This window comes from Mycobacterium scrofulaceum (assembly GCF_002086735.1).
GTDB lineage: Bacteria > Actinomycetota > Actinomycetes > Mycobacteriales > Mycobacteriaceae > Mycobacterium > Mycobacterium scrofulaceum.
Map to the genome: position 1 here is coordinate 345,507 of NZ_MVIJ01000001.1, position 115,343 is coordinate 460,849.

Below are 115,343 nucleotides of genomic sequence, written 5' to 3' on the forward strand. Positions count from 1 at the left end.
GGTACCCGGCGGTGCCCAGCTGTGCCGGGCAGACGATCCCGTCGCGTAGCCATCCCGCGCGGTAGACGGTCTTGTCGCACTCCCAGAGCACGAGGCTCGGCGCGAGTTGATGCAGCATCCGGCTGCTGGCCGGCCGGAAGGCGCCCTCCTTGGTGGCGCACACGGCGGGCACCTCGTGGTAGATCCGCGCGCTTTCGGCAGCGGTCAACACGTAGCCCGACGACGGCGAGTTGAACATGCCCAGGGCGATGTCCGTTCGCGACGCGATGTAGGTGAAGAATCGCAGCACACCTTCGCCGCCGTGCACCTCCATCATCGGCGTCTGGATGTAGGCGATGTCGGCGCCGGCCTCCTGGGCGTGCAGCGTCAGATCCAGGCAGTCCTTCGCCGTGATCGCCGCCGTGCACGCCTGCACCACCACGTCGGGGTTGGCGGCACGGCCCTCCTCGATCGCGATCTCCAGCAAGCGTTTTCGCTCATCGAGGGTCAGCGACCAGAATTCGGAGAGGCCGCTGGTGCACCACAGCATCGGGTGCCCGAGTTCGCCGACGCAGTAGCGGACCAGCGTCCGGTACGCCTCCCAGTCGATGTCGTCGCCATCGCGCCCGCAGAACGGCGTGTAGAGGGAGTCGCCGATTCCCCGTAATGCCCCGCGCGCCCAGGCGCGTGCCTCGCTCGCCGTCGCCATCGTCGACTCCTTCTCTTCAGCCGAGCTGCCTTCGTTCGCTGCGGTCAGGTGAAGTCCGAACCGCCATCGACGTTGATGTTGGCCCCCGTCATGTAGGAGTTGCGCCTCGACGCGAGGAACGCGACCACCGGCCCGATCTCCTCCGGCAAACCGGCGCGCGGCAGGTGCGCCGGGTGGCCGAAGTGCTCGGCGATGGCGTCCATTAGCGCGTAGGGGTCGCCACCGTCGACGCCCACCGACTTCGCCCAACCGACCAGCGACTCGGACGCGATGCTGCCCGGCGACACCACGTTGACCAGGATCTCATCCTTGGCCAACAGCAACGAGAGGTTCTTGGAGACGCTCGTCACCATCGACTTGGCCGCCGTGTAGGCGGGCAGCATGACGCTCTGCCGCTGGGTCGAATGCGCCGAAAAGTTGACGATGCGCGCCCATTGCGCCTTGCGCAGCAGCGGAAGTGCCGCGCGGACGCAGCGCACCATCCCCATCGCGCCGTCCTCGACGGCTTGGCGCCACTGTTCGTCGGTCAGATCCTCGAAAGTGCCCGCCGCGCCGGGCCCGACCGTATTGACGAGCACATTCAATTCGCCGCCCCAGCGCCGGCCGAGGTCGGCGAATGCGTCGTCAACCTGTCCGGGGTCGGCGATGTCCGCTGCCAGCCCGACAGCTTCCGGGCTGCCGCGATTCTTCAGGTCCGCGACGGCCACGTCGAGCGCGTCACGGCTGCGGCCGACCACCGCGACCCGGGCGCCCTCGTCGGCGAGGCAACGGGCGGCGGCCAAACCCATGCCGCGGCTACCGCCGACCACCACCGTTGCGGCGTCGGCCAGGCCTAGATCCACGGCAATTCCCGTGGCTCGCCAGGAGACTCGGTGAATGGCTTCTGCCCGGTCATCTTCGCCCGTCCAGCCGTGTTACCAAAAAGCCTACGATAGGTATTACAGTAGCAGATGGAAAACTGCAGAAAAGCCCGGCTGACGGCCGTCGTCGAGCGGCGACACGGCTAAGCTTGCGCAGGTGAGTCGGAACGGCTCCTGGACCGCACGCACAGGATACATCGTGATGGAGGTGCCCCTAGTGGCAAAGCAAGCTACCGCCGACAAGCGTCAACGGCGCGAACGCGGTTCCATCAATCCCGATGACATCATCAGTGGCGCATTCGAACTCGCAGAGCAGGTATCCATCGACAATTTGAGCATGCCGCTGCTCGGCAAACATCTCGGCGTCGGTGTCACCAGCATCTACTGGTACTTCCGCAAGAAGGACGATTTGCTCAACGCGATGACCGACCGCGCATTGAGCAAGTATGTATTCGCCACCCCCTATGTCGAGGCCAGTGACTGGCGCGAGACGTTGCGCAACCATGCCCGCCTGATGCGTAAAACGTTCATGGGCAATCCCATTCTGTGCGACCTGATTCTGATTCGGGCCGCGCTCAGCCCGAAGGCTGCGCGCCTGGGTGCCGAGGAGATGGAGAAGGCGATCGCCAACCTGGTCGAGGCCGGCCTGTCGCCGGAGGATGCGTTCGACACGTACTCAGCGGTTTCGGTGCACGTCCGCGGATCGGTGGTGCTGCAACGGCTGTACGAGAAGAACCAATCCTCCGACGAAGGCGCGCGCGCCATCGAGGACGCCGTCGCCATCGATCCCGAGAAGACCCCCCTGCTCGCCCAGGTCAGCCGGATCGGCCACCGGATCGGCGCCCCGGACGAAACCAACTTCGAATACGGCCTCGGCTGCATCCTCGACCACGCCAGCCGGCTGATCGAGGAGGGCAAGCGATCCAAGGGCGGCAAGGCGGCGCCGTCGCGGCAACGCAAGGCGGCAAAGTCACCCGCCTCGCGGGCGCGTACCAAGGCGCCGGCCGCTCGTTAACCGCGGCCGAATCGGTCTGTCACACTTCGGGTTCCGGCACGTCGAAATATTCGTCGCGGAGCCGGAACGCCTCCTTGGTCCCATGCCGCGCGCGGGTCTTGACGAAGTTGAACTCGTCCGGACCGAATTGCAGGTTGGTGCCGAAGGCGTGGAAGAGATAGCTGGCGACCTCCTCGCCATGGTATGCCTGGCTCTGCTCGACGAGACGGAACGCTTCCTTGGCGATGACGACTCCGTCGGCGGGCATCTTCGCCGCCTTCTCGGCCCAATACCGCGCGCGTGCCGGAACGGCCGCGGTATCGCAGGTTTCGGTGAAGATTCCCAGGTGTTCGACTTCGCCGGCCTCGATGACGTCACCGGTCAGCAGCAGGCGCCGGGCCAGCACCGGACCGAGCCGGTGGAAGAACATGTGCAGGCTGCCGAGCGCGGGCCCGAGGAAGCGGGTTGCCGGCATCCCGATCTTCGTGTCGCGCGCGATGACGGAGATGTCGGTCATCAGCGCCATCTCGAAGCCGCCGCCGAGCGCATAGCCGGCGATCTCGCCAACCGTGACCTTGGGGAAGCCCATGAAGTTGTGGTAGAAGCCAAAGGACTTGCGGTCCACGGTGAGTCGCCGACGCTGACTGGGGCGGCGCTTGGCCGCCGCATCGTCGCCCGATGCGCCCTGCGGGCCGTACCAGCCGTACGCGTTGTTCATGTCGGCGCCGGTCGAGAAGACCCCGTCGGCACCGCGCAACAACACCACCGTGAGATCGTCGTCTTCGGCCACCCGGTCCAGGCAGCGGGCGAGCGCCTCGCGCATCGCGGCGTCGTAGGAGTTGCGTTGCGCCGGATTGTTCAGCGTGATCGTCGCGATGCGGCGGTCGTGGTCGGCCTCGAACAGCACGCGGTCGTCCGGGGCGTGGGGCGTGGTCATTTGTCGGACTCCCTTCGCCGCCTGCCGAATTGGAAACCGGCCAGCCTTTCCGGCGGCGCGGCCAGTGTGTTCACCTCGCCGGTGCACAGCACATCGTCGTCGAGCAGCAGCCGTGCCGTCGACGCGATGCCGCGTTCGACCTGCGAGCGGGCGATGTCGAACCGCAGGTCGGTCAAGATCGGCGTCGGCCGGCGGAACGTCAGGACCAGCGAGCGCGTCTTGCCGGAAAGGCCCGTGACGCAATTGTGGTGCTGGATGACGCAGTCGAAGAAGACCCCGAGGAAGCCACCGTGCACCAGTCCCGGCGGCCCCTCGTAGAGCAGTGGAAAGTTGATCCACCCGATCGCGTTGTCGGCATCGAGGTGGTCGAACCGATACTCCGGAAAGCACGGGTTGTAGGCGCCGATATCCGTTGCGTGGTTGAGGTAGACGCGCCGGGGGTCGTCGGGGAGGTCGCCGATTCGTGGTGCGTTGTCGACCGGCGCGGCGGCGGACAGTTCGCGCTCCCACTCCGCGAACTTCTCCACCATCGTGTCGACCGTCGGATGCGGATGCTCGAGGGACAGCAGCAATGAGCTCAGGCGCCGCATGGCGGCGGCGGCGACGGTGGTTTGGGCGAGGGGCCGTTCGCCAAACCTGGTGTCGCCGGTGCGCGTCGTCTCGGGTGCGGCGCGCCCCTCCGCTCGCCCCTCCTGCAAGGCCATGCTCGTCTCTTTTCGCTCGGGTTCCGGCCCGGCTGTTTCCGGCGGCAGCGTACCCTGCTAACTTATACAGCGTAGCAATGGTATTGCCTACTGTATGGGTAACCGTATCGGCAGAAAGGCCGGATTCGACGGTGAGTCACGAGGCCGACGCGGCCGGTGCCGAGGGTTCGGTGACAGTGCGCCGGGACGGCGCGGTGTTGCGGCTGACCCTCGACCGCCCGTCGCGGCGTAATTCACTGAGCCAGGCGATGATTCAGACGTTGGTCGATGCGCTCACCAAAGCCGCCGCCGACGACTCGTTGCGCGCCGTGCACGTTCGGGGTGGCGAAGACTTCTGTGCCGGAGTCGACTGGGTCGCCAGCAACGACCGACAGCGCCCCCGCGCCGGCGACCTGGTACGGCGGATCCCGCACGCCGCCCACCGGGTGATCGAGCTCGTCACGACCATCCAACTGCCGGTGCTCTGCAGCGTGCGGGGCTGGGCGGCGGGGTTCGGCTGCAACCTCGCGCTGGCAGCCGATTTCACCGTCGCCGCCACCGACGCGGTGTTCTGGGAGCCCTTCGTGGACCGGGGGTTCAGCCCCGATTCCGGGGCCACCTGGCTGCTGCCCCGACTGGTCGGCCTGGCACGGGCCAGGCGAATGCTGCTGCTGGGCGAGAAGGTCAGCGCCACCGACGCGGCCGACTGGGGACTGATCCACCGGGCGGTGAGCCCCGCGGGTCTCGACGACGCCGCCCAGGAGTTGCTCGAGCGGCTGGCCTCCGGACCGACGGCGGCTCTGGGACTGGCCAAGCAGGCGCTGAGCTTCGGCCAGCACGCGACGCTGAGCCAATCGATGACGCAGGAGCTGTTCAACCTCGAGATATCCTGCAGAACAGCGGATTTCAAGGAGGGCCTGGAAGCCTTCCGGCAGCGGCGCGCACCGAAATTCCAGGGCCGATGAGGGAGCAGGATGCCTACTGACTCGTTCGACACCATCAAATACGAGGTCGACGGGCACACCGCCACCATCACGCTGAACCGCCCGGCTGCCCTCAACGCGCTCAGCCCGCAGATGATCACCGAACTGCGGGCCGCCTACGACGAGGCCGAGAACGACGACAAGGTATGGCTGACCATCGTGACCGGCACGGGTCGCGCGTTCTGCACGGGCGCCGACGTCAAAGCCATTCCCGAAGACGGCAAGGTGATCTACGAACGCCCGTACCTGTCGACCTATGACCAATGGGAGGCACCGCAGGAGGGCACTCCGCCGTTTCGCACGGCCGCCAAGCCCGTGCTGACCGCGGTCAACGGGTTGTGCTGTGGCGCAGGCATGGACTGGGTCACCACATCGGACATCGTGATCGCGTCGGAGCAAGCCACCTTCTTCGATCCGCACGTGAGCATCGGGCTGGTGGCCGGACGCGAGATGGTCCGGCTGTCGCGGGTGCTGCCCCGCTCGATCGCCCTGCGGATGGCGTTGATGGGCAAGCACGAGAGGATGGGCGCGCAACGCGCCTACGAGCTCGGTTTGATCAGCGAAATCGTCGAGCACGACCGTCTCATGGAGCGGGCGCGTGAGATCGCCGACGTCGTCAACTCCAACGCGCCGCTGGCCGTTCGGGGAACTCGGCTGGCCATCCTCAAGGGCCTCAACGTGCCGCTCCACGAGGCCGAGATCATGGCCGAAACCTTCCGCGAGCGCGTGCTGCGCACCGCGGACGCGGCCGAAGGGCCCAAGGCCTTCGTGGAGAAACGCAGGCCGGATTGGCAATGTCGATGACGTTCGAGACCATCCTGCTCGAAGTCGACAAGACAGACCGGGTCGCGACGATCACGCTGAACCGGCCCGGGCAGCTGAACGCGTTCAACCGCACCATGTGCGAGGAGCTGGTGCGAGCCTGGCGCATGGTCAAACACGACGAGTCGGTCAACGCGGTGGTGCTGCGGGCGGCCGGTGACCGCGCGTTCAGCGCCGGCCTCGACGTCAAGACGCCCTACGGCCAGCCCGAAAACATCTGGAACCACGAGGATCCCGGTGAGGCGCTCAGCCCCAAGTGGCAGAAGATGTGGAAGCCGGTCGTCTGCGCCGTGCAGGGCATGTGCACCGCGGGCGCGTTCTACTTCGTCAACGAATCCGACGTGGTCATCTGCTCCCAGGACGCCACGTTCTTCGACTCGCACGTATCGGCCGGCCTGGTCTGCGCGTTGGAGCCGATCGGCTTGATGCGGCGCGTCGGACTGGGCGAGACGTTGCGCATCGCGCTGATGGGCAACGACGAACGGGTCGGCGCCGACACCGCGCTACGGATCGGGCTGGTGTCGGAGGTGGTCCCCGCCCAGCAGCTCTGGGACCGCGCGCACGAGATCGCCGCGACCATCGCCGCGAAACCCACGACCGCGACACAGGGCACGGTGAAGGCGATTTGGGAGTCGCTCGACAAGCCATACCGCGCGGCTATGGAGCAGGGACTGATCTACACGCGGCTGGGCAATCCGCTCGGCGTGGCGGAACTCGCCGCCCGGAACGACCCGGGCGGCGAAGGCGCCCCCCGCGCTCCGAGGATCCGCTGATGCACCCGCTGAGTCGACGCGTCGCCCATGTCCTCGATCTGCGGCCCGAGGCGCACGCGATCGAGTATGACGGCCGATGGAACTCGTGGGCTCGGGTGGGCGGGTCGGCACAGCGCATCGCTGCCCTCACCGCCGGCGCCGAGGTCGGGATGCTGCTGCGCAACCGGCCCGGTCAGGTGGCGGCCTTTCTCGGGGTGTTGCTCGGCGGCGGCACCGTCGTCACGATCAACCCGTCGCGCGGAGACGAACGCACGAAGGCCGACATCACCGCGCTACGGTTGCCGCTGATCATCGGGGAACCCGACGACCTGACCACACTGGTCCCCGCGACGACCGAGACGACCACCGTGGCGATTTCGGGACGTCTGGACGATCCGCGGCTCGACCGGCCCGCGGACCCGCCGGTCACGGGGTCCGACCCGCTGGCGGGCGTCGCGGTGCGGATGTTGACCAGCGGCACGACGGGCCCACCCAAACGAGTCGATCTCGGCTACGACATGTTGGCGCGCAGCGTGATGGGCTCCGATCCCGGCCTCGCCCCGGCGCCCACCGAACTGCGGCGCGGGGTCGCGATCGTCAACTCTCCGCTAGTGCACATCGGCGGCGTGTTCCGGGTGTTGCAATGCGTCGCCGAGGCGAGACCTTTCGCGCTCCTCGAGCGATTCGAGCTGAACGCGTGGGCCGAGGCGGTGCGCAGACACCGGCCGCGCACGGTGTCCCTGGTTCCCGCGGCCCTGCGGACGGTGTTGCACTCCGACGTGCCGAGGTCCGATCTGGAGAGTATCCGCGCCGTCACCTGCGGCACGGCGCCGCTCACGGCCGACGACGCCGATGCATTCACCGAGAAGTACGGCATCCCGGTGTTGACCTCTTACGCGGCAACGGAGTTCGGTGGCGGGGTGGCTGGCTGGACGCTGGCCGATTATCGGCGGCTTTGGCCGACCAAACGGGGCAGCGTCGGCCGTGCCAACCCCGGGGCGCGGCTCAGGGTGGTCGCCGACGACGGCACGCCGCTGGGCCCCGACCGGGCCGGCCTGCTCGAGGTCAAGCCCGCCCAGCTGGGGCCGTCGGCGCGGTGGATGCGGACCACGGACATCGCGCGCATCGACGCGGACGGCTTCGTCTGGATACTCGGGCGGGCTGACCAGGCCATCATCCGCGGCGGGTTCAAGGTGATGCCCGACGACGTGCGTACCGCCCTGGAGAGCCACCCCGCGGTGGCCGGCGCGGCCGTGGTCGGGCGGTCCGACGAGCGCCTGGGCGCGACGCCGGTCGCCCTGGTGGAACTGCGCCGGCCCGCCGCCGTCGACTCCGACGCGCTGGTGGACCACCTGCGCACCAGGCTCGCGCGCTACGAGATTCCGACCGAGATCGCGATCGTCGACACGATCCCGCGGACACCGTCGGGCAAAGCCGACCTGGCCGCGGTCAAGCGCTTCTTCAACACACCCGCCACCCACAGCGACCATGCGCGGTGATACGCCGACGGTCGGCGACGTCCTGAAGGACCAGAGTCGTTCGCGCGGAGAACATCCGCTCCTCGTCTGCGACGGCGACCGCATCAGCTACCGCGACGCCGAGGCGCGCTCGGCGGAGCTCGCCCGCGGGCTGATCGCGGTCGGCGCGGGCAAAGGCACCCATGTGGGCGTGCTCTACCCCAACGGCCCGGAGTTCGTCGTCGCGATGCTCGCCGCGGCGCGAATCGGCGCGGTGGTGATCCCCTTCTCCACGTTCGTCACCGCCCGGGAGATGCGCGAGCAGCTGTGCGACGGCGACGTCGAAATTCTCTTGGCCGCGGCTTCTTTCCGCGGCCACGACTACGGACACCGACTGGCCGAGGTGCTGTCGGACCCGGACTTCGACTCCGGGCGCACGCTATCCTCCCCCGCCACACCCCAACTGCGGCACGCATTCATCGACCACCACCCCGGCGCCGTCCGGCGTGTCCGCGACGTCGACCGGTTGTACCGGCTGGCCGGTACCGTAGACCCCGGACTGTTGGCCGCGACGCAAGACGACGTCGACGGCTGTGATCCGCTGGCGATCGTGTACACGTCGGGCTCCACCAGCGCCCCCAAGGGGGTGGTGCACACGCACGCCGCGCTGCTCGGACATCAACGGAACCTCAACGCGATCCGCGGTCTGACCGCCGACGACAAGTTGTTCTGCAATTCGCCCTTCTTCTGGATCGGCGGCTTCGCGTTCGGGTTGCTCGCCACGTTGGTCGCCGGCTCGACCCTGGTGTGCTCCAACGCCGACGACCCGGCGGCGACGCTCGACCTGCTGGAGACCGAGAGACCCACGGTCACCAACGGTTTCAGCGCCGGAATCGTCCATCTGACCGATCACCCGAGCTTTGCGCGCCGTGATCTGTCGTCGATGCGTCGCGGCAACCTGTACCCCATCATGGCGCCCGACGTTCGGCCGGCCGACCCGGAACTGCGGCATAACATGCTGGGCCTGACCGAAGCCGGCAGCGTCGTGTTGATCAGCGGCGACGAAACCGATCAACCGGAGGAACGGCGCGGATCCTTCGGCAAGCCGGCGCCCGGCTTCGAGACGAGGGTCATCGACACCGCGGCCGCTCCACCGGCCGCCGTCGGCGAGGTCGGCGAACTGTGCATCCGCGGTCCGTACGTGATGCAGCGCTACTACGGCCGCAGCCGCGAGGAGTGCTTCGACGCCGACGGCTGGTTCCACACCGGCGATTTGGTGCGCGTCGACGCCGACGGATTCTTCTATTACGTCGGCCGGTTGAACACGATGATCAAAACGGCGGGCGCCAACGTCTCGGCCGACGAGGTCGAGCGGGCCATCGCCCGGGTCACCGGGGGGTTGACGGCCCATGTCGTCGGCGTGCCCGACGCCCGGCGCGGGCAGCTGGTAGCGGCGGTGGTGGCGGTGCCGGACGGCGCCGCCTTCGACGAGGCGGTCCTGCGCGACCGGCTGAGGGCGGAATTGTCGGCATACAAGATCCCCCGCCGGTTCCTCGCCGTGTCGCGCTCGCAACTGCCGTTGCTCTCCAGCGGCAAGGTCGACAGGGCGCGCCTGAGGAAGCTGCTCGATGCCTGACTCGGCCACCATCGACGAATTGGTGCGTTCCCGCGCCGCGAGCTACGGCGACAAGCCGATGGTGATCGACCCGGGGAATCGCACCGGCTACCGCCAACTCGATTCGGTGACAAGACATCTCGCCGCGGTATTCGCCGAGGCCGGCGTCGTCAAGGGCACCCGGGTCGGGTTGATCATGCCCAACGGCGCCCGTTGGGTCGAGGTGGCCATCGCCCTGACCCGCGTCGGTGCCGTGCTGGTTCCGCTGAGCACGCTGCTGACGGCGGGGGAACTGGCCGCGCAGCTGCGGGCCGCCGCGGTGCAATTCCTGGTCAGCGTCGACGAATTCCGTGGGCACCGCTACCTCGACGACCTGCCGCCCCGCACCCAGCTTCCCGCCCTGCGCCAGGTCTGGACGGCCGAGCGGCTCGCCGACGCCACCGCCGGCGATGGAGCCCGCCGGCTCGTCGACGCCATGGCACGGGCGGTCAGGCCCGCCGACCCGTTGGCCATCATGTTCACCTCCGGCAGCAGCGGGGCGCCCAAGGGCGTCATGCATTCGCACGGCAGCGCACTGGGCGCCGTCGGCTCGGGCCTGGCCGCGCGCTGCATCACCGCCGACACCCGCCTGTACCTACCCATGCCGTTCTTCTGGGTGGGCGGCTTGGGCAGCGGAATACTGTCCACGCTGTTGGCCGGCGCCACGCTGGTGACCGAGCAGATTCCACGGCCGGAGACCACGCTGCGGCTGCTGGAAGCCGAGCGGGTCACGCTGTTTCGCGGCTGGCCGGACCAGGCCGAAACGCTGGCGCGGCACGCCGCCACGGTCGGCGCCGATCTCTCGGCACTTCGGCCGGGCAGCCTGCAGGCCCTGCTGCCGCCCGAACGGCGGGCCCCACCCGGCGCCCGGGCCGCGCTGTTCGGCATGACCGAGGCATTCGGCCCGTACTGCGGCTATCGCGCCGACAGCGACATGCCCGAGTCGGGGTGGGGCAGCTGCGGAAAGCCGTTCTCCGGCATGGACTTTCGCATCGTCGACCCCGACAGCGGTGAGCCGGCCCCACCCGGCGCCGTGGGCATCATCCAGATTCGGGGTCCGCACACCTTGCGCGGCATCTGCGGTCGCGGCCGGGAAGACGTGTTCACCGTCGACGGCTTCTACCCCACCGGCGACCTTGCCCACCTTGACGCGGAGGGGTTCCTTTTCTACCACGGGCGCTCGGACGACATGTTCAAGGTCAGCGGCGCGACCGTCTATCCCGGTGAGGTCGAACGGGCGCTGCGCACCGTCGAGGGCGTCCGTAGCGCCTACGTCACCAACGTGCCCGGCACGGCGGGCCAACGGGTGGGCGCGGCCGTGGTGTGCGACGGCGTGACCGCGGAAACGCTGACCCGGTGCGCTCGAAAGTTGCTCAGCGCCTTCAAGGTGCCGACGGCATGGCTGCTGCTGGACTCCGACGACGACGTCCCGCGCGGTGGCACCGGCAAGGTCGACACCGGTCGGTTGCGGGAGATGCTGCGCGAGGCGAACCGGCCCTAGGAAACCCGCGTCCACGGTTGACAATTCTGCGACTCGAAGGCCTTGACCGCGGAGTTGATGTTCGCGTACATCGGCCCGATCGACGTATTCGTCTGCAGCACGTGCTCCTTGTTCGCATCGGGCGTGCTGTAGGTGAACCACGAGCACATCGACTCCTGGGTGGGCACGTTGTTGATCCACACACCGAAGGCCGACCCCGACCCGCCCGTGTGGTAGAGGCCCGGCGCGATGTCGGGCCCCACGACAAACACTCCGTTGCCGGGGATCGGGTCGAGCGGTTCGGCGACGGCCGGCGGTGCAAGGGCTATCGCGACCGTGGCTGCAACCAACACGGCCGATGGGCGAATCGTTCGGGGCACTGTTCCTCGCTCTATTGTTGCCCCCTCCGATGGCAGCCTAAGCCGAGGCGCGCGCGGGAGACAACAGTTAGCCAGACGCCGGGCGCCCGGCGTCGACGACGACGCCACGAGCGGTGAGGTGGTCGATCAACGGAACGGCACCGGCGGCAAGGTGTTGCGACATCGCCGACCGGGCCAGCCGGCCATCGCGCTTCCTCAGCGCGGACAAGATCCGGCGGTGGTCCCGCATCGATTGCTCCGGCCAGCCCTCGATGGCGGGAAACACCGATTCCGGTGCGTAACGGGTGATCTGGGACATCAGCTGGGCGAGTTTCGGCGAGTCCGCCGCGACGTTGATGGCGCGGTGGAACTGGTGGTTCAGCAGCACCGTCCGCTCGTCGTCGTCACCGGCGTAGGCGTCTTCGAGCTCCGCCTGGATCTGTTTGAGTTCGCTCAGTTGGTCGTCGGTGATGTTGACGGCGGCCCGCGCCGCGAGTTCGCCACCGACGTGAGCCTGCACGTTCGCCACGTCGGTGACGTCGCGCCCGGTCACCGGCAAAACGATGAACCCGCGCCTTGGCTGTTGGGCGATCAGCCCTTCCGCGCGCAGCGCGAAGAGCGCCTCCCGCACCGGTGTGACGCTGATTCCCAACTCGGCGGCCAATTGGTCCAGGCGGACATAGGAATCCGCACGGTAGGTGCCATCGAAGATCCGCTGGCGGATCAGCCGAGCGACATCGTCGGAAAGTTGCGGTCGCGCCGCGAAATCCGGGACCGTCACCGCTACACCTGGTACTCGGCGAGCAGGCGCTTGCTGATGATGGACTTCTGTATTTCGCTGGTTCCCTCGCCGATGAGCAGGAACGGCGCATCGCGCATCAGCCGCTCGATCTCGTATTCCTTGGAATAGCCGTAGCCGCCGTGGATCCGGAAACTCTGCTGGGTGACTTCGGTGCAGTACTCGCTGGCAAGATACTTGGCCATCCCGGCGGCCACGTCGTTGCGCTCCCCCGAATCCTTCAGGCGGGCCGCGTTGACCATCATCAGGTGTGCGGCTTCGATTTTGGTGGCCATCTCCGCCAGCTGAAACGCGATGGCCTGGTGTTCGGCGATGGGCTTGCCGAAGGTGTGGCGCTGCTGGGCGTAGCGGACCGCCAGTTCGAAAGCGCGGATGCCGACACCGCACGCGCGGGCCGACACGTTAACCCTGCCGACCTCGATGCCGTCCATCATCTGGAAGAAGCCCTGCCCGGGGGTGCCGCCCAGAACATCGTCGGCGGTCGCCCGGTAGCCGTCGAAGACGAGCTCGGTGGTGTCGATCCCCTTGTAGCCCAGCTTGTCGATCTTGCCGGGGATCACCAGGCCGGGCACGACTTCACCGAACCCCGTGGGCTTCTCCACCAGAAATGCGGTCAGGTTCCGGTGCGGCTTGTCGGCGCCTTCGTCCGTGCGCACCAGCACCGCGATCAGCGTCGAGCTGCCGCCGTTGGTGAGCCACATCTTCTGGCCGTTGATGGTGTAGCCGCCATCCGGATTGCGCACCGCCCGAGTCCGGATCGCCGCCACGTCGGAGCCCAGCTCAGGCTCCGACATCGAAAAGGATCCTCGCGTCTCGCCGGTCGCCATCCGGGGCAGGAACCGCTGCTTTTGCGCCTCGGTACCGTGCTGGCGCAGCATGTAGGCCACGATGAAGTGGGTGTTGAGCACCCCGGACACGCTCATCCAGCCGCGCGCCAGCTCCTCGACGCACAGCGCGTAGGTCAGCAGCGACTCCCCCAGGCCGCCGTACTCCTGCGGAATCATCAGCCCGAACAGGCCCATGTCGCGCATCCGGTCGACGATGTCCTGCGGATAGGTGTCGCCGCGTTCGAGCTCCGCGGCGCTGGGAATGACGTCCTTCTCGACGAACTGCCTTACGGTGGCGATGATTTCGGTCTGAAATTCGGTCAACCCGAGGGTCTGGGCGAGTTTGGTCATGCGCTGTCTTTCCGTCTCGGCTTGCTCAGCAAGCGATGGTCTTCGCCTTCGCCAGGCGTTCGATGTCGGCGGTGCTCAACCCCAGTCGCCGCTCGAGAAGGTCGGCGGTGTCCTGCCCCAGCCTGGGCGCCGGAGCGCCGGCGGCGTGCGCGCCGTCGAACGCGACCGGCAGGCCGGGGGCGAGGTAGTCTCCCAGGCCGTCCTGGTGCAATCGGGAAAACAGCGGGTTGGCGGTCACTTTCGGGCCGGCCGCGACCTCGGCGAAGGTGCGGTATCGCTCGAACAGCACCGTCGTGCCGGACAGCGCGGCGGTGATCTCGTCGGCGGTGTGGTCGGCGAACCAGGTGGCGAACAGCCCGGACAACACGTCGCGGTACCGGTAGCGGTCGCCCTCGGAGCCGAAGTCGACACCGAGCGCATCGGCGAGCGCCGCCACGGCGGCGCCGACGCCGGTCACATCGACCAGGTCGCGAAAGTGCCGGCGCGTCAAGGTGACAACCATGAACCGGGCGCCGTCGCCGCTGACGAAGTCCTGGCCGTACTGGCCGTAGATGGCGTTGCCGAGTCGTTGGCGTTGGGTGCCGGTGACTTGCGGCTCGGTCAGCAGTCCCAGGTTTCCCGCGGTGGCCAGCGCGACGTCCTCGAGCGCCAGCGTGACCCGCGCGCCCACCTGCGATGCCTCCCGGCGGCGGACCGCGGTGACCACGGCCAGCGCGGCGTACAGGCCGCAGCACACGTCCCACGCCGGCAGCACGTGATTGACCGGGCCCGCCTGATCGTCGGGACCGGTGACGAGGGGGAACCCGATGCCGGCGTTGACCGTGTAGTCGACTCCGGTGGACCCGTCACCGCGACCCAGCAGTTGCACGTGGATGACGTCGGGCCGCCGCTGCGTCAGCGCCTCGTGGCTGAGCCAGGACAGGCCGGCGGCGTTGGTCACCACCACGCCGTCCCCCTCGACGATCAGGCGCTGGACCAGCTTTTGCCCTTCCGGGGCACGCAGATCGATGGTGACCGAACGCTTTCCCTTGTTGAGACCGGTCCAGTAGATCGAGGTGCCGTCCGCCGCCAGCGGCCAGCGCTGCACGTCGGACGCGCCACCGACCGGATCAATCCGGATCACCTCGGCGCCGAGCTGACCGAGCGTCATGCCACACAGCGGGGCGGCGACGAAGCTGGACACCTCGACGATGCTGATGCCACTCAGGGGGCCGGTCACGTCGGGGCGACCCGCTCGAACACGGCGGCCAGACCCTGGCCGCCGCCGATGCACATGGTTTCCAGCCCGTAGCGCACCTCGCGGCGGTTGAGTTCGCGGGCCAGGGTGGCCAGCATCCGTCCGCCCGTCGCGCCGACGGGGTGGCCCAGGGAGATGCCCGATCCGTGCACGTTGGTGCGCTCCCGATCGGCGTCGCCGAAATTCCATTCCCGCATGACCGCAAGCGCTTGTGCGGCAAAGGCTTCGTTGAGTTCGATGAGGTCGATGTCGGACAGCCGCAGGCCCGCCCTGGCGAGCGCCACCTCTGTCGCCGGTACCGGCCCGATGCCCATGATGTGGGGCGCCACCCCGGCCAGGCCCCAGGACACCAGGCGGACCAACGGGGTCAGGCCGTATTCGGCCGCCTTTTCCGGCGTCGTCACCAAGCACATCGACGCCGCGTCGTTCTGTCCGCTGGCATTGCCGGCAGTGACCGTGGCCTCCGAATCATCTTTCACCAGTATGGGTTTGAGCCTGCTCAACGACTCCACCGACGTGTCGGCCCGCGGATGCTCGTCGGTGTCGATCAGGTCCTCGCCGTGGCGGGTGCGCACCGCGACCGGGATGATCTCCTCGGCAAGGGTGCCGTCCTTCTGCGCCGCGACCGCGCGCTGGTGCGACCGCATCGCGAGTTCGTCTTGCTCCAGACGCGAAATGCCGTACTGGCGGCGCAGATTCTCGGCGGTCTCCAGCATTCCGCCGGGCACCGGGTGGTGACGGCCGCCGGCGGTGGTCCGTCCGCGCGCCAGTCCGTCGTGCACCCGCACGCCGGTTCGTGCGCCGCCCCAACGCATATCGGTGGAATAGAAGGCGACGTTGCTCATGCTTTCGCAACCGCCGGCGACGACGAGATCGTGATCGCCGCTGCCCACCTGCAAGCACGCCTGAATCACCGCCTGCAGGCCCGAGCCGCAGCGGCGGTCGACCTGCATCCCGGGAACCGTCACCGGCAGGCCCGCATCCAGCGCCACCACCCGCCCGATCGCCGGCGCCTCGCTGCTGGGGTAGCAGTGGCCGAGGATCACGTCCTGCACCGCCTCGGGCGCGATGGAAGTCCGCTCGAGCAGGCCCTTGAGGGCGGCGACCCCGAGGTCGACGGCGGTCAGCGGCTTGAACATCCCGCCGTAGCGCCCGATCGGCGTCCGCACGGGTTCACAGATGACGGTCTCGCGCACGGCTACCCCCTCCCCGCCGAGCAGACGCAAAAACCCCCGAATCCGGGGTGATTCGGGCGATTTTGCGTCTGCTCGTCCCGATAGAACTCATATGTGCCGACCGCCGGTGACCTCCATGACGGTGCCGGTCATGTACGAGGACAGGTCGGAGGCCAAAAACAAAGCGACACCGGCGACTTCGCTGGGCTCACCAGCGCGGCCCATTGGGATCTCCGCCACCTTCTCGTCCCAAATGCGTTGCGGCATGGCCTCGGTCATCGCCGACCGAATCAAGCCGGGAGCGATCGCGTTCACGCGGACCCCCAGGTACGCGAGCTCTTTGGCCGCGGCTTTGGTCATCCCGACGATTCCGGCCTTGGCCGCCGAATAGTTGGTCTGGCCGATCATGCCGACCTTGCCCGACACGGAGGACATGTTGACGATGGCGCCGCGCTTGTTCTCCCGCATGATGGCGGCGGCCAGCCGGGTGCCGTTCCACGTGCCCTTCAGGTGCACGTCGATGACCTGGTCGAACTGCTCTTCGGTCATCTTGCGCATGGTGGCGTCGCGGGTGATCCCGGCGTTGTTGACCATGATGTCTAGGGCACCAAAGGCTTCGACCGCGGCCGAGATGAGCCCTTCGACCTCGGCGGCCCTGGTGACGTCACACCGCTTGGCCAGCGCGACGTCGCCGCCCCCCAGCGCCGTGGCCGCGGCTTCGGTGGCCTCCAGGTTCAGGTCGCCGAGCACAACCCGCGCCCCCTCGGCGATGAACCGCTGGGCAATGGCGAACCCCAGCCCCTGCGCACCACCCGTGATGACTGCCGTCCGACCGTCGAGCAACGACACCTGATCCCGCCTTCCTCCGCGATGTGGTCCGGGGGACGCCCCCGCAGTCGAATATCATATTTCATATAGGATCTGCTCCGGTGCCGGGTTGCCACACCGGACCGTTGAGCTGGCCGGCCCGCCGTGGCTGAGCGACTCGCGACCAACCAGTGCCAAAGATGGAGCGTCCGCCTATGACCATCACCGAACCGCCCGAGGTCGCCGACGACGATTTTCAGGACATCCTCGCCCAGACCCGTCACTTCGTCCGCACCGCCGTGGTCCCGCGCGAGCAGGAGATCCTGACCGAGGACCGGGTGCCCGACGACCTGCGCGACGAGGCCAAGAAGATGGGGCTGTTCGGGTACGCGATCCCCCAGCGCTGGGGCGGCCTCGGCCTGAACCTGATGCAAGACGTCGAGCTGGCAATGGAATTGGGGTACACCTCGCTGGCGCTGCGATCGATGTTCGGCACCAACAACGGCATCGCCGGCCAGGTTCTGGTCGGCTTCGGTACCGACGAACAGAAGTCCCGGTGGCTGGAATCGATGGCGTCTGGCGACGTCGTCGCCTCCTTCGCGTTGACCGAGCCCGGCGCCGGCTCGAACCCGGCCGGCCTGCGGACGAAAGCCGTTCGTGACGACGGTGATTGGGTGATCTCCGGGCAGAAGCGCTTCATCACCAATGCGCCGGTCGCCGACCTGTTCGTGGTGTTCGCGCGAACCCGCCCGGCCGACGAAGAGGGCCCGGGGATCGCCGTGTTCCTGGTTCCCGCGAACACCCAGGGCGTGGAGGTCGGAGCCAAGGACGCCAAGATGGGTCAGGAAGGCGCCTGGACCGCCGACGTCACCTTCAACGACGTCCGAGTCCAGGACGGCGCGCTGATCGGCGGCAGCGAAGACATCGGTTACCGGGCGGCGATGACCTCATTGGCCCGGGGCCGGGTCCACATCGCCGCGCTGGCGGTCGGCGCCGCGCAACGCGCGCTCGACGAGTCGGTCAGCTACGCGGCCACCGCCACGCAGGGCGGCGCGCCGATCGGGACCTTCCAGCTGGTCCAGGCGATGATCGCCGACCAGCAGACCGGGGTGCTGGCCGGCCGCGCGTTGGTGCGCGACGCCGCGCGGCTCTGGGTCACCGGCGAAGACCGCCGGGTCGCGCCCTCGGCCGCCAAGCTGTTCTGCACCGAGATGGCCGGCAACGTAGCCGATCTGGCGGTGCAGATCCACGGCGGCAGCGGCTACATGCACGGTGTCCCGGTCGAGCGCATCTACCGCGATGTGCGGCTGCTGCGGCTCTACGAGGGCACCAGCGAGATTCAGCGATTGATCATCGGGTCCAACCTGGTCAAAGCGGCGCAGCGATGACGGCCCGGCCGACCCCAGTAAAGGAGCAATAATGAGCGGCAAGCTTGCGGGCAGAGTGGCATTCATCACCGGAGCGGCGCGCGGGCAGGGCCGGGCGCACGCGGTTCGTCTGGCGCGGGAGGGCGCCGACATCATCGCCGTCGACATCGCCGGCAAGCTGCCGTCGTGCGTTCCCTATGACCCGGCGACTCCCGACGACCTCAGCGAGACCGTCCGCCTGGTTGAGGAAACGAACCGCCGGATCATCGCCTCGGTCGTGGACACCCGCGACTTCGAGGGGCTTCGCAAAGCCGTCGACGACGGTGCGGCCGCGCTCGGGCGGTTGGACATCATCGTCGCCAACGCCGGTGTCGCGGCTCCGCAGCCCTGGAACGAGATCACCCCGGAGAACTTCCGCGACGTCATGGACATCAACGTGACGGGCACCTGGAACACCGTGATGGCCGGCGCGGACAAGATCATCGAAGGCGGTCGCGGCGGCTCCATCATCCTGATCAGTTCCGCGGCCGGCATGAAAATGCAGCCGTTCATGATTCACTACACGGCCAGCAAGCACGCCGTCACCGGGATGGCGCGGGCCTTCGCCGCCGAGCTGGGCAAGCATTCCATCCGGGTCAACAGCGTGCACCCCGGCCCGGTGAACACTCCGATGGGCACCGGCGACATGGTCGCGGCCGTGGGCAAGGCCATGGAGACCAACCCGCAGTTGAACCACGTGCTCACCCCGTTCCTGCCCGACTGGGTCGCCGAGCCGGACGAGATCGCCGACACCGTGTGCTGGCTGGCCAGCGACGAGTCACGCAAGGTGACCGCGGCCCGGATCCCGGTGGACCAAGGCTCGACGCAGTACTGAGCGGCCGCTGGATGCCGGGAATAGATTTCCCGGCATCGGCGCTTGCAGGGCACATGAAAGCCTTCACCGAGAGCGAACGTCAGGAGTTTTTGGCCGGCAAGCACGTCGCGGTCCTGTCCGTCGACGCCGCCGACGGCCGGCCGCCGGCCAGTGTCCCCATCTGGTACGACTACACCCCGGGCGGGAACGTCCGGATCATGACCGGGGCGTCCAGCCGCAAGGCCCGGCTCATCGAGCGGGCCGGCCGGGTGACGCTGGTGGCTCAGCGCGAGGACCCGCCCTATCAGTACGTGGTGGTCGAAGGCACCGTTGTCGACACCACCAACCCGGCCCCGGCCGACGTGCAGGAAGCCATCGCGATCCGCTACCTCGGCGAGGAAGGCGGGCGGGCGTTCATCCGCAGCATGGAGGGCGTGGAAGAGGTGATGTTCACCATTCGCCCCGACCGCTGGCTCAGCGCCGACTTCACCGGCGACCTCTGAGCGATCTAGCCGATCAGCTCCAGCGTCCCGAGCTGACGGATCGCCCGGCACCCGCGGCTGAGCATCGCGAGCACCATGTCGTCGCCGCGCTCGGTCGCGGCGGCGAACGCGAACCCCAGCGCGGAGATCAGCGGCGCCTGCAGCACACCGAGGCGGTAATCGCGCCAACACGTTTCGGCGTCGTAGTCGGTGACCCCGCAAGCCGTCAAGGCCCGGTGGTAGTCGGCGACCAGCTCCCGTTCGATGCTCGCGCGCAGTTGGCAGTCGAGGCTCGTCGCGGTGAAGTAGGCCAGATCCCGGGCCGGCAAACCGACACCGAGCGTCTGCCAGTCGACCACGCTGACCCGGGTTCGGTCGGGGTCGAACAACAGGTTGTCGAGGCGATAGTCGCCGTGCAGCAGGGCGAACCGGTCATACTCGGCGAGCAGCCACGGCGTCACCGAACCCATTGCCGCGCTGAAGGTGTCGCGGTCCTCGGCGCTCATCCGATCGCCCAGCTTGTCCAGCGTGATGTCGGCGCTCATCTTCGCCACCTCGCCCATGCCGCCGGCCCCGGCCTCGTCGGGCCTGCCGAACGCGATGCCCGGGAAATCGAGCCAGACCGGATCGCACCAGCTGGGCGCGTGCAGGCCGGCCAGAGCGGTAACCGCAAGGCGCGCTTCGTCTTCGCCGCAGCCCGCGAGCTGGTCACCCTGCACGGCCGGCGCCTGATCGGCGAGCAGCAAGGCGAACTCCATTGCGTCCTCGGAAATCTCGGAGTAGAAGCACCGTGGTGTCGGCACCTGCACCCGGTCGGCCACGGACGAGTAGAACGCGCATTCGCTGCGATATCCGATGACGACCCGGTCGCGCACGGCGTCGTCCTGGGCCGGAAGCTTGATCACGAACGTTTCCGGGAGGTCGGCGGGGTCCGTCGCGTAGCGGGCGGACACCCGGTACGTTGCTCCCGTCTGACCGGTGCCGATCGCAACCACGTCCACGTCGGCGACCTCGACGGGCGCGCCACGCCCGCTCAACGCGGCCGACAGCCATCGCGGGGTCACGTCGCCGGGATACCGCGGGATCGATACCACAGCACTCATGAACAGCACGCCTCCTGTACCCGGACAGCTCTGCCCGACTGACAAACTGTAAGGCATACCGCAAGTGCCGCGGCCAACCACGGCGGTTTAGTCGGCCAGAATGCGCCATTCGGCGGCTTCGTGCTGCTGGCGCCAGAACTCGTCGAAACGTCCACCCGCTGCGAGCAATTCGTCGACCGTTCCGTCCTCGACGACCCGGCCGTCGTCCAGAAAGAGGACGCGGTCGGCGTGCCGGATGCTGGCCAACCGGTGCGCCACGATCACCTGGGTGCGTCGGCGGGTGTCGAGGGTGAGCGCGTCCACCACAGCGGCCTCGTTCTCGGTGTCCAGGGCGCTGGTCGCCTCGTCGACCAACAGTATCGGCGCCGGTTTGAGCAGCGCCCGCGCGATGCTGACCCGTTGGCGTTCACCGCCGGACAGCGCGGAGCCGGCTTCGCCGACGATCGTGTCCGCGCCGTCGGGCAGCCGGCGGACGAGTTCGTCGACGCGGGCCAGGGCGACCGCGCGGTTGAACCGGTCGTCCGCGGCGCCGGGATCCCCGGCGGACACGTTGTCGCGGACCGACCCGTGGAACAGGTAGGGGTGTTGGAACACCACGCTGCTCGCCGCCCGGCGGGTTTCGGCGTCCAGTGTCGCCGCGTCGACGCCGTCGATCAGGACGCGCCCCCGGGTGGGCTCGTGCAGGCTGGCGATCAACGCCAGGATCGTGCTCTTGCCCGATCCCGACGGCCCGACGATCGCCGTCGTGCCGCCCGGCTGCAAAACGAAACTCACCCCGTCGAGGACCGGTGCGCTCGCTCCGGCATAACGGAATTCGACGTCGTCGAACTCGATGCGGGGCGCCGCGGCCGGGTCGGGCAGTGCGGCGGCGCCGGCGGTCATCAGCGGCGCGGTGAGAACCGAGCGAATGCGGTCGAGAGTGGCGCGGGTGCTCTCCAGGGCGGGCGCCAGTTCACTGATCGTGGTGAACGGCTCCAGGTAACGCACGATCACGACGATCAAGGCGATCGCCTCGGGGACCGTCACCGCCCCGTTCACCGTCAGCGCCGCGGTGGCCCCCGCCAGCAGGATCAGCGACAGCTGGCTGGCCAGGCTGAACAGCAGCTGGCCCGGAACCTGCATGGCCAACAGCCGCATCGTCGCCCCGTGCTGCGCGGCCAGCGCGTCGCCGACCAGGCTGCGCGCCGGCTCCACCCGCCGCGCGGACCGCAACGCCTGCTGGGTGCGGGCGAATTCGATGATCCGTTCGGTGAGCGCGCCATTGGCCTCGTCGGCCCTGGCGTCGGCGCTCCGCGCCAGTCGCGCCGACGCCCACAACGCACCCAAGAGCAGCGGTACGCCGCCCAGCGCGGCGATCCCGAGCGGCCAAGAGATCGGCAGTAAGGCCACCGCGATGGCGGCGGGCAGCAGGATGGCGGAAGTCAGCGGGGTCAGCAGGTTGACGACGAGGCCGACCAATTCCGGCCCGGTGGCGGCGATCGCCTGCCGCGCCGTCGCGGTGTGCTCGGCGGTGAACCAGTCCAGCCGCACGGCGGGCAACCGGTCCGCCACGTCGTGCTGGCTGTGGTCGAGGACGGCGAACCCGAGGTCGAAGCCGATGCGCGCCGTCGCGGTGTCGACCACCCATCCGGCCGCCGTCGCGGCGGTGAGCCAGCCCAGCCAGGCCAGCGCGCGGCGGGGCTCGGCGCTGAACAGCGCGCCCACCAGCGGCACCAGCAGGACGGTGGCCGCCGCGCGCGCCACCACGGACAGGACCGCCAGCGCGGCGTAGGCGACGACCCTGGGCCGGCGGTGCGCGGGCACCAGGCCCAGCCACGTGCGGATCATCGGGCCCCCTCCCCAACCGCGGTGGCGGCCCCGACCCGGTCGACGCGGCGGCCACCGTCCCACAGCCGTCGGTACCGCCCGCCGGCCGCCAGTAACTCGTCGTGCGTGCCGCACTCGGCGATCCGGCCGTGGTCGAGCACGACGATCTGGTCGGCGCCGGTGACGGTGTGCAGCCGGTGGGCGATCACCAGCACGGTGCGATCCCGCGTCAACCGGTTGAGCGCCTGCTGCACAAGGTATTCCGATTCCGGATCGGCGAACGCGGTGGCCTCGTCGAGGATCAGCACGGGCGTGTCGGCCAGGATCGCGCGGGCGATGGTCAGCCGTTGCCGTTCCCCTCCCGAAAGGCCGGTGCCCGCACCCAGCACGGTGTCGTAGCCATCCGGCAATCGCGTGATGCGGTCGTGGATCTGCGCTCCGCGCGCCGCCTCCTCGATCTGTGCCGCGGTGGCGTCGGGCACGGCCAGCGCGATGTTGTCGGCGACGCTGCCGTGAACCAGCTGCGTTTCCTGTAGGACGAAGCCGACCTTCGCATAGAGTTCCTCGGCGGTCATCGACCGGATGTCTTGCCCCCCAACGCGGATCGCGCCGCCATCGACGTCGTGGAACCGCGCCAGCAGGGCGGCCAGCGTCGACTTGCCCGACCCGGACGGGCCGACCAGGGCGGTGACCGTGCCGGGCCGCAGCGTCAGCGTCACGCCTTGAATCACCGGAACACCCGGGCGGTAGCCGAAGCTGACCTCGTCGAAGACCACCGTCGCCGACGAATCCGCGGGCCGGTCTTGCTCTGCCACGGCGAGCTCCGGCTCGTCGAGGGTGTTCTGCAGACGCCGCGCGGCCAACATGCCGGCGCTGATACCGCCCACCCCGTATGCGATGCCGAGCAGTCGCGCGCCGAATGTGGTGCCCAACAACAGGAACGGCAGGAGGTTCACCGGATCCATCCGGCCGGTGACCGTGAGCAGGGTGCCCGCGAGGACGATGAGCCACAGGAAGGTCGAGGGCCGGGTGACCAGGTCCATCAGCGTCTTCTTGCCGGCCAATGGGCGTTGCCAGGAGACGAGGAACTCGACGTATTCGTCCAGTCGGCGCCGGAAGCTCGACGCGGCCGCGCCACCGAAGACCCGGATCACCGGCTGGCCCTCCAGGTAGGCGCCGGCCTCGCCACTCATCTTCTCGGCCCAACGCTGCGATTGCGGGATGCGCGGGCCCGACTGAATGGTGAGCGACGACGTCAACACCAGGTAGACCAGGACCGGCAGGAACAGCACGAGCGCGACCCGCCAATCGACGACGAACAGATAGACCAGGACCGCCACCGGCGCGATCACCGCCGCGACGGCATCGGGGATCGCATGGGTGACCAGATAGTGCAGCGACAGGGTGTCGTCCTGCAGCAGCTGCTTGATCGCCCCCGATCCGCGCTCGGTGAACCAGCCCAGCGGCAATCGAGACAGCTTGCGCACCAGCCGTGAACGCAGGTCGGCGGCGAACCGCGCGTCGACGACGTGCAGCCAGAGCGTGAGGGCCGCGGCGAGGAGGGCACCCGTTCCCAGCAGCGCGACGGCCGCGATCCCGACGTCCCACAGTCGCGATGCGGGCGCCCCGCCCACCAGCAGGCGGGCCAGCTCGACCAGGAGCACGAACGGCGCCAGCTGTACCACGGTGATCACCGCCTGCAACACGCCCGACAGGATCAGCGTCGGGCGTAGCGGTGCGAGCAACCGGCCGGCGGCCTGGGCGCGCCAGCTGCCGCGGAATGCCGGGACGGGCGCCTGGGTCACCGGATGACGTTGGGGCGCAACTGCCTTCGCATCTGCTGCTTCGTCACCACGCTGGGTGCCCATCGCACGCCCGGCGCTCCAGTAGGCCTGGGCGTGGATCACGGACTTGGGGAAGCCGAACTCGTCGCGCAGCCGCGTCCGCACGTGCTTGAGCACGGCGGCCTCGGGCGTCGCCCACGCATACCAGTTGGACCAATCGCGGCTGTCGATCGCCGCCGCAAGCGATCTCGCGTCACGCCGCGCGACCCAGTGCACGTGCAGACGGGGGTGCTCGGCGAGCGGGATCAGGACGTCATTGTCGTCGTGCTGCTCGAGATACATCTCGATCGGCACGTCGTCGGGGACGACCCCGATGATGCCGTTCATACCCGGGATCGACGCGGAGTCACCGATCAGCAAATAGCCGGCCGGCTGTTCGTCGGGCACGTCGAAACGCGACGAGCCCATGAGCGCCATCACGGCGATCGTGGCGCCCGGTTGCACCGTGCGCGCCCATTTCGACGCCGGGCCGGCGGGCTCGTGCAGCACGACGTCGACGGCGAATCGGCCGGTGCTGACGTCCGCCTCGGAGATGGTGTAGGCGCGCTGGAATTCGGTGTTGGACCCGTCCGGGTCGGGGAACCAGAACCGTAACCAGGCGGCGGGCTCGGCGTCCACGTCTTCGAACAACGTCGGCGACGTCATCCGTACACGTACGAAATGCGGTGCAAGCTGGACGGTTTCGGTTACCGTCGCGACGTGGTCACGCGCGCCGAAGCCCCGCAGCATCGCACCCTGGAACCCCCGTGCCATCAGCTGTCCTTTCTTGGGGCGTTCAATTCCGCGGCGACTTCGGCGAACGGGCGGCCCGGCGGGATCAGCCCCACCAGCCCCCGGATCGAGGCGGCGAGCAACAGCCGCACGAATTCAGAACTCGACGCCTCAGGCAACCCGGCCCAGGCGGCACCGAGGCGCGGATCATCGGACAACCCGTCGGCGACCGCGTCGCGTTCCTGCGCGAAGCCGCCGGCCTGGTCCCCACCCGTCGTGTTGGCGTTGCTCTCCTCGCGGGCGGCCAGACTGATCGCCAGCGTGGCCACCGCGCTGCTCAACACCATGGCCGCGTCCGCGGAATGACCGCGCCGGGTCAGCGCCTCGACCTCGGTCGCCAGCAGCCGCCGGCCGGCGTCGCCGCGCGGAAACAGCACCTGAAGGTATGACGCCAGCCCGGGGTGCTCGGCGGTGAAGCTTTGCAGCTGCAGCGCGAACGACATCAGGTGCCGTTCGGTGTCCGCGCCGGGATCGTCGCGAAGGTCGAGTTCGGCGAGCAGGCTCTCGCCGACCAACCGCTCGAGCTCCCATCGGCTTTCGACGTGGCGGTAGAGCGCGGTCGCCGAGACGCCGAGCCGCGACGCGACGGCGTTGACGCTCAGCCGCCGCATGCCCAGGTCGCGCCCGATCGCGATGACGTCATCGAGCGCGATAAGCGGCGGTCGCCCACCTTGACGAGGCGCCACAGTCGGCATCCGCCACCTCCCGGTTAGTTACCCCCACAAACTAAGGGTTACCTTACCGAAGGTCAACCCGGGCGGCCGGCGTCGCCGTAGCCTGGAGCTGTGAGCGGTGAACCGGTGCCCCCCGTCTTGCTCTACGACGGTGTTTGCGGCGTCTGCAACTCGGCGGTGCGGACGATCCTTCGGTTCGATCCCCAGGGCACCCTGCGCTTCGCGGCCCTGGACAGCGACTACGCACAGGCTGTCTGTGCGCGGCACCCCACCATCGAAGACGTGGATTCAGTGGTGTTCGTCGATCAACCCGGGCAGCCGGAGGAGCGCGTGGCCGTCCGGTCCGCCGCCGCCTTGCGAGTAGTCGATTACCTCGGCGGGCCGTGGAAGCTGTTTGGGGTTGCCCGAATCATCCCGGCGCCCGTGCGCGACTGGCTTTACGACAAGTTCGCGGGCGTCCGCTACCGCATCTTCGGAAAGTACGACACGTGCCCGCTCCCCCCGCCGGAAGTTCGCGCGCGTTTCCTGGACGCCTAATCGACGGCCAGGTCGGCCTCGGACTCTTTTCGCTTGAGCTCGGCCAGCTTGCGATCCTCGGCCGCGAATTCGCGATGATGGGCCGCCGAATCGCGATGAATGCCCACATGCGACACCCCTTGCTCGACGGCCCGGTCTTGCACCCGTGCCACTTCTTCGTGTTTGCGCGCTGATTCCTCGAAGCTACGAGCGGCCGAAAGCCCAGCGTGTGCGGCGCGTTCCCGAGCCTCACCGGCTCTGCGCTCGGCATGTTCGGCATCTTCCGCGGTAAGGGCGTGCTCGCGTTGGTTTTCGGTGGCCATGGCGTCTCCCTTGCGTCCCGGTGCAGTGCATGTACCCCACACAGAGGGTTTAACGCTTCGCGATGGCCGAGCACCAGTGCGGGCGGAGGGACTCGAACCCTCAAGCTCTCACGAGCACCGGCACCTAAAGCCGGCATGTTTGCCAATTTCATCACGCCCGCGGCGTGCCGATCGTACCGCTCAGTGCCTGGACGAACCTGTCGGCGGTCGCCCTTACTGTGAGTTCATCAAGGCTTAAAGGAGGCACGGAGATGCGACCCGCCGAAGAGTTCGAAGCGGTGCGCAATCTGGTCGCACAGGGCTTGAACGATTGCGCGATCGCGCGACAGACAGGCATACCGCGCCGGACCATCTGGGGTTGGCGGTATTGCGGATCACCGATCCGACTACGGAGTCCGGGCGGATCCTCCCCTTGCAACGTTCAGCATGAGTTCGCCGCCCTCCCCCCGGCCGCGTACTGCTACGTATTGGGGCTGTATCTCGGCGACGGCTGCATCTCGAAGAGCGGTCGCGTCTGGCGGTTGAGAATCACTCTTGACGACAAATACCCAGAGATCATCGACCGCTGCCGAAGAGCAATTGACGTGCTCATGCCAGGACAACACGCCGCGATTCTGCGCCGTGCCAGTCACTGCACGGAAGTCTCGCTGTACTCGAAGCACTGGCCGTGCCTGGTGCCCCAACACGGCCCCGGCAGGAAGCACCTGCGGCCAATTCGGCTGGAGCCATGGCAGAAAGTGCTCGTCACCCGGGCCACCGAAGAGTTCATCCGCGGCCTCATCGACAGCGACGGCTGCCGGGTGGTGGCGAACGACCGTGGGGTCCGCAGCGTCCGTTACCACTTTTCGAACCGGTCGGACGACATCCGAGGCTTGTTCACCGCGGCGCTCGACCACCTCGGTATCCCGTGGACTCGGCCAAGCGAGTATGTCATCGCCGTGTACCGGAAGGCGGCGGTCGCACGCCTCGACGAATTCGTCGGACCGAAATCGTGAGCGGTACCGTCAAGGGGTGTCCACCACACGTCGTCGCAGGCCCGCGCTGATCGCCCTGGTGATCGTCGCGGCCTGCGGTTGCCTGGCGTTGGGCTGGTGGCAGTGGACCCGATTCCAGTCCGTCTCGGGCACGTTCCAGAACCTGGGCTACGCGCTGCAGTGGCCGCTGTTCGCCTGGTTCTGCGTGTACGCGTACCGCAAATACGTGCGTTATGAAGAGATGCCCCCGGAGCCCAAGCAGGACGCCGCCCTCACCGAGATACCCGCCGGCTTGCTGCCCGAGCGCCCCGCGCCGACCCGCCAGCCGTCCGACGATCCCGCGTTGGCGGAGTACAACGCCTACCTCGCCGAGCTCGCCAAACAAGACACCGAAAAACAGAACAGGACCACCGCATGACCACACCGGAGAAATCGGCGTCGGCGTTCCCCGTCGAGAAGATCCGCACCGCGCTGCTCGCCTACCGGGTCATGGCGTGGGCGACGGGTCTCTGGCTGATCGCGCTGTGCTACGAGATCTTCTCGCACCTGGTGTTGCACCACGAGATCCGCTGGATCGAGGTGGTGCACGGCTGGGTGTACTTCATCTACGTTCTGGCCGCGTTCAACCTGGCGGTCAAGGTGCGGTGGCCGATCCCCAAGACGATCGGCGTGCTGCTCGCCGGGACGATCCCGCTGCTGGGCATCATCGTCGAGCACTTCCAGACCAGGGAGGTCAAGGCCCGCTTGGGGCTGTGATGCTCGAGCGCAACTGACTTCACGCTCGGCCGGCGCTAGCTGAGGTCGCGGAGCGCCGGCACCAACAGCGCGAGCGCGCGACCGCGATGGGAGATCGCGTCCTTCTCCTCCGCGCTGAGCTGCGCCGCGGTGCGATCGGAGCCGTCGGGAATGAAGACCGGGTCATAACCGAAGCCGCCGTCGCCGCGCGGTTCGTGGGCGATGCTGCCGGGCCACTCGCCACGGACGACGACCTCCCCGAACGGCCCGGCCAGCGCGCAGGCGGACACGAACGCAGCGCCGCGCCGGTCGTCGGGCACGTCACGCAACTGCGCCAGCAACAGCGCGGTGTTCGCCGCGTCGTCGCCGTGCGTGCCCGACCAGCGCGCCGACAGCACGCCGGGCATGCCGTTCAAGGCGGCCACCTCCAGACCGGAGTCGTCGGCCACCGAAGCCAGGCCCGTCGCGGCGAAGGCGTCCCGCGCCTTGGCCAACGCGTTGGCCTCGAAGGTCGCGCCCGTTTCGGGCGCCTCCTCGAAGGGCGGCACGTCGCGCAGAGACCTCAACGTCAACCCCGTCAAGCCGGTCGCGTCAAGCACCCGACGCAATTCGCGCAGCTTCTTGGGGTTCCGGCTCGCGACCAGGAGTTCGGTCACCGGTTGATCCGACGCATCGCCGTCACCTCCGCAAGAGCCACCATGCACACGACAACAAACTAGCCGCACGGGCCGCGCCGACCGTCGCCTGCGGCACGGTCCAGAGATGTGGCTCACCGACCCGCGAGCCGTCCTCGGTCGGAAGGGGTTGACAGCGCCGCCGAACGCGGCGCAATGTGATACCCGTCATATGACCACTGGTCATACCAGGTAGAGAGGGGCACCGCATGACCACGAGGGACAAGTACACCGACGTGCCCTCCCCGTACTCGTGGGAAGTCCCGAGCGCCGGCAACGCGCGCTTCACCTGGGAGTACGACGAGGGGCGCGCCCGACTGCTGTCGCTGTACCAGAAGGGGAAAGACAAGCAGTGGGACGCGCAGTCGCGCATCGACTGGGCGCAGGACGTCGACCCGATGAACCCCGTCGGACTGCCCGACCAATTTCATCCGTTGTTCGGCAGCCCGATGTGGGACTCCGCAGACGACGCCCGCCGCTCTCAGATGCGCCAGCACTTCCAGGCCTGGCAGTTCTCGCAGTTCCTGCACGGCGAGCAGGGCGCGATGGTGTGCGCGGCCAAGATCGTCGAGGTCGTCCCGGACCTGGACGCGAAGTTCTACGCGGCCACCCAGACCATGGACGAAGCCCGGCATGTCGAGGCGTTCTCGCGGTTCCTGCAGGAGAAGGTGGACGTGGTCTACCCGATCAACAAGCACCTGACCGCGCTGCTGGACGACACCCTGCGCGACTCGCGCTGGGATATGCCCTATCTCGGCATGCAAGTGCTCATCGAGGGGCTAGCGCTCGCCGCCTTCGGCGTCCTGCGAGACATGGCCGCGCCGGAATCGCTGGCCAAACAGGTGCTGGCTTACGTCATGCAGGACGAGGCCCGGCACGTCGCTTTCGGCCGGATCTCGCTCAAGGACTACTACTCCGCGCTGACCGAGGCCGAACGGGACGAGCGCGAGGAGTTCGTCGTGGACGCCTGCTACCTGATGCGTGACCGGTTCCGCGGCGAGGAGGTCTTCGAGACGCTCGGCTTGGACGTCAAGGCGTGTGCCGAGTGGGTCGACACCTCGCCGCTGATGATCCAGTTCCGCTCGCACCTGTTCAGCCGCATCGTGCCGATCGTCAAGGACATCGGGTTGTGGGGCGACAAGGTGCAGAAGGCGTTCAGGGACATGGGTGTCCACGACATGGCCAACTTCGACATCGAGGCTCTGATGAAGGCCGACGAAGACCAAGCCGAAGCTCTGGACAAGGCACACGCCGAGATGGCCGACCGCGCCCTCGAGGTGGACCAGGTGATCGCGGCGGGCGCCAGCTAACGCAGGCCAGGTCCGACGATCGGGTGATTCGCCGGAGCTACGCGCGACTTTCCAAGTTTATTGCCGAAGTTTCCGCATTTATCGGCGGCCCGGAAGCAATTCCCCTGACATAGGGGACTTCGCAGTCTTGGCAGCCCCAGATCAACTTGTGCATGTAACAGCCCACACAAAATCCCAACGTGGCCTCCGACCACGTCAAGACAAAACAGACCGCAACGACAGCCGCCATCGCTACGGGCGACGCCCCAAAGAGGCGCATGGCGAGACACGTCGCCGCTAGACCGGCACCGAGCAACCAGGCAAAGCGTTTCGGCCGCGTCGGTTTCCACACCGGACGAATGTTCATGGTCAGCGCCGTGCCGAGAATGCCGGTGGGGCTGAACGGAGTTAGGCCTGTTACCGCCGCGGCCAACATATCGAACAGCACGAATGGGCCGACGATGATCACCGGATCGGTTTCCGGGCGCAAAAGCAATAACGCGATCGTGATTGCCGAGATGATATTGAGCAAACCGGCCCTCGCACGGGTCGCGACTTCGTTGATCCGCGGTTCCGTATGTGACTGCGTCATCTGTCCCATTGCCCACCACGGGGTATTGAGAAAAGCATGTTCGAGTGGGACCGGCCGACTAACCATCGATTGTTCCTAAAGAGGGTGAAACATTGGCATTCGCCAAATTGATAAGTGCTGATTAGTTTACCAGAACGGTAATGCGCGAGCCTTCGGACTTTGAGCCGTCGACATGACAGCGACAAGACGCAGTGATGCCAACCTGTTGCCCAGGGTGGCGACCAAGCTCCGGCTCAGCTGCCGAACGCCTTCGGCGGCGAGGCCCCCTCGGGCAACTCGCCCGGGTACGGCAGCGCGAGCGCCTCGCGTTGGGCGGCGAACAACTTGTCGCATGCCGCCAGCGCCACGTCGAGCAGCTTGTCCAGCGTCGAGCGGGGGAACGTCGCCCCCTCGCCGGTCCCCTGCACCTCCACGAGCGTCCCGGTGTCGGTGGCGACGACGTTCATGTCGACCTCGGCCCGAGCGTCTTCCTCGTACGGCAGGTCCACCCGGATCCGGCCGTCGACCACCCCGACGCTGACCGCCGCGATGGCACACGACAACGGCCGGGGATCGGAGAGCTTGCCGGCGGCCGCCAGGTACGTCACGGCGTCGGCCAGCGCCACGAAAGCACCCGTGATCGCGGCGGTGCGGGTGCCGCCGTCTGCCTGTAGGACGTCACAGTCGACGGCAATGGTGTTCTCCCCCAACGCCGCCAGGTCGATGCAGGCGCGCAGCGACCGGCCGATCAGCCGGCTGATCTCCTGGGTGCGCCCGGACGGTCGCCCCTTCACCGACTCGCGGTCGGAACGCGTGTGGGTGGCCGACGGCAACATCGCGTATTCGGCCGTCAGCCACCCCAGACCCGAGCCCTTGCGCCAACGCGGCACCCCGTCGGTGACGCTGGCGGTGCACATGACCTTGGTGTGGCCGAATTCGATGAGTACCGAACCCGCCGGGTGGTCGGTGAACCCGCGGGTGATGACTACGGGGCGGAGCTCGTCGTCAAGGCGGCCGTCTTCTCGTCTGGTCACGACGCCACCCTAACGCGGATGCTCAGACCCTCTCAGAGCGGCGGATATCGAACGTCTCGCCGCACACCACCGCGTGCACGGGGCCGTCGAACTCGGCCTTGGCCTCGCTGATCACGTCCTCGCGCGAGGTCCACGGCGGGATGTGGGTCAGGAGCAGCTCGCGCACGCCGGCCTGCGCCGCGATCCTGCCGGCCTCGGTGCCCGACAGGTGCAGAGCGGGCGGACGATCCGGCGAGTGCGTCCAGGAGGCCTCGCAGAGAAAGACGTCGGCGTCGCGGGCCAACTCGACAAGCTGGTCGCAGACGCCGGTGTCACCGCTGTAGACGAACGACGCGCCGGTGGAATCGGTGATCCGCATCCCGTAGGACTCCGTCGGGTGGGCCACCACCCGGGGCGTCACCGTCAGCGAGCCGAAGCTGACCGGTTCGCCGTCGACCCAGTGTCGAACGTCGAAAATGTCTGAGCAGTCGTCGATTTCGCCTCCGTACGGCGACGACGCGGCCCCGAGCCGAGACCAGGTGTCGCCCGGGCCGTACAGCAGCGCCTTGCCGTCCGGGCGCGACGGGTGATAGCGCCGCCACACGAACAGGCCGGGCAGATCCAGGCAGTGGTCGGCGTGCAGATGCGACAACAGCACGTGCACGGCGGCGGGGTCAGCGAACCGCTGAAGCGCGCCCAAAACACCGCCGCCGAAGTCGATGACCAACGGCGGAGTGTCCGGTGCCCGGAGCAGATATCCCGACGCGGGCGAATCCGGCCCCACCACGCTGCCCGAGCAGCCGAGCACGGTTATTCGCACGGACACTACTGTGCCATGCCCGATCCAACCGTGACGAAAACATCGCCGCATTGGTGTGATGAGAATCTCGCCGCCATCGGCCCGCTAGTCGATCCGCGCGTGGTGAACGGGTTGCACGCCGGTGACCGCGGGGCCCAGGAATCGCGCCGCCAGCTTGGTGAAGGCCTCGGGATCGCCGGTGGCTTCGAAGACCCGGGTAGCGGGCGGCGCGTCATGCGAGCGCAGCAGGTCGCGTTCGGTCAGCACCCGAAGCACCTCCTTCGCCGTTTCCTCGGCGCTCGACACCAACGTCACCTGCTCGCCCATCGCCAACTGGATCAGCCCGGACAGCAGGGGGTAGTGCGTGCATCCGAGCACCAGCGTGTCGACCTGCGCGCGTTGCAGCGGCTCGAGGTAACCCTCGGCCAGCCCGAGCACTTGACGGCCACTGGTCACGCCGCGCTCGACGAAGTCGACGAAGCGTGGGCAGGCGACCGCGGTGACCTCGGTGTCGCGCGCGGCGGCGAACGCGTCCTGGTAGGCATGCGAGTTGATGGTCGCCTGCGTGCCGATTACCCCGATGCGGCCGTTGCGCGTGGTGGCGACGGCACGCCGGACCGCCGGCAGGATCACCTCCACGACCGGCACGTCGTAGCGCTCGCGCGCGTCGCGCAGGCAGGCCGCCGACGCGGTGTTGCACGCGATCACCAACGCCTTGACCCCGCGCCCCACCAGGTCGTCGCCGATCGCCAACGCGTGCGCGCGGACTTCCGGGATGGTGAGCGGACCGTACGGCCCATGGCCGGTGTCGCCCACGTAGACGACGTCCTCGTCGGGCAGCTGATCGATAATCGCCCGCGCGACGGTCAGACCCCCGACCCCGGAGTCGAAGATCCCGACGGGAGCCAGCGACGAGCTCATGACTTGGCTCGCGGCGTGGCCGAGCCGGCCCTTGTCTTCTCGCGTGCCTTACGTTCCGGGGCGGACAGCCAATACGCGGCCACGACGCCGGCGATCGCGCCGCAGAGATGGCCCTGCCACGACACCCCACCGCACCTGCCGAGCACCGGCATGGCGCCCAGCAGCACGCCGCCGTAGGCGAACAACACCACCAGCCCGATCGCGATGTCGACGAACCTGCGCACGAAGATCCCGAACACCAGCAGAAAGGCGAGCCAACCGAAGATCAGGCCGGAGGCCCCGATGTGATCGGTCGGCCCGCAGGAGCTGCCCACGTCGCCGATGAGCCAGGTGCCGAAGCCGCCCAGGATCCACACGATCGCGGTGGCCCAGACGAACCGGCTCAGCCCGGCGAGCGTCATAAGGAATCCCAGGACCAACAGCGGGACCGTGTTGGCCATCAGATGCTGCCAATTGGCGTGTAAGACCGGGGCGAACACGATCCCCCACAGGCCGTGGGCCTCGAGCGGCCTGATGCCGTTGGCGTCCAGCGAGTGCCGCGTCAATTGGTCGACGAGCTCGATGAGGTAGAGCAACGCGACGAAAGTGAGGATCGTGGCCCCGCCCACGACCCACGCCGGCCGCCCCGGCTGAGCCGACGGTGTGCCGGAACGTCGCCTCCGGGTGGTCTTACCCATAGCTGCAGGTTACCGGCGCGACGGCGGGCGGGATCTCATCGGGGGAACGCCCCGGGCAACACATCGCGGTAGGTCGGGATCCCCGCCACCGGATCGGCGGCGAACACTCCGGCCAGCACGGCGCGGGCCACGCAGTCCGCCGCCGCGGCACCCGCCTCGGCCGCCAGCCGCATCTCCGGCGAAAACGAGCCCGGCGCGTCGGGCGGGGGTGGCACCTCGACCGCCCCGGTCGCGAGCGCGAACAGCGTGTCACCGTCGTACGGCGTGTGCGCCGGGCGAATGGTGTGCGCCAGGCCGTCCTGGGCGGCGACGGCAACCCGCCGGCACGCGGCCGGGCTCAGCGCCGCGTCGGTCGCCACCACCCCGATGACGGTGTTGAGCGGGTTCTCCAGCGCGCCCGACGCGGTCGGCAATTGCGCGAAGGCATCCACCTGCTCGGCCGGCGGTGGGCGCAGCCCGAACTCCCGGATCAGGTCCGCCATCCACGGCAGTCCGGTGGCCCGGTCGGCGACGTCGCCGGCGGAGTTCACCACCACCACCGCTCCGACGGTGACACCGCACGGCAGCATCGTCGACGCCGTCCCGACGCCGCCCTTGAAGACCCCTGCGCGCGCCCCGACGCCGGCGCCGACGGCCCCGACGGCCGGCGCGGCCTCGCCGTCCGCGGCGGCTTCGCACGCCCGGTAGCCGAACTCGGCCGTCGGGCGAAGCCCCCAGCCGCCGACGGGCAGATCGAAAATCACCGCGCCCGGGACGATGGGCACCACGCCGCCGTCGATCGCCACGCCGCGTTCTCGTTCCTCCAGCCAGCGCATCACGCCGTCGGCGGCGGCCAGGCCGTAGGCGCTGCCGCCCGCGAGCAGCACGGCGTCGACGTAACGGACGGTGTTGGCGGGGTCCAGCAGGTCGGTCTCCCTGGTGCCGGGCGCGCCGCCGCGGCAATCGACCGCGCCCACGGTTCCGGGCGGGGTCAGCACGACGGTGACGCCGCGGGCCCATCCGGCGCCCATGGCCGCGTCGGGGTCGAGCCGGTGATGGTGACCGACGCGGATGCCACCGACGTCGGTGATGGCGTTCATCCGGCCCCCGGCGCTCATCGCGGCCCCATGAGCACCAAGACCAGGTATTCCTGCAACACAGTCAGCCACTGGTAGACGTCGAAGTGCATGGCCAGCGGGTGGTCATCGGGCAGGCGCTCCGGGCCCTCCGGCCCCACCTCGAGCATGACTCCCAGCGTCAGCCGAATGTCGTTGACCGCGGCCACCCACGCGTTCGCATCGTCCTCGGTCAGGTCGAACCGCCCGCCGTCGTGGGGAACGGTGTCCAACAACCGTTGCGCGGCAAGGCGTTTGGCGTCGATGATTTCGGGTTCGTGCAGGCTGCGCAGCGCGGCGTTGAGGCTCTCGGCGACGTCGGAACCCGGGGCGTCATCGTCGTCGGGGTGGACGAAGTCGGGCAACAGCCGGCGCAGCGTCGGATCCTTCGGCGGATCGCTATTCCCCGTCTTTATGCCGGTGATCTCCTCCAGTTCGTCTGCGGGCGAAGAAGATTCACGCTCGTTGAGCAACCCGACCATGGCGGTCGCAAGGTTCTTCAGCAGCGCGGCCTCGTGCGGGGCCAAGGCGGACCGAAAACGGGGACCGTCCGCGGTCTCGACGCGCTTCCATTTGCGCACAGTTAATCGCCGAAGCCCTCGAAGATCACCGGTCCTGCTGCATGGTCGCCCACAAACCCGCGGCATGCAGCTTGGACACGTCGACTTCCATGGACTCCCGGCTGCCGGCCGACACCACCGCCTTGCCTTCGTTGTGCACCTGCAACATCAGCTTGGTGGCGTGCGGCTCGCTGTAGCCGAACAACTTTTGCAACACATAGGTCACGTACGTCATCAGGTTGACCGGGTCGTCCCACACGATGGTGACCCAGGGACTCGCCGTGGCGTCTACCGGAGCGGACTCGCGTTGTCCTGTAGTGCCCGGCTTAGTGGGCGCTGACATAACAACCATGCTCTACACGATACCGAGGGACCGGTGAGGTTTCCGAGCACCCGACGGCAGCCGATACCGTTATGGAATGAACGACCCGGTCGTAACTGGGCTGCTTACCGACAAGTACGAGTTGACGATGCTGGCGGCCGCGCTACGCGACGGCACAGCCGATCGCCCGACGACCTTCGAATTGTTCGCGCGACGGCTCCCCGAGGGGCGCCGCTACGGCGTGGTCTGCGGGACGGGCCGACTACTCGAAGCGTTGCCGCAGTTCGGCTTCGACGACGAGGCGTGCCAGTCGCTGGCGCATTTCCTCGACCCAGATACGTTGCGTTACTTGCGCGATTTCCGGTTCCGCGGCGACATCGACGGCTACGCCGAAGGCGAGCTGTATTTCCCCGGCTCCCCCGTGCTGTCGGTGACCGGCACGTTCGCCGAATGCGTCGTGCTCGAGACGCTGGCGCTGTCGATCTTCAATCACGACACCGCGGTCGCGTCGGCAGCGGCGCGAATGGTCAGCGCGGCAAGGGACCGTCCGCTGATCGAGATGGGATCGCGCCGGACCCACGAGCACGCGGCGGTCGCCGCGGCGCGCGCCGCCTACATCGCCGGCTTCGCCGCGTCCTCCAACCTCGAAGCGCAGCGCCGGTACGGGATCCCCGTGGAGGGCACCTCCGCGCACGCGTTCACCATGCTGCACGCGACCGGGGAACCCGCCGAAGTGACCGAGCTGGCCGCCTTCCGCGCCCAGGTCGACGCGTTGGGCGTCGAGACGACCCTGCTGGTGGACACCTACGACGTGACGACCGGCGTGGCCAACGCCGTGGCCGCCGCCGGGGAGTCGCTCGGTGCGGTCCGCATCGACTCCGGTGAGCTGGGCGTCCTGGCCCGGCAGGTGCGCGACCAGCTCGACGGGCTGGGAGCCACCGGCACGCGGATCGTGGTCTCCGGCGACCTCGACGAATTCTCCATCGCCGCCCTGGGCGCCGAACCGGTCGACAGTTACGGCGTCGGCACGTCCCTGGTGACGGGTTCGGGCGCGCCGACGGCGAACATGGTCTACAAACTGGTCGAGGTGGACGGGATGCCGGTGCAGAAGCGCAGCAGCCGCAAGGAATCCCGCGGCGGCCGCAAGGAGGCGCTGCGCCTGACGCGTGCGTCGGGCATCGTCACCGAGGAGCTGGTCCACCCCGCCGGCCGCCGACCGCCGGTCAACGAACCGTCGCGACCGTTGACCGTCCCGCTCGTGCGCGAGGGCGACGTGGTGGCCAAACCGAGTGTGGCGGCGGCGCGGGAGCTGGTAGCTTCCGGGCTGCGCAGTCTTCCGTGGGAGGGTTTGAACCTGTCGCAGGGCGACCCGGCGATCCCGACCACGCTGATCCCCGCAGGCCGCCATTAGCACCGCAGAGCAAAAGAGGGTAGCCACGTCCGAAGTGTCCGTGCCCGAGTTGCTGGCGACCGCCGTGGCCGCGCTGGGCGGCAGTGAACGCGGCGGCCAACTCGAGATGGCCAACGCCGTCGCGCAGGCGTTCGCAACCGGCGAGCATCTCGTCGTGCAGGCCGGCACGGGGACCGGCAAATCGCTGGCCTACCTGGTGCCCGCGATCGTGCGCGCCATCGACGACGACTCACCCGTCGTCGTCTCCACGGCGACCATCGCGCTGCAACGGCAGCTGGTCGACCGCGACCTGCCCAGGCTCATCGATTCGATCGCCGACACGCTCCCGCGCCGCCCGCAGTTCGCGCTGCTCAAAGGCCGGCGAAACTATCTCTGCCTGAACAAGATTCACAACGGCGGCGCCGATGCCGAGGAAGGCGACGGGGGCAGGCCTCAGGAGGAGCTCTTCGACCCCATGGCGGCCACCGCGCTGGGCCGCGACGTCCAACGGCTCACCGCCTGGGCGTCGACGACGGAGTCGGGTGATCGTGACGACCTGAAACCCGGTGTGCCCGAAAGGTCCTGGTCCCAGGTCAGCGTTTCGGCGCGGGAATGCGTCGGCGTGGCGCGCTGCCCGTTTGGCTCGGAGTGCTTCTCCGAACGGGCGCGCGGGCGGGCCGGCGCGGCCGACATCGTGGTCACCAACCACGCACTGCTCGCCATCGACGCCGTCGCCGAATCGGCGGTGCTGCCCGAGCACGCGCTGCTGGTGGTGGACGAGGCCCACGAGCTGGTGGACCGGGTGACGTCGGTGGCCACCGGCGAGCTGACGCCGGCCGCCCTGGGCGTGGCGGCCCGACGGATCGCCCGGTTGGTCAATTCGGAGCTGACCCAGCGGCTGGAGGCGGCGTCGGCCAACTTCGCCGCCGTGATCCACGACGGCACCCCGGGCCGCATCGACCGCCTCGACGAAGAGCTCGCGACCTACCTGACGGCCCTGCGCGATGCGGCGAGCGCGGCGCGCTCGGCGATCGACACCACGAGCGACGCGAAGGCGGCCGCGGCACGCGCCGAAGCGGTAGCGGGTCTGAGCGAGATCTCCGACACGGCCTCGCGGGTCCTGACGTCGTTCGCCCCGGCGATCGCCGATCGCACCGAGGTGGTGTGGCTGGACCACGAGGACACCAGGGGCTCGATGCGCCCGGTGTTGCGGGTGGCGCCGCTGTCGGTCGCGGGCCTGCTGCGCGACCGGGTGTTCTCCCGTTCCACCACGGTGTTGACATCGGCGACCCTGACCATCGGCGGGTCCTTCGACGCGATGGCCGCGGCGTGGGGCCTGACCGCCGCCGATACCGAAGTGCCCTGGCGCGGCGTCGACGTCGGCTCGCCTTTCCAGCACGCCAAGGCCGGAATCCTGTACGTGGCCGGCCACCTGCCCCCACCGGGCCGGGACGGCACCGGGTCGGCCGAGCAGCTGACGGAGATCGCCGAGCTGATCACCGCGGCGGGCGGGCGGACCCTCGGGTTGTTCTCGTCGATGCGGGCCGCGCGGGCCGCCGCGGAGGCCATGCGCGAGCGGTTGACGACACCGGTGCTGTGCCAGGGCGACGACAGCACCTCCGCGCTGGTCGAGCAGTTCAGCGCGGACCCGGAAACCTCGCTGTTCGGCACCCTGTCGCTGTGGCAGGGCGTCGACGTGCCCGGGCCGTCGCTGTCCCTGGTGCTCATCGACCGCATCCCGTTCCCGCGGCCGGACGACCCGCTGCTGGGCGCGCGGCAACGCGCGGTGGCCGCGCGCGGCGGCAACGGCTTCATGGCCGTCGCCGCCAGCCACGCCGCGTTGCTGTTGGCGCAGGGCTCGGGCCGGCTGTTGCGCCGCGTCACCGACCGCGGAGTGGTCGCTGTGCTCGACTCGCGGATGGTGACCGCCGGCTACGGCGGCTACCTGAGCGCCTCGCTGCCGCCGTTCTGGCAGACCACCAACCCGGCGCAGGTCCGCGCTGCGCTCGAGCGGCTACGCGCCGCGTCGGAGGGGCTGCCCGCCGAGGTCAGCGGGCCAGGGTGACCAGGCCCAGCTCGGTCGCGGAGGCCAGCAGCGGGTGGCGGGGCAGCACGCGCACCGTGTACCCGACCGCCCCCGCCAGCGGTAGCGACAGGGTGGTCGAGAACACCTGGTTGCCGCCCTCGGCGGTGCCGGTGTAGGACATCTCGACGGTGACGGGATCCAGCAGCGCGTCGCTGGCGTCCACCCGGCCCACCACCGCTTGGACCGTGACCTCGTCGGGCGCGAGCCCGTCCAGCGCCAGGGTGGCGGTCAGGGTGAGCTTGGAGCCGAGCACCGGGGTGTCCGGCAGCCCGGTGCTGTCGACGTCGGTGATGGTGATGGTGGGCCATGCCTGCTCGGCGCGCCGGCGATAGGCGGCCACCTCGCGCGCCGCGCCGAACTCGCCGCCGTCCGCACCGTCCTCGGCGGGCCCGACGATCCGGCGCAGCGACTGCGCCGCGTGGATGTAGTACTGCTGCACGTAGTCGCGCACCATGCGCGAAGCCAGCACCTTCGGGCCGAGCGTCTGCAAGGTGTGCCGCACCATCTCGATCCACCTCGGCGGCACCCCGTGTTCGTCACGTTCGTAGAACTTGGGCGCAACCGCGAGCTCCAGCAGGTCGTAGAGCGCGCTGGCCTCCAGGTCGTCGCGGCGCACCTCGTCGGTCACGCCGTCGGCCGACGGTATCTCCCAACCGTTTTCGCCGTCGTACCATTCGTCCCACCAGCCGTCTCGGATGGACAGGTTCAGCCCGCCGTTGAGCGCGCTCTTCATCCCGGAGGTGCCGCAGGCCTCCAGGGGCCGCAGCGGGTTGTTGAGCCAGACGTCGCAACCCCAGTACAAGAGCCGCGCCATGGACATGTCGTAGTCGGGCAGGAACGCGATGCGGTGGCGCACCTCCGGCCGGTCGGCGAAGCGCACCACCTGCTGGATCAGCGCTTTGCCGCCGTCGTCGGCCGGATGGGATTTCCCGGCGACGATCAGCTGAATCGGCCGGTCCTCGTCGAGCAGCAGGCGCTCGAGCCGCTCCGGGTCGCGCAGCATCAACGTCAGCCGCTTGTAGGTGGGAACCCGGCGGGCGAACCCGATGGTGAGCACGTTGGGATCGAAAGCCGTTGCGATCCAACCTAATTCGGCGTCGGACGCGCCGCGTTCGAGCCACGATTTGCGCAACCGGCGTCGGACGTCCTCGACCAACAGCGAGCGCAGCTGCGAGCGGATCCACCAGAGATGGCCCGCGTCAACCTGGTTCAGTCGCAACCAGACGCCGGGATCGCCGAAGGAGTCCGATCCGGCCAGCTCGCGCCCCAACTGCAGCCACTGCGGCGCCGCCCAGGTGCGCGCGTGAACTCCGTTGGTGATCGACCCGATCGGCACCTCGTCCGCGTCGAACCCGGACCACAACTCGTTGAACATGGCCCGGCTCACCTCGCCGTGCAGCAGCGAGACGCCGTTGGCCCGCTGCGCGAGCCGCAGGCCCATGTGCGCCATGTTGAACTTCGTCGGGTCGTCCTCGGCGCCGAGCGCCAGGATGCGGGCGGTCGGCACGCCCGGCAGCAGCGCGGGCTCGCTCTTGCCACCGGCCTTCTTCTTAACCGCCTCGTCCCCGACGTGCCCGTCGAAGTAGAGCCGCACCATCTCGATCGGGAACCGGTCGATACCGGCGGGCACCGGGGTGTGGGTGGTGAACACGGTGCTGGATCGCACGACGGCCAGCGCGGTGTCGAAGTCCAGTCCGGGCTCGGTCATCAATTCGCGGATGCGTTCGGCTCCGAGGAATCCCGCGTGCCCCTCGTTCATGTGGAACACCTCGGGCGCGGGCAACCCCGCGACGGCGGTGAACGCGCGGATCGCCCGCACCCCGCCGATGCCCGCCAGCAGCTCCTGACGCATCCGGTGCTCTTGGTCACCGCCATACAAGCGGTCGGTGATGTTGCGCAGGTCGTGCTCGTTCTCGGGGACATCGGAGTCGAGCAGCAGCAGCGGGACGCGGCCCACCTGCGCGACCCAGACTCGCGCGTGCAGGCGGGCGGAGTCGGGAAGCGCAAGTTCGACGAGGACCGCGTCGCCGGCGGCATCCGTGAGGAGGCGCAACGGCAACCCCTGTGGGTCCAGCGACGGGTACGTCTCGTTCTGCCAGCCATCCGCGGTCAGCGACTGACGGAAATACCCGGACCGGTAGTACAGCCCAACCGCTACCAGCGGCACCCCGAGATCGGAGGCCGCCTTCAGGTGGTCCCCGGCAAGGATGCCCAAACCGCCCGAGTAGTTCGGCAGCACCTCGGCGACGCCGAACTCCATCGAGAAATAGGCGATGGCCGTGGGCAGCGCCTGCCCTTCGGCCTGCTGCTGCTGATACCACAGCGGACGGCTCAGGTAGTCGTTCAGGTCGGCGGCCAACTGATCGAGCCGCCCGAGGAACGCCTCGTCGAGCGCCAACTCGTCGAGCCTCGCCGGGTTAACCGCGCCCAGCAACGCCACCGGATCGGAGCCGCACCGCTCCCAGAGCTCCGCGTCGACGGTCGCGAACAACTCCTGGGTCGGCTTGTCCCACGACCATCGCAAGTTGGCCGACAGCTGGTCCAAGGCGGCCAGCCGTTCGGGAAGGTGAGCACGGACGGTAAAGCGGCGGAGGGCTTTCACGCGTCCTTACCTTACTGAGGATTTCGCCCCGTGCACGGCGGCGGTGGAGACCGCTTTTCTCGTGAAGGGTGTGACCGGACACTAGGGTGGGTATCGGTTAGTTATTGGGGCCGCAACGGTGCTTCCCCGCAGAGGAAGTTCCCCGCGGCAGGGAGTTTCGCCAGACGAGTTTCGCCAGACGAGAGGCATCCGCGACGGAGCGAACCGCGGTTTGTCCGCACACAATGAGCCGGCGACGATGTGCCCGCGAAGCGGACCGAGTCGGAGGCCGGCAAATCGGAACGGAGTGTTGTGCCTGGTCGTGTCGAGATCGATAACGTCCAACCGGTAGTCTCCTGCGGCGCCTATCCCGCCAAGGCCGTGGTCGGTGAGACGATCCCCGTCAGCGCGGCGGTGTGGCGGGAGGGCCACGAGGCCGTCGCGGCGACCTTGGTCGTGCGCTACCTTGGGCCGCGTTATCCGCAGGTAACGGAAACCCGCCGGATCAAGGCGGTTCAGGCGCCCGCGAGGCTCGCCACCGAGGTCGACGGAAGCCTCGACCAGCAACGGGTCAAGCCGCTGCTGCTGCCGATGACGATGGGCGTCGAGCCGTACGTCTTCCACGGGCAATTCACGCCGGACCGGGTCGGCCTGTGGACCTTCCGGGTGGACGGCTGGGGCGACCCCATCGAGTCCTGGCGGCATGGCCTCGTGGCCAAGCTTGAGGCCGGTCAAGGGGAAACCGAGCTGTCCAATGACCTGTTGGTCGGCGCCGCGTTGTTGGAGCGCGCCGCGACGGGCGTGCCGCGTGCGCGGCGCGACCCGCTGCTCGCGGCCGCCGCCGCGTTGCGCAACCCCGGCGACCCCGTCACCCGGACCGCATTGGCCCTGGCGCCGGAGATCGACGAAATCCTGGCCGAGTATCCGCTGCGCGACCTGGTCACCCGCGGCGACCAATTCGGCGTATGGGTCGATCGGCCGCTGGCCCGCTTCGGCTCCTGGTATGAGATGTTCCCCCGCTCGACCGGCGGGTGGGACGCCGACGGCAAACCGGTGCACGGCACGTTCGCCACGGCGGCCGCCCAGCTTCCCCGCATCGCGGCAATGGGATTCGATGTCGTGTACCTGCCGCCGATCCACCCGATCGGCAAGATACATCGCAAGGGCCGCAACAATTCTCCGACCGCGTCGCCCGGAGATGTGGGTTCTCCGTGGGCAATCGGCAGCGACGAGGGCGGCCACGACGCCGTCCACCCGCAGCTGGGGACCATCGAGGACTTCGACGCCTTCGTCGCCGCGGCGCGCGAGCTGGGCATGGAGGTGGCGCTCGACCTGGCGCTGCAATGCGCGCCGGACCACCCGTGGGCGCGGGAACATCGCGAATGGTTCACTGAGTTGCCCGACGGCACGATCGCTTATGCGGAGAACCCGCCGAAGAAATACCAGGACATCTACCCGCTGAACTTCGACAATGACCCGGCGGGCCTCTATGACGAGGTGCTGCGCGTCGTGCTTCACTGGATGGATCACGGCGTCAAGTTCTTTCGGGTCGACAACCCGCACACCAAGCCGCCGGACTTCTGGGCGTGGTTGATCGCGCAGGTCAAGGGAATCGACCCCGACGTGCTTTTCCTGTCCGAGGCTTTCACGCCGCCGGCACGGCAGTACGGCCTGGCCAAGCTCGGGTTCACCCAGTCCTACAGCTACTTCACCTGGCGCACGGCCAAGCAGGAGCTCATCGAATTCGGTGCTGCCATCGCCGCCGCCGCAGACTTCCGGCGGCCCAACCTGTTCGTGAACACCCCCGACATCTTGCACGCGATTCTGCAGCACAACGGCCCAGGCATGTTCGCCATCCGCGCGGTCCTCGCGGCGACCATGGCCCCGGCGTGGGGCGTGTATTCGGGCTACGAGCTCTTCGAGCACCGCGCCGTGCGGGAGGGCAGCGAGGAGTACCTGGACTCGGAGAAGTACGAACTGCGGCCCCGCGACTTCGCAGGCGCTCTGGCCGAGGGGCGGTCGCTCGAACCGTTCATCGCGCGCCTCAACGAGATTCGCCGCCTGCATCCCGCGCTGCAGCAGTTGCGCACCATCCACTTCCACGCGGTGGACAACGACGCGTTGCTGGCCTACAGCAAGTTCGACCCGGCGACCGGCGACTGCGTGTTGGTGGTGGTGACGCTCAACGCGTTCGGCGCCGAGGAGGCCACCCTGTTTTTGGATATGGCGGCATTGGGTATGGAACCCTACGAGCGATTTTGGGTGCGCGACGAAATCACGGGGCAGGAATTTCAGTGGGGGCAAACCAATTACGTTCGTATCGACCCTGCGCGAGCGGTCGCGCATGTGATCAACATGCCACTGATCCCACTCGAGTCACGAACGACACTGCTCCGTAGACCACCGAACGGACCGGAGGGATTGTGACATGAGCCGAGCCGACCAACTCGCCACGACGCACCTGGCACCCGACCCCGCCGACATGTCGCGCCTGCTGGCCGGCACGCATTACAACCCGCACGGCATCTTGGGGGCCCACGAGTACGCCGACCACACCGTCATCCGGGCGTTCCGCCCGCACGCGGTCGAGGTGGTCGCACTCGTCGGTGAGGATCGCTACCCGCTGCAGCACATCGAATCCGGCCTGTTCGCCATCGCGTTGCCGTTCGTGAATTTGATCGACTACCGGCTGCAGGTGACGTACGAGGGTTCCGACCCGTACACGGTCGCCGACGCCTACCGCTTTCTACCCACCCTGGGCGAGGTCGATCTTTTCCTGTTCGGCGAGGGTCGCCACGAGCGGCTGTGGGAGGTCCTTGGCGCGCATCCCCGCTCGTTCACCACCGCCGACGGTGTCGTCCACGGAGTGTCGTTCGCGGTGTGGGCGCCCAACGCCAAGGGCGTCAGCCTGATCGGTGAGTTCAACGGCTGGACGGGCAGCGACGCGCCCATGCGGTCGTTGGGCTCCTCGGGGGTCTGGGAGCTGTTTTGGCCCGACTTCCCGATCAACGGGCTGTACAAGTTTCGCGTGCACGGCGCCGACGGCGTGGTGACCGAGCGGGCCGATCCCATGGCCTTCGCCACCGAAGTGCCGCCGCACACCGCCTCCCGCGTGACGCGCAGCGAATACACCTGGCGGGACGCCGAGTGGATGGAACAGCGGGCCCAACGCAACCCGGTGTTCGAGCCGATGAGCACCTACGAGGTTCACCTGGGCTCGTGGCGCCCCGGGCTCGGCTACCGGCAGCTCACCGACGAGTTGACCAACTATGTAGTGGAACACGGGTTCACCCATGTGGAGCTTCTGCCGGTCGCCGAGCACCCGTTCGCCGGATCGTGGGGCTACCAGGTCACGTCGTACTACGCGCCGACATCGCGCTTCGGCACGCCCGACGAATTCCGGGCGCTGGTGGACGCGCTGCACCGCGCCGGCATCGGCGTCATCGTCGACTGGGTACCGGCACACTTCCCCAAAGACGCCTGGGCGCTGGGGCGGTTCGACGGCACCCCGCTCTACGAGCATTCCGATCCCAAGCGTGGCGAGCAGTTGGACTGGGGCACCTATGTCTTCGACTTCGGCCGCAACGAGGTGCGCAACTTCCTGGTGGCCAACGCGTTGTACTGGCTCGAGGAATACCACGTCGACGGCCTACGGGTCGACGCCGTCGCGTCCATGCTGTACCTGGATTACTCACGGCCCGAGGGCGGCTGGACGCCGAACATCTACGGCGGCCGGGAGAACCTGGAGGCCGTGCAGTTCCTGCAGGAGATGAACGCCACGGTGCACAAGTCCGCGCCCGGCATCGTCACCATCGCCGAGGAGTCGACGTCGTGGCCCGGCGTCACCCGCCCGACAAACCTTGGCGGACTTGGCTTCTCGATGAAGTGGAACATGGGCTGGATGCACGACACGCTCGACTACATCAGCCGCGATCCGATCTACCGCAGCTTCCACCATCACGAGATGACGTTTTCGATGCTCTACGCGTTCAGCGAGAACTACGTGCTGCCGATCAGCCACGACGAGGTTGTGCACGGCAAGGGCACGCTGTGGGGGCGGATGCCGGGCAACAACCACGTCAAGGCCGCCGGGCTGCGCAGCCTGCTCGCCTATCAGTGGGCGCACCCCGGCAAGCAATTGCTCTTCATGGGGCAGGAATTCGGCCAGCGCGCCGAATGGTCCGAGGAACGCGGCCTGGATTGGTGGCAGCTCGACGAGCAGGGCTTCTCCAACGGTGTCCTGCGGCTGGTGCGCGACATCAACGCCATCTACCGCGGCCGCCCGGCGCTGTGGAGCCAGGACACCATCCCCGACGGATACTCGTGGATCGACGCCAACGACTCGGCCAACAACGTGTTGAGCTTTTTGCGGTACGGCAGCGACGGCTCGGTCATGGCGTGCGTGTTCAACTTCGCGGGCAGCGAACACAGCGGCTACCGACTCGGCCTGCCGTCCGCCGGCCGCTGGCGCGAAGCGCTGAACACCGATGCCACCGAGTACAACGGCACCGGCATCGGCAACATGGGTGGCGTCGACGCCACCGAGGACCCGTGGCATGGCCGGCCGGCCTCCGCGGTGCTGGTGCTGCCGCCCAACTCGGCCCTCTGGCTGGAGCCCGAGTAGATAGCACCGCGCGAGCAGACGCAAAATCGCGCTAGAACGCCAGCACGGGTGCGATTTTGCGTCTGCTCGCCGACCGAGAACTCAGTAGAGCGCGTTGGCGAGATTGCGGCGACCGGCGATGACCTCGGGGTCCGCCGGATCGAAGAGTTCGAAGAGTTCGATCACCCGAGTGCGCACCCGGGTGCGCTCGTCCCCGGACGTCCTGCGCACCAACGCAATCAGGCGTTCGAACGCCGCACCGACGTCCTGGTTGAGGATTTGCACGTCGGCGGCGGCGAAGGCGGCATCGATGTCGTCCGGTGCCGCGTCGGCGGCGGCGAGAGCGTCCGGCGAATGGGCAGTCGCGCGCGTGAGGAAGTCGATCTGTCGGATGGCGCCCTTGGCTTCGGCACTGCCCGGATCGGCGTCCAGTATCGCTTGATACGCAGCCCTGGCGGCGTCGAAGTTGCCCGCCTCCAGCTGCTCGCGGGCCGCGGCCAGCTCCGGGTCGACCTCACCGGATTCCCCGGAGTTGCTTGGGCCCCTGAGTTTCCCGGCCGTGGCCGAGAGAAGTGAGTCCACCCAGCCGCGCAACTGCTCGGGCGGTTGCATGCCCTGGAAACTGGACAGCGGCTGCCCGGCGGCCAATGCGACGACGGTCGGCACCGCCTCGACACCGAAGATCTGGGCCACCCGGGGCGCCACGTCGACGTTGACCGTCGCCAGCGACCACTTGCCGTCGTCCTCGGCGGCCAGGCCGGCCAGGACGTCGACGAGCTGGACACACGCCTCGCTGCGCGGCGACCACAGCAGCACCACGACGGGCACTTCTTCGGATCGGAGCAGCACGTCGCTCTCGAAATTGGCCTCGGTGATCGCGGAAACGCCACCGTCGGCAGCCGGTGTCGCGCCGCCACCGGTTGCGCCGGCGGGCTGCTGCTGGGCCCGCGCCTTGAGGCCGGACAAGTCGACCGCACCAGCCAGCGCGGGGCCAATCGAGGGTCGCGGACGGGTCACGCCGTCAAGTTTGTCATGCGCATCGGCGAGCTATCCACCCGGTGGCGAGACGCTGGCGGACCGGCTCGCCGCCGCAGAAGCGCCCCCAACTGGGCCCCGCGTGGCGATGTATGACGAAGATCACAAAAATACCGGTACGCGTCACGCCAGCAACGTCGGAGCGGCCGTCGGCACCCGCTACTTCGCCCGCAGGATCAACGCGTCGCCCTGCCCGCCCGCCCCACACAGTGCCGCCACTCCGTAGCCGGAGCCGCGCCGGGCCAGTTCCAGGGCGGCATGCAGCGTGATCCGCGCGCCCGACATGCCAATGGGATGCCCGACCGCGATCGCCCCGCCGTTGACATTGACGATGTCGGGGTCCAGGCCGAGTTCGCGGGTCGAGGCGAGCGCCACCGCCGAGAAGGCCTCGTTGATCTCCACGACGTCGAGCTGGTCAACCGAGATCCCCTCGCGGCTGAGTGCCTTCTTGATCGCGTTGGCCGGCTGCGACTGCAGGGTGGAGTCCGGTCCGGCGACGACACCGTGCGCGCCGATCTCGACCAGCCAGTTGAGCCCCAACTCCTCCGCCTTCATCCTGTTCATCACCACCACGGCCGCGGCCCCGTCGGAGATCTGCGACGCCGAACCGGCGGTGATGGTGCCATCGCGGCGGAAGGCCGGTTTGAGGCCGGCCAGGGACTCGGCGGTGGTATTGGCGCGGATGCCCTCGTCCTCGGTGAACTGCAACGGATCACCCTTGCGCTGAGGGATGTTGACCGGCACCACTTCGTCGGCGAAGACGCCGTCCTTCCATGCGGCGGCGGCCTTCTGATGCGATCGCGCAGCGAACTCGTCCTGCTCCTGGCGGGTGAATTTGTCGACGTCGTTGCGTTGCTCGGTGAGCGCGCCCATCGGCTGGTCGGTGAACACATCGTGCAGGCCGTCGTAGGCCATGTGGTCCAGGACCGTGACGTCGCCGTACTTGTAACCCGCCCGGCTGTCCATCAGCAAATGCGGCGCCTTGGTCATCGACTCCTGCCCGCCGGCCACCACCACGTCGAACTCGCCGGCGCGAATGAGCTGGTCAGCGAGCGCGATGGCGTCGATGCCGGACAGGCACATCTTGTTGATGGTCAGCGCGGGTACGTCCCAGCCGATCCCGGCCGCTACTGCCGCCTGGCGGGCGGGCATCTGGCCGGCGCCCGCAGTCAAGACCTGGCCCATGATCACGTACTCGACCGCCGAAGCGGGCACGTTGGCCTTCTCCAGCGCGCCGGCGATCGCGATCGCACCTAAATCGCTGGCCGAGAAATCCTTCAGCGAACCCATCAATTTGCCGATCGGCGTGCGCGCTCCAGCAACGATCACCGACGTCGTCATGACTATCTCCTCAGGCCTGTTGAGGCGTCCCTGGGCGGCCTATTCGGACTCCCGGAGAAGCGCAATCTTTGCCGCCAGGTTACCTTTATGTGATGACGACCGATCAAGTTGACGCCCGTCAGGTCCTGGCCTCCGCGCTGGTGACGGCGATCGATCACGTCGGCATCGCTGTCGCCGACCTGGACGCGGCGATCGCCTGGTACCACGACCACCTCGGCATGGACCTGATGCACGAGGAAGTCAACGAGGACCAGGGAATCCGCGAAGCCATGCTCGCCGTGCGCGGCGCCCCGGCCGGCACCGCCCAGATTCAGCTGATGGCCCCGATCGACGACTCCTCGACCATCGCCAGGTTCCTCGACAAGCGCGGGCCCGGTATCCAGCAGATGGCGGTTCGGGTGAGCGACCTCGACAGCGTGATCGAGCACCTGCGCTCTCAGGGCATCCGCCTCATCTACGACGCGCCCCGCCGCGGCACGGCAAACTCGCGGATCAACTTCATCCACCCCAAGGACGCCGGCGGCGTCCTCATCGAGCTGGTGGAACCGGCTGCCTGAAAACGGCGATCACCACCACCTTCTGGTCGGCCCGCGGGTGCCGCGGTGGCTCCAGCACGGGACGTGCCAGTGCCGTCGATCGTCTGCTCCCCCGACCGTCGAATCGGTCGGCCACACCACCAGATGTGCGGTGCCCGCGCGTATTTCGTGGTCGCAACCGGGGCAGCGGTAGGTCTTGACCGCGCGGGCCGCCGCGACTGCGCGCACTTCGTACTCGTGGCCATCGGGTCCCACCTCGACGCGGCGCGTGGCCGGTGGCGGCGACAACGGCCGCTGCCGACGTGGCGGGTTGCGGCGCCGAGCCATACCGCCAGCGTAACGGCGAGCCTCAGAACAGCCGGTATTCGTCGCTGTCCATCCCCCGCATCTTGTCGTAATCCAATGTGATGCAGCGGATCCCGCGGTCGGTGGCCAGGGTGCGCGCTTGCGGCTTGATCTGCTGGGCCGCGAACACTCCCCTCACCGGGGCCAGCACGCTGTCGCGATTGAGCAGCTCGAGGTAGCGGGTGAGCTGTTCGACGCCGTCGATCTCGCCGCGCCGCTTGATCTCCACCGCGACGGACCCGCCCTGTTCGTCCCGGCACAGCAGGTCGACGGGCCCGATGGCGGTCATGTATTCGCGACGGACCAGCGTGTAGCCCTCGCCGAGCAGTTGCACGTGCTCGGCGAGCAACGCCTGCAGGTGGGCCTCCACGCCGTCCTTGACCAATCCGGGGTCGACGCCCAGGTCATGGCTGGAGTCGTGCTCCACCTCCTCGACGGTGATCCGCAGCTGCTCGCCGGCCTTGTTCTGCACGACCCAGACGGGGGCTCGGTCGCCGGGCTCCTCGGTGAGCCAGCAGGGCGGGCTCATCCAGTTCAACGGCTTGTAGGCGCGGTCGTCGGCGTGCACGCTGACCGATCCGTCGGCCTTGAACAGCAGCAACCTGCGGGCCGACGGGAGATGTGCGGTGAGCCGGCCGACGTAGTCGACGGTGCACTGGGCGATCACTAGACGCACCCGACTCACCTTAGAGCCTGGCCGACAAATTAGGCTGACGCCACCATGTCGGCCAATCAGAGCCTGGCGAAACGCATCGGACGGGTGCTCGAGACGGTCACCCGTCAGAGCGGCCGGCTGCCGGAGACCCCGGCGTACGGCTCGCTGTTGTTGGGACGGGTCACCGAGAGCCAGCGACGTCGTCGCATCCGCATCCAGGTCATCCTGACCGTGCTGGTCTTGGGCGCCAACCTGATCGGCATCGTCGTCGCGCTGCTCCTGGTCACCGTCGCCATTCCCCAGCCCAGCGTGTTCGACGACGCGCCGTGGTGGATCACCTTCGCGGCGTCACCGGCCTACATCGCGCTGGCGCTCGCGGTGGGCACGTACTGGATCACCCGCCGGACCGTAGTCGCCCTGCGCTGGGCGATCGAGGAACGCGCGCCGACCGAGGAAGACGAGCGCAACACCTTCCTGGCCCCCTGGCGGATCGCCCGCTTCGACCTCATTTTGTGGGGCGTCGGGGCGATCGTGCTGACGACGCTCTACGGCCTGGTCAACACGCTGTTCATCCCGCGCTTCCTGATCGCGGTGGGCATCTGCGGCATCCTGGTCGCCACCGGCAGTTACCTGCTCGCCGAGTTCGCGCTGCGCCCGGCGGCCGCGCAGGCACTCGAAGCCGGCCCACCGCCGCGGCGTTTCGCCTCCGGCATCATGGGCCGGACCATGGTGGTCTGGTTCCTCGGCTCCGGCCTGCCGGTCCTCGGCATCGCCTTCCTGGCGGGGTTCCAGGCCCTGATGCGCAACCTCACCGAAACCCAGTTCGCGGTCGGCGTCCTGATGGTGTCGATTGCCACGGTGACCTTCGGGTGCCTGTTGATGTGGATCCTCGCCTGGCTCACCGCGACTCCGGTGCGCGTGGTCCGTACGGCGCTCCGCCGCGTCGAGCGGGGTGATCTGCGCGGTGACCTGGTGGTCTTCGACGGCACCGAACTCGGCGAGCTGCAACGCGGTTTCAACGCGATGGTCGACGGGCTGCGCGAGCGCGAACGGGTTCGCGACCTCTTCGGCCGGCATGTCGGCCGTGAGGTCGCCCTGGCCGCCGAGCGGGAAAAACCGAAGCTCGGCGGCGAAGAGCGCCACGTCGCAGTCGTTTTCATCGACATCGTCGGATCCACCAAGCTGGTGACGAGCCGGCCCGCCGCAGAGGTCGTGCAGATGCTCAACCGATTTTTCGCGATCGTCGTCGAAGAGGTGGACCGACACTGCGGGCTGGTCAACAAGTTCGAGGGCGATGCGACGCTGGCGGTGTTCGGGGCCCCGAATCGTCTGGATCGCCCGGAAGAACAGGCGCTGGCCGCCGCGCGCAGTATCGCCGAGCGGCTGGACAACGAAATCGAGGAGTGCCAGGCCGGGATCGGCGTGGCGGCGGGGCAAGTCGTCGCGGGGAACGTCGGCGCCAGGGAACGCTTCGAATACACGGTGATCGGCGGGCCGGTCAACGAGGCTTCCCGGCTGTGCGAGCTCGCCAAGTCGTACCCGGGGCGCCTGCTCGCCACGGCCGATGCCCTGGAGGGTGCAAGCGACAGCGAGCGCGCCCGTTGGTCTCTGGGCGACACCGTGACCTTGCGCGGGCACGAGCGTCCCACCCGGCTGGCTTCGCCCGCCGAGGCCGTCGACGCGTCGGCCTGACGCGATTGATTTCGGGGCCGAGTGGGTAAGGGGATTAGGACATCGCCCCTCGAGAGATTGGTGTTGACATGACCGGTAGTGCAACTGCCCGCCGTGTTTCCGTCGCCGCGGGCATCGCCGCGGCGATCGCCCTGAGTTCGTTGACCGCGGGTTGCGGCTCGAGCAACAACAACAAGAACCCCACGACTTCGACGGTCACCACGACCGTCACGACGCCGGCCAGCGTCACCACCACGGCGCCGGCGGCCACGACTCCCGGAGCGCCGGGCGGCGGCGGTCCGGCGACCGGACCAGGTGGCGCTACGACCGCCGGCCCCGGTGGTTCCGGCGCCGGCGCCGGCCCCGGTGGGGCGAGCGCGGGCGTGCCGGGCGCCGGGGCGTCCGCTGGACCCGGCGGCGCGGGCGCCTGCGCCGGTGGTGTCTGCGTGGGCACCCCTCCCGCCCCGTAAACCCCCGGGCCCATCGCGACGTTGGGCTGTTGGTGCGGGAGCCGTCTCCCGCACCAACAGCGGCATCTTTCGCAGAGCCCACCGCCATGTCGCTTTTCCGCCAGTTTTGTCGGGGCGCGGGTGTAAGTCTTGAAGCGTGCACGACGACTTCGAACGCTGCTACCGCGCCGTCCAGTCCAAGGACGCCCGGTTCGACGGCTGGTTCGTCACGGCGGTGCTGACCACCCGCATCTATTGCCGGCCCAGCTGCCCGGTGCGGCCGCCGTTCGCCCGCAACGTGCGGTTCTATCCGACGGCCGCCGCGGCCCAACGGGCTGGATTCCGCGCATGTAAGCGGTGCCGTCCCGACGCGTCCCCCGGGTCGCCGGAGTGGAACGTGCGTGGTGACGTCGTCGCGCGGACGATGCGGTTGATCGCCGACGGCACGGTGGATCGCGAAGGAGTCGGCGGCCTGGCGGCCCACCTGGGCTACACCACCCGCCAGCTCGAACGGCTGTTGCAGGCAGAGGTGGGGGCGGGCCCCCTCGCGCTCGCCCGCGCGCAACGGGCGCAGACGGCCCGCGTGCTCATCGAGACCACGGACCTGCCGTTCGGGGACGTCGCGTTCGCGTCGGGGTTTTCCAGCATCCGTCAGTTCAACGACACCGTGCGCCTGGTGTTCGAGAACACGCCGACGGAACTGCGCCGGCGCGCGGCGGTCGGGTCCGCGTCCGACGGCGCCGCGGCTGGGACGGTCCGCCTGCGGTTGCCGGTGCGTGCCCCGTTCGCCTATGAGGGTGTCTTCGGTCACCTGGCCGCCGGCACCGTGCGCGGCTGCGAGGAGATCCGCGGCGGGGCATATCGACGGAGCCTGCGCCTTCCGTTCGGCAGCGCCGTTGTCAGCCTGACCCCGGCCGTCGATCACGTCCGCTGCGCGCTGGTGCTGGCCGACTTTCGTGACCTGACGACGGCGATCGCCCGTTGCCGACGGCTGCTGGATCTCGACGCCGACCCCGAAGCGGTGGACCACGCGCTGTCCGACGACCCGCACCTGCGTCCGGTCGTGGGAAAGGCTCCCGGACAACGCATCCCACGCACCGTCGATGAGGCAGAGCTGGCCGTGCGCGCCGTGCTGGGCCAGCAGGTCTCCACCAAAGCGGCCAGCACCCACGCCGGTCGTCTCGTCGCGGCCTACGGGCAGCCAATCGCCGACCCCGACGGCGGGCTGACCCACACCTTCCCGTCCGTGGAGCAACTTGCGGAGATCGACCCCATCCACTTGGCGGTCCCGAAAGCTCGCCAACGGACCCTGAGCGCACTCGTCGCCGGCCTCGCCGACGGCAGCATCGTCCTCGACAGCGGGAGCGACTGGGAGGCCGCGCGCAAGCAGTTGCTGGACCTGCCCGGCGTGGGACCCTGGACCGCGGAGGTGATTGCGATGCGCGGCCTCGGTGACCCGGATGCCTTCCCCGCCACCGATCTTGGCGCCCGCCTGGCCGCACAGCAGCTGGGCTTGCCGAGCGACGAACGGGCCCTCGTCGCGCATGCCGTCCGCTGGCGACCCTGGCGTTCTTACGCCACCCAATACCTGTGGACGACCCTCGTGCACCCCGTTAACCAATGGCCACCACAGGAGGTCGCATGATCGAGTACCGCACCATCGACAGCCCGATCGGGCCGCTGACCCTGGCCGGCCAGGACTCGGTGCTGACCATGCTTCGGATGGTCGACCAGACCTACGAACCGAGCCGCACCGGCTGGACGCCCAATCCGACGGCATTCAATGCGGCGACCGAACAACTCAACGCCTATTTCGCGGGGGACCTGACCGAGTTCGATTTCCCATTCGATCTGCGCGGCTCCCAATTCCAGCGGCGCGTGTGGCGGGCACTCCAGACAATTCCTTACGGCGAGACGAGGTCGTACGGAGCAATCGCGGAACAGATCGGCGCCGCCGGTTCCGCGCGCGCCGTGGGATTGGCCAACGGCCACAATCCCATTGCGATAGTCGTCCCCTGCCATCGGGTCATCGGCGCCAATGGAAATCTCACAGGTTACGGCGGCGGGCTCGACCGAAAGCGGACCCTGCTCGCGCTGGAGAGGAAACGCGCATCCGCGAATGCGGCATTGACATTGTTCGATTAGAGATACGCGGCTCCCGCGAATGCAAAAACACCCCCGTTGCCGGGGGTGTTTTTGTGTATGTTCGGCGGTGTCCTACTTTTCCACCCGAGAGGGCAGTATCATCGGCGCTGACAGGCTTAGCTTCCGGGTTCGGAATGGGACCGGGCGTTTCCCTGTCGCTGTGGCCGCCGTAACTCTATTTAAATTTGTTTCGGTGGGGGGTGTGGCGTCAGAGCGTCCTGCGACTAAAGAGTCGCTGGGACTGAAAAGTGGTTGCGATTGTGTGTTGGTAAGTTTTCGGCCGGTTAGTGCCAGTTCCCTGCACTCATTGCTGAGCTTCCAGGTCTGGCCTATCGAACCCGTAGTCTGCGGGGGGCCTTATCCCTCTAAAAGGGTGAGAAACCTGATCTTGGAGAAGGTTTCCCGCTTAGATGCTTTCAGCGGTTATCCTGTCCGAACGTGGCTATCCAGCGGTGCCCCTGGTGGAACAACTGGTATACCAGAGGTTCGTCCGTCCCGGTCCTCTCGTACTAGGGACAGGTTTCCTCAAGTTTCTGACGCGCGCGGCGGATAGAGACCGAACTGTCTCACGACGTTCTAAACCCAGCTCGCGTGCCGCTTTAATGGGCGAACAGCCCAACCCTTGGGACCTGCTCCAGCCCCAGGATGCGACGAGCCGACATCGAGGTGCCAAACCATCCCGTCGATATGGACTCTTGGGGAAGATCAGCCTGTTATCCCCGGGGTACCTTTTATCCGTTGAGCGACACCCCTTCCACTCGGGGGTGCCGGATCACTAGTCCCGACTTTCGTCCCTGCTTGACTTGTAAGTCTCGCAGTCAAGCTCCCTTGTGCACTTACACTCAACACCTGATTGCCGTCCAGGTTGAGGGAACCTTTGGGCGCCTCCGTTACATTTTAGGAGGCAACCGCCCCAGTTAAACTACCCGCCAGGCACTGTCCGTGAACCCGATAAGGGTTCGACGTTAGGTGTCCAATACGATCAGAGTGGTATTTCAACAACGACTCCGCCCCAACTGGCGTTGGGGTTTCACAGTCTCCCACCTATCCTACACAAACCGTACCGAACACCAATACCAAGTTGTAGTGAAGGTCCCGGGGTCTTTTCGTCCTGCCGCGCGTAACGAGCATCTTTACTCGTAGTGCAATTTCGCCGAGTCTATGGTTGAGACAGTTGGGAAGTCGTTACGCCATTCGTGCAGGTCGGAACTTACCCGACAAGGAATTTCGCTACCTTAGGATGGTTATAGTTACCACCGCCGTTTACTGGGGCTTAAATTCTCCGCTTCACCTTACGGTTAACGGGTCCTCTTAACCTTCCAGCACCGGGCAGGCGTCAGTCCGTATACATCGTCTTGCGACTTCGCACGGACCTGTGTTTTTAGTAAACAGTCGCTACCCACTGGTTTCTGCGGCCGAATCCCGCTCCCACCGCAAGGGTGTTCACGGTATTTCGGCCCCCCTTCTCCCGAAGTTACGGGGGCATTTTGCCGAGTTCCTTAACCATAGTTATCTCGTACGCCTTGGTATGCTCTACCTGACCACCTGTGTTGGTTTGGGGTACGGGCCGTGTGTGTGCTCGCTAGAGGCTTTTCTTGGCAGCAGAGGATCACCGAATTCACCTCAATCGGCTATGCATCACCTCTCAGGATTAATGAGCGACGGATTTGCCTATCGCTCTCCCTACAGGCTTGCCCCAGTATTACCACTGACTGGTACGGCTACCTTCCTGCGTCACCCCATTGCTTGACTACTACCAGCGAAGGTTCCACGCAGCCCCGAAACTCCACGCCCCCGAAGGGGAATGGTCGATCCGGTTTTGGGTGGTTAGTACCGCTGATTCATCAGGGACGCCCACACACGGGTACGGGAATATCAACCCGTTGTCCATCGACTACGCCTGTCGGCCTCGCCTTAGGTCCCGACTCACCCTGGGCGGACTGGCCTGGCCCAGGAACCCTTGGTCTTACGGCGGGCAAGGTTCTCACTTGCCTTATCGCTACTCATGCCTGCATTCTCACTCCCCCAAACTCCACCACCGGTTACCCGGTAGCTTCGCTGCATGGGGGACGCTCCCCTACCCAACCTTGCGGTTGCCGCGGCTTCGGCGGTGTGCTTGAGCCCCGCTACATTATCGGCGCACAATCACTTGACCAGTGAGCTATTACGCACTCTTTCAAGGGTGGCTGCTTCTAAGCCAACCTCCTGGTTGTCTCTGCGACTGCACATCCTTTTCCACTTAGCACACGCTTAGGGGCCTTAGCCGGCGATCTGGGCTGTTTCCCTCTCGACGCACGGAGCTTATCCCCCGCCGTCTCACTGCCACGCTATACACCACGGCATTCGGAGTTTGGCTGACGTCAGTAACCTAGTAGGGCCCATCGGCCATCCAGTAGCTCTACCTCCGTGGTGAAACACGTAACGCTGCACCTAAATGCATTTCGGGGAGAACCAGCTATCACGGAGTTTGATTGGCCTTTCACCCCTACCCACAGCTCATCCCCTCAGTCTTCAACCTAAGTGGGTTCGGGCCTCCACGCGGTCTTACCCGCGCTTCACCCTGGCCATGGGTAGATCACTCCGCTTCGGGTCCAGAACACGCCACTACACCCCAAAGGGGATGCGCCCTATTCAGACTCGCTTTCGCTGCGGCTACCCCGCACGGGTTAACCTCGCGACGTGTCCCTGACTCGCAGGCTCATTCTTCAAAAGGCACGCCATCACCCCACAAGGAGGCTCTGACGGATTGTAGGCACACGGTTTCAGGTACTCTTTCACTCCCCTCCCGGGGTACTTTTCACCATTCCCTCACGGTACTAATCCGCTATCGGTCATCGAGAAGTATTTAGGCTTACCGGGTGGTCCCGGCAGATTCACAGCAGATTCCACGGGCCCGCTGCTACTCGGGTGTTGATACAAGGTAGGTGCCGGGTTTTCGCGTACCGGGCTTTCACCGTCTACGGCGGGCCGTCCCAGGCCACTTCCGCTAACCACGACACTTTCTGACTACCCCTCAGCCAGGTAGAGCTGAGACATATCAATCCCACAACCCCGCACACACAACCCCTACCCGGTTATCCATGCATGCGGTTTAGCCTGTTCCGCTTTCGCTCGCCACTACTAACGGAATCACAATTGTTTTCTTCTCCTACGGGTACTGAGATGTTTCACTTCCCCGCGTTACCTCCCACACCCTATATATTCAGATGCGGGTAACACGACATCACTCGTGCTGGGTTTCCCCATTCGGAAATCCTCGGATCAATGCTCGGTTGACAGCTCCCCGAGGCATATCGCAGCCTCCCACGTCCTTCATCGGCTCTCGATGCCAAGGCATCCACCATGCGCCCTTAAACACTTACTTACACACAAAAACCAAAAAAGAAATTACACATTTCAACGAACACGCCACCGTTGCCGGCCACGCATCCGTTTAGATGCTCGCAACCACTATCCAATACTCAAACACCACACCCCACCACCAAGATGGAGGGACACCACTCAGAACGAGCCGAGTGTTGCCTCAGGGCCCAATAGTGTGTCTGGCAATCATTTGCTGTTGTGCACCCGGCCCCCGCCCACTACAGGCGAGAACCCCTCACGGCTCGCACCCCACCAGTTGGGGTGCTTTTCGTGGTGCTCCTTAGAAAGGAGGTGATCCAGCCGCACCTTCCGGTACGGCTACCTTGTTACGACTTCGTCCCAATCGCCGATCCCACCTTCGACAGCTCCCTCCCAAGGGTTAGGCCACTGGCTTCGGGTGTTACCGACTTTCATGACGTGACGGGCGGTGTGTACAAGGCCCGGGAACGTATTCACCGCAGCGTTGCTGATCTGCGATTACTAGCGACTCCGACTTCACGGGGTCGAGTTGCAGACCCCGATCCGAACTGAGACCGGCTTTAAAAGGATTCGCTTAACCTTGCGGCATCGCAGCCCTTTGTACCGGCCATTGTAGCATGTGTGAAGCCCTGGACATAAGGGGCATGATGACTTGACGTCATCCCCACCTTCCTCCGAGTTGACCCCGGCAGTCTCTCACGAGTCCCCGGCATTACCCGCTGGCAACATGAGACAAGGGTTGCGCTCGTTGCGGGACTTAACCCAACATCTCACGACACGAGCTGACGACAGCCATGCACCACCTGCACACAGGCCACAAGGGAACGCCTATCTCTAGACGCGTCCTGTGCATGTCAAACCCAGGTAAGGTTCTTCGCGTTGCATCGAATTAATCCACATGCTCCGCCGCTTGTGCGGGCCCCCGTCAATTCCTTTGAGTTTTAGCCTTGCGGCCGTACTCCCCAGGCGGGGTACTTAATGCGTTAGCTACGGCACGGATCCCAAGGAAGGAAACCCACACCTAGTACCCACCGTTTACGGCGTGGACTACCAGGGTATCTAATCCTGTTCGCTCCCCACGCTTTCGCTCCTCAGCGTCAGTTACTGCCCAGAGACCCGCCTTCGCCACCGGTGTTCCTCCTGATATCTGCGCATTCCACCGCTACACCAGGAATTCCAGTCTCCCCTGCAGTACTCTAGTCTGCCCGTATCGCCCGCACGCTCACAGTTAAGCCGTGAGATTTCACGAACAACGCGACAAACCACCTACGAGCTCTTTACGCCCAGTAATTCCGGACAACGCTCGCACCCTACGTATTACCGCGGCTGCTGGCACGTAGTTGGCCGGTGCTTCTTCTCCACCTACCGTCAACCCACAAAGTGAGCCTTCGTCGATGGTGAAAGAGGTTTACAACCCGAAGGCCGTCATCCCCCACGCGGCGTCGCTGCATCAGGCTTGCGCCCATTGTGCAATATTCCCCACTGCTGCCTCCCGTAGGAGTCTGGGCCGTATCTCAGTCCCAGTGTGGCCGGACACCCTCTCAGGCCGGCTACCCGTCGTCGCCTTGGTAGGCCATCACCCCACCAACTAGCTGATAGGCCGCGGGCCCATCCCACACCGCAAAAGCTTTCCACCACAAGGCATGCGCCAAGTGGTCCTATCCGGTATTAGACCCAGTTTCCCAGGCTTATCCCGAAGTGCAGGGCAGATTGCCCACGTGTTACTCACCCGTTCGCCACTCGAGTACCCCCGAAGGGGCCTTTCCGTTCGACTTGCATGTGTTAAGCACGCCGCCAGCGTTCGTCCTGAGCCAGGATCAAACTCTCCAAACAAAATCTCCTCGCGAAACGAGGTGAATTTCAAATCAGAGAAAATCTGACCTAACAAAAAGACACCAGTAACTGGCATCAAAAATTGCCATACCCACACACGGGGAGTGCTAGGTATGGCCAAAAAACAACAACAAATAAAAAGACCAAACACACTATTGAGTTCTCAAACAACACTTGTTTCGCCCGTTTTGGGGCAACCCTGCCAGCTTAATACACATCCGGCAGTGGAGTCAACTCCCAGTTTCGGTCTTCCAGAGACCGTTTCGGGAGCAGCCGTGCCAGGCTAGTACCAATCCAGCGAGGGAGTCAAGGGCCCGGGGTTGTCGGCCGCCTGGTGTGGCGACCGCCCCTGTGGGGCACTGACTTTGGTTACTCTACCCGCTCGATCTCCGCTCCCAAAATCGCCAGGTTTTCCACGAACAATGGGTAGCCGCGATCGATGTGGAAGACGTCGTGGACCTCGGTGTCACCGTCCGCGACGAGGCCCGCCAGCACCAGGCCGGCGCCGGCCCGAATGTCGGAGCACCACACCGGGGCGCTCGACAATTGGGGCAGGCCCCGCACGACGGCGTGGTGGCCGTCGGTGCGGGCGTCGGCGCCCAACCGAATCATCTCTTCGACGAAGCGGAAGCGCGCCTCGAAGACGTTTTCCGTGATCATCGACGTGCCGTCGGCGATCGATGCCAAGGCGATGGCCATCGGCTGCAGGTCGGTCGGGAAACCGGGGAACGGCAGCGTGGCGACGTTCACGGCCTTGGGCCGCTCGTACTGGGTGATCCGGAAGCTGTTGTCCGTTTGGGTGACCGTCGCGCCGGCGTCGTGCAGCTTGTGCAGCACCACCTGCAGGTGTGCGGGGTCGACGCCCGTCACAGAGATGTCGCCGCGGGTCATCGCGGCGGCGATGCCCCACGTGGCGGCCACGATGCGATCCCCGATGACGCGGTGCTCGGTCGGGTACAGCCGCGGCACACCGGTGATGGTCATGGTGGGCGAACCGGCACCCTCGACCCGCGCCCCCATCTGGTTCAACATGGTGCACAGGTCCACGACGTCCGGCTCGCGCGCCGCGTTGTGGATCGTGGTGACGCCCTCGGCCAGGACGGCTGCCATCAAGATGTTTTCGGTGGCCCCCACCGAGGGGAACTCCAGCTGGATCTCCGCGCCGCGCAGCGTATCGGCCTGGGCGACGACGCAGCCGTGCTCGATGTTGCACTGCGCGCCCAGCTGTCGCAGACCCGCCTGATGCATGTCGAGCGGACGGGACCCGATCGCGTCACCGCCCGGCAGCGCCACCCGAGCCCGCTTGCACCGGCCGACCAACGGCCCCAGCACGCACACCGACGCCCGGAACTGTCGCACCGCCGCGAAGTCGGCGTCGTATTTGGGCTCGTCGGGCGAGGTGATGCGGGCGACGTCGCCGTCGAGTTCGACGGTGGCTCCCAGGCCGCGCAGCACCTCCGCCATCAGCGGCACATCGAGGATGTCGGGACAATTGGTGATGGTGCTGGTGCCTTCGGCAAGCAGTGCCGCGGCCATCAGCTTGAGCACGCTGTTCTTGGCGCCTCCCACCGCGACTTCGCCGGACAACCGGTTGCCGCCGGTCACCACGAATCGCTCAGCCACCCGCGTCAGTCTAGTGAAGCGGTATCGGCTTGTCAGTCAGCCCAGCTCGGCGACGATGCGCTCCGCACAGCGGAGCGAGGAGAAGCCGGGCAATCCAACCCAGCTCGGCGACGATGCGCTCCGCGCAGCGGAGCGAGGGGGGGCACCGCCAGCCGCGGAGCCGAGTGAGGGGGCGAGACGAGCAGTCAACCGACGCCCGCCCGTCGCGCGAGCCGCAGTACCGTTTGACTCATGGCGATACACCTGACCCGCATCTATACGCGAACCGGTGACGACGGCACGACGGGGTTGAGCGACTTCTCGCGGGTCTCCAAGAACGACCCCCGCCTGGTCGCGTATGCCGATTGCGACGAGGCCAACTCCGCGATCGGTGTCGCGATCGCCCTGGGTCAGCCCGACGAGGAAACCGCCGGCGTGCTGCGGCAGATCCAGAACGACCTGTTCGACGCCGGAGCGGACCTGTCGACTCCGGTGGTGGAGAACCCCGAGTATCCCCCGCTGCGCGTCACCCAGCCCTACATCGATCGGCTCGAGGCCTGGTGTGACAAATATAACGAGCACCTGCCGGCGCTGAATTCCTTTGTGCTACCGGGCGGTTCGCCGCTCTCGGCGCTCCTGCACGTCGCCCGCACGATCGTCCGTCGAGCGGAACGTTCGGCGTGGGCGGCGATCGACGCCGCCCCGGGGCAGGTCGACGTCCTGCCGGCCAAATACCTGAACCGCCTTTCCGACCTGCTCTTCATCCTGGCGCGCGCGGCCAATCCCGAAGGTGACGTGCTGTGGAAACCGGGGGGCGGCGCGCCGAGCGCGGATTGACCCGCCGCGCAAGGCCTACACGCTTCGCCGACGCGCGCGCGGTGAGGGACGGGACTCCAGCCAGGACAAAAACGCCGTCAGAGCGCCTTTGTCCAGCGCGATCTCGTAACCGGTCCGACGGTCCTGCGTCGTGTCGCGCAGCTCCACCACGACAATCTCGTCGGTCATGATGTCGAATTCGTCCCCGCGGGGTGCACGGCGAGCGACGATTTCGACTCCCCTGCGGCTGAGCCGGCGGTCCGGCCACAGACGCAGGCTGGACAGCCGGTAGAACGCGGCCTCGCCCCCGCGGTAGCGAATCACTCCGTGACGCCAGCCGTGGCCTCCGACTGCGGGGATGTCTCGCATGATCCCCGCGGTGCCGCCCTGGCGCAGCTTCCACAACCGATAGCTCAGCGCGACGACCGCGGCCGCCAGGACGACGACGAGCACGACCATGCCTGTCATGGGCGCGCTCATCGCCTTGTCGGGCTATTAGTCGATCGCGCCGACGGCGCGCAACCTGCCGCGGCCCCGCGCCGCGATGCGGGGGTCGTCGGATTCCGCATCCTCCCTGGCGGCGCTTTCGTCGATCTCGGACTCGAACGCGGCGGACTCGGCCAGGACGGTGACGGTCTCCCCGGTGACCGACAGGAACCCGCCTTCGATGGCGACGCGCAGATCGTCCTCACCTTCGCGTTCGACGCGCACCATGGCGTCGTCGACCAACTGGGCGACGACCGGAATGTGCCGGGGAAGGATGCCGATCTCGCCGACGGTGGTGCGGGTGAACAAAAACTTTGCCTCACCCGACCAGATCTTCCGGTCGACGGCGACTATCTCAACATTCAATTCCGCCATGCCACAGTGCCCTTCACAGCCGTTGACTCAGTCTCAGGAATCCAGCTTGGCGCCGAAGCTTTCGGCCTTCTTGGCCAAGTCGTCGAGGCCACCGATCAGGAAGAAGGCCTGTTCCGGTACGTGGTCGAAGTCGCCCTTGGTCAGGCGGTCGAACGCCTCGATGGTCTCCTTCAGCGGCACCGTCGAGCCAGGCTGACCGGTGAACTGCTCGGCCGCCATCATGTTCTGCGAAAGGAACCGCTCGATGCGCCGCGCGCGCTGCACGAGCTGCTTGTCCTCTTCCGACAGCTCGTCGATACCGAGGATCGCGATGATGTCTTGAAGGTCCTTGTACCGCTGCAGGATCCGGATCACTTCCTGCGCCACCCGGTAGTGCTCGTCCCCGACGACGCTGGGGTCGAGGATGGTCGAGCTCGATGCCAGCGGGTCCACCGCGGGGAAGATGCCCTTGGAGAACACCGAACGCGACAGCTCCGTGGTGGCGTCCAGGTGCGCGAAGGTCGTTGCCGGCGCGGGGTCGGTGTAGTCGTCGGCGGGCACGTAGACCGCCTGCATCGACGTGATCGAGCGGCCACGCGTCGAGGTGATGCGCTCCTGCAGCTCACCCATCTCGTCGGCCAGCGTGGGCTGGTAACCGACGGCCGAGGGCATACGGCCGAGCAGCGTCGACACCTCTGAACCCGCCTGGGTGAACCGGAAGATGTTGTCGATGAACAACAGCACGTCCTGCCCGGCCTCGTCACGGAACCACTCGGCCATCGTCAGCGCCGACAGCGCGACCCGCATACGCGTGCCCGGCGGCTCGTCCATCTGGCCGAACACCAGCGCGGTGTCCTTGAGCACGTCGGCTTCCTTGAGCTCGACCCAGAGGTCGTTGCCCTCACGGGTGCGCTCGCCCACGCCCGCGAAAACCGAAGTACCACCGAAGTTTCGGGCGATACGGTTGATCATCTCCTGGATCAGCACCGTCTTGCCCACGCCGGCACCGCCGAACAGCGCGATCTTGCCGCCACGCACGTACGGGGTGAGCAGGTCGACGACCTTCAGCCCGGTCTCGAGCATCTCGGTGCGCGGCTCGAGCTCTTCGAAGGGCGGGGGCTTGCGGTGGATCGACCAGTGCTCGAAGTCCTCGCCATATCCCGGCTTGTCCAGGCAGTCGCCCAGCGCGTTGAAGACGTGGCCCTTGACCTCTTGCCCGACCGGCACTGAGATCGGCTTGCGACTGTCGATGACCTCGACGCCGCGGACCAGACCGTCGGTCGGCTGCAACGAAATGGTGCGAACCAGGCTGTCGCCCAGGTGCTGGGCGACCTCCAGCGTGAGGGTCTTCTTGAGCTCCTCGAACGTGATCTCGGCGTTGAGCGCGTTGAACAGCTCCGGCACCGATCCGCGCGGGAACTCGACGTCCACCACCGGACCAGTGATGCGTACCACGCGGCCGCTGGTCTCGGACTTGGTGGACTTGTCGGTCTTCTCTGACGTTTCAGTAGTAGCAGGCATAATTTCTTTCTTCCTCGTGTGCTACTTGGCGTCGGCGAGTGCGTTTGCACCGCCGACGATTTCGCTGATCTCTTGGGTGATCTGAGCCTGCCGCTCGCGGTTCGCCATCAGCGTCAGTTCTTTGATCAGGTCGTCTGCGTTGTCGGTTGCCGACTTCATCGCCCGCTGGCGCGAAGCGAGCTCCGACGCCGCCGATTCCAGCAGCGCGGCGTAGACGCGGGTGGTCACGTACCGGGGCAGCAGCGACTCGAAAAGCGTTGTCGCGTCCGGCTCGAACGAATACAGCGTATGGAGTTCCTCGGTCTCTTCGACATACTCCACGACCAGCGGAGCGATGCGGTGGGCCGCCGCCGCCTGCGACATCATCGACTTGAACTCCGAGTAGACGATGTGCAGTTCGTCGACGCCCTGGTCCTCCTGCGACTCGTCATCGCCCGCGCCCTTCATGAAGGTTTCGACCAGGGTCGAGGCGATCTCCGCGGCGTTCTCGTAGCTGGGCTGCTCCGAGAAGCCTGTCCACGACTCGGTGACGTCCCAGTTGCGGAACTTGAAGTAGTTGAGCGCCTTACGGCCGACGGTGTATACGACTGGCGTCTTGCCTTCCTCCCTCAGCAACGAGAACAGCTCCTCGGCGCGACGGAAGATGCTGGAGTTGTAGGCCCCGCACAACCCGCGGTCGGAGGAGACCACCAGGACACCGGCCCGCTTGGGCTCTTCCCGTTCGACCAACAGAGGGTGATCCAGCGCAGCTTCCGACGACAGGGTGGTCAGCATCGCGGTGATCTGGAACGCGTAGGGCCTGGCGGCTTCCAGCCGGGCCTGCGCCTTGCCGATGCGCGATGTGGCGATCATCTCCTGGGCCTTGGTGATCTTCTTGATCGACCCTGCCGAACGGATCCGGCCGCGTAGTTCGCGAAGTGTGGCAGCCATTGTTAGCTACTTCTTGTCCTTCTTTTCTTTCGGCTTTTCCTTCTTGACCTGGACCGACTCCTTCGCGAGGTCCCCCTCGTCCATGGCCTCGACGTGCTCGTCGGGGACCACCGATCCGCCACCCGTGGCCGCGAACCCCTTCTTGAAGTTCTTGATGATCTCGGTCAGCTGGTTCTCGGCCTCTTCGGGAAGCTTTCCGCTGTCGCGGACGCCGGTCAGGAATTTCTCTTCCGAAGCCCGCATGTGGTCCAGCAACTCGGTCTCGAAGCGCCGCACGTCCTCGACCGGCACGGAGTCCAGGTGGCCGCCCGTGCCGAGGAAGATCGAGACCACCTGCTCCTCGACCGGCATGGGCTGGTACTGCGGCTGCTTGAGCAGTTCAACCAACCGCTCACCGCGCTCCAGCTGCGCCTTGGACGTCGCGTCCAGGTCTGAAGCGAAGGCGGCGAACGACTCGAGTTCGCGGTACTGCGAAAGGTCCAGTCGCAGCGAGCCGGCCACCTCTTTCATGGCCTTGATCTGCGCGGCACCGCCCACTCGGGACACCGACACACCGACGTTGATGGCCGGCCGCACACCCTGGTTGAACAGGTCGGACTCCAGGAAGCACTGGCCGTCGGTGATCGAGATGACGTTGGTCGGGATATACGCCGAGATGTCGTTGGCCTTCGTCTCGATGATCGGCAGGCCCGTCAGCGAACCGCCACCCAGCTCGTCGGAGAGCTTCGCGCAGCGCTCCAACAGCCGCGAGTGCAGATAGAACACGTCACCGGGGTACGCCTCGCGACCCGGCGGGCGGCGCAGCAGCAGCGAGATCGCGCGGTATGCCTCGGCCTGCTTGCTCAGGTCGTCGAAGACGATGAGCACGTGCTTGCCGTCGTACATCCAGTGCTGGGCGATCGCCGAACCGGTGTACGGCGCAAGCCATTTGAAGCCGGCGGAGTCGGATGCCGGTGCTGCCACGATGGTGGTGTAGTCCATCGCGCCGCCCTCTTCGAGCGCGCGGCGCACCGACGCGATCGTGGTGCCCTTCTGCCCGATCGCGACGTACACGCACCGGACCTGCTTTTTCTCGTCGCCGCTCTCCCAGTTCTCCCGCTGGTTGAGGATGGTGTCCACGCAGACGGCGGTCTTGCCGGTCTTGCGGTCGCCGATGATCAGCTGCCGCTGTCCACGCCCGATCGGGGTCATGGCGTCGATGGCCTTGATGCCGGTCTGCAGCGGCTCGCTCACGCTTTGCCGTTGCACCACGGACGGCGCCTGGATCTCCAGCGCGCGCCGAATATCGGTGTCGATGTCGCCCCGACCGTCGATGGGGTGGCCGAGGGGGTTGACCACGCGCCCGAGGAATGCGTCGCCGACGGGGACGGACAGCACCTCGCCGGTGCGCTTGACCTGTTGGCCCTCTTCGATTTTCTCGAAGTCACCCAGGATCACGGCGCCGACGCTGTGCTCGTCGAGGTTCAGCGCGACACCGAGGACCCCACCCGGAAATTCCAGCAACTCCTGCGTCATGACGGAGGGCAGTCCTTCGACGTGCGCGATGCCGTCCCCCGCCTCGACGACGGTACCGACCTCTTCGCGCGAGGTGTCGGAGGTGAAAGAGCCCACATACTCCTCGATGGCGCTCTGGATGTCATCAGCGGAGATTGTCAACTCGGCCATGGCTTTTCGTCTTCCTACTTGATCTTGGTTCGCGTGTGGTTGTGAGTGGTTGGTCAGTCGGGCAATTGCGCCTGGGCGGCGGCGAGGCGAGAAGCGAGTGTCCCGTCAATCACTTCGTCGGCCACGGAGATGAGCAAGCCGCCCAGCAGCTCCTCGGAAATCTGCAGCTGCACCGTCACCGGATGCCCATAGATACGGCCGAGCACCTCGGTGAGGCGAGACCGCTGGGCGTCGCTGAGATCGGCCGCGGCGCTGACCTGCGCGACGATTTCGCCCCGGCGTGCGACCGCAACCTCCACCAAGAACTGGATCGCCTCCTCGGCCGACTCCCCCCTGAGCAGTCGGACGGTCTGCGTCAGCAGCGACACCACAATCGGGTCCACACTGCCGGTCGCGCTGTCAAGCACCTTGCGCAGCAGGTCGATCCGGCCCTCCACCGGCACGGCGTAGTCGCCCAACAGGATGGCGAGTCGTGGCTGTGTGTCCAAGATCCGAGAGAACCGGAACAACTGGTCTTCGACGTCGTCGACCTTGTTCTCCCGCTCGGCGACCTCGAGCAACGCCTGTCGCGAGATGTGCTCGATGGCGGCCGACAAATCGGAGTTGGCCGACCAACGCTCCGACACGGCCAATCGCAGGACGTCGAGCGTGGCGTCGGCGACCTTGCCGGAGACCAGCCGCTCGATCAACCGGACCCGTGGCGCCGCGTCCTCGGCAGGCACCGTCAGATAGCGGGTGACGACGGTCTCGCGGTCGAGCATTTCGGCCACCGACACGAGCTCGCTCGACAAGGTGGAAAGCGTTTTGTTGTCAAGGTCTTTGGCGATGTCACCGAACCGCTCTACCAGGCTGACCACCGCCCGGCGGCTGGCCGAGCGCATCTTCGTCAGCAGCGGATACTGGACCTCGGATGGCGCTGGGGCCATCGCTTCGAGATCGTCGAGGAACCGGTCCACGGTGGCGGACCGCTGCCCCGGGTCGGCGACGTAGTTACGCACCAACTCGCCCGCCTGGCGCACCGCCTCGTGACCGAGTTCGAGGCGCAGCTGTCGGCTCAGCTGGGTGCGCAGCAGGTCGACCTGGCGGCCGCCCTGTGCGGTCATCCGCGCGGCCTCGACGTCGGCCTGGGTCCGGAACTGTTCGGCGATGCGGCCCGCGTCGGTCTGGGCCTCTTCGACGAGCCGTTCGGCCTCCGTCTTGGCGGATTCGACGGCCTTGCTGTGGGCGGTCGTCGACTCGCTCAACCGATCTGCCGCGGCCGCAGAGTCTTTCAACTGTTGACGCACGGTGTCCTGACGAGCGGCCATCAGCCGACGCACCGGCGGCACGACGTACCGCACGACCAGGAACACGATGGCCGCGAAACCGATCAACTGCCCGATGAAAGTCGACATGCGCGATTACCGTCCAGATTTCCCGGTTGCGGACGTGGCAGCAGTGGCCGGGGCCACCTCTACCCCGAGGATCCGGCTGGCCAGCGTCGCCGACATGGCCGCCACGTTGGCGCGCAGATCCAGTTCCACGGCGTCTCTCTCCCGCTTCAATTGCTCGGAGGCCATTTGCAACGTCGACATCACCTGTTGCTCGGCACGGGCGCGCGCGTCTTCGACCACCTTACGGCCTTCGGCGCGGGCGTTGTCGCGCAGCGACGACGCCTGAACCCGGGCCTCTGTCAGGGCTTCTTCGTAGTCGGCCTTGGCGGCTTCGAACTGCTCGGCGGCCTTCTTGTTGTCGGCAGCCGTCTTCGCGACCATGGCGTCACGCTCGCGCAACACCCGCATGACCGGCGGCACGACGAACGTGCCGATGACGGCCAGCACGATCAAAAAGATCGCCAGCACGAAGAAGAAGGTGCCGTTGGGGACGAGGAAGTTGTTGCCTCCCTCCGCCACCACCTGGCCGGATGCCAGAACGCTCAGGCTCGCGTCACCCATCACGACGAGTTAGGTGCCGACGGGTGTGGCGAAGACGAACAGCGCCATGAACGCCAGGTTGATGAAGTAGGCCGCCTCGACCAGACCGACGGTGATGAAGAACGGCGTGAACAGCCGCCCTTGCGCCTCAGGTTGCCGGGCGATGCCGGAAACCAGCGCGTTACCGGCGATACCGTCACCGATACCGGCGCCGATCGCGCCACCGCCCATGATGAGCCCACCGCCGATGAGTGCAGCGGCAGCGACTTGGGGGTCCAGAGCCATTCTTATCCTCCTTGATAGCTGGTAGCGGTCTACCAGGCCTCTGTAATGGTGTGTGGGACAAGCAATTCATGATGGCCTCAGTCATGATGTTCCTCGATCTCCATCGCTTGACTGAAGTAGAGGATGGTCAGGATCGAGAAGATGAAGGCCTGGATCGCCCCGACGAACAGGTCGAAGGCCTTCCAGATGGCGTTGGGCGCCCACATGATGTACGGCGGGAAGAGCGCGATCAGTGCGACCAGGATGCCGCCGGCGAAGATGTTTCCGAAAAGTCGGAGCGACAACGAAATCGGCTTGGCAAGCTCCTCGACGAGGTTGATCGGCGCCAAAAACGCCACGTGGCCCTTGAGGACGGCGAGCGGATGCCCGACGATGCCGCGGCGCCAGATGCCGGCCACGTGATAGCAGACGAACACGAAGAGGGCCAGCGCCAGGACGTAATTGATATCCGCCGCGGCCGATTTCAGTAGCTCGGTGGTGTGCCCGGACTTATCGGTGTATTGCAGCGGCAACACCGACAGCCAGTTGGAGATCAGGATGAACACGAAGATGGTGACGGCCAGCGGCAACACAAACGGCGCTATCCGCATCCCGATCGCGCTCTCGATCTGATCGCGCATCTGGACGGTGATGGCTTCCCAGAACAACTGGACGCCGCTCGGGACGCCGGTGGAGGTGATCTTCGCGCGCAAGAAGAACGCCAGCGCGAGCACGACTACCGCGGCGATCCCGGTGGACAGGATCGTGTCCGTGTTGACGGTCATCCCAAGCCACGTGGCATGGTTGTGTTCGCCGACCTCGATCGCGGATTCGGCCAGGAACGTGGTCTCAGTCATCGTTGCCGCTTCTTCCTTCCGTTCCTTCCGATCCCGCGATGCCGCCTGCGGAGCCGTCCGCAGGGTGGGCCTCCGCCCAGTCACCGGCGCGCAGCTTCTTCCACACCGGGAGCGCCGTCGATGCCACCAACAAGATCTGGAAAAGGGCCAATCCGAACACGACGCCCAGGCCGGCGGGCCGGAAGATATAGGCGATGATCAGCCCGACGACCGTGATGATGGCCAGCCGGGTGGCGGAATTCAGCGCCATCGAGCTCTTCATCGGGTGCTCTTTGGCGGTGATCGACGCGACCGAACGACGCACGAGAAGCGCGTTGAGCAAACCGAGCAGCAACCCGACGCCGAAGAACACCCCGACCATCAGGTGACCGGTCCAGCCGGCGACGACGACCGCCACCGCGGTCACGGCAATGCTGAGGACGAACAAGCGGACCGGACGGAACGCAACAGAGGGGAACACCAACGGCGCGTCCTGCGCTGGTGTCGTCACTGCAGCACCTCAATCCCAAGTTGGTGAAGCGGGAGTCCCCCGACCGAACTGATCGGTGGCCCGCCGAGCGTATCGCACGTCACAGCGGAATCGCCCAAGGGGTATCTTCCGGCGCGAGTCCCCGGCCGACCCGATCGAATCTGGCTTCGACGGACCGGCAATCTGTGCGGCTTTTTGGGGTTCTACCTGCACCGTACCACATCGCCGACATCACTACTACTAGCTGTCGTAGTCGCCGTCGTCGTACTCGTCGCGGCGGCGCATGAGCGGGATCGCGGTCGCGATGCCGGCGACCACGATGGCGCCGAGCATCACCGCGGCGGTGTCGCGGGGATTGAAGAAGATCGTGCTGGCGGCCCCGAACGCGACGATGCCCACCCACAGGTAGATCAGCAAAACCACGCGCCGGTGCGAATGACCGATCTGCAGCAACCGGTGGTGCAGGTGCATCTTGTCGGGACTGAACGCGCTGCGGCCGGCGCGGGTGCGACGCACGATCGCCAGCAGCAAATCCAGCATCGGCACGAACATGACCGCCACCACCAGCAGGAACGGCGACAGCAGGGCGAACACGTCGCGCGCACCGTAGGCGTTCTGCGAGACGGGGCCGGCGGCCGTGGTGGACGCCGCGGCGAGCATCAGGCCGATCAACATCGAGCCGGAGTCGCCCATGAAGATCTTGGCGCGGTGGAAGTTGTGCGGCAGGAAGCCCAGGCAGGCGCCCGCGAGCACCACGGAGATCACGGCGGGCGGATAGAAGAGGACGTCGCCGCCGTGGTCGCGCAACAGGCCGACCGAGAACATGCAGATCGCCAGCGCGGTGATCAACCCGAGCCCGGCGGCCAGGCCGTCGAGCCCGTCGACGAAGTTCATCGCGTTGACGATGGACACCGTCAGCGCCAGGGTGAGCAGGATCGACGAGGCCTGGTCGAGCACGATGGTGCCGACGCCGCCGATCGGAATGTAGAGGACGCTCCACGCCACGCCCATGGTGACCAGCACGCTGGCCGCGGTGATCTGGCCGGCGAATTTCGTCAGGGCGTCGAGCCCCCACCGATCGTCGATGAGGCCGATGCCCATGATCACCGCGCCGGCCACCAGCACCGCGGGCATGCCCGTCGAGTAGACGAACCCGCGGGTGAGCGCCGGCAGCTGGGACGCCAGGAAGACCGCGGAGACGACGCCGAGAAACATCGCCAGCCCGCCCATCCGGGGGGTCGGGGTCACGTGTACGTCGCGTTCCCGCGGATAGGCGACCGCGCCCAGCCGGGTGGCCAGCACCCGCACCGGCCCGGTCGCGAAGTAGGTGATGATCGCGGCGGTCAGCCCCACGAGGGCGAGCTCGCGCAGCGGGACACCTGCACCGCGGTCAGCCAGGGCGAGCAAACCACTGGCAAGGCTGACCGGGTCGCTGGACACGTCGAGACCGTACTGCACCAACCTGGCAGCCGGGGAACCGCTCCGGTTACCCCTGTGGGGTCAGACTTTCGGGGTCGACGCCGAGCACCTCGGCGATCCGTTCCGCGCTCACGGGACCGGGCCGCAGGATGCGCGGGGCGGGTCCGGTCAGGTCGACGATCGTGGAGGCGGCCTGCTGCTGGGCCGTTCCCGCGTCGAGGTAGACGTCGACGAGGTCGCCCAGTTGATCTCGCGCTTGGATGGCATCCACCGCGGGTGGGCGGCCGGAGACGTTCGCGCTGGATACCGCCATGGGCCCCACTTCACGCAGCAGCTCGATGGCGACCGGGTGCAGCGGCATCCGCAGCATCACCGTGCCGCGGGCGTCGCCGAGGTCCCATCGCAGCGACGGCGCCTGCGCCACCACGAGGCTCAGCGCGCCCGGCCAGAACGCGCGAATCAGGTCGCGGGCCCCGCCCGGCATGGTGTACACCAGGCCCTCGATGGTGTGCCAGGAGCCGACCAGCACACCGACCGGCATGTCCCGGCCGCGCCCCTTGGCCGACAGCAGCGCCGTCACCGCGGCGCTGTTGAAGGCGTCGGCGCCGATGCCGTAGACGGTGTCGGTCGGCATGACGACCAGCCGGCCGCCCTTGAGCGCACCCGCCGCTGCGGCGATTCCACGCGAACGCTGGTCGGGAGCGGCGCAGTCGAAGACCTCAGTCATCCGCGCACCCCTTTTTGCGGGCCGTTACGAATCTGGGCCGGCCGGCCAGGTCGGGGCGGGGCTCGACATCCTCGAAACACCCGGCGCCCGTGACCATTTCGAACGTCCGAGCCGCCGTGGTGTCGTCGTGCTCGACGGCGAAAACGCCATCCGGACGCAGCCAGCGTGCGGCCAGTTCGACGACGGGGGCGATCACGGCCATCCCGTCTGGCCCACCGAACACCGCGTGGGGTGGATCATGCTGGGCGACTTCGGGTTCCACGACGGCCGCGTCGGGGACATAGGGCGGGTTGGCCACCACCGCGTCGACGCCGCCGTCCAGTTCGGCCAGCAGGCCGGGTTCGGTGACGTCGGCTTGGACGAGTTCGACGGCGGTGCCGGCCGCGTTGCGCCGCGCGTACCCGAGGGCCGCCGCGGAGTCATCGACGGCGACGATTCGCGCGGCGGGGTACGCATGGGCCAGCGCCACCGCCAGCGCGCCGGAGCCGGTGCACAGGTCGACGATGACGGACCGCCCGGGGAGGCGCTGTGCGGTCACCCACGCCAACAGCGCCTCGGTTTCCGGGCGCGGGACGAAGACGCCGGGGCCGACGTGCAGCGTCACCGGTCCGAACGCCGCCGTGCCGGTGAGATGCTGCAACGGCACCCGCCGGGACCGCGCGGCGACGACGTCGCGGTACCGGTCGAGGAAATCCTCACCGGGCGACTCGAGCAAGGTCAGCCGCCCGCGCTCGGTCCCGGACACGTGCGCGGCCAGCTCTTCGGCGTCCCAGCGTGCCGAGTCGATCCCCGCTTCGGCGAGCGTCGCCGCAGCGGAGTCGATCGCACGCCGGAGGAGGGTCATGCCTGTTGCAGCCGGGCTTGCTTGTCGGCGGCGCCCAGCGCGTCGAACATCGCGTCGAGGTCGCCGTCGAGCACTTGATCGAGATTGTGTGCCTTGTAACCGATCCGATGGTCGGTGATCCGGTTCTCCGGGAAGTTGTAGGTGCGAATGCGTTCGCTGCGGTCCACGGTCCGGATCTGACTGGCCCGGTCCGCCGACGCATCGGCCAGCGCCTGTTCTTCGGCCATTGCCTGCAGGCGGGCGGCCAGCACCTGCAGCGCACGCGCCTTGTTCTGCAGCTGTGAGCGTTCGTTCTGGCAGGTGACCACGATCCCGGTGGGCAGGTGCGTGATCCGCACCGCCGAGTCGGTCGTGTTCACACCCTGCCCGCCCTTGCCCGACGAGCGGTAGACGTCGACGCGCAGATCCGACTCGTCGATCTGCACCTCGCCCACTTCCTCGGGTTCGGGATAGACGAGCACACCCGCCGCCGACGTGTGCACGCGGCCTTGGGATTCGGTCACCGGGACGCGCTGCACCCGGTGCACTCCGCCCTCGAACTTCATCCGCGACCACACCCCGTCGGCGGAGTCGCCCTTGCTGGCGATGGACAGCGTCGCGTCCTTGTAGCCGCCGAGGTCCGACGTGGTCTCGTCCAGAACGGTGACGTTCCAGCCGTGCCGCTCGGCGTAGCGGATGTACATCCTGGCCAGGTCGGCGGCGAACAAGGCCGATTCCTCGCCGCCCTCACCGGATTTGACTTCGAGCACGATGTCGTCGGCGTCATGCGGGTCGCGCGGCGCCAGCATGTCGGTCAATTGCGTGTCCAGTTCGGCCACCCGCGCCGCAAGCTCGGTCACCTCGTCGGCGAACGACTCGTCGTCGGCGGCCAGCTCCCGCGCGGTCTCGAGGTCTCCACGCGCCGACTCGAGCTTGCGATAGGTGGCGACGATCGGGGCCACGCGGGCGAACCGGCGGCCGGCTTTGCGCGCCTCGGCGGGATTGCTGTGCAGGTCGGGGTCCGCCAGCCGTTGCTCGAGCTCGGCGTGTTCGGCGAGCAGCACGTCAATCGTCTGCACCGGTTGCGTCATGTGTCACCTCCTGCCCCGCTCGTCCCCGGGTGTCTCTCATTGCCGCAAACGCAAACCGACGCCCGGCCTGTGCTCTCGCACAGTTCGGGCGTCGGCTACGCAGCTATTTGTCGGTGTTGTCCGTCGCGGCACCTTTGCGCTTGCCGTAACGCTTCTCGAACCGGGCCACCCGGCCGCCGCTGTCGAGAATCTTCTGCTTGCCGGTGTAGAACGGGTGGCACTGCGAGCACACTTCCACGACGATGTTGCCGCCGGGCTTGGTGCTACGGGTCTGGAAGGTGTTTCCGCACCCACAGTGCACGGTGGTCTCCCCGTAGGCCGGGTGGATGTCAGTTTTCATGCTGTCCTCTTCAGTCTGGTCGAACGTCGATTATGCCAGGTCAACCGCTATCTCCCCAAAACGCCGGGGGTACCCCCGGCATTCCCGGCGCACAGGTCGCCGCGAGACATAATCCATGGCGGCGTCGGCCGGCGGGTCGTGTGGGTGGTTGTGTGTCGTGGCCGACCGGCCCGTCGTCGGCTAGTCGTTGTCCATCGAGCCCGGTGTGGTCTTGGAGACCTGCACCAGGAACTCGTAGTTGGTCTTCGTCTTGCGCAGCTGCGACATCAGCAGGTCGATGGCCTGATGAGAGTCCAGACCCGATAGCACGCGGCGCAGCTTGTGCACGATCCCGAACTCGTCCGGCGAGAGCAACAACTCGTCCTTACGGGTACCGGAGGGGTTCACGTCGACCGCCGGGAAGACCCGCCGTTCGGAGATCTTGCGGTCCAGCTTGAGCTCGGCGTTACCGGTGCCCTTGAACTCCTCGAAGATGACCGTGTCGCCGGTGGATCCGGTCTCGACCATCGCGGTGGCGATGATCGTCAGCGATCCGCCTTCCTCGATGTTTCGTGCGGCACCCAGGAATCGCTTCGGCGGATACAGCGCGGTGGAGTCGACACCACCGGACAGGATCCGGCCCGACGCGGGTGACGCGTTGTTGTAGGCGCGGCCCAGGCGGGTGATCGAGTCGAGGAGCACCACGACGTCCTTGCCCTGCTCGACGAGCCGCTTGGCGCGTTCGATGGCCAGCTCGGCGACGGCCGTGTGGTCCGTAGGCGGCCGGTCGAAGGTCGAGGCGATGACCTCGCCCTTGACGGAGCGCGTCATGTCGGTGACCTCCTCGGGGCGCTCGTCGACGAGCACGACCATGAGGTGGCATTCCGGGTTGTTCTTGGTGATCGCGTTGGCGATGTCCTGCAGGATCGTCGTCTTACCGGCCTTCGGCGGCGACACGATCAGGGCGCGCTGGCCCTTGCCGATCGGCATGATCAGGTCGATGACCCGGGTGGTCAGCCGGTCGGGGGTGGTCTCCAGGCGAAGCCGCTGGTTGGGGTACAGCGGCGTCAGCTTGGAAAAATCGGGCCGCTTCTTCGCGTCCTCGACCGGGCCGCCGTTGACGCTGTCCAGGCGGACCAGCGGGTTGAACTTCTGGCGCTGATTGGGCTGTTCGCCGTCCTTCGGCACGCGGACCGCGCCGGTCACCGCGTCGCCGCGGCGCAGGCCGTTCTTGCGCACCATGTTCATCGACACGTAGACGTCGTGCGGGCCGGCCAGGTAACCGGACGTGCGGACGAACGCGTAATTGTCGAGGACGTCAAGGATGCCGGCGACCGGCTGCACGACGTCGTCCTCGCGAAGTTCGGTGTCGCCACCCTCGCCGGACCGGTCGCCGCGGCGCCTGCGGTCGCGGTCGCGGAACCGGCGTCCCCGCCTGCCCTGACGGCCCTCGCCGTCGTCGTCCTGTTGGTTGGAGCCGCCGCGCGACTGCTGGCCGCCCGAGCCCTGCTGGTCGCCGCTTTGGTCGTTGCCGCCATCTTGGCCGCGCTCGCCACCCTGGTTGCCCCGCTTGCCCCCCTGGCGGGTGTCGTCCTCGCGGGTCGCCGCGCCCTCTCGGTCGCGTGAGCGCTCGCCGTCCGTCCCGTCGCCGCCGCGCGCCGATCCGGGCTCGCGCGAGGCGCTGCGTCGTTCACGACGGGGCGCGTCGGTGGTCGAACCGTTCTGGTGCTCGCCCTCGGCGGCCGGCGCTTCGGCCGTTTCGGCGCCGGCGGTGTCGGATTTGCCGCCGCCCTCGGGGGCGTCGGGGGTCGAAGTCCCGTTGGACTGCCCCCTGATTTCCTTTATGGCGGCGATGAGTTCGTTCTTGCGCATACCCGACGTCCCCTTGACGCCGACTTCGTTAGCCAGCGCGCGCAGTTCGGGAAGCACCATGGTGGACAGAGAGCCAACCCGGGCATTGGTTTTGACGTCGGATGTGTCTGGGGTCACGGCGTTCGACACCTCATTGCTGTCGGTGCTCGCGTCAGCCGTGAACAGGTCCGTATCGGTCACGGATTTCCTTTCTTCCCCCGCTGATCAGGTCATCCGGGGGGTTCGTTGCATTCAGCCAAATCGCCGAGTGCACCCAAATATCGACTCTGCAACGGTGATCGCCTTAATCGGCGGAGTAAGCGGCGAACCTCGTCCACGAGAAGAATTGGTGTCGTCCTAGCGGCAAGGCAGTATGGATGCAGATGCAGATGCTGCGATTGCTGGACGGGTCCGAGGATAGCCCGCATCTTTGTTGGAAGCAAGCAAACCCTCCGGCCACGCTGTGGATCAACCGGGGACTGTGACTCCCGGGATCCAGCGAACTCCTTCGCCGGCGGTCATCTCAGTGAGGGCAAATCCGTTCGCGGCCCCGTACTCCACCACTTCCGCGGGCAACTCCGGCTCCGTGCTCAGCGCGATCAGTGCCGGACCAGCCCCCGAAAGTGTCGCTGCCACGTTATGACGCCGTAGCAGTCGCAGATATTCCGCGGAGGCCGGCATCGCCGGAGCGCGCTGCGGTTGATGCAGCACATCCTCGGTCGCCGGCATGAGCAGGTCCGGGCGTTCAGTCAGCGCCACCACCAGCAGGGCGGCGCGGCTGACGTTGAAGCGGGCGTCGTCGTGGCTCACCTGGGTTGGCAGCAGCACCCGGGTCTCCGCGGTCAGCGAGCGCTCTTGGGGTATCGCGCAGTACAGCCGGATGTCGGGGTGCAACCGCACCGACGCCGCCGAATACCGCGGCCGATCGCCGGAGCGGTCGATCCAGGAAACCACCGCACCACCCAGCACCGCGGCCGCCGCGTTGTCGGGATGACCCTCGAACTCCGAGGACAGCTGGATCAGCTGCGCTTCGCTAAGCGGTCGTGAATCCGTCTGCGCCACAAGGCCGTTCGCCGCCGCCAGACCGCCGACCGCCGCGGCCGCGGACGAGCCGAGGCCGCGGGAGTGCGGGATGGCGTTGCGGCAGCGGACCACCAGGCCGCCGGCGCGGACGCCCATCGCCCGCAGCCCGCATTCCACGGCGCGCACCACCAGGTGTTCCGGGCCCCGCGGCACCTGCTCGGCGCCCTCCCCCTCGACCAGTACAACCAGGCCGGAATCCGCTGTCTGCACGACGATCTCGTCGCTGAGCCGCAATGCCAGGCCGATGCTGTCGAAACCGGGACCGAGATTGGCGCTGGACGCCGACACTACGGCGCTTGCCTCCAGCCCGGCGGGCAGCAGCCGGGTCACCGACAGGCTCTCGTGTTCATATTCAGGCCAACCCCAGCTTCTCGACCACGAGCACCGGGTCAACGGGCAGCGGGGACACGGTCGGCATATCCCTCAGCGCCGTGTCGGGGTCTTTGAGGCCATTGCCGGTCACCGTACAGACCACGGTCGAGCCGCGCGCCACCCAACCGTCGTCGACGGCCTTGAGCAGGCCCGCGATGCTGGCCGCGGACGCGGGCTCGACGAAGACGCCCTCGCTCTCGGCGACCAGGTGGTACGCGGCCAGGATCTCCTCGTCGGTGGCGGCCAGGAAGCGGCCGTTGGACTGCTGCTGCGCGTTGACCGCGGCGGCCCACGACGCGGGCGCCCCGATGCGGATGGCGGTCGCGATCGTCTCGGGGTGGCTGACCGGGGCGCCGTGCACCAGCGGCGCTGCGCCGGCCGCCTGGGTGCCCAGCATGCGGGGCAGCTTGTCGATCACGCCGTCCTGGTGGTACTCGGTGTAGCCCTTCCAGTACGCGGTGATGTTGCCCGCGTTGCCGACGGGGAGGGCGTGCACGTCGGGCGCGGTGCCCAGCGCGTCGACGATTTCGAACGCCGCGGTCTTCTGACCCTCGATGCGTACCGGGTTGACCGAGTTGACCAGTGCGATCGTGGGGAAATCGGCGGCCATTTTGCGGGCCAGTTCCAGGCAGTCGTCGAAGTTGCCGTCGATCTGGATGATCTTGGCCCCGTGCATCACCGCCTGTGCCAGCTTGCCCATGGCGATCTTGCCCTGCGGGATGAGCACCGCGCAGGTGATGCCGGCCCGGGCGGCGTACGCCGCCGCCGAGGCCGAGGTATTGCCGGTCGACGCGCACAACACGGCCTGCTGGCCGCGCGCCAGTGCGTCGGTGACCGCCATCGTCATGCCCCGGTCCTTGAACGAGCCGGTCGGGTTGAGGCCCTCGACCTTGAGGTGGACCGTGCAGCCGGTCTGTTCCGAGAGGCGCGTCGCCGCGACGAGCGGCGTGCCCCCCTCGAGCAGGGTGACCGGGGTCCAGTCGTCGCCCACCGGCAACCGGTCGCGGTACGCCGCGATCAATCCCGGCCACGGCTGGTGCACGGCGGTGTGCGGGACGCTCATGAGCCGGTCTCTTCCAGTCGCAGCACGCTGGTGACGCCTTGCACCACATCCAGATCGGCCAGCGCGTCGACGGTTTCGGAGAGCGCGGCGTCGGTGGCGCTATGGGTGACCACCACGACCCGGGCCCCCACCCGCCGGCCGCCCTCGTCGACCACTCCCTCCTGGCGGACCTCGGCGATGCTCACCTCGCGCTTGGCGAATTCGGCGGCCACCGTGGACAACACGCCCGGCTTGTCGGCGACATTCATGCTGACGTAGTAGCGGGTGTTGATGAAACCCATTGGCGCGATCGGCAGCTGGGCGTACTTGGATTCCTTCGGGCCGCGGCTGCCCAGCACCCGGTTGCGGGCGGCCATCACCAGGTCACCGGTGACCGCGGACGCGGTGGGCGCGCCGCCGGCGCCCTGGCCGTAGAACATCAGCCGGCCGGCGGCCTTGGCCTCGACGACGACCGCGTTGAACGCCCCGTTGACGGTGGCCAACGGGTGCGACAGCGGCACCAGCGCCGGGTAGACGCGGGCCGAGACCCGTTCCTGGCCATCGTCGCCCGTGATGCGCTCACAGATGGACAGCAGCTTGATGGTGCACCCGAGGGAGCGCGCGGAGGCGAAGTCGGCGGGGGTGATCTTGGTGATGCCCTCGCGGTAGACGTCCTCGGCGGTCACCCGGGTGTGAAAGGCGATCGACGCCAGGATCGCGGCCTTGGCGGCGGCGTCGTAGCCCTCGACGTCGGCGGTGGGATCCGCCTCGGCGTAGCCCAGCGCACTCGCCTCGGCCAGGGCGGTGGCGTAGTCGGCGCCGGTGCTGTCCATCGCGGACAGGATGTAGTTGGTGGTGCCGTTGACGATGCCGGCGACCCGCAGCACCGTGTCGCCCGCCAGCGACTGCGTGAGCGGGCGGATGACCGGGATCGCGCCCGCGACCGCCGCCTCGAAATACAAATCGACGTGTGCGTTTTCGGCGGCCTGCGCCAACTCGCCGGTGGAGGTGGCCAATAGGGCCTTGTTGGCGGTGACGACGGATTTGCCGTGCTCGAGCGCGCGCAGGATGGCCTTGCGGGCCGGTTCCACCGGGCCCATCAACTCCAAGACGATGTCGACGTCCTCGCGAGAGACGAGTTCCTCGATGTTGTCGGTGAGCAACTCGACCGGAACGCCGCGATCGGCGGCCACCCGCCGCACCCCGACGCCGCGCAACACCAGGGGCGCGCCGACACGGGCCGCGAGGTCGTCGGCGCTGTCCTCGATGATTCGCACAACTTCGCTTCCGACATTGCCGAACCCGAGTACCGCTACGCCGACAGGCTTTTCGTCACGGGGCACAGTTCACCTCACTTCCAGACTCAGTAGATCGTCGACCGTCTCGCGGCGCAGGATCAGGCGGGACCGCCCCGCACGCACCGCCACCACCGCCGGCCGGCAGATCATGTTGTAGCGGCTCGACAGCGAATAGCAGTACGCGCCGGTGGCGGCCACCGCGAGCAGGTCGCCGGGCCGCAGGTCGTCGGGCACCCATGTGTCGCGCACGACGATGTCGCCGGTCTCGCAATGCTTTCCGACGATCCGGGCCAGCGTTGCGGGCGCGTCGCTGGCCCGCGAGACGAGCCGGGCGTCGTACTGCGCGTCATACAGGGCCGTGCGGATGTTGTCACTCATGCCGCCGTCGACGCTGACGTAACGGCGCTGGGCGATGCTGCTCACGTCGACGTCCTTGACGGTGCCCACCTCGTACAGGGTGATGGTGCCCGGCCCGGCGATGGCCCGCCCGGGCTCCACCACCAGCCTCGGGGTGGGCAGCCCCACGGCCGCCGACTCGTTGCCGACGATGGCCGTCAGCTTGGCCGCCAACTCGGCCACCGGCGGTGGGTCGTCGGTGCCCAGGTAGGAAATCCCAAGTCCCCCACCGAGATCCACGGTCGAGACCTGACCCGTCTTGTCCACACCGAATTCGTCGGCGATTTGGTGCAACAGCCCGATGACGCGGTGTGCGGCGACCTCGAACCCGTCGACGTCGAAGATCTGCGATCCGATGTGGCTGTGCAGCCCCACCAGTCGCAGGTGGTCGGTGGCGAACACCCGGCGCACCGCATCCATCGCCGCGCCGCTGGCCACCGACAGTCCGAACTTCTGGTCTTCGTGTGCGGTGGAGATGAACTCGTGCGTGTGTGCCTCGACCCCGACGGTGAGACGGACGTAGACGTCCTGGACGACCCCGGCCTCCCCCGCGATGGTGTCGAGTCGCTCGATCTCGGTGATCGAGTCCAAGACGATGTGCCCGACGCCGACCTTGACCGCGGAGGTCAGTTCCGCGACGGATTTGTTGTTGCCGTGGAAGGTGATTCGCTCCGGGGGGAAGTCGGCGTGCAGCGCGACGGCGAGCTCGCCGCCGGTGGACACGTCCAGCGAGAGGCCTTCTTCGTCGACCCAGCGGGCGATCTCGCTGCACAGGAACGCCTTGGCGGCGTAGCAGACGTTGTGCCCGCCGCCGAAGGCCGTCGCGAGTTCGCGGCACCGGGAACGGAAATCGTCCTCGTCGACGACGAACAACGGGGTGCCGTACTCCTGGGCGAGCCGGGTGAGCGGTATTCCGGCGATGGACGCCGCGCCCGTGTCGTCGCGAACGATGTTGCGGGGCCACACGTTCGGCGCAAGCCGGAGTAGCTCGTCGGCAGATTGCGGCCGTGGCGGGCTGTTGGGGTGCCGGGTCTCCTCGGCGTGCCGGGGGCCGGCGGGATGGACGTTCACATCCGCTCCGGGGCGTCAACGCCGAGGATGGTGAGCCCATTGGCGATCACCTGGCGGGTGGCCTGGCACAGGGCCAGCCGCGCGGCGTGCAGATCGGTGGGCTGCTCGTCGCCCTGGGGCAAAACCCGGCAGGAGTCGTAGAACCGGTGGTAATCGCCGGCGAGGTCTTCCAGGTAGCGGCACACGCGGTGCGGTTCGCGCAGCGCCGCAGCCGTTTTCAGCACCCGGGGAAACTCGCCGATGGTGCGCAGCAGCGTGCCCTCTTTGTCGTGGCTGAGCAACTCGAGGTGCCCCGTGTCGGGGGCCAGGCCCAGTTCGGCGGCATTGCGGGCCAGCGCCGACAGCCGCGCGTGCGCGTATTGCACGTAGTAGACCGGGTTTTCATTCGACGCCGACGACCACAGCGCCAGGTCGATGTCGATCGGGGTGTCGACCGAGGAGCGGATCAAGCTGTAGCGCGCCGCGTCGACGCCGATCGCCTCGACCAGGTCGTCGAGCGTGATCACGGTCCCGGCCCGCTTGCTCATCCGGACCGGTTGGCCGTCGCGGACCAGGTTGACCATCTGCCCGATCAGCACCTCGACGTGAGCCGGGTCGTCACCGAACGCGGCAGCGACGGCCTTGAGCCGGGCGATGTATCCGTGGTGGTCGGCGCCGAGCATGTAGATGCACAGGTCGAAGCCGCGCTGCCGCTTGTCCAGGTAGTAGGCGATGTCACCGGCGATGTAGGCGGGCTTGCCGTCGCTCTTGATGACGACACGGTCTTTGTCGTCACCAAAGGCGCTGGTACGCAACCAGCTTGCGCCGTCCTTCTCGTAGATGTTGCCGGTCTCGCGCAGCCGGGCGATGGCCTGGTCGACGCGGCCGCTGGTGTGCATCGAGTCTTCGTGGGTGTAGACGTCGAAGTCGGTGCCGAACTCGTGTAGCGACTCTTTGATGTGGGTGAACATCAGGTCGACACCGATCGCGCGGAATGTCTCGCGCATCTCGGCTTCGGGCAGGCTCAGCGCGTCGGGCGCCTTGGCCAGCACCTGCGCGGCGATGTCGTTGATGTAGGCGCCGGCGTAGCCGTCCTCGGGGGTGGCTTCGCCCTTGGCGGCGGCGATCAGCGAGCTGGCGAACCGGTCGATCTGCGCGCCGTGGTCGTTGAAGTAGTACTCGCGCTCGACGGCCGCGCCCTGGGTGGACAGCAGCCGGCCCAGCGCGTCGCCGACGGCGGCCCACCGGGTGCCGCCGATGTGGATGGGTCCGGTGGGGTTGGCCGAGACGAACTCGAGGTTGATCTTGTGGCCGGCCAGCCTGCCGGAGTGACCGAACTCATCACCGGCGTCGATGACGGCGTTGACGATCTTGGCCTGCGCCGACGCCTCGAGGCGCAGGTTGATGAAGCCGGGTCCGGCCACCTCGGCAGAAGCGATGCCGTCGGCTTGGGCCAGCTTTTCGGCCAGCCATCCGGCCAGCTCACGGGGGTTGACGCCGACCTTCTTACCCAGCTGCAGGGCCAGGTTGCTGGCGTAGTCGCCGTGCTCGGGATTGCGGGGCCGCTCCACCGTGACCGTCGCCGGCAAGGCGGCAGCGTCCAGCCCGCGCTCGGCCAGCACCGCGGACGCGGTGGTTCTGAGCAGCTCAGCGAGGTCAGCGGGGGTCACGAGCGTCCATCCTATTGGCTGAGGTGCCCGCGCCCCGAATCCATTGCGGTGGTCGAGCGGTCACCACCATGGGTTAGTCTGTCTGGGCCCACTGGCGCATCGTGGTCTCCATGCGCCCCCGTAGCTCAGGGGATAGAGCGTCTGCCTCCGGAGCAGAAGGCCGCAGGTTCGAATCCTGCCGGGGGCACAAACATTCTTCCGGGTCAGACGGTGTTTCCGTTAGTCAGCTCGGCTAATGAGAACGCCGGTTCGGGCCCCAGTGCCACCAGCGTGTCACAACTGTTCGCAAAGTCTTTTCCGGCCAGCAAAAGCGCGCCGTGGAGGCTACGGGACTCAGATGGTGCATTTCAGCCCGACGTGGGCGGCGTGGTACCCGAGCCGGCGATAGAACGCCCGAGCCCTTTCGCGGGCCTCGTCCGTGGTCACCTGCGCCAGCTGTGCCCCGTGTGCTCGGCCGTAGTTGTGTGCCCACTGGACGAGCGCAGTACCAAGACCCTGTCCGCGTTCGGCTTTGGCGACCCGTAATCCCTCGATCTGCAGCCGGGTGGCGCCGCCGCGGGAAAGGCCGGGAATGATCGTCAATTGCACAGTCGCGACGACCATATCGGAACCGTCCAGGACGACTCCGAGATAGTTGGATCGGTTGCGAACGACGATGTCGTAGGCCGCCTCGTAGCGTTCGAGTTCGGCGTCTTCGCGATCCTGACCGAATTCGTCGTCGGAGAGCAGCTGGGCGATCACCCCCACGTGTTCGCGCGTCGCCCGCTGCACACGATATGTGCGGCCCGCTACCCGCAGCAGTCCTCGAACCGAGGACTGCGCCAGGGCCTGTAGGCGCGCCACCAACAGGTCCAGCCACCCCCCCACGTTGGTTCGTGCCTCCGCGGTGTCCGGATAGCGGCACCGTAGATGCAGCCCGGACTCGTCCTGGATGAACCAGAGCATGACGCCGTCGGTGTCAACGCTCGCGCTCACATACTGGGCGTCGAGTCCGACCGAGTCGATGCGCACCGGAAGTCTGCTTTGGTCCAGCCAGGAAATCGCGAACATGCCGGGCGCGATGGGCATTCCACCCCATGGAGCCAGTACGTCGGCCAGCGGCCAGGAACCCAGCTGCACGGCTTCTTTGACGGCGACGGCCGCGGCGTGTGGCTCGGCAACCGCCGACTCCAGGACCGAATTGGTGATGAACCAGCCCACCGAGTCGTGCCATTTGTCTTCAAATCGGCTGTGCACGGGGAAGACCGCGCGCAGCGGCGCCCCGGCCAACTCGCGGGTCACCGCAGTCATGGCGACCACAGCGAGCGCCAGCGTCGAGACACCGTCGTCGCGTGCCTGCGCGGCGAACGCGGCGCCGTCATCGACATCGAACACGTCACGCACTTCGACGCGTTCCGGATGCGGCCCCGACTCACCCAACGGCAGCGGAAACCGTGGCATCACCCCACCGCTGTCGCTGATGATTTGCGCCCATCGCGCGCGCACGCCGTCCGGTGCGGCGGGAAGGTCCAGCAGTGCTTGCGTGTGCACGACAAATGCCGGCGGCGGCTGCGGCGACGGCGTACGTCCGATCCGCGCGTCGGCGAGCATCGACAACAGGTCCCGGGCAATCACCAGCATCGACCACATGTCCACGTGGGCGTGGTCGGCAGCGATCACCACCGTCAATCCGGCGGCAGTCTCCAGCACACACAATCGATGGGAGGGCCGCTGATAGGGCGAGCACGTCGCATTGAGAACTACTCGCAGCGCGTCGTTGACCGCCTGGCCCGGAGTGATCTCATGCTCTACCCACTTGCCTGGGTGAATATCGATCTCGTTCAGCTGCGGATCGCCGTCCGCCCCCGGTGTGAATGCCGTTCGTAGGGTGCCGTGGCGGGCGATCACAGCCAGCCACGCATCGGCCAACGATTGGCGGCTGACCCCCGCCGGCAACCGAATGGACAGAGCCATCCAGGAGCCTGGTCGTGCGCCCGCACCAACGTGTATGCGCTGGTCGAAAGACACCGGGAGCTGCCGGCCGAGGTCAGACACCGACACGTCGTAGCCCCAGAGTCGCCCGAAGGGTAGCCGCAGGTGCGCCACGTTGGTCAGCCGCATGGCGGTACCCTAACGCCCCAGTTAGCCTGAATGCTCGGTCAACGCGGTCGGCTCCGGGGCGAGTCGTCCGGTCGTGAGAAGAGTTGCCTGATGTCCACTTTCGTGGTTCCCGGAGCAGAGCTTGCGGTTGAACTGAGCGACGAAGGTGGTCATCCGGTAGTTCAACTGCACGGACTTACCTCCAGCCGCGCGCGTGACCGGGTGCTCAATCTCGACCTCGGCAGGGGCCTCAGCGGGACCCGACTGCTGCGGTACGACGCACGCGGCCATGGCAAGTCGACTGGGCGCAAGGTCCCGGAGGATTACCGATGGGAAAGCCTTGCCGAGGATCTTCTGCAGCTGCTCGACAAATGGTTTCCCGGCGAACGGGTGCACGGAGTCGGCCCGTCCATGGGGGCCGGCACGCTGCTGCACGCGGCTGCCCGCGAGCCGGACCGCTTCGCCGGCCTCACGCTCATGGTGCCGGCCACCGCGTGGGAAACCCGGCCCGCGCAGGCGGCGATCTACCGGGTTGCGGCCGAATTGATCGAAACCGAGGGAGTCGGGGCATTCATCGCGTCGTCGCGTGGGGCGACCCCGCCGCCAGCCACGGTCGGCGCGCCCGAAACAGTTCCCGATGTGGCCGACGCGCTGCTGCCGTCATTGTTTCGAGGCGCGGCTCTCAGCGACCTGCCCGCTCGCGACGCGGTCGCACGAATCGATGTGCCGACGACGATTCTGGCCTGGGTCGGTGACCCGGCGCATCCGATGTCGACAGCGGAATCGCTTGCCGCACTGATGCCGCGGTCAACGCTCACCGTGGCGCACATCCCGGCCGATGTCGAGACCTGGCCCCAGATCCTGAGCCAAGACGTCGCCCGCAGAAGCTGACCTGTACGCGGACGCCACGTCGGCTCGTGCCTGGGCCGCGTCGGCGTCTTGCATGGGGTAGGCCATCAGCGGCCTTCGTGTCCTGTCGCGCAACGGATTCCATTTCGGCCGAGTTGACGCATCCGACAACGATCCGACACGCACACCCGTAGTAGTACGCCACTGAACTGCGAATATGCGGCTCGATTCCGCGGTTATTGTTCGTGCCGGGGGCACAAACATCCTCGCAGGTAGGTCGGCCTTCCGACCGTCGGCACGGGCGGGTTAGATCGTCAGCATGGGCGAACGTGTGACGTTCCAAGGTTCCACGGGCGCGACTCTGGCAGGCGTCATCGAGATGCCGGACGGCGCCGTGCGGGGCTGGGGCGTGTTCGCGCACGGCTTCACGCTCGGCAAGGATTCGCCCGCCGCGGCGAGGATCTGCAAGCAACTGGCCACCGACGGCATCGGCATGCTGCGCTTCGACGCGCTGGGCCTCGGCGGATCCGAGGGCGACTGGGGCGACGGGTCGTTCACCGTCAAGGTCCACGACATCGCCAAGGCGTGCGAATTCATGTCAAGCCGCGGAACCCCGGCCGAGATCCTCATCGGGCACTCGTGGGGCGGCGCGGCGGTGCTCGCCGCGGCCCGGCAGTCGACGGGAGTGCGGTCGGTGGTGACGGTCGCCGCACCGGTCGACCCGAGCCACGTCGAAAAGCATTACGACGCAGTCGTCGACAGATGCCTGGCCGAGGGCAGCGCCGAATGGATGGTCGGCGGGCGCACGCTGACGCTCAAGCGGGCATTCGTCGAGGATGTGCGGCGGGCCCAGCTGCGCGGCAAGATCAAGGGTCTGCGCCTGCCGCTGTTGATCCTGCACTCGCCCACCGACAACACGGTCGGCATCGAGAACGCCAGCGAGATCTTTCGCTTGGCCCGTCACCCCCGCAGCTTCGTCTCCCTGGAGGGGTCGGATCACTTTCTCACCGCTCGCGGGCAGGCCCACCGGGCGGGGCGAATCATCGGCGCCTGGGCCGATGCCTACCTGGGCGACAACAGCTAGGCGGAGTAACACCCGCCGAGAGCGGTTGCGGCGCAGGTCGACAGCGGGGGTGTTCTCACACACCGATGCCTTCGGCGAAGTCACCAAGTTGCCCGCGATCGCTGATGTCCAGGACCTCCACGTCGTATCGGTCCGACAGCTCCTGACCGAACGCCATGTCCTGCGGGCTACCGGCCGTGTCGAGGAGGCCAAGCTCGACGATGCCGCCCGAACGCGCCCGGTATTCGGCCCGGGGACTGATCTTCTGCGTGGGCCGGGGCTGGAATGGCAGCACGTCGTGCAGGACCACCTTGCCGACAACCAGATACGACCAGGGCGCATCCACCAGCCCCAGGCGCGACACGTCTTGCGACGCCCGCGGAAAGCCACGCGCCCGCGCGATCGCATCCGCGACCTCGATATCGGCGTACCACCCGCACTCGCAGTCCGGCACCGGCGGCGCGTGTTCCGGGTGGTAGCGGCATGCCGCGGTGGACCATTTCGTGGGCCACGAGATTTCCGAGTAGTAAGGGGACCTCAGCACATCCCCGGGGAGTCCCGTCCAGAACCGGAAACCCACCGCCGTCTCCAAACGGCCGAAGCCCGGTGCGGTCAGGCGCTCGTCCAACCACTCGTGCAGCCCGGGCATTGCCGCCTCGATCGCGACCAACGCGTGTTCGAAGTCGGTGCCGAAGACCGGATTCCGGACGTCGACGCACCGTAACCGGTCGCCGTCGGCACCACGCTCCCGCAACCCCGCAACATGCTCGCGACCCAGCGCGACCACCAGATCGGCGTCGAGGTGTTCGGGCCCGACCGACACGGCGCGATGCTCCGCCGGCGCCGGATAGCCGTGGGCGCGCAACACCGAGCACGCCTGCTCGTCGGCTGTGTCACCCGGCCACGCGAGGGTCCCCGCGCTGGAGACCCGCACCACATCGCTCAGGCCACGCTCCCGCAGCTGCTCGGCGAACAACGCCGCGGCCATCACGGACCGGGCGCGATTGAAACTGCAGACGAACGCGACGTGCAGCCGGGGTTCACCCACGGGCCGTACCGCATCCCACGCAGCGCGACGAACTCATGGAAGTCCTCCACATCGAGGTTGGCGAACCCGCGGGCGCCCCTCGACAAACGATTCAAGCCAGGTACAGACACGCACACGCTATGCCACCACGCGCGGGCGGGCCAGCTGGGTCTGAAGCAGCTGGCAGTCGACGATCTTGCCGGTCCCCCCGCCGCGGCTCAATCGCGCGACAGGACGAACGCCTCGATGTGGCGCTTGCCGGCGCGCACTTCGTACTTGCGCCAGCCGGGGTAGAGCTCGAGGCCCTTCTCCCAGATCTCGTCGCGCTCGCCCGGCGAGGCGAGCCGCGCGGTCGCGTGCCAGGAGTCGCGGCCGATCGCCACGGTCGCCTCCGGGTGGGCCTTGAGGTTGTGGTACCAGGCGGGATGCTTGGCGCCGCCGAAGTTGGACGCGATGAGCGCCAAGCCATCCGGGTGCGGGATCCCGTACACCGCGACGGTGCGGGGCTCCCCCGATTTGGCGCCCGTGGTGGTGAGCATGACCACGGGGATACCGGTTGCGACGCCGGCGAAGCTGCTCCTGCCTCCCGTCACCGTGGTGATGAGACGGTCCAGGTGGTGCGCCGTGGGGCGCAGGAGCGCCGCACCCACCTTCGTGGACGCGAAGCGACGCATCACTCGGTGGAACGCATTGGCATCGTCGAAGGACTGGCCGGCCATGGTGTCATTGTGACCCCTCCCGGGGTCGCTCAGGGCCTGTTCGCCCGAGCTGAAAATCCGACTGAAAACGCGGTACAAGCGTCTGTTGCAACACTAAGCTGCAGCTCGTGGGCAAGAACGTGTTTGCCAACGGCCGGGGGCGCTGGCTGGCGATCCTGGGCTCGCTCGCGCTTGCGGCCGGCATGATCTATGCCCAGGACACGAAGCCGCGATGCTGCGCCCCGGCCGCGGTGGCGGCGGCCCCCACCAAAGCGGCCGCCGCGTCGATCAACGCCGCCGCCCCGTCGGACACCCCACATACCGCCAGCCCCGCGGAAGTGGAGATGTTGGCCGCCGGCGCGCCCGCGGCCGGCCAGCAGTTCCAGGTCGCCCTGCCCCGTGGCATCGCGTCCGAGAACAGGCTGCAGGTCGAGACGATCTGGGCGGAGCGCGCCATCAGCGTGCTGTTTCCGCAGATCAAGACCATCTACGGCTACCGGGAGGACGCCCTGCCGTGGCATCCCAACGGGTTGGCGATCGACGTGATGATCCCTGACCACGCCAGCCCGGAGGGCATCGAGCTCGGCAACCAGATCGCCGGCTACGCCCTGGCGAACGCCAAGCGCTGGGGAATCAACCACGTGATCTGGCGGCAGAAGATCTACCCGGGCGTCGGCGGCGGCAGCTGGACGGCCGACCTCGGCTCGGAAACCCTCAATCACTACGACCACGTGCACATCGCCACCAACGGCGGCGGGTACCCGACCGGGCACGAGATCTACTACATCGCCTCGATGACGCCCGCCCCCTAGTAGCACCGGAGCCGTTGCGCCGCACGGAGATTCATCGGGGGCTCGGCGACCAGGCACTGGTCATGGTCGCCGCAGCAGGAACAGGCCGTAGGCCGCGACGGACTGCGCGTCGGCCATCACTCCCGAACGGATCATCTGCTCGACGTCATCGCGCTCGAACCAGGCGCTGCGCAGGTCCTGCTCCTCGTGCTCCAGGTCGGGTTCGCCCTCGGCGATCCCGGTGGCCAGAAACACCCACCCCCGCTGGCTGGTCATGCCCGGGGCGACGTCGAGCTGCCCCAGCACCTCGAACGACGTCGCGCTCAGCCCCGTTTCCTCGCGCAGCTCGCGTTCGGCCAACTCCGACGGGTCGGTGTCGTCCAGGCCGGGTGCGGTGCCTTGCGGAAATTCCCACCGCCGCTCCCCCAGCGGGTAGCGGAACTGCTCGACCAGCCGGAAGCGGTGCCCGTCGAACGGCATCACCAGCGCGTAGTCCGGTTTGTCCACCACGCCGTAGATGCCGGGACTACCGTCCGGGCGGCGGATGTCGTCTTCGCGGAGCACCATCCATTGGCTCCGATAGATCTCGCGGGACGCGACGCGTTCGATGAAGGGCACCCACCCAGTATCACCGGGAGGCCGCGAAGCGGTCGTACGTGCGGCGCAGGGCGCCGCGCTCGACCGAGTGCAGCACGCCGGTGAGGACCTCGAACACGTCGACATGTCCGACGGTGGGATCGGCCGTGCCGCCACCGGTGTATTGCCACGGCAGGGCGCGCCCGCGGCGCAGCACTTCGCCGAGATACCACACGGCGCCATCGACGAACGGCGCGTTGTGCTCCTCGTCCAGGAGCTGCTCCGGTGTCGGCGCCTTCTGAATGACGAGCTCTTCCAACGCATCGAGGGACTCCGGCGACATGTCCCACACGGCTTCGCCCCCGTGATGGCCCGCCCAGACCGGGAATTGGGCCCCGCGCTCGGCAAGCCAGCACCGCAGGTATTCCTCATCCGAAAACCGCCGGGTTGCCCGCCTTTTGGCACTCAGCCGCCGCTTGCTGGCTTCTTCGACCCGTTCCCGCACCTCGGCCGTAACCCATCGGTCATACGCAGCGCGCAGCCAGCCGGTGTTGCCGAATCCCGGCCGAAGGGGACGTTCGATGTCTTGGAATGGGTAGTGTCCGGCAAACCCCACCCGGCTGTGGGTGGTGACCGAAATCCACCACGGGCTCAGCGGACGCTCGTCGACGATTCGCCCGGTTACGTCATGCTGGTACTGGTTGAAGGCCCACCGGGAGGGCCTTGCTCGATGCAGCGTCTCTCCGAAATACCATGCCGCGCAGTCCTTTGCGTTCCCGGGAGTGCCCTCGGGCAGCTTCTGCAGCTCGGTCACGATCTCTCCGAGCGCCACCAGCGAGTCACGACCGAAATCCCACGTCTCGTCAGGGCCGTAGCGGGCGACGAAGTTCGGAAACTCACGCTGCTGTTCGGCGCGCCAGGTGTCACAGAAGTCCGGGGCCGGTTCCGCGACGGGGTCCAGCCCGGGCGTGAGGGACCGCATGGGTTGCCAGGTCGGGTCTTCGGCCTTGCGCGCCGAAACACGTTGTGACTGCGCGAGGTACACGCGGGTCAGCGTGGCCCCATCGCGCCACTTGAACGCGAAGGACAACAGATGCGTCGGCGAAATGGTGCCCTTGAAGTTGTCGAGATGCGGCCGCACGACGGGGAAGCCACGGGTGACGCTATTCTCGTCGTCGTCCCACAGCCAGCGACCACCGACGGCGCGCAACAGCGTCTCGCCGATGTACGCGGCGAGCCCGCAGGTGAAGGCGGGGTCCTCGATGGTGCTCTCGATGGCGAATTCCTCGACCCTGCGCAATGATTCGGCCGAGTAGTCCAGGGCGACATCGGCGGGCAGATACTCACCCGAGAGGGTCGCGATGCGGGCGGCGACCTCGTTCAGCCACAGCTCGAGCTGGCATTGCCACCCATCCCCAGTCCATGTCCACGGGCCGGTGTCGGCGTTGTCGAAGTAACCGGACGGCCACGGGTGCTCTTGTTCCACGTAGCGGCCGTCGTGGTACAGATCGAGTGGGTTGCCCGTTTCGATGAGTCGGTTGAGCTTCTGGCGCGGCGAGGTCGGGTAATCGCCGGTGTCCTTGCTCGCGACCCGGTACTCGTCGGCCCGCGCCGGCTCGTGGTCGCCCCAGGCTACCCAGCGCCAGTAATGTGGATCCTTCCGGCGGAGTACCTCGCCGAGGTACCAGGTCGCTCCGTCGGTGAAACCCGCGTTCACGGGATCGTCGAGGTCAGCGGTGGTCGGACACCGATGCAAGACGACGTCGGCGACCGCCTCGAGCGATTCGTTGCTGAAGTCCCAACCCTGGCCGCCGCCAAAACGGGCCACCCACTCTGGGAAGGCCAGCTCCTGTTCGGCCACCCACGCGTCCGCGACCTTGTCGGGCGCCAGCTCCGCCTGGCCCTCCGAGGGACCGGCGTCGTCCGACCCCGCAGCCCCCATCTGGGTGGAGATCTGCTCGGCCACCCAGCGGTACTCCTCGACGCGGTCGCGCCACTTCGCCAGTTCCTCCCTGGCAGCAACGGTCACGGGATTGTCGTCGCCGAAGACCCGGGCCTCGTCGTCGACCAGCGCTTGCCAGGTGGCGACCTTGTCCCCGTAGTCCTCGGGCTCGGGCTCCCACAGCGCGATGGTGTGCCGCGCGATCAGGGTGTGACGGTGGTCTTCGCCCAGCTTTTCGCGCATCACCTCGACCAGCGCCTCGAGCTGGGCCACGGCGCCGGCGCCGTCCACTGATTCGCCGTGCCATTGCGCCAGCGACAACCGCATTCCCAACGTGTCCTCGTGGTCGTCGCCGAGCACCCGCCGGCGGGCGGCGAGGACGCGCTCGCCCTCGGCGATGGCGGCCGGGTAGTCACCGAGCTCCCTCAGCTTGTGCGCCACCCGGTCCCGGGACGTCAGCACGGTGGGGTGCTCGGGGCCCAGGACCCGTTCCTCGTCGGCCGCCAGCTGCGACCATTCGGCCAGCGCCGCCCGCGTTTCCTGCTGCGGCCGGTCGGCGAACATGTGGCGCGCCGTCAACGTGGTGATGTGGTCGCGCCCCAGCACCTCCTGGAATTCGGGCACCAGCTGCTCGAGAACGGCGTAGGCCCCGGCCTGGTCTCCCATCTGCAGCTGGAGGTGGACCAGCGCGAGCTTCATGTCCAAGACGTTGGGGTGGCGCTCCCCCAGCACCGGGCGGCAGACCGCGACCAGCTCGTTCATGAGCGGCAGCGCCCCGGCGAAATCGGCGGCGGCGATGCGCTCCGAGATGAGCCGGGTCAAGGCGGCCAGCGGCCCAGGCAGTTCCGGCTGCGTCATACCGCTATCGAATCTCGCGGGCGGCCCCGTGGCAATTCACTCCGCCTCCCGGAGTGTCCGGTGTCGCGCTGGCATGAATCGGCACCGTGCCCGATAGTCATAGGAACGAAAACGCCAACGTCAGCAGAGGTGGGGGTTATGCCGGACGCCCGAAAGCGTGCATAACCATGCGCGGCCACATCATCGTCAGCGGTGACGACGCGCTGGCGACCACGATTGTCGAGGAGCTCAACAACGCCGGCGTGCACATCGTCAAGGTCCGAACGGCCGGCGAACTCGACACCGTCGGAGTCACCCGCGCCCGCGCGGTGATCTGCGTCGGGGACGACGACGCGACAAACCTCGAAATCGCCCTGCTGGCAAGGAAGGCCAACCCACGCGTGCGGGTGGTGGCGCGGCTGGCCAACGACGTGTTGCGCACGGCGATGGCCGCCGACAAGCGCCCCGGCGCGATCCTGGACGTCGCCGACCTGGCCGCGCCCTCGGTGGTCGAGGCATGCCTTGCGCACACCGTGCACCCGTTCGAGGCGGCGGGCATCGAGTTCGTCGTCTCCGGCGCCGAGTCCCCGCGGGACGCGACACTGCGGGAGATCTACGGCGACCTGGCACCGGTGGCGGTGATTCACGGCGAGGACTGCGCCACCCCGGGGGAGGTGGTGTCGTGCCCGGGGCGCGACCTGTCGATACACGCGGGCGACTGGACGGCGATGATCGGCACCGCCGAGGAGTTGGCCGCGCGCGGCATCAAGGTTCCCCGGCCCACCGTGACGCACTATCGCCTGCTCCGGCTGCGGCGGGCGCTCGACGGGGTGCGCGCCCTGCGCGACGACGTCAACCCGATGTTCGCGCGGGCCGTGCTGGCCGCGGCCTGCCTGCTGGTCGGCTCGACGGTGATCCTGCGCTTCTCGTATCAGCCGCGCCCGAAGATGACGTGGCTCGACGCGCTGTACTTCAGCACCGAGACGATCGCGACGGTGGGTTACGGCGACTTCAGTTTCCTCCACCAGCCCACCTGGCTGCGGCTGTTCAGCATCATGTTGATGTTCGCCGGCGTCACCACCACGGCGCTGCTCGTCGCGTTCATCGCCGACCTGCTGTTGTCGCGGCGGTTCGCCCATTCGGTGGGGCGTCGCCGGGCGCGCCACCTGCGCAATCACGTCATCGTCGTCGGCCTCGGCTCGTTCGGCAGCCGCGTCGTCGCCGACCTGCGGTCGGCCGGATACGACGTCGCGGTGATCGAGCGGGACGAGAACAACCGCTACCTGTCCACGGCGGCCGACCTGGACGTTCCGGTGATCTTCGGCGACGCGACGCTGCGCCAGACGCTCGAGGCCGCCCGCGTCGACCATGCCCGCGCGGTGGCGGTGCTGACGCAGGACGACATGGTGAACATCGAGACCGGGATCGTGCTGCGCGAGATGCTGAGTCCGCGGGTCAAGCCCGAAACCGTCCGGCCCGACGTTCCGCTCGTGCTGCGCGTCTACGACCGCGAGCTGGGGGCCGCCGTGGCGCAGCGGTTCGGATTCGAGAACGTCCGGTCCACCGTCGAACTGGCCGCGCCGTGGTTCATCGGCGCCGCGATGGGCCTGCAAGTGCTGGGCACGTTTTCCGTCGGGCAGCGTTCGTTCATGATCGGCGGAATGCACGTTGCGGCCGGCAGCGAACTGGATGGGCTGAAGATGTTCGAGCTGTCCACCCAGACCCGAGTCATCGCGATCACCCGGCAGGACGCGCCCGTGGAACTGCACCCGCGGCGCGACGCCTGGCTGCGCGGCGGCGACACGGTGTACCTCGTCGGCCCGTACCGCGAGTTGCTGGCGACGCTGCGCAAGGGGCAGCCTCCCCAGCAGCCGGCCGCGGGCGACGAGCGCGCGAGCGCCTAACCAGCTAGATCTTGGCCGCCACGTCCGCCGCGCGGCTCAGCTGGTCGACGTCCGAGCTGGTCGGGATGAGCTGCACCTCGTGGGTGCCGATGTCCTCGAACCTGCGCAGCACGGCCAGCAGCTCGTCCTCGGTGCCGGCCCAGCCGGTCGTGGGCGCCATGGCGTCGACGTACTCCGCCGGGATCCAGTTCATGTAGCGCCGGAGATGGCGATGCACCTGGGCCCGGGACTGTTCGGGCGACCCGAACGCGAACCAGAACGACGTCACCAGGTGCGGCTCGCCCTTGCCCGCTTGCGCCCACGCGTCGCGCGCGACGTCGAACAACTCGTTTTGCTTGGTGACGTCCAGGTCCAGCGTGGTCCCCGCCAGCCCCGCCGCCCACGTCGCGGCGCTGCGGATGGTCTTCGGCCCGATGCTGCCCACCAGCAGCGGCGGGCCGCCGGGCTGCACCGGGGCAGGCCCGACCGGCAGCACCGATTCGGTGAGCTTTTCGCCTGCCCATACCCGCTTCATCACGGCCACCCGGTCGGCCATGTCGCGCATGGTCTGGGTCGCCGGATCGGCGCCGACGGCGTGGTAGTCCTCGTGCCTGCCACCCACGCCGATACCCACGCTCAGCCGCCCACCGCAGAGCATGTCGCCGGTGGCAAGGGCCTTGGCCAGCATGACGGGGTCGTGCAGCTGCGGCACGATCACGGTCGTCAGCAGCCGCACCCGGCTCGTCCACGCGGCCAGGGCACCCAGCAGGGTGAGGTTGTCCGGGTTGTCGAACGCGATCCGTTCGCCCCAGCACAGCGACGAGAACGGACCGCCGTCGATCGCGCGGGCCCAGTTCTCCAACAGTTCCGCGTCCAAGTCCGGCTCCATCACCGGCAGCGTCATCGCAATCCGCACGACGGCGATTCTGGCATGGCGGCCGACATCGGCTGCCTCCAGTGGCAGCATGGAGCAGGTGGGCTTCACCAGCAGTTCCATCGCACACGTCCGCCTCACCGTGACCGATATCGAACGGTCCCGGCAGTTCTACGAGAGCGTGTTCGGTTGGCCGGTCCTGCTGGAGGTGCCCGACAACGCCGACGAGGCGACCCGCAACCAGTTGAGCTTCCTGTTCGGTGGTGTCATCTATGACCTCGGCGGCACGCTGCTCGGACTGCGGCCCGTGGCCACCGACCGCTTCCACGAGGATCGCGCCGGGCTCGACCACATCGCCTTCCGAGTCGCCAGTAAGGACGAATTGGACTCCGCCGCAGCGCATCTCGACGAGGTTGGCGTGGCTCACGAGCCGGTGAAGGACATCGGGCCGTCGTACATCCTGCAGTTCCGGGACCCGGACAACATCGCGCTGGAGCTCACGGCACCCAAGTAGTTGTGGCGGGAGTAGTCGTGGCGGGCGTGCGCAGAATGACAGCGGATACGGCGTGTCGGCGGGCGAACACGCGCGCTCGCTGAGGGGTAAAGAGGAACTATGCCGATCAGTTTCAACCACACCATCGTCGCCTCCCGCGACAAGCACGAGTCAGCGCAGTTCCTCGCCGAGTTGTTCGGCCTGCCGGAGCCAAAGCCGTTCGGCCACTTCATAGTTGTCCAACTCGAGCATGGCGCCAACCTGGATTATGCGGACGCCCCCGACGGCGCGGAGATCCCTCGACAGCACTACGCCTTCCTGGTGTCCGAGGAGGACTTCGACACGATCTACGGCAAGATCTCCTCCCGCGGCCTGCAGCACTGGGCGGACCCGGGTGCCAAACGCCCCGGCGAGATCAACCACAACGACGGCGGGCGCGGGGTGTACTTCCTCGACCCGTCCGGCCATGCCATGGAGATCCTCACCCGCCCGTACGGGTCGGGGAGCTGAAGCCGCGGGCCGTGGCGGCTATTCGCCGGCGCGCGGTGTGCCGTGCCGCGCGCTCTCCTGGGTCCGGTAATCGTCGGCGAATTGCGCGACATGCCTGGGCAGGCTGTTGGCGGCGACGTCGGCCAGGGTCGTCTCTTCCAGCACCGAGCGCATGCTGGCACGCAGCGCCCGCCAGACGTCGGTGAGCGCCGCCGTGGGCCCCGAGTACGGCAGGTCTCCCAGGCCGATGTCGCGCACGCTCGCCAGCGGCCCGTCGATGCAGCGCAACACGTCGGCGATGCTGATCTCGTGTCCGGGACGGGCCAGTTCGTAGCCGCCCTCGCGGCCCCGATGGCTGCGCACCAGGCGGTCGGTGCGCAGGTTGGTCAGGATGTCGACGAGGAACTGCGGCGGGATGCCCTGCGCCTGAGCCAGGTCGTCGGTTTTCACCAACGTCCCGTGGGGGACCGTGGCGAGCTGGACCATGGCCCGCACCGCGTACTCCGCCTTCGCCGACATGCGCACTCTCAGGATTGTGCCACTCGCTGGGCGAATTCCTGCGCAGCCCGGCGACGATGCGGTCCGCGCCGCGGACCGAGGTGGGGGCACCACCCGCTTGCGGGGGCAAGCCGGGCAATCAGACAGAGCCGTGCGTTAAGCCCGCGATTCGAGCAGATCCACCACGCGCTGCGCCTGCTCCTCGACGCTGCGGTCGGGCGTCAAGCGCAGGTCGGGATCGGCCGGCGGTTGATACGGGCTGTCGATCCCGGTGAAGTTCGCGATCTCGCCCGCGCGCGCCTTGGCGTACAGCCCCTTCGGATCCCGCTGTTCGCACTCGTCGAGCGGGGTGTCGCAGAACACCTCGATGAAGTCGAAGCCCGCGGCGGCGTGCACATTACGAGCCATCTCGCGCTGCTCGGTCAGCGGGCTGATCGCCGGCACCAGCACGACGTTGCCGCAGTCGGCGAGCAGCGCCGCCACATGCGCCAGCCGGCGCAGATTCTCGGCGCGGTCGGCCATGGAAAAGCCCAGGTCGGCGTTCAACCCGTGCCGCAGGTTGTCGCCGTCGAGAACGTAAGCGGCGATGCCTCTTTCGAGCAGCATCTGCTCGACCAGCATCGCCACCGAAGACTTGCCGGAACCGGATAGGCCGGTGAACCACACCGTCCTGCCCCGAGGCCGTGCCGCCGCGACGGCCGATGACTTGTGCCGCACGGTGTTCGGGCTCGCCGTCTGGGCCGAGACGTCGCGCAGCACCATGCCCGCCGCCACGGTGCCGTTGCTGTGCGGGTCGATGAGGATGAACGAACCGGTACTGGCGTTTCGGGTGTACTCGTCGAGCAGCAGCGGCACCTGGGTACGCAGCGAGATACGGCCAAGTTCGTTGAGCTGCAACGCCGTCGCGGTCTTGTCGCGATGCAGGGTGTTGACGTCGAGCCGGTAATCCAGCCCGGTCACCCGCGCACGGGTGGTGCGGGTGGTGTGCTTGATGACGTATTCGCGGCCGGGTTCCAGCGTGGCGCCGTCGGCCATCCAGCACACGGTCGCGTCGAAGTCCTGCGTGACCCGGGGATGGTTGTTGGTGCGGGCGATGAGATCGCCGCGCGAGATATCGATATCGTCGGCCAGGCTCACCGACACCGCCATCGGCGGAAACGCCTCTTCCACTGGACCGTTTGGGCCCTCGATCGCGGTGATCCGGGTGGTCTTACCGATCGGCAGGACGACGACTTCATCGCCCGGACGCATGACCCCGCTGGCCACGGTGCCGGCGTAACTGCGGTGGTCCTGGTGCTCGCGGGTGTGCGGCCGGATGACGTACTGGACGGGGAACCGCACGTCGACCAGGTTGCGGTCGCCGGCGATGTAGACCTCTTCCAGGTGCGACAGCAGCGCCGGGCCCTCATACCAGGGCGTCTGGTCCGACTTGTTCACTACGTTGTCGCCGTGCAACGCGGAGATCGGAATGGTGGCCACGTCGTGCACGTCCAAACGCGCTGCGAAGGCGTGGAATTCGTCCCGGATCGCCTCGAATTTCTCCCTGTCCCAGCCGATCAGGTCCATCTTGTTGACGGCGAGCACGACGTGCTGAATGCCCAGCAGCGAGGCCAGGAAGGCGTGCCGGCGGGACTGCTCGAGCAGGCCGTGCCGGGCATCGACCAGGACGATGACCAGTTGTGCGGTCGACGCGCCGGTCACCATGTTGCGGGTGTACTGGATGTGCCCAGGGGTGTCGGCGATGATGAATTTGCGCTTGGGAGTGGCGAAATAGCGGTAGGCGACGTCGATCGTGATGCCCTGCTCGCGCTCCGCACGCAGGCCGTCGGTCACCAGCGCCAGGTCCGTGTAGTCGTGCCCACGGTCCTTGGAGGTTTGTTCCACCGCCGCCCACTGATCCTCCATGACGGCCTTGGAGTCGTAGAGCAGGCGTCCGATCAGTGTGGACTTGCCGTCGTCGACGGAACCCGCGGTCGCGATGCGAAGCAGCGTCGTAGGTGTGGCCATCAGAAATACCCCTGCCGTTTGCGGTCCTCCATGCCGGCCTCCGAGATCCGGTCGTCGGCCCTGGTCGCGCCCCGTTCGGTCAGCCGGGACACCGCGGTCTCGGCGATGACCTCGGCCACCGTCGCGGCCTCGGATTCCACGCATCCGGTGCAGGTGACGTCCCCGACGGTGCGGAAGCGCACCGTCGCCTCGAACACCGGCTCGTCGTCGCGCGGCTGCATGTGCCGGTCGACCGCGAGCAGCATGCCGTCACGACGAAACACCTTGCGCCGGTGGGCGTAATAGATCAAGGGCAGAGCGATGTTCTCCGCGCCGATGTAGGACCAGATGTCGAATTCGGTCCAGTTGGACAGCGGGAACGCCCGGATGTGCTCGCCCTTGTGGTGCCGGCCGTTGTACAGGTTCCACAGCTCGGGCCGCTGTGCCTTCGGGTCCCACTGGCCGAACTCGTCGCGGAAGCTGAACACCCGCTCCTTGGCGCGCGCCTTCTCCTCGTCGCGGCGCGCCCCGCCGAACGCCGCGTCGAATTTGTGCTCGCGGATGGCGCGCAGCAACGTCACGGTCTGGATGGAGTTGCGGCCCTGTTTCGGCTCGACGACCCGACCGGCGTCGATGTCCTCCTGGACCGAGGCGACCACGAGGCGCACCCCGTGTTCGGCGACCAGTTCGTCGCGGGTGGCGATCACCTCGTCGAAGTTGTGCCCGGTGTCGACGTGCATCACCGGGAACGGCAACCGCCCGGGCCGGAATGCCCGCAGCGCCAGGTGCAGCATGACGATGGAGTCCTTGCCGCCCGAGAACAACAGCACGGGCCGCTCGAACTCGGCGGCAACCTCCCGGATGATGTGGATCGCTTCGGCCTCCAGCGAGCGCAGATGGCTCAACTCGTACTGGCCGGCGGCGGGGCCCGCCTTCAGATCGCTGGTCATAGCTCCCTCGGATCAACCTGACCCTCTTAAACCTGGCAGAGTCGGTCAAGTTTAGTAATTTTGCCCACTATAGCACCAGCTAACACCGGTCGTGTCAAGTGGGGCGTCCCCATGGCGCGGTCGCCGGCCACCGGACGCATCGGGTCAAGTGCGGGCGCGAACCTTTCCCGCCGGTGCCCGGTGCGAAAGCATGGGCGGATGCCTTCTGACTCCGCACCAGCCGGCCCCAGCGGCCGCGACGTCATCGCGCAGTTCCTCCCCCAATCACCGCTCGTCGCGAAGTTGGGAATCGTTGCCGACCGGCTCGACGAACGCGAGGTCCGGCTGCGCCTGCCGTGGGACCCCTCCAACGTGACCATCGGCGACATGATCCACGGGGGCGCGATCGCCACCCTCGCCGACGTCACCGTCATGGCGGCGGCGTGGTGCGGCGCGCAGGCACCGCCGGAACTGCGGGGCGTCACCATATCCATGGCGTTGGACTTCATGGCTCCCGCTCGGGCGACGGACGTCATCGGCGTCGGCCGGGTGTTGCGGCGCGGCCGGTCGCTGGTCAACTGCGAGGCCGAGATCCTCGACGGACAGGGCCGGCTCGTCGCGAAGGCTCTGGCGACCTACAAGATCGGCTAGCAGGTCGGCTAGAGAGTCACTTCCTCGAGTTTGCCCGTCGTGATGTCGAAGACGAACCCGCGCGCGGATTCGTGTTTGGTCACGAACGGGCTGGCCTCGATGCGGCGCAGCGACTGCCGGACGTCCTCGGCGGGGTCCGGGAACGCCTCGGCCGCCCACGCCGGCTTCAAACCGGTCTCCTCTTGAATGGCGCGCTTGAAGTCGTCGTCGGTGAAGGTCAGCATCCCGCAGTCCGTGTGGTGGATCAGGATGATCTCCCGGGTCCCCAATAGCCGCTGACTGATGGCCAGTGAGCGGATCACGTCGTCGGTGACGACTCCGCCGGCGTTGCGGATGACATGTGCCTCGCCCTCGTTCAGGCCGAGGAGGCGGTACACGTCGAGCCGGGCGTCCATGCATGCGACGACCGCGACATGTTTGGCCGGCGGCATCGGCAGCGGCCCGCTGAAGGTGCTCGCATATTGGGCGTTGTTGGCCAGGTAATCCTCGGTAACCGTCACGCAAGCCTCCTCGGAAGTTTCGCAGCACGGGATCGCTGCCTGCATCGGTGCCGCGGTGGATGTTAACAACGGGCCACCGATCATTGACGCATGAAAATCAGCCGGATCACAAGGATCCGGCCGCCGCACCGGGCCGGCACGGGCTGGGATCGTTAACCTGTCCCAATGCGGGACGGGCGGTGCGGTCGGCGATGATTCGCTTCTTGGCGCGCCGGCTGCTCAACTACGTGGTGCTGCTGGCGCTGGCGTCGTTTCTGACGTTCTGCCTCACGTCGGTGGCGTTTCGGCCGCTGGACAGCCTGTTGCAGCGCAGCCCACGGCCGCCGCAGTCGGTCATCGACGCCAAGGCGCACGCGCTCAATCTCGACAAGCCGATCCCGATCCGCTACGCGCAGTGGGCCTCGCACGCGGTTCGCGGCGACTTCGGAAAGACCATCACCGGACAGCCCGTCGGTGCCACGCTCTGGCGCCGCGTCGGAGTCACCCTGCGGCTTTTGGTCATCGGATCGTTGGCCGGGACCGCCCTGGGCATCGCGGCCGGGGCGTGGGGGGCCATCCGCCAGTACCGGCTCAGTGACCGCCTCGTCACGATGGTGGCTCTGCTGATCCTGAGCACCCCGACGTTCGTCATCGCGAGCCTGTTGATCCTCGGTGCGCTGCGGGTGAACTGGGCCTTGGGCATGCAGCTGTTCGACTACACCGGAGAAACCTCGCCGGGCGTGGCCGGCGGGTTCGGGCACCACCTGATGGACCGGTTGCGGCACCTGGTCCTTCCCACGCTCACCCTGACTTTGGCGGCCGCCGCCGGATACAGCCGTTATCAGCGCAACGCGATGCTCGACGTCCTGGGCCAGGATTTCATTCGCACCGCGCGCGCCAAGGGGCTGACCCGCAGGCGCGCGCTGATCAAGCACGGGCTGCGCACGGCGCTGATACCGTTGGCCACCCTGTTCGCCTACGGGGTGGCCGGCCTGGTCACCGGCGCGGTGTTCGTGGAGAAGATCTTCGGCTGGCACGGCATGGGCGAATGGCTGGTGCAGGGCATCGCGACGCAGGACACCTACATCATCGCCGCGATCACGCTGTTCTCCGGAACGGTGGTGCTGCTGGCCGGCCTGCTCTCCGACGTCTTCTACGCGGCCCTCGACCCGAGAGTGCGGGTGTCATGACGTCCGATACCAAAGTTGATGGCGCTCAGGGTATCTCGTCGCCGAAGGCCTCCGAGTTCACCTCACGCCGCACCCTGGTGTTGCGCAGGTTCATGCGCAATCGCTTGGCGGTCGCGGCGCTGACGCTGCTGGTGCTGCTCTTCGTCGGCTGCTACGCGCTGCCGGCGGTGCTGCCGTATTCCTACGACGACCTTGATTTCGGCGCGCTGCTGCAACCGCCGAACGGCCGACACTGGTTGGGCACCAACGCGCTGGGCCAGGACCTGCTGGCGCAAATCCTGCGGGGCATGCAGAAGTCGATGCTGATCGGCGTGTGCGTGGCGGTCATCTCGACCGGCATCGCCGCAACCGTGGGCTCGGTCGCGGGCTATTTCGGCGGCTGGCGGGACCGCGCGCTGATGTGGTTGGTGGACCTGTTGTTGGTGGTGCCCAGCTTCATCCTCATCGCCATCGTCACCCCGCGAACCAAGAGCTCGGCCAACATCCTGATGCTCGTCCTGCTGCTCGCCGGGTTCGGCTGGATGATCAGCTCGCGCATGGTGCGCGGCATGACCATGAGCCTGCGTGAACGCGAATTCATCAGGGCCGCAAGATACATGGGCGTGTCCAGTCGGCGGATAATCCTGGGCCACGTGGTGCCCAACGTGGCCTCCATCCTGATCATCGACGCCGCCCTCAACGTCGCTTCGGCCATCCTCGCCGAAACCGGGCTGAGCTTTCTCGGCTTCGGCATCCAGCCCCCCGACGTGTCGTTGGGCACCTTGATCGCCAACGGCACCCAGTCCGCCACCACCTTCCCGTGGGTGTTCCTGTTCCCGGCGGGCGTGCTGGTGCTGATCCTGGTGTGCGCCAACGTGACCGGTGATGGCTTGCGCGACGCGCTCGACCCCGGCAGCGGCATGTTGCGGGCCGGCGCCCGGTGAGCGCGCTGCTCGAGGTGACCGACCTGGCGGTCACCTTCCCGACCGAAGGCGAACCGGTGACCGCGGTGCGCGGCATCAGCTACAGCGTCGGCCCGGGCGAAGTCGTGGCCATGGTCGGCGAATCGGGTTCGGGCAAGTCGGTTTCGGCGATGGCGGTGGTGGGTCTGCTGCCGGAGTACGCGCGGGTGCGCGGCTCGGTGCGGTTGCACGACACCGAGCTGCTCGGCCTGGGCGACGACGCCATGTCGCGGTTCCGCGGCAAGGCGGTCGGCATGGTGTTCCAGGACCCGATGTCGGCGCTGACGCCCGTCTACACCGTCGGCGACCAGATCGCCGAAGCCATCGAGATCCACCAGCCGCAGGTGGGCAAGAAGGCCGCCCGCCGGCGCGCGGTGGAACTGCTCGAGCTGGTCGGCATCGCGCAGCCCGAACGGCGTGCCCGCGCCTTTCCCCACGAGCTGTCCGGCGGCGAACGGCAGCGGGTGGTCATCGCGATCGCGATCGCCAACGACCCGGACCTGCTGATCTGTGACGAACCGACCACTGCGCTGGACGTCACCGTGCAGGCGCAGATCCTCGAGGTGCTCAAGACGGCGCGCGACATCACCGGCGCCGGCGTGCTGATCATCACCCACGACCTGGGTGTGGTCGCCGAGTTCGCCGACCGGGCGTTGGTGATGTACGCGGGCCGGGTCGTCGAATCCGCCGGAGTGCACGACCTTTACCGCGATCGCCAGATGCCCTACACCGTCGGGCTGCTGGGCTCGGTTCCGCGGCTGGACGCCGCGCAGGGCACCCGGTTGGTGCCGATCCCCGGCGCACCGCCGTCGTTGGTGGGGCTCGAACCGGGCTGCCCCTTCGCGCCCCGCTGCCCGCTCGTCATCGACGAGTGCCGCACGCAGGAGCCGGCCTTGCTCCCGGTGGGTGTCGACCATCGGGCGGCCTGCATCCGCACCGACCTGGTCAACGGCCGCACCGCCGCGGACATTTACGGCGTCAACACCTCCGCTCGTGGCGAGGAGGCGGGCGACTCGTCGGTCGTCGTGCGGGTGCGCGACCTGGTCAAGACCTTTGCCTTGACCAAAGGTGTGGTGTTACGCCGCACCGTCGGGGAGGTCCGCGCCGTCGACGGGGTCAGTTTCGAGTTGCGGCAGGGCCGCACCCTGGGCATCGTCGGCGAGTCCGGCTCCGGCAAGTCGACCACCCTGCACGAGATTTTGGAGTTGGTCGCGCCGCAGTCGGGTTCGATCGAGGTGCTCGGCGCGGACGTGGCGACCCTGACGGCGTCGCGACGGCGATCGTTGCGCCGTGACATCCAGGTGGTGTTCCAGGACCCGGTGGCGTCGCTCGACCCACGCTTCCCGGTGTTCGACCTTCTCGCAGAGCCGTTGCTGGCCAACGACTTCGGTAAGAGCGAGACCGACGCGCGGGTCGCCGAGTTGCTCGACACCGTGGGGTTGCGCCGGGCCGACGCCACTCGTTATCCCGCCGAGTTCTCCGGCGGCCAGAAGCAGCGCATCGGGATCGCGCGGGCGCTGGCCTTGCAGCCCAAGATCCTGGCGCTCGACGAGCCGGTCTCCGCTCTCGACGTCTCGATCCAGGCCGGCATCATCAACCTGCTGCTCGACCTGCAGGAGAGGTACGGGCTGTCGTATCTCTTCGTTTCGCACGACCTTTCGGTGGTCAAACACCTCGCGCACCAGGTGGTGGTCATGTATGCCGGCACGATCGTGGAGCAGGGCGACAGCGAGCAGGTGTTCGCCAACCCGCAGCACGAATACACCCGGCGGCTGCTGGGTGCCGTGCCACAACCGGACCCGGGCAGACGTGTCTAGGCGGCTGGCGGCCGCGCTCCTCGCCGTGGCGCTCGCGGCGTCCGGGTGCTCACCGGCGATCAGCCTGGTGCCCGAAACCGGCCAGAACGCCGAGATCGGCACGACCAGCGATATCAACCCGCAGGATCCCGCCACGTTGCAAGACGGCGGCAGCCTGCGGCTGGCGCTCAGCGATTTCCCGCCCAACTTCAACATCCTGCACATCGACGGCAATTCGGCCGAGGTCGCGGCCATGATGAAGGCGACGTTGCCGCGGGCGTTCGTCATCGGCGCGGACGGCTCGACGACGGTCGACACCGACTACTTCACCAGCGTCGAGCTGACCGGGACGACGCCGCAGGTGGTGACCTACACGATCAACCCCAGGGCGGTGTGGTCAGACGGCACGCCGATCACCTGGGAAGACATCGCCAGCCAGGTGCACGCCTTGAGCGGCGCCGACAAGGCGTTCGAGATCGCCGGACCCGGCGGCGCCGACCGCGTCGCGTCGGTCACCCGCGGTGTCGACGACCGGCAGGCCGTCATGACGTTCGCCAAGCCCTACGCCGAGTGGCGCGGGATGTTCGCCGGCAACGGCATGCTGCTGCCCCGGAGCATGACGGCCACCCCCGAGGCGTTCAACACGGGTCAGCTCGACGGGCCGGGCCCGTCGGCCGGCCCCTTCATCGTCACGTCGCTGGACCGGACCACCCAGCGGATCGTATTGTCGCGCAACCCGAAATGGTGGGGCGCCCAACCGCGCCTGGACAACATCACCTACCTGGTGCTCGACGACGCCGCGCGGCTGCCGGCGTTGCAGAACAACACCATCGACGCGTCCGGCGTCGGCACCGTCGACCAGTTGACCATCGCGCAGCGCACGAAGGGCATCTCGATCCGGCGTGCCCCGGCCCCGGCGTGGTCGCACTTCACGTTCAACGGTGCGCCCGGGGCCATCCTGGCCGACAAGGCGCTGCGCCTCGCGGTGGCCAAGGGCATCGACCGGCGCACCATCGCCAAGGTGGTGCAGTACGGCCTCACCAGTGATCCGGTGGCGCTGGGCAACCACATCTATGTCGCGGGGCAGAAGGGTTATCAGGACAACAGCTCGGTCGTCCCCTACGACCCGGACGAGGCCAGACGCGAGCTCGACGCGCTGGGCTGGCGGTTGAACGGTCAGTTCCGCGAGAAGGACGGGCGCCAACTGGTCATCCGCGACCTGTTCTATGACGCCCAGGGCAGCCGGCAGTTCGCCCAGATCGCGCAGCACAGTCTCGCGCAGATCGGCGTCAAGCTGGAACTCGTCGCCAGGGCCGGCAGCGGGTTCTTCACCAATTACATCAACGTCGGCGATTTCGACATGGCCCAATTCGGTTGGCTGGGGGACGCTTTCCCGCTGTCGGCGCTCACCCAGATCTACCTGTCGAGCGGGGAGAGCAACTTCGGCAAGATCGGCGGCCCGCGGATCGACGCGGCGGTCGAGCGGACGCTCGAAGAGCTCGACCCCGGCAAGGCGCGGGCGCTGGCCAACGATCTCGACAAACTCATCTGGGCAGAGGGGTTCAGCCTGCCGCTGACCCAGTCGCCCGGCGACGTCGCGGTGCGCAGCACGCTGGCCAACTTCGGCGCGGCCGGCCTCGCCGACCTGGACTACACCGCCATCGGTTTCATGCGCGGCTGATCCGGCGCAGGCGCGCCGGGATCGGCAGCGCGCCCTCCACGGTGGCGGCCAACCCGATGACTTTCCAGAGCAGGCGCAGCTCGGGGCGCGCCGGAAGCGCGTCGAGCGCGGGTGCTTGCGCGGCGAGGCCGTCGAGTTCGCCCCGCCACGCCGCGCGGGCGATGGCGATCGCCGCGGGCTCGCGAAAGTCGAGCGCGCTGTGCGCCATGGTGGGCAGCTTCAACAGGACCGCGTGCGGCAGCAGCGAGGCGACCCGCTCCGCGACGGCCGGCGGGGTGATGAGGTCGCGGCCGCCGGAAACCACCGCGGTGGGCCAGCCGAAATGCGGCATCTCGGCCACCAGGTCGTAGGGCTCGTCCTCGAATGTCGCCGTCTGCGTGCGCGCTTCGCGTTCGGCGACGGCGGGGTCGAGCGGCAGCCCGTCGGGCTCGGCCCCGTAGTCGAGTTCGCGGAACGCGATGCGGCTGACCAGGTCCTCCTCGTAGCGATACGGCAGGTTACCCAGGGTGGTGAACCGGGACATCGCCCACCACAACAGCTTTCGACCATCCAGCAGCAGGTCGAGTTCGCGCTCGAGCAGGTCGGCGCCGCCATAGCCGTAAATCGTCGCCACCACCTGGGTGGCCGCCGGGGTCATCACACCCGCGTCGACGAGCTTGCGCATTTTGGGTGCCAGCGCGGCGGTTTCGGGGCTGTCGCCTCTGAGTAGCAGCCGACGGATCGCGCGGCGCACGATGACAACGTCATGCCGGGACAGCAGCGGCGAGTCGAGGATCATCGCCCGCACGCGGGCCGGGTGGCGCACACCGAAGCCGGAGGCGATGTAGGTGCCGTACGACGCGCCGTAGATCACGGCCGAATCGACGTGGGCGTCGTCGAGCACGGCGGCGATGTCGTCGACGACCTGGTTCACGGTGATCGCCTCGGGCGGCAGATCCGCGCCGGAATCGTCGTGGCGTGACATGCCTACTCCGCGGTGTTCGATCATGATGACGTCCAGGCCGGCGGCGGCCGCGCGGCGCCGCAGGCCTTTGTACATCTGAATCGACGCCACCCCGGGGCCGCCCGGGATGATGACGACGGGATGGGCCGACTTCCGGCCGGTGCGCACGTAGTACAGGTCGAAGTTTTCGGGGTTCCCCGGCGAGACCGGGCGGCGCACCGGCCGCACGCCCGGCAGCGCCGCGAGCTTCTCCTGCACCCGGCGCCGCTTCGCATTCATCGTCATCGGTGTCGGCCCGCCATGGACCCATTCTGCCGGGCCGGCCGGCGGGCACCGCGGCGCCGGTCCACACGCGGCGGTCGACGCAGCTCAGCGCGTTCGAGTTAGGCGCTGAGATCGATGCGGTGGGCGCCCTTGACGCCGTCGTAGCGGTCGGGACTGCAGGTGAGCACGATCACCTGGCCGTGGGTGCCCACCGTGTCGAACACCTCGCCCATCTTCGCCAACCGGTCGGGGTCGGTGAATCCGAGCGCGTCGTCGACCACGACCGGGACGGCGTCCTCCTTGGCGACCAGGGCGGCACCGGCCAGCCGGGCCAGGATCCCGAGTTGTTCCTTCGCCCCGCCCGACAAGGATTCGTAGGGCACCGTGACGCCGTTGAGCGTGCGGCTGCGAATGCACAGGTCGCTGTCGATGTCGACCTCGAATGTCGGCCCGAACACCGGGCGGCCGAGCCGCTGCAGTTCCGCGCGATACGGCTCGACGTAGCGCTGTCGGGTGGTGTCACGGTGGCGGGTCATGACCGTACGCAGCAGCCGCGCCGCGCGGGCGCGGCTGCCGACGCGGATGTGGTCGCTGGCGGCGTGCTCACGTTCGGTTTCCGCGGCGTCGAGCTTGCCCTGGCGCCCCTCGCTGCCCATCACCGAGAGTTCGATGGTGATCTCACGCAACGCGCGCGCGGCCTCTTCGTAGCGCTCGCGGAGTTTCTCCATTTCCTCGGTGGCAGCGGTCAATTCGTTGTGCACCGCGTCCGGATTCGCCGCCCTCAGCGCGCCGGCCAATTCGGTGTGGCGATGTTCGGCGGCCGTCGCCGCTTGCAGCGCCGCATCCGCCGAGGCCGCGAGATCGTCGTCGCCGGCCGACTCCCGCTCTTGGGCCAGCCGCTCGGTGGCTGCGGTGAGCTCGCCGCGTTGCGTCTCCAATGCGTTCTGAAGAACGGTTGCGCGAGTGGCCAACTCGGTGAGCCGGGCGGCGGCGCCGGCCGCGTTGCGACGGCGGTCCTCGCACTCGCCCCTCGCGGCCAGGTGCATCGCCTCGAGCGCATCGAGTTCGTCGCGCGCGGCTCGTGCGTCGGTCGCCGCGTCGGTCGCCGCGTCGGTCGGTTGACCGGCGCGCAGCTGCGCGAGCCGCGAACGCAGTTGGTCGATCCCCTCGTCTCCACACAGGCCCGCCAGGGTGGCGCCCAGTTGGTCACGGCTGCCCTGCAGTTCGCGGCGCCGCCGATCGGCGGACCGAGCGGCCGCGAGGTCGGTCACCCGACCTGCTTCTAACGCCACGGCCAGCTCTTCCTGTGCGGCAACGTATTTCGCCTGTACGTCGATTGTCGTCGCACCCGGGGTGATCCGCGCGGTCAGGACCCCGGGTACCTGGACCGCGGTGGGTCCGGTCGTCGTGACGGACCAGGTTTGACCCGCGGACAACGACACTCGCTGGTCTCCGATGGCGAGCTCGATGTCCGCCGCGGCGGTGAACTCGACCGCCGCGGATGTCGACGCCAACTGGTCGCCGATTCGATCGACCGTGGCCGCTGCGTCCTCGATTCGCCGCAGCAACTCCTCGCTGATGGCGATGTCGCGCAGTGCGACGCATGCCTGGTCGTGGTCGCGCTGGGCGGCCTCGATCTTGGCCAAGCGGGCGCTCAACCGGTCGGCCTCCTCGCGCTCGGCGAGCTGCGTGACGACGCGGCGGGCGGATTCCGCGCGGCGCTGCAGGTCCGCAAGGGCCTCGGTGGCCTCCTGAGCCGCGGCGTCCGCGGCCTCGGCTTCAAGGTGCGCCGCCGCGCGAGCGTCGGCCGCTTCGTGCGCCTGGGCCTCGCCGGCCGAGACCGCGGCCGTACGGGTGTCGATCTCGGCGAGTAGTTGCAACCTGGAGGTGTGGGCGGTCGCCGCGGCCGCGCTCGTCGCCGCCGCGGCGGCGGCGATCAACTCGGCCTCGCGCGCCTGACCGGTCAGCTCGGTGATCTCTTCCGCGGCCTTTTGGGCAGCGGCGAGCCGGGGTTGGGCGTCGATGCGCTGTTGCGACAACTCGGCCACCTCTTCAGTCAGGACGGCGTGCCGAGACACCCGCTCGTCGACCTCGGCGACCGCCGCCGCACACTGGGCGACCGCGGCCTCGGCGTCGGCCAGCCGGGCGATCACCGCCGCCCATTCGCCTGTGGGTCGCCCGGTGGGGGTGAAATAGCGCCCGTATTCGGCGTCGATTCGTTCGATGAGCAACGGCTCGGCGCCGGACAGCGCCCCGGTGTCGCCGGCCGCCACATCGAGCGCGCGTGAGAGCGCGTCGCAGCCCGACAAATCCACCGCGGTGGTCGACGCGGACTGCAGCACTCGCTGGGCATGCCACAGATCGCTGTCCACCGTCTCGGCCAGCATCGCGCGGACCCGCTCGTGCGCCTCGTCGCCGGTGAGTTGCTCGCGGTGCGGGGCCTGAATCGTCAGCTCGGTTTCACACTTCTTGTGGAACCGTTTGCGATAAATGAATCGGTAAGGGCCGCAGCTCAATTCGGCGCTGACCTCGGATCCGACGTCGATGTTGGTGGGCTTGACCTGCTTGACTTCCTTCTTCGTCGAGCGATCCCTGCATTCCAGCAGCAGGTCGAGGGCTTCGATCATCGACGACTTGCCGATCTCGTTGGCGCCGCACACCACGACGACGCCGTGGTCTGGGAACTCGATCTCCCGGTGGGCGATGCCGCGGTAGTTGGTCAGGATCAGCCGGTGCAGTTTCATGCGGCGCCCCGATCCGTGAGGCGGAGTAACAGCGCCAGCGCCGCCTGCGCGTCGACGGCGGTCTCCGAGTCCCCCTCGCGCGCGGTCGCCACCAGCTCGTCGACCGCCGCGGCGGCGAACCCCCCGATGCCGAGGTCGCTGAACTCGCCGTCGGCGGGAATGACCGCGAGGTCGGTGCGGCGTTCCCACAGCCCGAGCCAGGCGTATAGCCGCGCGTACTTGTCCAGACAGGCATCCAGCGCCGCGCGGTCGGTGACCGTCAGAGACCCGGTGAGCGCCAATCGCACAACGGTGCGGTCCTTTTCGGTCATCAGGTCGAGGTTCAGGTCGAGATCGGCGATGTCGCGGCGGGTGTCGACCTGTCGGTGCATGGTGACGAACCGCCAGCGGCCGACGTGCCGCGATTCCACGGTTGCGGCGCGGCGGGGGTCGGCCTCGTCGATGTCGACGACCAGCACATGGCCCGGGTCCGATTCGACGTCGTCGAAGTTGGTGACTTCGGGCGAACCGGAATACCAGACCCGGCCGCTGTTTCCGACGTCGGTGCGTGAGTGCTTGTCCCCCAGTGCGACATAGTGCACAGTGCCGGTGGCAAGCGCGTCGTCGAGCGTGGCGAGCCGGATCAAGGAGGGTTTGTCGCGATCGGGGTCCAGGACGTCGACGCCGCCGTGCGCGACCAGTATCCGGGTGACCGGCTCTGGTGTCAGGCCTTCTAGGACGTCGGCGACGAGGTCGGTGGTCGGGGCCTTGGAACGCCACGGCGCGGCGACGATCTCCAGCCCCGGCCTCACCTGGTGGACGCCGGCCCGGTCGAGCACCATGACGTTGTCGGGACGTTCGGCGGTGAACAGCGCGCTGGTGTACACCGAGGAGGCGTCCAACGGATCGTGATTGCCGGGTAGCAGGTAGACCGGAATCCCGATGGCGCGCATGGCTTCCAAGGACTGGCCGACAACCTGCGGGGGAAGCTGATTGTGCTCGAAGACGTCACCGGAGACCACGACGAACTCGGCGCCCACCTCAACCGCCAGCGCACCCAGGCCGGCAACCGCGTCACGCCGGGCAGCGGAGTACCGCGGCTGGGCATCACCGGCGAGGAAGTGCCGGGTCATGCCGAGCTGCCAGTCGGCGGTGTGCAGGAATCGCATGGCGGCGGCCCCCTTTCGAAGTGCGTGGTCACCAGGGCATGGCGAGCTTAAGTCCGCGCACCGACAAGACGCGGGACCTCGCCCGGCAGGTCTCCGAGCGGCTATTTTGGGGTCGTTCGGGTGCGTGGCCACAAGCGCCGCAAGAACTTGCCAGACTTTTTGCGCGAGCGTGAATCTGTGGTGATTTCTGGGGGCGTTTTTGACGGTGGGGGTGGCTAGTTTGGCGGTATGAGTCCCAGTGGTCATCCCGAGGTCGAGGCGGTGTTCGACGACCTTGATGCGGTCTTGGCTCGTGTCCGCGGGTTGCCGGTGGGCGCGATGACCGTCGGGCAGCAGCTCGGGATGCTGCAGCGTTCCGAGCGGGTCCGCCGCCAACTGCCGGCGCTGGAACATCCGGTATCAATTCCCTGGCCTGCCAGGTCACCCCCGAAGAGCTCGGTGGCACGCTGGCGCAAAAGACCGCGGCCGCACCGCCCCGGGCTGCACCGTGCCCGGCTACTACTCCGAGGTCCACCACGTCACCGACTACGCCACCTGCCGGCGCACCGACATCGACGGCCTCACCTTCGCCTGCGGCCCGCATCACCGCCTGCTCAAACCCCACGGCTGGACCACCCGCACAAACACCAGCGGCGACACCGAATGGATCCCGCCCCCACACTTGGATCGCGGCCAGCCCCGCACCAACACCTTCCACCACCCCGAGAAACTGCTCCGCGACCGCGGCGATGGGGACGACGATGACGACGCCGCCGCGTAGGGGTTAGCGTGACTCCCGTGGGAGACCAGCGCACGTTGCTGTTGATGCGTCACGCGAAATCCGACTACCCGCCCGGCGTCGCCGACCACGAGCGGCCGTTGGCGCCGCGCGGGATTCGTGAAGCCGGCCTCGCCGGCGAGTGGTTGCGCGCCAACGTCGCGGCGGTCGACGCGGTCCTGTGCTCCACCGCGACGCGCACCCGCCAGACGTTGGCCACCACCGGCATCGAGGCCCCGGTGCGGTACAGCGACCGGCTCTATGGCGCGACGCCCGGCACCATGATCGCGGAGATCAACACGGTCGGCGACGGCGTTCATACACTGCTCGTCGTGGGCCACGAGCCGACGATGTCGGAGCTGGCGCTGGGCCTGGCCGGCAGCGGGACCGACGCCGTTGCGACCGAACGGATTTCGGCCAAGTTTCCGACGTCAGCCATCGCGGTGCTGAGCTTCGCGTCCGAGTGGAAGGCGCTGGAACTCGGTCGCGCCGCCCTGATCGGGTTCGAGGTGCCGCGCTGACCTACGAGTTGGTCGCCAGGGTCAGTTCCATCAGCTTGAGGGCCTGACCGCAGGCGTCGATGCCGGGCGCCTGGGGGTTGACCCACCATCCGACCACGCCGGCCGCGTCGCTGGCCACCCCGCAGGCGCCGTTCGGGTCGTCCGGGCGCATCACGATCGAATCGATCCCGGCGATGTTCCGCGTTTCGACCTTGTACTTGAGAAAGTCGGCGACCTTGCGTTCGTTGCTGAGGCTGCCCTGCTCGAACCAGAACCGGGTGATGTCGATCAGCCCGGCGGGGTTGGCCGCCTGCCACCGACAGATGGCGCCGACGAACGTGCTTTGAATGTCGAGCGGGTCGGCGCCCACGGTCTTGGCCAGGATGTCGCTGGTGAGCACCTCACATTCCTTGAGCAGGTTCGGATACTGCTGTTGGGAGTTGTTGTTCCGCGTCGGACCGCCCGCCTTGACCGCGGTTCCGCCGACGGACCGGGAGCAACCCGTCACCAGCACCAGTCCAACGACCAACATGGCGACAACCGCGCGGAGCTTGCCCCTGGTCATTTCGAGTTCGCAATCGACTGACGCGCCAGCTCTTTGGCTATGTCGCATGGCGGCGGGAATGGCTTTTGGCTGAAGCTGATCGACCATTCGATGAAGTCGTCCTGGAATTGGATGCCCACCTCGCACAGCGAGTCGCCCAGGTTCGGCTCGTTTCCGATCGCGATGAACCCGCCGTGACCGTTGATGTTGATGTCGTCCACGCTGGCCCGCGACAGTTCCTCCGTCTTGCGTTCGCGCCCGATCGGGCTGCCGCGATACCAGGAAAAGGAGAAGTGCGGGCCGAGGATGCCGCCGCCGGCCAGCCATTGGCAGCCGACGGAGTTGCGGGCGGTGTTGATCAGTCCGGTCACCTTCGTCAGCTCCGCCACCGTCTGGTCGCTGACGCCGCCGCACTGGGGGAACATCGG

General features: G+C 67.6%; 103 protein-coding genes, 2 tRNA genes, 3 rRNA genes and 1 pseudogene (2 of these 109 cut by a window edge). 39 read left to right on the forward strand and 70 right to left on the reverse strand.

The features are described 5' to 3' along the window. Together BST44_RS01440 and BST44_RS01445 are read right to left on the reverse strand one after the other, a co-directional pair. Positions 1–688, reverse strand: partial view of a dihydrodipicolinate synthase family protein gene (locus tag BST44_RS01440; protein WP_083174557.1) — the 5' portion only. 320 nt of this gene lie to the left of the window's left edge; only the first 688 of its 1,008 coding nucleotides appear in the window; its start codon is at positions 686–688; its stop codon lies off the left edge, out of view. A gap of 44 nt (positions 689–732) precedes the next feature. Beyond that, positions 733–1,530, reverse strand: a complete 798-nt coding sequence (locus tag BST44_RS01445) for an SDR family NAD(P)-dependent oxidoreductase (protein ID WP_083174559.1) — start codon at positions 1,528–1,530, stop codon at positions 733–735. 220 nt (positions 1,531–1,750) lie between these two features. On the opposite strand from BST44_RS01445, the gene BST44_RS01450 reads away from it, so the two are divergent. After that, positions 1,751–2,563, forward strand: coding sequence for a TetR/AcrR family transcriptional regulator (locus BST44_RS01450; RefSeq protein WP_083174561.1), 813 nt, complete (start codon positions 1,751–1,753; stop codon positions 2,561–2,563). A 19-nt stretch (positions 2,564–2,582) separates the two neighbouring features. On the opposite strand, the gene BST44_RS01455 is transcribed toward BST44_RS01450, so the two are convergent. Next, entirely contained in the window at positions 2,583–3,479 is an 897-nt protein-coding gene (locus tag BST44_RS01455; RefSeq protein WP_083174563.1) for an enoyl-CoA hydratase/isomerase family protein, read from the reverse strand. Further along, complete coding sequence (locus BST44_RS01460) at positions 3,476–4,183, reverse strand: hypothetical protein (protein ID WP_083174565.1); 708 nt, start codon at positions 4,181–4,183, stop codon at positions 3,476–3,478. The genes BST44_RS01455 and BST44_RS01460 overlap by 4 nt, the downstream gene beginning before the upstream one ends. 131 nt (positions 4,184–4,314) lie before the next feature. Here BST44_RS01460 and BST44_RS01465 point away from each other — a divergent pair, with 131 nt between their 5' ends. From BST44_RS01465 to BST44_RS01490, 6 genes are read left to right on the forward strand one after another with little or no spacing between them, the layout of a single operon-like run. Further along, positions 4,315–5,127 (forward strand): enoyl-CoA hydratase/isomerase family protein, encoded by an 813-nt coding sequence (locus tag BST44_RS01465; RefSeq protein ID WP_083174567.1) that lies wholly within the window; start codon positions 4,315–4,317, stop codon positions 5,125–5,127. Positions 5,128–5,136: 9 nt separating this feature from the next. Further along, positions 5,137–5,949 (forward strand): enoyl-CoA hydratase/isomerase family protein, encoded by an 813-nt coding sequence (locus BST44_RS01470; protein ID WP_083174569.1) that lies wholly within the window; start codon positions 5,137–5,139, stop codon positions 5,947–5,949. Further along, positions 5,940–6,740: an enoyl-CoA hydratase/isomerase family protein gene (locus BST44_RS01475; RefSeq protein ID WP_083174571.1), complete on the forward strand. Its 801-nt coding sequence runs from the start codon at positions 5,940–5,942 to the stop codon at positions 6,738–6,740. The genes BST44_RS01470 and BST44_RS01475 overlap by 10 nt, the downstream gene beginning before the upstream one ends. Then, positions 6,740–8,218: a class I adenylate-forming enzyme family protein gene (locus BST44_RS01480; protein WP_083174573.1), complete on the forward strand. Its 1,479-nt coding sequence runs from the start codon at positions 6,740–6,742 to the stop codon at positions 8,216–8,218. Before BST44_RS01475 ends, BST44_RS01480 begins: the two co-directional genes overlap by 1 nt. Next, positions 8,208–9,812 (forward strand): class I adenylate-forming enzyme family protein, encoded by a 1,605-nt coding sequence (locus BST44_RS01485; RefSeq protein ID WP_083174575.1) that lies wholly within the window; start codon positions 8,208–8,210, stop codon positions 9,810–9,812. The genes BST44_RS01480 and BST44_RS01485 overlap by 11 nt, the downstream gene beginning before the upstream one ends. Continuing rightward, the gene (locus BST44_RS01490; protein WP_083174577.1) at positions 9,805–11,331 is read left to right on the forward strand and encodes a class I adenylate-forming enzyme family protein; all 1,527 of its coding nucleotides are present in this window, start codon (positions 9,805–9,807) and stop codon (positions 11,329–11,331) included. The genes BST44_RS01485 and BST44_RS01490 overlap by 8 nt, the downstream gene beginning before the upstream one ends. On the opposite strand, the gene BST44_RS01495 is transcribed toward BST44_RS01490, so the two are convergent. From BST44_RS01495 to fabG, 6 genes are all read right to left on the reverse strand, one after another. Continuing rightward, entirely contained in the window at positions 11,328–11,690 is a 363-nt protein-coding gene (locus tag BST44_RS01495; protein WP_083174579.1) for an Rv1352/Rv1906c domain-containing protein, read from the reverse strand. The two genes, BST44_RS01490 and BST44_RS01495, sit on opposite strands and share 4 nt — an antisense overlap. Before the next feature lie 67 nt (positions 11,691–11,757). Continuing rightward, positions 11,758–12,450: a GntR family transcriptional regulator gene (locus BST44_RS01500; RefSeq protein WP_083174580.1), complete on the reverse strand. Its 693-nt coding sequence runs from the start codon at positions 12,448–12,450 to the stop codon at positions 11,758–11,760. A 2-nt stretch (positions 12,451–12,452) separates the two neighbouring features. Then, the gene (locus BST44_RS01505) at positions 12,453–13,646 is read right to left on the reverse strand and encodes an acyl-CoA dehydrogenase family protein (RefSeq protein ID WP_083174582.1); all 1,194 of its coding nucleotides are present in this window, start codon (positions 13,644–13,646) and stop codon (positions 12,453–12,455) included. A 25-nt stretch (positions 13,647–13,671) separates the two neighbouring features. Then, positions 13,672–14,796, reverse strand: a complete 1,125-nt coding sequence (locus BST44_RS01510) for a CoA transferase (RefSeq protein ID WP_244184707.1) — start codon at positions 14,794–14,796, stop codon at positions 13,672–13,674. 65 nt (positions 14,797–14,861) lie between these two features. Beyond that, positions 14,862–16,079 carry an acetyl-CoA C-acetyltransferase gene (locus BST44_RS01515; RefSeq protein ID WP_083174586.1) on the reverse strand — a complete coding sequence of 406 codons (1,218 nt, stop codon included), beginning with the start codon at positions 16,077–16,079 and terminating at the stop codon, positions 14,862–14,864. Positions 16,080–16,166: 87 nt separating this feature from the next. Further along, a complete protein-coding gene (gene fabG, locus BST44_RS01520; RefSeq protein WP_083174588.1) occupies positions 16,167–16,907 on the reverse strand; it encodes a 3-oxoacyl-ACP reductase FabG in 741 nt (246 codons plus the stop codon). 173 nt (positions 16,908–17,080) lie between these two features. Here fabG and BST44_RS01525 point away from each other — a divergent pair, with 173 nt between their 5' ends. From BST44_RS01525 to BST44_RS01535, 3 genes are read left to right on the forward strand one after another with little or no spacing between them, the layout of a single operon-like run. Continuing rightward, complete coding sequence (locus BST44_RS01525; protein WP_083174590.1) at positions 17,081–18,253, forward strand: acyl-CoA dehydrogenase family protein; 1,173 nt, start codon at positions 17,081–17,083, stop codon at positions 18,251–18,253. Positions 18,254–18,284: 31 nt separating this feature from the next. After that, positions 18,285–19,106, forward strand: coding sequence for a mycofactocin-coupled SDR family oxidoreductase (locus BST44_RS01530; RefSeq protein WP_083174592.1), 822 nt, complete (start codon positions 18,285–18,287; stop codon positions 19,104–19,106). A 53-nt stretch (positions 19,107–19,159) separates the two neighbouring features. Further along, positions 19,160–19,588 (forward strand): pyridoxamine 5'-phosphate oxidase family protein, encoded by a 429-nt coding sequence (locus tag BST44_RS01535; protein ID WP_083174594.1) that lies wholly within the window; start codon positions 19,160–19,162, stop codon positions 19,586–19,588. A gap of 5 nt (positions 19,589–19,593) precedes the next feature. Here BST44_RS01535 and BST44_RS01540 read toward each other — a convergent pair whose 3' ends face one another. The 4 genes from BST44_RS01540 to BST44_RS01555 form a co-directional block, all read right to left on the reverse strand. Next, on the reverse strand, positions 19,594–20,670 hold the full coding sequence (locus tag BST44_RS01540; RefSeq protein WP_083174756.1) for a phosphotransferase family protein: 1,077 nt from the start codon (positions 20,668–20,670) through the stop codon (positions 19,594–19,596). An 87-nt stretch (positions 20,671–20,757) separates the two neighbouring features. Further along, complete coding sequence (locus tag BST44_RS01545) at positions 20,758–22,497, reverse strand: ABC transporter ATP-binding protein (protein WP_083174596.1); 1,740 nt, start codon at positions 22,495–22,497, stop codon at positions 20,758–20,760. Continuing rightward, entirely contained in the window at positions 22,494–25,073 is a 2,580-nt protein-coding gene (locus BST44_RS01550) for an ABC transporter ATP-binding protein/permease (protein WP_083174598.1), read from the reverse strand. Before BST44_RS01550 ends, BST44_RS01545 begins: the two co-directional genes overlap by 4 nt. Then, positions 25,073–25,786, reverse strand: coding sequence for a TetR/AcrR family transcriptional regulator (locus tag BST44_RS01555; protein WP_083174600.1), 714 nt, complete (start codon positions 25,784–25,786; stop codon positions 25,073–25,075). Before BST44_RS01555 ends, BST44_RS01550 begins: the two co-directional genes overlap by 1 nt. 90 nt (positions 25,787–25,876) lie before the next feature. On the opposite strand from BST44_RS01555, the gene BST44_RS01560 reads away from it, so the two are divergent. Beyond that, positions 25,877–26,302, forward strand: a complete 426-nt coding sequence (locus BST44_RS01560) for a thiol-disulfide oxidoreductase DCC family protein (protein WP_083174602.1) — start codon at positions 25,877–25,879, stop codon at positions 26,300–26,302. On the opposite strand, the gene BST44_RS01565 is transcribed toward BST44_RS01560, so the two are convergent. Continuing rightward, the gene (locus tag BST44_RS01565; RefSeq protein ID WP_083174604.1) at positions 26,299–26,604 is read right to left on the reverse strand and encodes a hypothetical protein; all 306 of its coding nucleotides are present in this window, start codon (positions 26,602–26,604) and stop codon (positions 26,299–26,301) included. The two genes, BST44_RS01560 and BST44_RS01565, sit on opposite strands and share 4 nt — an antisense overlap. A gap of 77 nt (positions 26,605–26,681) precedes the next feature. Continuing rightward, positions 26,682–26,765: transfer RNA gene (locus BST44_RS01570), tRNA-Leu, on the reverse strand. A 90-nt stretch (positions 26,766–26,855) separates the two neighbouring features. Here BST44_RS01570 and BST44_RS01575 point away from each other — a divergent pair. Genes BST44_RS01575 through BST44_RS01585 form a run of 3 tightly spaced genes read left to right on the forward strand, consistent with a single transcriptional unit; the run spans position 26,856 to position 28,334 of the window. Continuing rightward, entirely contained in the window at positions 26,856–27,599 is a 744-nt protein-coding gene (locus tag BST44_RS01575) for an LAGLIDADG family homing endonuclease (protein ID WP_083174606.1), read from the forward strand. A gap of 16 nt (positions 27,600–27,615) precedes the next feature. Then, entirely contained in the window at positions 27,616–27,996 is a 381-nt protein-coding gene (locus BST44_RS01580; protein ID WP_083174608.1) for a hypothetical protein, read from the forward strand. Beyond that, the gene (locus tag BST44_RS01585; RefSeq protein WP_083174610.1) at positions 27,993–28,334 is read left to right on the forward strand and encodes a DUF3817 domain-containing protein; all 342 of its coding nucleotides are present in this window, start codon (positions 27,993–27,995) and stop codon (positions 28,332–28,334) included. Before BST44_RS01580 ends, BST44_RS01585 begins: the two co-directional genes overlap by 4 nt. A 35-nt stretch (positions 28,335–28,369) precedes the next feature. Here BST44_RS01585 and rdgB read toward each other — a convergent pair whose 3' ends face one another. Beyond that, positions 28,370–28,969 (reverse strand): RdgB/HAM1 family non-canonical purine NTP pyrophosphatase, encoded by a 600-nt coding sequence (gene rdgB / locus BST44_RS01590; RefSeq protein WP_083174612.1) that lies wholly within the window; start codon positions 28,967–28,969, stop codon positions 28,370–28,372. 227 nt (positions 28,970–29,196) lie between these two features. Here rdgB and BST44_RS01595 point away from each other — a divergent pair, with 227 nt between their 5' ends. Continuing rightward, positions 29,197–30,297 carry a ferritin-like domain-containing protein gene (locus tag BST44_RS01595; RefSeq protein ID WP_083174614.1) on the forward strand — a complete coding sequence of 367 codons (1,101 nt, stop codon included), beginning with the start codon at positions 29,197–29,199 and terminating at the stop codon, positions 30,295–30,297. Positions 30,298–30,334: 37 nt separating this feature from the next. Here BST44_RS01595 and BST44_RS01600 read toward each other — a convergent pair whose 3' ends face one another. The 8 genes from BST44_RS01600 to clpS form a co-directional block, all read right to left on the reverse strand. Continuing rightward, on the reverse strand, positions 30,335–30,868 hold the full coding sequence (locus BST44_RS01600; RefSeq protein ID WP_083174757.1) for a DUF4395 domain-containing protein: 534 nt from the start codon (positions 30,866–30,868) through the stop codon (positions 30,335–30,337). Positions 30,869–31,101: 233 nt separating this feature from the next. After that, entirely contained in the window at positions 31,102–31,881 is a 780-nt protein-coding gene (rph, locus tag BST44_RS01605; protein ID WP_083174615.1) for a ribonuclease PH, read from the reverse strand. A gap of 22 nt (positions 31,882–31,903) precedes the next feature. Then, entirely contained in the window at positions 31,904–32,686 is a 783-nt protein-coding gene (locus BST44_RS01610; RefSeq protein WP_083174617.1) for a cyclic nucleotide-degrading phosphodiesterase, read from the reverse strand. A 78-nt stretch (positions 32,687–32,764) separates the two neighbouring features. Then, positions 32,765–33,580 carry a glutamate racemase gene (gene murI / locus BST44_RS01615; protein WP_083174619.1) on the reverse strand — a complete coding sequence of 272 codons (816 nt, stop codon included), beginning with the start codon at positions 33,578–33,580 and terminating at the stop codon, positions 32,765–32,767. Continuing rightward, positions 33,577–34,257 (reverse strand): rhomboid family intramembrane serine protease, encoded by a 681-nt coding sequence (locus BST44_RS01620; RefSeq protein ID WP_083174621.1) that lies wholly within the window; start codon positions 34,255–34,257, stop codon positions 33,577–33,579. The genes murI and BST44_RS01620 overlap by 4 nt, the downstream gene beginning before the upstream one ends. A gap of 35 nt (positions 34,258–34,292) precedes the next feature. Beyond that, positions 34,293–35,336: a P1 family peptidase gene (locus BST44_RS01625; protein ID WP_083174759.1), complete on the reverse strand. Its 1,044-nt coding sequence runs from the start codon at positions 35,334–35,336 to the stop codon at positions 34,293–34,295. Between the two features lie 14 nt (positions 35,337–35,350). Continuing rightward, positions 35,351–35,932, reverse strand: coding sequence for an oxidative stress transcriptional regulator AosR (gene aosR / locus BST44_RS01630; RefSeq protein ID WP_083174623.1), 582 nt, complete (start codon positions 35,930–35,932; stop codon positions 35,351–35,353). Between the two features lie 25 nt (positions 35,933–35,957). Beyond that, positions 35,958–36,263 (reverse strand): ATP-dependent Clp protease adapter ClpS, encoded by a 306-nt coding sequence (clpS, locus tag BST44_RS01635; protein WP_083174625.1) that lies wholly within the window; start codon positions 36,261–36,263, stop codon positions 35,958–35,960. 67 nt (positions 36,264–36,330) lie between these two features. Here clpS and BST44_RS01640 point away from each other — a divergent pair, with 67 nt between their 5' ends. Then, positions 36,331–37,644: a nicotinate phosphoribosyltransferase gene (locus BST44_RS01640; protein WP_083174627.1), complete on the forward strand. Its 1,314-nt coding sequence runs from the start codon at positions 36,331–36,333 to the stop codon at positions 37,642–37,644. 34 nt (positions 37,645–37,678) lie between these two features. Then, complete coding sequence (locus tag BST44_RS01645) at positions 37,679–39,688, forward strand: ATP-dependent DNA helicase (RefSeq protein ID WP_142274318.1); 2,010 nt, start codon at positions 37,679–37,681, stop codon at positions 39,686–39,688. Here BST44_RS01645 and glgP read toward each other — a convergent pair. Continuing rightward, positions 39,672–42,311, reverse strand: coding sequence for an alpha-glucan family phosphorylase (glgP, locus tag BST44_RS01650; protein ID WP_083174629.1), 2,640 nt, complete (start codon positions 42,309–42,311; stop codon positions 39,672–39,674). The genes BST44_RS01645 and glgP overlap by 17 nt on opposite strands. A 291-nt stretch (positions 42,312–42,602) precedes the next feature. On the opposite strand from glgP, the gene BST44_RS01655 reads away from it, so the two are divergent. Together BST44_RS01655 and glgB are read left to right on the forward strand one after the other, a co-directional pair. After that, positions 42,603–44,717: an alpha-1,4-glucan--maltose-1-phosphate maltosyltransferase gene (locus tag BST44_RS01655; RefSeq protein WP_083174762.1), complete on the forward strand. Its 2,115-nt coding sequence runs from the start codon at positions 42,603–42,605 to the stop codon at positions 44,715–44,717. A gap of 1 nt (position 44,718) precedes the next feature. Beyond that, positions 44,719–46,914, forward strand: a complete 2,196-nt coding sequence (gene glgB, locus BST44_RS01660) for a 1,4-alpha-glucan branching protein GlgB (protein WP_083174631.1) — start codon at positions 44,719–44,721, stop codon at positions 46,912–46,914. 81 nt (positions 46,915–46,995) lie between these two features. On the opposite strand, the gene BST44_RS01665 is transcribed toward glgB, so the two are convergent. Together BST44_RS01665 and BST44_RS01670 are read right to left on the reverse strand one after the other, a co-directional pair. Continuing rightward, entirely contained in the window at positions 46,996–47,910 is a 915-nt protein-coding gene (locus tag BST44_RS01665) for a tetratricopeptide repeat protein (protein ID WP_083174633.1), read from the reverse strand. A gap of 177 nt (positions 47,911–48,087) precedes the next feature. After that, on the reverse strand, positions 48,088–49,269 hold the full coding sequence (locus tag BST44_RS01670) for an acetyl-CoA C-acetyltransferase (RefSeq protein WP_083174635.1): 1,182 nt from the start codon (positions 49,267–49,269) through the stop codon (positions 48,088–48,090). 89 nt (positions 49,270–49,358) lie between these two features. On the opposite strand from BST44_RS01670, the gene mce reads away from it, so the two are divergent. Next, positions 49,359–49,826 (forward strand): methylmalonyl-CoA epimerase, encoded by a 468-nt coding sequence (gene mce / locus BST44_RS01675; RefSeq protein ID WP_167380143.1) that lies wholly within the window; start codon positions 49,359–49,361, stop codon positions 49,824–49,826. Between the two features lie 9 nt (positions 49,827–49,835). On the opposite strand, the gene BST44_RS01680 is transcribed toward mce, so the two are convergent. Both BST44_RS01680 and nucS read right to left on the reverse strand, forming a co-directional pair. Then, positions 49,836–50,132 (reverse strand): Rv1322 family protein, encoded by a 297-nt coding sequence (locus tag BST44_RS01680; protein WP_083174638.1) that lies wholly within the window; start codon positions 50,130–50,132, stop codon positions 49,836–49,838. Between the two features lie 22 nt (positions 50,133–50,154). Next, on the reverse strand, positions 50,155–50,826 hold the full coding sequence (gene nucS, locus BST44_RS01685; protein WP_083174640.1) for an endonuclease NucS: 672 nt from the start codon (positions 50,824–50,826) through the stop codon (positions 50,155–50,157). Positions 50,827–50,871: 45 nt separating this feature from the next. Here nucS and BST44_RS01690 point away from each other — a divergent pair, with 45 nt between their 5' ends. From BST44_RS01690 to BST44_RS01705, 4 genes are all read left to right on the forward strand, one after another. Next, positions 50,872–52,497: an adenylate/guanylate cyclase domain-containing protein gene (locus tag BST44_RS01690; protein WP_083174641.1), complete on the forward strand. Its 1,626-nt coding sequence runs from the start codon at positions 50,872–50,874 to the stop codon at positions 52,495–52,497. A gap of 68 nt (positions 52,498–52,565) precedes the next feature. Further along, complete coding sequence (locus BST44_RS01695; RefSeq protein ID WP_083174643.1) at positions 52,566–52,946, forward strand: hypothetical protein; 381 nt, start codon at positions 52,566–52,568, stop codon at positions 52,944–52,946. 136 nt (positions 52,947–53,082) lie between these two features. Continuing rightward, entirely contained in the window at positions 53,083–54,570 is a 1,488-nt protein-coding gene (locus tag BST44_RS01700) for a DNA-3-methyladenine glycosylase 2 family protein (protein WP_083174644.1), read from the forward strand. Then, the gene (locus tag BST44_RS01705; protein WP_083174646.1) at positions 54,567–55,070 is read left to right on the forward strand and encodes a methylated-DNA--[protein]-cysteine S-methyltransferase; all 504 of its coding nucleotides are present in this window, start codon (positions 54,567–54,569) and stop codon (positions 55,068–55,070) included. The genes BST44_RS01700 and BST44_RS01705 overlap by 4 nt, the downstream gene beginning before the upstream one ends. A 59-nt stretch (positions 55,071–55,129) precedes the next feature. On the opposite strand, the gene rrf is transcribed toward BST44_RS01705, so the two are convergent. The 4 genes from rrf to murA all read right to left on the reverse strand — a co-directional run bounded on the left by rrf (position 55,130) and on the right by murA (position 61,868). After that, positions 55,130–55,242, reverse strand: a 5S ribosomal RNA gene (gene rrf, locus BST44_RS01710). 92 nt (positions 55,243–55,334) lie between these two features. After that, a 23S ribosomal RNA gene (locus BST44_RS01715) occupies positions 55,335–58,434 on the reverse strand. A gap of 283 nt (positions 58,435–58,717) precedes the next feature. Further along, a 16S ribosomal RNA gene (locus BST44_RS01720) occupies positions 58,718–60,245 on the reverse strand. The 16S, 23S and 5S rRNA genes sit together here, the layout of an rRNA operon. Positions 60,246–60,614: 369 nt before the next feature. Then, the gene (gene murA, locus BST44_RS01725) at positions 60,615–61,868 is read right to left on the reverse strand and encodes a UDP-N-acetylglucosamine 1-carboxyvinyltransferase (protein WP_083174647.1); all 1,254 of its coding nucleotides are present in this window, start codon (positions 61,866–61,868) and stop codon (positions 60,615–60,617) included. A gap of 231 nt (positions 61,869–62,099) precedes the next feature. Between murA and BST44_RS01730 the strand changes: the two genes are divergently transcribed. Next, a complete protein-coding gene (locus BST44_RS01730) occupies positions 62,100–62,684 on the forward strand; it encodes a cob(I)yrinic acid a,c-diamide adenosyltransferase (protein WP_083174649.1) in 585 nt (194 codons plus the stop codon). A gap of 15 nt (positions 62,685–62,699) precedes the next feature. Here BST44_RS01730 and BST44_RS01735 read toward each other — a convergent pair whose 3' ends face one another. The 21 genes from BST44_RS01735 to argS all read right to left on the reverse strand — a co-directional run bounded on the left by BST44_RS01735 (position 62,700) and on the right by argS (position 84,263). Next, positions 62,700–63,143: a DUF2550 domain-containing protein gene (locus BST44_RS01735; RefSeq protein WP_065441258.1), complete on the reverse strand. Its 444-nt coding sequence runs from the start codon at positions 63,141–63,143 to the stop codon at positions 62,700–62,702. Between the two features lie 15 nt (positions 63,144–63,158). Beyond that, positions 63,159–63,524, reverse strand: a complete 366-nt coding sequence (locus BST44_RS01740) for a F0F1 ATP synthase subunit epsilon (protein ID WP_083174650.1) — start codon at positions 63,522–63,524, stop codon at positions 63,159–63,161. A gap of 33 nt (positions 63,525–63,557) precedes the next feature. Beyond that, a complete protein-coding gene (gene atpD, locus BST44_RS01745; RefSeq protein WP_083174652.1) occupies positions 63,558–65,024 on the reverse strand; it encodes a F0F1 ATP synthase subunit beta in 1,467 nt (488 codons plus the stop codon). A gap of 21 nt (positions 65,025–65,045) precedes the next feature. Continuing rightward, entirely contained in the window at positions 65,046–65,954 is a 909-nt protein-coding gene (locus BST44_RS01750; RefSeq protein ID WP_083174653.1) for a F0F1 ATP synthase subunit gamma, read from the reverse strand. A gap of 6 nt (positions 65,955–65,960) precedes the next feature. Beyond that, on the reverse strand, positions 65,961–67,619 hold the full coding sequence (gene atpA, locus BST44_RS01755) for a F0F1 ATP synthase subunit alpha (RefSeq protein ID WP_083174654.1): 1,659 nt from the start codon (positions 67,617–67,619) through the stop codon (positions 65,961–65,963). Between the two features lie 53 nt (positions 67,620–67,672). Further along, a complete protein-coding gene (locus tag BST44_RS01760; protein WP_083174655.1) occupies positions 67,673–69,013 on the reverse strand; it encodes a F0F1 ATP synthase subunit B/delta in 1,341 nt (446 codons plus the stop codon). 6 nt (positions 69,014–69,019) lie between these two features. Next, entirely contained in the window at positions 69,020–69,553 is a 534-nt protein-coding gene (locus BST44_RS01765) for a F0F1 ATP synthase subunit B (protein ID WP_083174656.1), read from the reverse strand. A 9-nt stretch (positions 69,554–69,562) separates the two neighbouring features. Beyond that, complete coding sequence (locus BST44_RS01770) at positions 69,563–69,811, reverse strand: F0F1 ATP synthase subunit C (RefSeq protein WP_024636915.1); 249 nt, start codon at positions 69,809–69,811, stop codon at positions 69,563–69,565. An 83-nt stretch (positions 69,812–69,894) separates the two neighbouring features. Continuing rightward, positions 69,895–70,653, reverse strand: coding sequence for a F0F1 ATP synthase subunit A (gene atpB, locus BST44_RS01775; protein ID WP_083174657.1), 759 nt, complete (start codon positions 70,651–70,653; stop codon positions 69,895–69,897). After that, a complete protein-coding gene (locus BST44_RS01780; RefSeq protein ID WP_083174659.1) occupies positions 70,646–71,143 on the reverse strand; it encodes an ATP synthase subunit I in 498 nt (165 codons plus the stop codon). Before BST44_RS01780 ends, atpB begins: the two co-directional genes overlap by 8 nt. 219 nt (positions 71,144–71,362) lie before the next feature. Continuing rightward, entirely contained in the window at positions 71,363–72,580 is a 1,218-nt protein-coding gene (locus BST44_RS01785; RefSeq protein ID WP_142274320.1) for a glycosyltransferase family 4 protein, read from the reverse strand. Between the two features lie 28 nt (positions 72,581–72,608). Beyond that, positions 72,609–73,268, reverse strand: coding sequence for an L-threonylcarbamoyladenylate synthase (locus BST44_RS01790; RefSeq protein WP_083174660.1), 660 nt, complete (start codon positions 73,266–73,268; stop codon positions 72,609–72,611). Further along, complete coding sequence (prmC, locus tag BST44_RS01795; protein ID WP_083174661.1) at positions 73,261–74,112, reverse strand: peptide chain release factor N(5)-glutamine methyltransferase; 852 nt, start codon at positions 74,110–74,112, stop codon at positions 73,261–73,263. The genes BST44_RS01790 and prmC overlap by 8 nt, the downstream gene beginning before the upstream one ends. Beyond that, positions 74,109–75,182, reverse strand: coding sequence for a peptide chain release factor 1 (prfA, locus tag BST44_RS01800; RefSeq protein WP_083174663.1), 1,074 nt, complete (start codon positions 75,180–75,182; stop codon positions 74,109–74,111). The genes prmC and prfA overlap by 4 nt, the downstream gene beginning before the upstream one ends. 103 nt (positions 75,183–75,285) lie before the next feature. Further along, positions 75,286–75,522 (reverse strand): 50S ribosomal protein L31, encoded by a 237-nt coding sequence (gene rpmE / locus BST44_RS01805; protein ID WP_083170496.1) that lies wholly within the window; start codon positions 75,520–75,522, stop codon positions 75,286–75,288. Between the two features lie 180 nt (positions 75,523–75,702). Further along, entirely contained in the window at positions 75,703–77,553 is a 1,851-nt protein-coding gene (rho, locus tag BST44_RS01810) for a transcription termination factor Rho (protein WP_083174665.1), read from the reverse strand. 267 nt (positions 77,554–77,820) lie between these two features. Beyond that, positions 77,821–78,756 carry a homoserine kinase gene (gene thrB, locus BST44_RS01820; protein ID WP_083174765.1) on the reverse strand — a complete coding sequence of 312 codons (936 nt, stop codon included), beginning with the start codon at positions 78,754–78,756 and terminating at the stop codon, positions 77,821–77,823. Between the two features lie 31 nt (positions 78,757–78,787). Then, complete coding sequence (thrC, locus tag BST44_RS01825; RefSeq protein ID WP_083174666.1) at positions 78,788–79,870, reverse strand: threonine synthase; 1,083 nt, start codon at positions 79,868–79,870, stop codon at positions 78,788–78,790. Further along, complete coding sequence (locus BST44_RS01830) at positions 79,867–81,192, reverse strand: homoserine dehydrogenase (RefSeq protein WP_083174668.1); 1,326 nt, start codon at positions 81,190–81,192, stop codon at positions 79,867–79,869. Before BST44_RS01830 ends, thrC begins: the two co-directional genes overlap by 4 nt. Before the next feature lie 3 nt (positions 81,193–81,195). Then, on the reverse strand, positions 81,196–82,614 hold the full coding sequence (gene lysA / locus BST44_RS01835) for a diaminopimelate decarboxylase (RefSeq protein ID WP_083174669.1): 1,419 nt from the start codon (positions 82,612–82,614) through the stop codon (positions 81,196–81,198). Beyond that, positions 82,611–84,263, reverse strand: a complete 1,653-nt coding sequence (argS, locus tag BST44_RS01840; protein ID WP_083174671.1) for an arginine--tRNA ligase — start codon at positions 84,261–84,263, stop codon at positions 82,611–82,613. The genes lysA and argS overlap by 4 nt, the downstream gene beginning before the upstream one ends. A 114-nt stretch (positions 84,264–84,377) precedes the next feature. Between argS and BST44_RS01845 the strand changes: the two genes are divergently transcribed. Next, positions 84,378–84,450: transfer RNA gene (locus BST44_RS01845), tRNA-Arg, on the forward strand. A 146-nt stretch (positions 84,451–84,596) separates the two neighbouring features. Here the strand turns inward: BST44_RS01845 and BST44_RS01850 are convergent. Further along, a complete protein-coding gene (locus tag BST44_RS01850; protein ID WP_083174673.1) occupies positions 84,597–86,363 on the reverse strand; it encodes a GNAT family N-acetyltransferase in 1,767 nt (588 codons plus the stop codon). Between the two features lie 90 nt (positions 86,364–86,453). On the opposite strand from BST44_RS01850, the gene BST44_RS01855 reads away from it, so the two are divergent. Both BST44_RS01855 and BST44_RS01860 read left to right on the forward strand, forming a co-directional pair. Beyond that, a complete protein-coding gene (locus tag BST44_RS01855; protein ID WP_083174674.1) occupies positions 86,454–87,233 on the forward strand; it encodes an alpha/beta fold hydrolase in 780 nt (259 codons plus the stop codon). A gap of 277 nt (positions 87,234–87,510) precedes the next feature. After that, positions 87,511–88,275, forward strand: a complete 765-nt coding sequence (locus BST44_RS01860; protein ID WP_083174676.1) for an alpha/beta hydrolase family protein — start codon at positions 87,511–87,513, stop codon at positions 88,273–88,275. Positions 88,276–88,330: 55 nt separating this feature from the next. Here the strand turns inward: BST44_RS01860 and BST44_RS31625 are convergent, their stop codons facing one another. Continuing rightward, positions 88,331–89,302, reverse strand: coding sequence for an arsenate reductase/protein-tyrosine-phosphatase family protein (locus tag BST44_RS31625; protein ID WP_083174677.1), 972 nt, complete (start codon positions 89,300–89,302; stop codon positions 88,331–88,333). Positions 89,303–89,499: 197 nt separating this feature from the next. Beyond that, entirely contained in the window at positions 89,500–90,000 is a 501-nt protein-coding gene (locus tag BST44_RS01870; protein ID WP_083174679.1) for a nitroreductase family deazaflavin-dependent oxidoreductase, read from the reverse strand. A gap of 107 nt (positions 90,001–90,107) precedes the next feature. On the opposite strand from BST44_RS01870, the gene BST44_RS01875 reads away from it, so the two are divergent. After that, complete coding sequence (locus BST44_RS01875) at positions 90,108–90,791, forward strand: VldE C-terminal domain-containing protein (protein WP_244184701.1); 684 nt, start codon at positions 90,108–90,110, stop codon at positions 90,789–90,791. Between the two features lie 60 nt (positions 90,792–90,851). Here the strand turns inward: BST44_RS01875 and BST44_RS01880 are convergent, their stop codons facing one another. Continuing rightward, a complete protein-coding gene (locus BST44_RS01880) occupies positions 90,852–91,388 on the reverse strand; it encodes an NUDIX domain-containing protein (protein WP_083174680.1) in 537 nt (178 codons plus the stop codon). A 10-nt stretch (positions 91,389–91,398) separates the two neighbouring features. Next, positions 91,399–94,146 (reverse strand): tetratricopeptide repeat protein, encoded by a 2,748-nt coding sequence (locus BST44_RS01885; RefSeq protein WP_083174682.1) that lies wholly within the window; start codon positions 94,144–94,146, stop codon positions 91,399–91,401. 167 nt (positions 94,147–94,313) lie between these two features. Here BST44_RS01885 and BST44_RS01890 point away from each other — a divergent pair, with 167 nt between their 5' ends. Beyond that, a complete protein-coding gene (locus BST44_RS01890; RefSeq protein ID WP_083174683.1) occupies positions 94,314–96,029 on the forward strand; it encodes an NAD-binding protein in 1,716 nt (571 codons plus the stop codon). A gap of 4 nt (positions 96,030–96,033) precedes the next feature. Here the strand turns inward: BST44_RS01890 and BST44_RS01895 are convergent, their stop codons facing one another. Then, the gene (locus BST44_RS01895) at positions 96,034–96,912 is read right to left on the reverse strand and encodes an LLM class flavin-dependent oxidoreductase (RefSeq protein ID WP_083174768.1); all 879 of its coding nucleotides are present in this window, start codon (positions 96,910–96,912) and stop codon (positions 96,034–96,036) included. A gap of 70 nt (positions 96,913–96,982) precedes the next feature. Here BST44_RS01895 and BST44_RS01900 point away from each other — a divergent pair, with 70 nt between their 5' ends. Both BST44_RS01900 and BST44_RS01905 read left to right on the forward strand, forming a co-directional pair. Then, positions 96,983–97,396: a VOC family protein gene (locus tag BST44_RS01900; protein ID WP_083174769.1), complete on the forward strand. Its 414-nt coding sequence runs from the start codon at positions 96,983–96,985 to the stop codon at positions 97,394–97,396. A gap of 99 nt (positions 97,397–97,495) precedes the next feature. Next, positions 97,496–97,885 (forward strand): VOC family protein, encoded by a 390-nt coding sequence (locus BST44_RS01905; protein WP_083174685.1) that lies wholly within the window; start codon positions 97,496–97,498, stop codon positions 97,883–97,885. Positions 97,886–97,903: 18 nt separating this feature from the next. Here the strand turns inward: BST44_RS01905 and BST44_RS01910 are convergent, their stop codons facing one another. The 3 genes from BST44_RS01910 to cysD form a co-directional block, all read right to left on the reverse strand. Beyond that, a complete protein-coding gene (locus tag BST44_RS01910; RefSeq protein WP_083174686.1) occupies positions 97,904–98,389 on the reverse strand; it encodes an Rrf2 family transcriptional regulator in 486 nt (161 codons plus the stop codon). Positions 98,390–98,518: 129 nt separating this feature from the next. Then, complete coding sequence (gene cysC, locus BST44_RS01915; RefSeq protein WP_083174688.1) at positions 98,519–100,369, reverse strand: adenylyl-sulfate kinase; 1,851 nt, start codon at positions 100,367–100,369, stop codon at positions 98,519–98,521. After that, on the reverse strand, positions 100,369–101,298 hold the full coding sequence (gene cysD / locus BST44_RS01920) for a sulfate adenylyltransferase subunit CysD (protein WP_083174689.1): 930 nt from the start codon (positions 101,296–101,298) through the stop codon (positions 100,369–100,371). The genes cysC and cysD overlap by 1 nt, the downstream gene beginning before the upstream one ends. Before the next feature lie 198 nt (positions 101,299–101,496). On the opposite strand from cysD, the gene BST44_RS01925 reads away from it, so the two are divergent. Next, entirely contained in the window at positions 101,497–101,928 is a 432-nt protein-coding gene (locus tag BST44_RS01925) for a PaaI family thioesterase (protein ID WP_083174691.1), read from the forward strand. Between the two features lie 8 nt (positions 101,929–101,936). On the opposite strand, the gene BST44_RS01930 is transcribed toward BST44_RS01925, so the two are convergent. Continuing rightward, complete coding sequence (locus tag BST44_RS01930) at positions 101,937–102,428, reverse strand: beta-class carbonic anhydrase (protein ID WP_083174771.1); 492 nt, start codon at positions 102,426–102,428, stop codon at positions 101,937–101,939. Positions 102,429–102,619: 191 nt separating this feature from the next. Between BST44_RS01930 and BST44_RS01935 the strand changes: the two genes are divergently transcribed. Genes BST44_RS01935 through BST44_RS01950 form a run of 4 tightly spaced genes read left to right on the forward strand, consistent with a single transcriptional unit; the run spans position 102,620 to position 108,015 of the window. Beyond that, positions 102,620–103,597 carry an ABC transporter permease gene (locus BST44_RS01935; protein WP_083174772.1) on the forward strand — a complete coding sequence of 326 codons (978 nt, stop codon included), beginning with the start codon at positions 102,620–102,622 and terminating at the stop codon, positions 103,595–103,597. Continuing rightward, positions 103,594–104,520: an ABC transporter permease gene (locus BST44_RS01940; protein WP_083174693.1), complete on the forward strand. Its 927-nt coding sequence runs from the start codon at positions 103,594–103,596 to the stop codon at positions 104,518–104,520. The genes BST44_RS01935 and BST44_RS01940 overlap by 4 nt, the downstream gene beginning before the upstream one ends. Continuing rightward, positions 104,517–106,355, forward strand: coding sequence for an ABC transporter ATP-binding protein (locus tag BST44_RS01945; protein ID WP_083174694.1), 1,839 nt, complete (start codon positions 104,517–104,519; stop codon positions 106,353–106,355). Before BST44_RS01940 ends, BST44_RS01945 begins: the two co-directional genes overlap by 4 nt. Beyond that, on the forward strand, positions 106,348–108,015 hold the full coding sequence (locus tag BST44_RS01950) for an ABC transporter family substrate-binding protein (protein ID WP_083174774.1): 1,668 nt from the start codon (positions 106,348–106,350) through the stop codon (positions 108,013–108,015). The genes BST44_RS01945 and BST44_RS01950 overlap by 8 nt, the downstream gene beginning before the upstream one ends. Here BST44_RS01950 and BST44_RS01955 read toward each other — a convergent pair. The 3 genes from BST44_RS01955 to BST44_RS01965 all read right to left on the reverse strand — a co-directional run bounded on the left by BST44_RS01955 (position 108,002) and on the right by BST44_RS01965 (position 113,114). After that, a complete protein-coding gene (locus tag BST44_RS01955; RefSeq protein ID WP_083174696.1) occupies positions 108,002–109,243 on the reverse strand; it encodes an alpha/beta hydrolase in 1,242 nt (413 codons plus the stop codon). The two genes, BST44_RS01950 and BST44_RS01955, sit on opposite strands and share 14 nt — an antisense overlap. Positions 109,244–109,341: 98 nt before the next feature. Next, the gene (locus BST44_RS01960) at positions 109,342–111,966 is read right to left on the reverse strand and encodes an AAA family ATPase (RefSeq protein ID WP_083174697.1); all 2,625 of its coding nucleotides are present in this window, start codon (positions 111,964–111,966) and stop codon (positions 109,342–109,344) included. Continuing rightward, positions 111,963–113,114: a metallophosphoesterase family protein gene (locus BST44_RS01965; protein WP_083174699.1), complete on the reverse strand. Its 1,152-nt coding sequence runs from the start codon at positions 113,112–113,114 to the stop codon at positions 111,963–111,965. Before BST44_RS01965 ends, BST44_RS01960 begins: the two co-directional genes overlap by 4 nt. Before the next feature lie 451 nt (positions 113,115–113,565). Between BST44_RS01965 and BST44_RS01970 the strand changes: the two are divergent. Continuing rightward, positions 113,566–113,874, forward strand: a pseudogene (locus BST44_RS01970) (HNH endonuclease signature motif containing protein); the annotation flags it as partial. 17 nt (positions 113,875–113,891) lie between these two features. After that, a complete protein-coding gene (locus tag BST44_RS01975; RefSeq protein WP_142274330.1) occupies positions 113,892–114,392 on the forward strand; it encodes a SixA phosphatase family protein in 501 nt (166 codons plus the stop codon). Position 114,393: 1 nt separating this feature from the next. Here the strand turns inward: BST44_RS01975 and BST44_RS01980 are convergent, their stop codons facing one another. Together BST44_RS01980 and BST44_RS01985 are read right to left on the reverse strand one after the other, a co-directional pair. Further along, positions 114,394–114,936, reverse strand: coding sequence for a DUF3558 domain-containing protein (locus BST44_RS01980; RefSeq protein ID WP_083174700.1), 543 nt, complete (start codon positions 114,934–114,936; stop codon positions 114,394–114,396). Further along, on the reverse strand, positions 114,933–115,343 hold the 3' portion of the coding sequence (locus BST44_RS01985) for a DUF3558 domain-containing protein (protein WP_083174702.1). The gene runs 147 nt beyond the window's last position; the window shows 411 of its 558 coding nt (coding positions 148–558); its start codon lies beyond the right edge, outside the window; the stop codon is at positions 114,933–114,935. Before BST44_RS01985 ends, BST44_RS01980 begins: the two co-directional genes overlap by 4 nt.

What these genes read in the sequence shown, in the direction of transcription:
- BST44_RS01640 (WP_083174627.1), top strand. Translation starts at nt 36,331, where the DNA reads ATGAACGACCCGGTCGTAACTGGGCTGCTTACCGACAAGTACGAGTTG.
- BST44_RS01480 (WP_083174573.1), top strand. Translation starts at nt 6,740, where the DNA reads ATGCACCCGCTGAGTCGACGCGTCGCCCATGTCCTCGATCTGCGGCCC.
- BST44_RS01790 (WP_083174660.1), bottom strand. Translation starts at nt 73,268, where the DNA reads ATGACTGAGGTCTTCGACTGCGCCGCTCCCGACCAGCGTTCGCGTGGA.
- BST44_RS01955 (WP_083174696.1), bottom strand. Translation starts at nt 109,243, where the DNA reads ATGACGATGAATGCGAAGCGGCGCCGGGTGCAGGAGAAGCTCGCGGCG.
- BST44_RS01540 (WP_083174756.1), bottom strand. Translation starts at nt 20,670, where the DNA reads ATGAGTGCTGTGGTATCGATCCCGCGGTATCCCGGCGACGTGACCCCG.
- atpB (WP_083174657.1), bottom strand. Translation starts at nt 70,653, where the DNA reads ATGACTGAGACCACGTTCCTGGCCGAATCCGCGATCGAGGTCGGCGAA.
- BST44_RS01705 (WP_083174646.1), top strand. Translation starts at nt 54,567, where the DNA reads ATGATCGAGTACCGCACCATCGACAGCCCGATCGGGCCGCTGACCCTG.
- prfA (WP_083174663.1), bottom strand. Translation starts at nt 75,182, where the DNA reads ATGACGCAACCGGTGCAGACGATTGACGTGCTGCTCGCCGAACACGCC.
- BST44_RS01980 (WP_083174700.1), bottom strand. Translation starts at nt 114,936, where the DNA reads ATGACCAGGGGCAAGCTCCGCGCGGTTGTCGCCATGTTGGTCGTTGGA.
- BST44_RS01765 (WP_083174656.1), bottom strand. Translation starts at nt 69,553, where the DNA reads ATGGGTGACGCGAGCCTGAGCGTTCTGGCATCCGGCCAGGTGGTGGCG.
- BST44_RS01940 (WP_083174693.1), top strand. Translation starts at nt 103,594, where the DNA reads ATGACGTCCGATACCAAAGTTGATGGCGCTCAGGGTATCTCGTCGCCG.
- BST44_RS01490 (WP_083174577.1), top strand. Translation starts at nt 9,805, where the DNA reads ATGCCTGACTCGGCCACCATCGACGAATTGGTGCGTTCCCGCGCCGCG.
- BST44_RS01600 (WP_083174757.1), bottom strand. Translation starts at nt 30,868, where the DNA reads ATGACGCAGTCACATACGGAACCGCGGATCAACGAAGTCGCGACCCGT.
- BST44_RS01550 (WP_083174598.1), bottom strand. Translation starts at nt 25,073, where the DNA reads ATGGCACGGGGGTTCCAGGGTGCGATGCTGCGGGGCTTCGGCGCGCGT.
- cysD (WP_083174689.1), bottom strand. Translation starts at nt 101,298, where the DNA reads ATGACCAGCGATCTGAAGGCGGGCCCCGCCGCCGGCCAGTACGAGTTG.
- BST44_RS01625 (WP_083174759.1), bottom strand. Translation starts at nt 35,336, where the DNA reads ATGAACGCCATCACCGACGTCGGTGGCATCCGCGTCGGTCACCATCAC.
- BST44_RS01535 (WP_083174594.1), top strand. Translation starts at nt 19,160, where the DNA reads ATGAAAGCCTTCACCGAGAGCGAACGTCAGGAGTTTTTGGCCGGCAAG.
- BST44_RS01890 (WP_083174683.1), top strand. Translation starts at nt 94,314, where the DNA reads ATGCGCGGCCACATCATCGTCAGCGGTGACGACGCGCTGGCGACCACG.
- BST44_RS01530 (WP_083174592.1), top strand. Translation starts at nt 18,285, where the DNA reads ATGAGCGGCAAGCTTGCGGGCAGAGTGGCATTCATCACCGGAGCGGCG.
- BST44_RS01935 (WP_083174772.1), top strand. Translation starts at nt 102,620, where the DNA reads ATGATTCGCTTCTTGGCGCGCCGGCTGCTCAACTACGTGGTGCTGCTG.
- BST44_RS01575 (WP_083174606.1), top strand. Translation starts at nt 26,856, where the DNA reads ATGCGACCCGCCGAAGAGTTCGAAGCGGTGCGCAATCTGGTCGCACAG.
- BST44_RS01545 (WP_083174596.1), bottom strand. Translation starts at nt 22,497, where the DNA reads ATGATCCGCACGTGGCTGGGCCTGGTGCCCGCGCACCGCCGGCCCAGG.
- BST44_RS01895 (WP_083174768.1), bottom strand. Translation starts at nt 96,912, where the DNA reads ATGACGCTGCCGGTGATGGAGCCGGACTTGGACGCGGAACTGTTGGAG.
- BST44_RS01510 (WP_244184707.1), bottom strand. Translation starts at nt 14,796, where the DNA reads ATGACGCTCGGTCAGCTCGGCGCCGAGGTGATCCGGATTGATCCGGTC.
- rpmE (WP_083170496.1), bottom strand. Translation starts at nt 75,522, where the DNA reads ATGAAAACTGACATCCACCCGGCCTACGGGGAGACCACCGTGCACTGT.
- BST44_RS01690 (WP_083174641.1), top strand. Translation starts at nt 50,872, where the DNA reads ATGTCGGCCAATCAGAGCCTGGCGAAACGCATCGGACGGGTGCTCGAG.
- BST44_RS01620 (WP_083174621.1), bottom strand. Translation starts at nt 34,257, where the DNA reads ATGGGTAAGACCACCCGGAGGCGACGTTCCGGCACACCGTCGGCTCAG.
- BST44_RS01965 (WP_083174699.1), bottom strand. Translation starts at nt 113,114, where the DNA reads ATGCGATTCCTGCACACCGCCGACTGGCAGCTCGGCATGACCCGGCAC.
- BST44_RS01450 (WP_083174561.1), top strand. Translation starts at nt 1,751, where the DNA reads ATGGAGGTGCCCCTAGTGGCAAAGCAAGCTACCGCCGACAAGCGTCAA.
- BST44_RS01525 (WP_083174590.1), top strand. Translation starts at nt 17,081, where the DNA reads ATGACCATCACCGAACCGCCCGAGGTCGCCGACGACGATTTTCAGGAC.
- BST44_RS01855 (WP_083174674.1), top strand. Translation starts at nt 86,454, where the DNA reads ATGTCCACTTTCGTGGTTCCCGGAGCAGAGCTTGCGGTTGAACTGAGC.
- BST44_RS01740 (WP_083174650.1), bottom strand. Translation starts at nt 63,524, where the DNA reads ATGGCGGAATTGAATGTTGAGATAGTCGCCGTCGACCGGAAGATCTGG.
- thrC (WP_083174666.1), bottom strand. Translation starts at nt 79,870, where the DNA reads ATGAGCGTCCCGCACACCGCCGTGCACCAGCCGTGGCCGGGATTGATC.
- prmC (WP_083174661.1), bottom strand. Translation starts at nt 74,112, where the DNA reads ATGACCCTCCTCCGGCGTGCGATCGACTCCGCTGCGGCGACGCTCGCC.
- BST44_RS01595 (WP_083174614.1), top strand. Translation starts at nt 29,197, where the DNA reads ATGACCACGAGGGACAAGTACACCGACGTGCCCTCCCCGTACTCGTGG.
- glgB (WP_083174631.1), top strand. Translation starts at nt 44,719, where the DNA reads ATGAGCCGAGCCGACCAACTCGCCACGACGCACCTGGCACCCGACCCC.
- BST44_RS01475 (WP_083174571.1), top strand. Translation starts at nt 5,940, where the DNA reads ATGTCGATGACGTTCGAGACCATCCTGCTCGAAGTCGACAAGACAGAC.
- BST44_RS01870 (WP_083174679.1), bottom strand. Translation starts at nt 90,000, where the DNA reads ATGGCCGGCCAGTCCTTCGACGATGCCAATGCGTTCCACCGAGTGATG.
- BST44_RS01750 (WP_083174653.1), bottom strand. Translation starts at nt 65,954, where the DNA reads ATGGCTGCCACACTTCGCGAACTACGCGGCCGGATCCGTTCGGCAGGG.
- BST44_RS01695 (WP_083174643.1), top strand. Translation starts at nt 52,566, where the DNA reads ATGACCGGTAGTGCAACTGCCCGCCGTGTTTCCGTCGCCGCGGGCATC.
- BST44_RS01905 (WP_083174685.1), top strand. Translation starts at nt 97,496, where the DNA reads ATGCCGATCAGTTTCAACCACACCATCGTCGCCTCCCGCGACAAGCAC.
- BST44_RS01850 (WP_083174673.1), bottom strand. Translation starts at nt 86,363, where the DNA reads ATGCGGCTGACCAACGTGGCGCACCTGCGGCTACCCTTCGGGCGACTC.
- cysC (WP_083174688.1), bottom strand. Translation starts at nt 100,369, where the DNA reads ATGGCCACACCTACGACGCTGCTTCGCATCGCGACCGCGGGTTCCGTC.
- atpD (WP_083174652.1), bottom strand. Translation starts at nt 65,024, where the DNA reads ATGCCTGCTACTACTGAAACGTCAGAGAAGACCGACAAGTCCACCAAG.
- BST44_RS01505 (WP_083174582.1), bottom strand. Translation starts at nt 13,646, where the DNA reads ATGACCAAACTCGCCCAGACCCTCGGGTTGACCGAATTTCAGACCGAA.
- BST44_RS01760 (WP_083174655.1), bottom strand. Translation starts at nt 69,013, where the DNA reads ATGTCGACTTTCATCGGGCAGTTGATCGGTTTCGCGGCCATCGTGTTC.
- murI (WP_083174619.1), bottom strand. Translation starts at nt 33,580, where the DNA reads ATGAGCTCGTCGCTGGCTCCCGTCGGGATCTTCGACTCCGGGGTCGGG.
- BST44_RS01885 (WP_083174682.1), bottom strand. Translation starts at nt 94,146, where the DNA reads ATGACGCAGCCGGAACTGCCTGGGCCGCTGGCCGCCTTGACCCGGCTC.
- BST44_RS01730 (WP_083174649.1), top strand. Translation starts at nt 62,100, where the DNA reads ATGGCGATACACCTGACCCGCATCTATACGCGAACCGGTGACGACGGC.
- BST44_RS01470 (WP_083174569.1), top strand. Translation starts at nt 5,137, where the DNA reads ATGCCTACTGACTCGTTCGACACCATCAAATACGAGGTCGACGGGCAC.
- BST44_RS01670 (WP_083174635.1), bottom strand. Translation starts at nt 49,269, where the DNA reads ATGACGACGTCGGTGATCGTTGCTGGAGCGCGCACGCCGATCGGCAAA.
- BST44_RS01585 (WP_083174610.1), top strand. Translation starts at nt 27,993, where the DNA reads ATGACCACACCGGAGAAATCGGCGTCGGCGTTCCCCGTCGAGAAGATC.
- BST44_RS01680 (WP_083174638.1), bottom strand. Translation starts at nt 50,132, where the DNA reads ATGGCTCGGCGCCGCAACCCGCCACGTCGGCAGCGGCCGTTGTCGCCG.
- BST44_RS01735 (WP_065441258.1), bottom strand. Translation starts at nt 63,143, where the DNA reads ATGAGCGCGCCCATGACAGGCATGGTCGTGCTCGTCGTCGTCCTGGCG.
- BST44_RS01460 (WP_083174565.1), bottom strand. Translation starts at nt 4,183, where the DNA reads ATGGCCTTGCAGGAGGGGCGAGCGGAGGGGCGCGCCGCACCCGAGACG.
- BST44_RS01485 (WP_083174575.1), top strand. Translation starts at nt 8,208, where the DNA reads ATGCGCGGTGATACGCCGACGGTCGGCGACGTCCTGAAGGACCAGAGT.
- BST44_RS01925 (WP_083174691.1), top strand. Translation starts at nt 101,497, where the DNA reads ATGCCTTCTGACTCCGCACCAGCCGGCCCCAGCGGCCGCGACGTCATC.
- clpS (WP_083174625.1), bottom strand. Translation starts at nt 36,263, where the DNA reads ATGGTTGTTATGTCAGCGCCCACTAAGCCGGGCACTACAGGACAACGC.
- BST44_RS01455 (WP_083174563.1), bottom strand. Translation starts at nt 3,479, where the DNA reads ATGACCACGCCCCACGCCCCGGACGACCGCGTGCTGTTCGAGGCCGAC.
- BST44_RS01555 (WP_083174600.1), bottom strand. Translation starts at nt 25,786, where the DNA reads ATGCCGACTGTGGCGCCTCGTCAAGGTGGGCGACCGCCGCTTATCGCG.
- BST44_RS01860 (WP_083174676.1), top strand. Translation starts at nt 87,511, where the DNA reads ATGGGCGAACGTGTGACGTTCCAAGGTTCCACGGGCGCGACTCTGGCA.
- BST44_RS01565 (WP_083174604.1), bottom strand. Translation starts at nt 26,604, where the DNA reads ATGGCCACCGAAAACCAACGCGAGCACGCCCTTACCGCGGAAGATGCC.
- atpA (WP_083174654.1), bottom strand. Translation starts at nt 67,619, where the DNA reads ATGGCCGAGTTGACAATCTCCGCTGATGACATCCAGAGCGCCATCGAG.
- BST44_RS01960 (WP_083174697.1), bottom strand. Translation starts at nt 111,966, where the DNA reads ATGAAACTGCACCGGCTGATCCTGACCAACTACCGCGGCATCGCCCAC.